Origin of the sequence: Faecalicatena fissicatena, from assembly GCF_016900595.1 — a bacterium.
In the GTDB taxonomy this organism is placed as follows: Bacteria; Bacillota; Clostridia; order Lachnospirales; family Lachnospiraceae; genus Claveliimonas; species Claveliimonas intestinigallinarum.
Map to the genome: position 1 here is coordinate 220,083 of NZ_JACLYY010000002.1, position 113,973 is coordinate 334,055.

The following is a 113,973-nucleotide window of genomic DNA, read 5'->3' on the forward strand; positions in this document are numbered from 1 at the left end:
CGGCAATATTTTCCGAGTGCACAAGGAAGGACAGACAGCCCTCCTCCTCTCTCCACTCCCCGCACATGCCTGTGATTGCGGCGAGCTCCGCAAGCCTGCAGTGCCTGGCTCTGGGACACACTCTCGCCAGCTCCTCTTTCACTTTGCCTGAAAATGACATATCTATCCCTGCTTCTTTTCTCCGCGTTTTCCGCTGCTATTTTCCCTTTGTCACCGCATCCTTGCCGATGTCCCTGTGCTCGATCTTGATGCCGTAGTCCTGCTCCTCCCTGGCCAGCTCCCCGTAGAGGGCGCCCGCCAGCGTGACAGACCGGTGCTTTCCTCCCGTGCAGCCGATGGCGATGACAAGCTGTGTCTTCCCCTCAGACACATAATTGGGGATCAGAAAGCGGATCATGTCCGTCAGCTTGTCAAGAAACTGCCGGGCCGTGTCGCTGGACATAACGTAGTCCCGCACCTCCGGATCAAGCCCGCTCTTGGGCCTCAGCTCATCGATATAGTACGGGTTGGGCAGAAAGCGCACATCAAATACCAGATCCGCGTCGCTTGGGAGCCCGTATTTAAATCCAAAGGACAACACGGTGATGTAGAGGTTCTTGTAGTCCTTGTTCTCCACAAAGATCTTGTGCAGCTCTGCCCGCAGCTCTCTTGTGAGCATCCGGCTGGTGTCCACCAGGTAGTCCGCCCTCTTTTTCAGGAAGGCCAGCTTCTCCCTCTCCTTGCGTATGCCCTCGTCCACCCGGCCGCCCCCGGCCAGGGGATGGCTGCGCCGGGTCTCCTTGTACCTCTTGATCAGCACCTCGTCGGAGGCCTCCAGAAACAGCACCTCGTACTTGATCTTCATCCGGTCCAGGGCCTCCAGGGACTGCTCCAGGTCGTCGATCCCCTGGCCGCTGCGGATGTCCATGCCCAGGGCGATCTTGTTAATCTCCGTCCCCGGCACAATGAGCAGCTCCCCCAGCTTGGGCACAAGCTGCACAGGCAGATTGTCCACGCAGAAGTAGCCTGCATCCTCCAGCATCTTGAGGGCTGTGCTCTTCCCCGCCCCCGACATTCCGGTCACAATGATAAATCTCATGTCTAAAACTCTCCCAGTCTCTTTACCTCCGGCTCCAGCGTCACTCCGGAGTTTTCTCTCACACGCTCCTGTACCTGACGGATCAGCCTGTCCACGTCCGCCGCGGTAGCGCTTCCGCAGTTGATGACAAAGCCGCAGTGCTTCTCCGACACCATGGCATCCCCTACGCGCAGGCCCCGCAGGCCCGCATCCTGTATCAGCTTGCCGGCAAAGTAGCCCTCCGGCCTCTTGAAGGTGCTCCCCGCGCTTGGATACTCCAGGGGCTGCTTGCTGGTGCGCCTCTCCTTCAGATCCTCCAGCTTTTCCCGGATCTTTGACTCATCTCCCGGCTCCAGGGCGATCACCGCCTCCAGGACGATATAGCCCTCCCGGGCCGCCCGGCTGGTGCGGTAGCCCATGTCCAGCTCCTCCCTTGGCAGCACCCGGATGTCCCCCTGGCCGTCAAGGACAGTGACAGACTCCAGCACATCTTTCATCTCACCGCCGTAGGCGCCGGCGTTCATGATGCAGGCGCCGCCCAGGGTTCCCGGTATGCCGGCGGCGAACTCAAAGCCGGTCAGGCTGTTCCTGAGAGCCTCCGCCGCGATCTTTGCCAGGGAGGCTCCGGCCTGCGCGAAGATCCTCGTCCCCTCTGTCCGGATGTCAGCGAAATCCTTGAAGAGCTGTATCACCACGCCTCTGTATCCCTTATCCGAGACAAGAAGGTTGCTCCCGTTTCCTATAATATACCAGGGCATCCCCTCCTCCCTGCAGAGGCGGACCACCTCCTGCACCTCCTCCTTTGTGCGGGGCGCCACCAGATACTGCGCCGGTCCCCCGATGCGGAAGGTGGTGTGCAGCTTCATGGGCTCCTCGCGGAAAATCCTCTCAGCGCCCACTGCCTGTTCTAATCTATGCTCAAATTTCTCTTTCATAACCTAAACCTTTCTGTCTTTTTCCACTGTTCATCATACAACACTTGAAGGAGAAATTCAACGCCGCGCTATTTTTCGTCCTCCGGCTCCTCCCCTGTCAGCTTCAGGATATCCCTGACCTGCTCCTCTGTCAGTTCCAACCGCTCTGCCACTTCCTGCACGTCCACCTTCCGGCCCAGCTCGTCAGTCATCTGCTTGATCGTCTCGCCCAGCCTTGTGACCTGGTTCACCATCTTCCGATCCCGCCGCTTCATCTCTGTCTGGGACGCGAGAAGAGCCCGCATGGCCGCGCGGACGTCAGCCATCACCAGCTCCTGCTCGCCCTCCCCGGCAGGGTGCAGATCCATCGCCTCCACAAGGGCCGCATTGCCCTCCTGGATCATGTCGCCGATAAAGACCTCCTCCCTGTGCAGCTTCACCGCCTCCTCGTATACCAGCCGGAGATAGAGGGCAAGCCTTGCCTCCTCCTCAGAGGTCGCCTGCAGCTCCCCTATCTGGCGGAGATAGTCCTCCAGGTACTCCTTTTCCTCCGCGCTCAGGGCATCCGACCCGGGCATTTCCTCTCCATCCCCGGACTCCTGCACTGTGCCGGGCTTTCTCACATACCCCTGCACCGCCACCTTCTGGGAGAGAAGGTAGTCGAATACAAGATCCATCTGCTCCTTCGTGAGCCCGTCGTCCTCAAAAAACTGTTCTGTCTCCTCCGCTGTCATGCGCATGCCGTTTTCCTGCGCCAGCTTCATGATGTCTGCCAGCTTCTGCTGGAAACTCATCTTATCTGCCATGTCTTTACCTCCAGATTTACTGGACCTATCTTATCACAAATCCGCCGGGAAAGCCATACCGGGATCGCCGCGTGTGAGGCCGCCCCTTCTGCCGGTCCGCCCCTGCGGCGGTCCGGGCGCGCCCGGCGCCGTCACTTACGGCGCCGCGACGATCACCGTGGCGTAGCCGGCCCTCTTCAGCCTCTGCTCCATGTCCGCCGCCTCGTCCAGAGTGCCAAAATTTCCCACCTGAACCCGGAGGTAGCCGTCCGAGTCATCGATGTAGGCCGGGAAATCCTGCTCCAGCAGCTCGTTCCGCAGCCGCTCCGCATAGGACCTGTTGCGGAAGGCGCCGGCCTGCACCCGGTAGTCCGGCACTGTCTGGTTCTCAAACTCATTGTCATTTTCGTAGGCCGTATTCTGATTTCCCATACCGCCTGCCTCGGCCTCCGGCGTCCCCTGAGAGCTGTCCTCCACAAGGCCGTTCCGCTGCAGTGTGTCCAGTATGGCCTCCGCGATAGCCAGGGCAATATCGTCAAAGTTCTGGTCAAACAGCATATTGTCCGTGTCCGAGTTGATAAATCCCGCCTCCACCAGCACAGCCGGCATCTTTGTCCTCTTGAGCACCACAAGATTAGGCCTTGCCTTCACTCCCAGGTCCACAAAGCCCACCGTGGCCAGCTCCTCATCGATGGCCTCCGCGATCTCCAGCTTCAGCCCGGACAGGTCATACACAAGGGACTCCACCCCGGAGACCTCGTTGTCCGTTGGAAATGAATTCCGGTGGATGGAGATGAAAAGATCCACCCCCGCCTGGTTGGCCTCCATGGCCTTCTCGTAGGGCGTCTCATACACGTCCGTCGTTCTGGTGTACTCCACGTCGATCCCCCGGTTCTGCAGGATCTCCCCCACAGCCAGTGCGAGCCGCAGCGTGTCGTCCTTTTCCTGCCGTCCATTGTAGACTGCTCCGGGATCCCGGCCCCCGTGTCCGGCATCCATCATGATCGAATAGGGCATAAAAATTCCTCCCGCATATGCTTTCTATCTCAGCATATGCAGGAGGATGACGTTTTGCCACGGATATATTTTTATGTAATACTATACAAAAAACATAAAGCTCTCCTGGAACAATTGAGATTTATGTTTATTTATGTTATTCTCTCTGTGAGCAGCCGCATACAGGGCGGATGCCTCCCGCATGATAAAAATGAAGGGAGGGATGCATATGGATATTTCTGATGCCTTATCTCTTATGCTGACATTTGGAATGTTTCTGATTGCATTGCTGACCTACATAGATAGGAACAATCGGCGAAAATAAAACTGCCCTGTGACTTTGGCGAGCCAGGGCAGTTTTTATAACTATTTCTTGGGAGCCGGCCACTTACAGCGGCTGCTCTTTATATGTATACTATAACACAGCAATTTCTGTATTTCAATACTCTTCCACGAAACTACGCGATCACGAGAGGCACCTTCATCTCTCTGGCGATAGCAATATTTTCTTTTGAGACCTCCCTGTCCGTGATGATCGTGTCCACACGGTCAATGGGGCAGATGACGGACAGATAACCGCCGCCGAACTTGCTGCTGTCGGCCAGCACGTAGACCTCCCTGGAGGCCTTCAGTATAGCCCGCTTCACCTGCATCTGGGGTGTGGCGATGGAGGTGAGTCCCGCCTCAAAATTAATGCCGTGGACGCCGATAAAGCCCTTGTCCACGTGGAAGTGCTCCATGTTCTCCACAGCCGACTCTCCCATGCTGGCCGCCAGATGGCCGCCCACATAGCCGCCGATCATGTACAGCTCCACATGGTCGATGCCCGCCAGCTCATTCCCCACGAGGAGGGAGTTGGTGACCACAGCCACTCTTTTCTCCGGATGGCTCTTGATGTGCAGGGCCAGGTAAAAGCTGCTGGACGCATCGTCTATGATGATGGTATCCCTGTCCTCAATGTACTCATAGGCCCGGGCCGCGATGGCCTTTTTCCGGTCCACATGCCGGTAAATGGTCTCAGCCCTGTACTTCCGGGCCATGTTCTGCTCCAGGCTGACCGCGCCGCCGTGGGTGCGCTTCAGCAATCCCTCCGCGCTCATGCTCTTGATGTCGTTGCGGATGGTCACCTCCGAGCATCCGAGCTCACGGCTCAAGTCCGCCACCCGGACCTTCCCCTTTTCTTCCAGTTCTCTCAGTATTGCCTGCCTGCGCTCTTCCATAGCGACTCCCCCTGTATCTCAAAAATATTCTGCTACTGAGTCAGCCTTACATTGTTCAGCCCAATGTGCTGCACCACCATCTGCATAACCGGCACGAACCTGTCTCCAAAGGCCTCCTTCGGGATGATAAAGGCCAGGTCCTTTCCGTAGTAGATGCCGATGGTCTTGGGAGTTGTCACCGTGCGCTGGATCTTACTCCAGTCATACGTTTTCTCCTCCCCGTTCTGTGCCACACAGATTCCCTCATCGGAAAAGGTGTATTCCCTGGGGTCTCTGTACTCCGGATTGACCTCCATCTGTTTCTTTGCCCTGTGCCTTAGCAGCAGCGGCGTATAGCCCAGTACCACGACACCGGCGATCACATAGAGGACAAACTGCCCAAACTGGATCTTTCCAATGAACTGCATGACGGCTCCCAGCACGATCACGCACATTCCCAGCATATTCACAAGGAAGCCGGATGCCTTTGAAAATGTATGATATAAAAGGAAGTCAAACAACTGCTCCTTTGTAAGCTGCACCTTCAGTTTTTCCATATGTAAAGTACCTCTCTCCTGATTTTAAAAAGTCCTCTTAATATGCACAACCCTATTGTAACATATAAGAGGACTTTTTTCACTTTTTTGTAATGAATTATGTTCGATTTTTTTCGTTTATTTTTGTTTCGGTTTCTTATTCTGCTACCGGAGCCGGTACGCTTGAGTCAACCTTGTAGCGTGCCCAGCCCTCCGGTGAGTAGATGCCAAGCTGTTTCTTCTGCATCAGTTTGTCGAAGAATGCTGTGATGAACGGGCAGAGGAACAGGGTAACAACGGATGCTGTCGCGCACTGTGCTGTAGCCATATCTACGTACTGAGCCATAGCCGGGTCTGCCTCGCCTACTGCCGCAGGTGTCATGGCAGAGTTCAGAGCGGTCGTACCGATGGCAGCGCCCATGGCGTTTCTCTCCTTCTTCGGAAGAAGAATGTTGTTTGTGAAGAAGAAGATCACTGCTGTAGCAGCGGATACCAGACCGAGAACGATGCCGGCAGCGCCTGCTGTGATGATGGTGTTGACATCTGTCTTTGCTCCGATGGAGATCGTCATGAAGAAGGTGACGATCGGCTGAGCTGTCGCGCATGCCTTTCTGAAGCCTGCGTCTAAGTTACCCCAGATGAAGCCGATGAGCAGCGGAACAAGTACTGCGATCAGAGAGTCGATCGGGATAGACGCCAGTCCTGTAGCTCCCAGAGCGATCAGTGTGAAGAACGGTCCGTCGTTCAGGGACAGGATGGAGATAGCTCCTGTGTCTGTCGCGTTACCAAACTGAGCGGACAGGGAAATGTACAGGGATCCGTTTGAGTTCGTGATGGTCGCGATCCATACGAAGGGAGCGATGCCAAGGAACCCTTCCGGTCCGCAGATGGCGCTTACCAGCATACCGATGATCACGCCAAGAAGGAACTTGGTGGCTGTCAGCGTCACGCCCTTGTAGAGAGGCATACCAACCTGCTTAATGTTGATGGCGGATCCGCATACGATCAGGAAAAATCCCATCATACAGGAGTTGCCATCGTAGAACAGGGCTGTCACATAGCCGCCCACCTGATAAACCTGGGGGCAGAACGTGGCAAGCAGCACCGCGATTACCAGGGGGATGATGACAAGTCCGCCCGGCAGCTTTTTCATTTTGTTCAAAAGATCCAGATCTTTTGGTTTCTTTACTTCTGTGTTTTCACTCATTTTTGCACTTCCTCCAAACCTTACTTCATACTTTGTGGTTTCCTACTTTCTTGCAGCCTCCCGGAACAGACGATCCACGATATCGCATGCTGTGTGGTCGTTTCCGGTGAGTCCGCCCTTGCCCACGATCGGAAGCCCGTCATAGCTTCCCACAAGCCTGCCAATGTCTGTCTGGGCAATTACATAATCCATTACTTCTATGCACTCTACACCAAGCTGGTAGCACACATTGACCATGGTGTCACCACCCGTTGTATAAAGTCCCGCAATCTTATCTCTTCCGCAGATCTCAAGGAGCTGGGAAATGATCGTTCCAAGTCCGGCATTGATCCTGTTGGCGCTCATGCCGCCCGCATAATGCCGCTTGTTGTCCTCCTCATCCAGGTTGAGAAGCTCCCCGTGGAGGGCTGTCTCAAAGAGGATGGCTCTGGGCTGGTTGTCGGATTTCAGCAGATCCTCCGCGATATGTACGGCCCGGAACACCTCGTCCAGAGCTGTGTCCCCGCCCTCGATGAGCTTGATGGGATCCACGCTGATGCGCACATGTCTGGGATCCTGGCAGAGCACCTCCATCTGCTTCTTCGTGACAGGTGTGGCGCTTCCGGCCGCTATGAGGACCGTCTTGCCGGTCTCATCCGCCTCAGGCGGAATGTTCGGCTCCTCTTCTTTAATCAGATTTCTGTAGTAAGCCAGCTTGGCTGTGAAGGGACCCGGATCCACCGCGATCACATTCCACTTCAGCTCAATACATGCCTTGGCGATCTCCTCCACGTCCTCAATGGTGATACCGTCCACGACAATGACCTCGCCGCCTGCTTCCCTGGCCTCCTTCAGGGCGTCCCGGATAGCCTCCTCACCCTGGAGCACCTTGTCCAAAGTGACAAGCTCAACCTGTCTCCTCGTCTGTCCCTCCAGAAGTCTTGGAATATAGTTTTCTTTCACAGGCGTCCGCACATCCTGGGCCACCGGTGTGTTGATCAGGGCCACGCCGTCGATGACAGAGTAGCCGCCCACAAGGATACGTCTGGACTGGGGCATGGCCGGCACTACGACCGCCACGCAGTCATCTCCCACCTGGTCCATCATGGCGTCGATCTCCACGCCCACGCCGCCTCTCAGGGTGGTGTCGATCCTCTTGGAAAAATATTTCACGCCCATGCGCTTCAGGGCGTCTGTCGCCGATTTTACCTTTGCATATGCCTCGTTCGCCGGAAGAGGACGGCTGTTGCTGCTGATGAGGATGGCGTCCAGCTCATCCACTCCCTCTCCCTTTAAAGCTGCTTCTTCATTAAAAAATACTGCTGTCCTTGCTTTTGACCTTGCAAGAAGTACACCCGTCGTTGTCGCGCCTGTCAGGTCGTCCGCCACTGCTCCGATTAATGGCATTACCTTTCTCCCCTTTCATGCTGCTTCGCCGCATACTCAGCGACTACCTTTGTTGACTCGATCATGCTCACACAGCCCGCAATTCCCTTTCCGGCAATATCAAACGCTGTTCCGTGATCCACGGAGCTTCTGATGAAGGGAAGTCCAAAGGTCAGTGTAACGGATTTCTCAAAATCCAGTGTCTTGCAGGCGATGTGTCCCTGGTCATGATAGAGGGACAGGATCGCGTCGTACTTGCCGGATTTTCCAATATGGAATACCGAGTCTGCCGGGCAGGGTCCCACGCAGTTGATGCCTCTCTCCTTTGCGGCCTCAACAGCCGGTCCGATATCTGTGATCTCCTCTGTCCCGAAAAGTCCGTGGTCTCCGTTGTGGGGGTTCAGTCCCGCAACCGCGATCAGCGGGTTCTCGATGCCCACCTTTCTCAGCTCCTTGTCAATGTTGATCACATCCTCGAGGATCACGTCCTTTGTGGCATAGTGACACGCGTCAACAAGTGACATATGGCGGCTCACGAAGAAGACACGAAGCTTATGGCAGGAGAACATGGTCAGCGCGTAGGGTGAGTTGGTGGCATGCTGATAGATCTCCGTATGTCCCGGCTCCTTTACGCCCACCAGCTTGATGGCTCCCTTGTGGATAGGCGCTGTGGACACAGCATCAATCTTCTTTGCCATTCCAAGCTCAATGGATTTCATGATCCAGTCTACAGCCATCTGTCCGGCCAGCTTCTGCTCCTTCCCCCACTCGATAGAGTCTGTATCGTAATCCCCTGTCTCCAGGATATCTACTGTTCCAAATTCATACTTTGCCTCAGAAGGATCGCTGATCTTATTGTACTTCAGCTCTTTGCCGAGAACCTTTGCGGCTCTCTCCATGATTGCCTCACTTCCGATCACAAAGGGGCGGCAGCACTCATGTATTTCCTTGTCCAGCATAGTGCCGACAACGATCTCCGGTCCAATGCCTGCCGGATCCCCCATAGTGATTGCTGTTACAGGTCTGAATTTTTCGCTCATTTTTCTCTTCCTTTCGTTTTGTTTTCGATTTCCTTTCTTTTTATGCTCTTATTCTATTACTTCCTTTTTCCTTTTTCAACTCCTTTTTGTAATTTCAGTACATTTATATATTTTTTATTTGTGTTTTTTGTGCATATCTTATACGATTTTCTGTCCGTTTTTTCGTTTTCTTTCGTTTTTTCGTTTTGTTATTTTTTTGACGTTTTTCCGAAAGATATATATTGCTCTTTTTCCGCATTTCATATATAATAAATCCAGGTACAAAATAAGCCCTCAGGGGCCGATTTTTTTGCGGGAACAAGAAAAATCAAGGGAAAGGATGTAGAATAATGAAGAAGAAACTGTATTTCGGAAGCAATCTCAAGATGTACAAAAACATCCAGGACACTGTAAAATATCTGCAGGACCTGGTTGCCCTGACAAAGGATATCAGCCGGGAGGAGATGGAGCTCTTCATCATCCCCTCCTACACTACTCTGGAGAGCGCCGCAAAGAACGTGGACCGCTCCTATGTCAAGCTGGGCGCCCAGAATATGTGCTGGGAGGACGAGGGTCAGTTCACAGGAGAGATCTCCCCGCTGATGCTGGAGGAGCTGGGGCTTGACCTTGTCATGATCGGCCACTCCGAGAGGCGCCACGTCTTCGGCGAGACGGACGCGGAGGAGAACCTGAAGGTAAAGGCTGCCCTGAAGCACGGATTTACCACACTGCTTTGCATCGGCGAGACAGCCGAGGAGAAGAACTTCGGCATCAGCCCGGAGGTGCTGCGCACCCAGCTGAAGGTGGGCTTCCACGATGTGCCGGTATCAGATGTTCCAAACATCTGGGTCGCCTATGAGCCCGTCTGGTCCATCGGCGTCAACGGCACCCCCGCTTCACCGGACTATGCGGAGGAGATGCACAAGGTCATCAAAGCCTGCCTCCTGGAGATCTTCGGCGACGCGGGCGCGGACATCCCGGTTCTCTACGGCGGCAGCGTGAACCCGGGTAACGCCAACGAGCTCATCGTGCAGCCCTCCATCGACGGCCTCTTCACCGGCCGGGCAGCCTGGCAGGCGGACAAGTTCGACAAGCTGATCCGGGACGCCATGAAGACGTACAGGGAGAAATACGGGGAGTAGGCGGAACTGTGTTCCGGCCCTGCCTCTTCTTACAGAAAGCATCTCAGAATATAAGAAAGCCATCTCGCGGGCACCTTTCCTGCCCGGAGATGGCTTTTATTTACCTGTCTCACCCTGCATCTGCACAGACGTATTCTATCTCTGTCATCCGATATCCGACGCCCCCTGCTCCCTCATGCGGTCCTCCGCCTCATCCATGGCCGCCAGAAGCTTCTCCCGCTGCTCGTCCACAAGGAGCCTCTTGTTGTACTTGTAGTACATGTCACAGTCGTTCTCCTTCAGGTACTGGACGCTGTAGTAGTTGGTGTTCAGCTCTGTCACAAAGGAGACCATCTCCTGGCTGTCCCCGAAGGCCGCCTCCATGAAGTAAAAGGCATTGTCCAAAGCCTTTCCGGTCCTCTCCAGGAGCTCCTCCCGCTTCCTGGTCTCCTTCTCGAACTCGGCCCGCACTCTCTCAAAGGCCTCCTCCGCCTGCTGAGGAGCCGTCAGGTTCTCCTCCTTCAGGAGCTGCTGATACCTCTCCAGCGTGTCGTTCACCTGCCGCAGCATGTGATCCGCCTCCTTTGTGAGCTGCCCGGACCGCCGCAGCCTTTCGTATTGCTCCCCGGCGGCCGCGGCCGTCTCCTCCAGACTGCCGCAGGCCTTGTAGCCCTTCAGACATGCAAAGAGCTTTGTCACGTACCGGTCGGCCAGATAGCTGTCCCGGAAGAGCTCCGAGAGCTTTCCAAGGAGCATCCCCACCACGCTGAGCCGCTCGTCAAAGGAGGCGAACTTCAGCTTTTCCAGTGTATCTTCACTGTACCTGCCCTCCAGGAGCTTCTCCAGCCCGTAGTCCTTTTTATATTTTGCAAACAGCTCCAGGTAACCCGCGAAATCCTTGGCGATCTTCCAGTGCTGAATGTACTGGTGCACCACCTCCCGGTCCACCTTCTTTCCCACAGCCTCGCAGGCCTTCAGGAACTCCGACAGGTCCTCCCAGCCCCTGGCGGTGGCGAACATGCGGCCGTCCACCGTGGTCTCCATCCTGTAAAAATACTCTCTTTTCAGCTCCAGGTAGGACAGAATGGCCGGGTGGATGCCTGCCTGCCAGGCGTACTCCCGCCAGACGCCGTAGTTCTCCTCCACGTCGATGCGGCGGATCCGGTCCAGAGTCACCACGTCAAACTCCCGAACCGACTTATTGTACTCCGGCGGGTTCCCGGCTGCCACGATGATCCACCCCTCCGGCACCCTCTGGTTGCCGAACATCTTGCACTGGAGGAACTGGAGCATGGTGGGGGCCAGCGTCTCGGAGACGCAGTTGATCTCGTCGATAAAGAGGATCCCCTCCCCAAGTCCCGTCTCCTCCATCTTGTCGTAGACGGAGGCGATGATTTCGCTCATAGTGTACTCTGTGACAGAGAAGGTCTTCCCGCCGTACACCTTCTCCCGGATGAAGGGGAGGCCTATGGCGCTCTGCCGGGTGTGGTGGGTGATGGTGTAGGACACCAGACCGATCCCGCACTCCCTGGCGATCTGCTCCATGATCTGAGTCTTGCCGATGCCCGGTGGACCCATGAGAAGGATGGGCCTCTGGCGGACGGCAGGGATCATGTACTCCCCGTAGGCGTCCTTTTCCAGATAGGCCTCTATGGAGTCCTTGATTTCCTGTTTGGCTCGTTTTATATCCATGCTGTATCTCCTTTTTCCTCCGGTTCTCTCCCGGACATATTCTCAATCTCCTCTTTCTCCAGCACCAGCTTGATGGCCCAGGGCGGCACCTCCCTGTCCTCATAGTCCTCCTCCAGGAAGACAAAGGCTGTCTCGTAGGGCGGCATCTTTGACGGGTAACCCCCCTGCCCGTCAGTGAAATAGATGAGCCCCTTCAGCTGATGGAACTCCTTTTTCTCAAGGAGTCCGTTCACGTAGTCGAAGGCGGGCCGGAAGTCGGTTCCTCCCTCGCCCCGCAGCTCCAGCTCATCCATGTACTCCTTCAGCTCTTCCCGGCTGGTGATCTTCCGGTCCGACTGGACCTGGTCGTCGCACTGGATGATGTGGATATTCACCCTGTGAAAATAGCTGTCCTGTTCGCTTAAGACCCCGTAGGTCTCCTCCAGGAATTTTTTCACCAGCTCCCCGGAGCAGGACATGGAGGTGTCGACCACAATGACAAACTCTTCGATCTTCTTCGTCTCCTTCCACTCCTGAGGCTCGATGAGAGGCATATTCCCATAGAGGGACAGGCCGTAGCTGTAGAACACGTAGTCAAAGGAGTCCTGGTCCACAGACACCTCCTCCTTCAGAACCGCGAATTTCTTAAGGAACTCCCGGTAGTTGTAACGCTCTCTGTTCTCCACCTTCACCTGGCCCAGAAGATCCCCCGCCGCCGATGCCGCCTCCTTTGAGAAGGTCTCCAGCTCTGTCTGTGTCCTCTCGCTCTGGTTCTGCCACCGGTTCTCGATCTCCTGCTTTCTCTCCCGGTCGTCATCCGCAGGCCAGTACTTGTGGCTGTCCGTGAAAAACTCCCGCTCCAGCTCCCCCAGCTTTCGCTCCGGCAGATCCCATCTCTCCAGGCAGCCGTAGATCTTCTCCGCCGTCAGCACCTTCATCTCTTCTCTCAGCTTCCGGTAGGTCTCCTGCCGCAGCCAGGATTTCCCCCGCCTCACGGTCCGTATATACATACTGTCCGTGATGGACTCAGCCGCTATATCGCAGGCCAGATCCCAGAGCCGCCGGTCCCGCCCCTCTCTCCGGATAAGATGGCGGAACAGGCAGTGGAGCACCATGTGCAGGTACAGCCGGCACATGTCCACCTGGCTCTCCCGGTAGATGCCTCCTATCCGCCCCGGATGATAGTAGATAGCAAAGCCGTCTGTGGCCGCCGGCTCCGCCGTCAGATCCATCACATAGGAAAAGCCGGAGAGAGCCACATCCAGGAACCGCATGCTCAGATACAGCTCGTTTCTTACAAGGATCAGTATATCCCTGCCGATACCGGCAAGCTGTTCACCTGCAGTCTGCTGTTTTTCCCTCTGGTCTGTCATAGCTCAAACACCTTTTTCTTCCCCGGAAACAGCCGTCTTCTCTCATCCATGAGAAAGCCCAGCATCTCCGCCTCCTTTTTCTTTGCAGCCGCGTCAACGGCCGCCTCCAGCGCCTCCCGGTCCCAATAGCCGGCCTCCCCGAAAAATCGAAGCATGTGCAGATCCCCCTGTTCCACGTAGACTTTGCCTGCGCAGGACATGTGGTCTCTCAGATAGGCCTCGTATCTCTTCCTGGCCTCCTCCGCCAGCCTGTAGGGCCAGCACAGCCTCAGAGCCGCCAGCTGCAGGGCGTCCTCCCGGCTCTCCTCGGCCACGGCTCTGGGAAAGAGCCGGTCGTACTCCGCGAAATTCAGCTCCCGGTCATAAAAGCACTGGCGATAGTCCCCGCCGGATCCGTGGTAGTGAGTCTCCACGATCCGGGCCGGAGTGTTCTCCACCGCCTCCTCGTAGTGCTCGGGGAAGAGGAGCCTGGCCTCCTCCTCCCTTCCGTCCGCCCGGTGATAGACAAGGGTCACACAGAGGGCGTACCGCAGCTCATCCACAAGGAATTTCAGGGAGGACTTCTCTCCCCTGTAGTGGTCAATGCGTATCTTACGCAGGGCGCAGCCATTGAAGGCCCCCGATCCCACGTCCATCAGAGCGTCCGAGAAGGACAGGCTGCGCAGCCCAAAGCACCTGTAAAAGCTGTAGTTTCCAATTTTCTCCATATGGGGCGGCAGCTCGATCCGCACAGCCCTGGTCCTGGCAAAGGCGTAGGGAGCCGCCCACCGGACCGGCTCCCCCTCTATCTCATCTGGTATGCGGACCTCCTCTGTGTCCGCCGCCTGCTCCAGCAGGATTCCCTCCGGCTCCCGCCTGTAGCGGGCTCCCTCCAGAGTGAACGCTCCTGCCTCTTCCTTTCTGTTTATCTCCATCATTGTTCGCTCTTCTGCTCGTTCTGGCCTTTCTGTTCTCTCTGCTCCCGGATCTGCTTCTGGACCGCCTCGTGCTCCCGCACCAGCTCATCGTGAAGCTCCACGGAGCTCCAGTTCATGTTAGTGGGAGTCAGGGCCGCCTTCAGTGCAATCTGGATCCCCTCCTTGCGGAAGTAGGCCAGCATCTGGTTCATCTGGGCGTCCGTGAGATTGCAGATGACCAGCATCTCCTCCTCAAAGCCCTCTCCCTCATAGACCTCCTCCGTCCGCTCTATCCGGGTCACGCCGGACAGGGCGCCGATGGGCTGCAGGTAATCCTCCTTCGCCACGCTGCGGATCTTGATGCCCATGAGCACGAAGATAAATTTTACTTTATCGGTTCTCGCTTTATCTGTAAAATTGTACAACAATACACTTCCTCTTGCTGCCATGCTCTTTTGTCTCTCCTTTCAAGCAATACCTCGGGATACACTCTATATCATGTGTGCTCCCTCTTAACAGTATAGCAGATGTGGTAGTGTATGGCCAGTGTTGTTTTAGTCAGACATTCTGTCAGACATTTCTCCAGAAAATTATGTGAATTCCATTGTCCCTTTTTCAATTTATGTTATACTCTCTTTTACGGAGCAGACGTGTTGCAGGGTGGCTGGCCTCTATCTCTACTACATAGGATGGAGGTGATGCAGATGGATAAGAAACCGTTTGATTTTAAAGATCTGATGGCTTTTGGAATGTTCATTCTGGCATTACTGACATTCGTTTTTACGTTTATCAGATAATGTCCTAAGCGCAGAAGAACCACCCCGTAAACTTTGGCGAGTGTAAAGGGTGGTCTTCTGTACTTCCTTATATAACCAGCCAGCCACCTTGGTGGACGGCTGCTCCTATTTCATTTTCACTATAGCATGTTCTCTGAAAATTTTCAACCTGCTACTATTCTCAAGCCCAGTACTTTTCCATGCACTCCCGGACCTTCTCCTGAGAAACCGTAAACTTTTCGCCCACCTTCTTCTCCGTCACTTCCCTTGTCTGGCCCAGCTCCCGGCAGGTCTCCACAAGCGCCCTTATGCCCGTCTGGAGCCCCTGCTCCATTCCGCTGTCAACGCCCGACTGGTACAGATCCTCCAATGCCTTGCACATGTTCACTGTCCCCTCCTTTCTGTCCTTTTCCTCTCTCATGCTTTCCATCACGCCTCCTGCATGCAGCATCTCTCTTACCGCGCGGTAGGTATCCGCGTCTACATTCTGAAAATACTCTCTGTGCCTGTCCACATACTTTTGAAGTTCTCCCATATCTCCCCTATATTTTAGCATACCGAAGACAAGCTGTAAATCGCTGGTAAACCTTTCAGGCTCCCGTATGTTTCCCACATCCACCAGATTGATGCGGTAATCCGGCACATAGCTTTCCAGCATTTTCCGCACCCGCTCCTCCTGTCCGCCGGGGAACATGCCGTAGAGATCTCTGCTTCCGTCCCACTCATCCTCCCCGCAGTAGAGCACAAGCGTGATAACAGGGCAGATTCTGTCCTCCCTTCGCAGGCCGGAGAGGAACTCCTCCCCGGTTATTTTCCCTGCTCCCTCTTTTCGTCTGTTGCTCTCGCCGATCCCGCGGATCTGCTCCGTGTAGGAGAGGCTGTCGTAGAGCATATTGCGGACAGGCATAGCGTAGTGGACGCTGGACTGGCTCTCACAGGCCAGCATGGCCAAATAAGGGCCCTTCTTCCACTGCATGACAATATCCCGGTACCTCTGCACCTGCCTCTCCTTCTTCTCCTGATCCGGCACCAGGATATCCGACTCTCCTCTTGCCTCCTCCAGATCCTCCGGCCGGACAACCTGCTCTCCGTCAAAGACCACTCCGTTGAACAGATCCGCAAATCTGCCCCTGTCCCTCATCCAGTGATTGACAGCCGTACTGCTCTTCCCCATAGGCGTACCTCCTCTTTCGTTTTTCCTTACATCAAATGGAACCTGCGGCAGATCCTGCCAGAAAATCCCGAAACATATCCGTCCTGCAGACAGTCGGATAAAAGTGACCAGGCAGACAAGAAAAAATCTGCCTGTTGTAAATGTAAAATGACTATACCACCTCCGGCTTCCGAAGTCAATATGTAAATTAAAAACCATGGATTTTAAACGGCAGCCCCCATACAGCCAAAAAACAGCCTGCGCCGGGACACGCTTCCCGGGCACAGGCTGTCAGCCTCTCATGTCTATTCGTCTTCCGTGTAAACTCTCTCAATGTGCATGGCCAGATAGCCGATCTCCGTGTCGGACAGAGTCTTTCCCAGATGCTTCCCAAGGTGGGCGCACACCGTCTCTGCAATCCGGTAGGAGCCGGGAAACTCCCTGCTGATATACTGGTTCATGTTCAGCTTCAGCTCCTCCCCGGTGACCGCCCGGGCCGCCATATACCTGATGTGGTTCATGAGCCGGTTGTAGGAGAGAGTCTGTACCGCGATCCTTTTCCCCGCGTCTTCCTCGATCATGGTGATGCACTCCCGCACAGCCGCAGCGATCTGCATGGCGCTTGACACCTTCTCCCCGGCGGTGGCCGCATGGACGTGGAGGGCCACGTAGCCGATCTCATCGTCCGGCACCTCCAGCCCTTCCTCCTCCATAAGGAGCCTGCGGACCAGGGAGGCCGCCTTGAACTCCTTGTAGAAGAGCACCTGGATATCCTGGGTCAGCAGATTGGCAATGACCTCGCCCCGCCGCATCCGGCTCACCGCAAAGGCAATGTGGTCCGCCATGGGAAACAGCACGCCCCGGTCCACGTGAGCGAACTCCTTCGCCGCCTCATTGAGGACAGCGTCCGCCATCTCCAGATATCTGGGATCGATCTCCTTGAAAAGGTCCTTTGCCTTTCCTCTCTCTGACACAGACTGCAGAGAATAGACCACGCTGTCCGGCGCGGGCTCGATCCTCTCGCTGACCTTTTTGCCAAAGCCGATCCCCTTCCCCATGATCAGATATTCCTGGCTGGCACCGTCCAGCACCAGCACAGCGTTGTGATTTAACGCTTTTATCACACGATACATACTCTCTTTCCTCTCCCGCGGAACATGTTCCTACTCGTAAATATCAATCGCAAACAGATCCTCGCCTGCCCGGATTTCCCCTTCCCCGAGGAGGCGGATCTTCTGGTTGTCCTCCAGGGCTGTGCAGAGGATGGGAGACACCAGGGAGGGGGCATGGCTCTTCACATAGTCGATGTCCACCCTCATGATGGGCTCTCCCTTTTTCACCTTTCCTTCCTCCTTCAGGATCTCAAAGCCCTCTCCGTTCAGCCCCACTGTGTCAATGCCGATGTGGAGGAGCATCTCAACGCCCTCCTCTGTCTGGAAGCCCACCGCATGCTTTGTGGGGAACACGAAGCAGATCTCGCCGTCCGCCGGGGCGCAGATGGTCGCTGACGTGGGCTCCACGACCGCTCCGTCCCCCATCATCCTTCCGGCAAATCCCTCGTCCGGCGCTGTGGACAGGTCCGCCGCGACGCCGTCCGCCGGGCTCCCGATGATGATGCTCTTTACAGGCTTTCTCTCTTTTTCCTCTTTGGCCGGCGCCGCTCCGGCGTCCGCTCTGTCCGCTCCAGCAGCGTTCTCCTGCCCCCTGCTCCCCGGCTGTGCCGGCTCCTTTTCAGCGGGCTGTACTTCCTCCTCCGGCGCCGTCTCCAGATAATCCTCCAGGTTGGACTTGATGACCGTCACCTTGGGGCCGTAAATGACCTGCACGCCGTTCCCCTTGTGAACCACGCCAGATGCCCCGGTGGACTTCAGAAGGGCGTCGTCCACAAGCTCTGCCCTGAACACGGTACAGCGCAGCCTTGTGGCGCAGCAGTCCACGTCGGAGATGTTTTTCTTTCCCCCAAGTCCCCGGCAGATCATGGCAGACACCTGATCCTCAGGCTCTGCGTCCCCGCCGCCCTGCCGGGCTTTTCTCTCGTTTACATCCTGGCGGGTGTAGAGCTTGACCTCCTCGCTGTCATCTCTTCCCGGCGTCTTGTAGTCGAATTTTTTGATCATAAATGAGAACACAAAGTAGTACACCACAAAGTAGCCGATACCCACAATGACGATCCAGATCCAGTTGGTCTTCTCATTTCCCTGGAGCACGCCAAAGAGGAACATGTCGATCAGGCCGCCGGAGAAGGTCATGCCCACGCCCACATTGAAAATGTGCATCAGCATGTAGGCCAGCCCGGCAAACACACAGTGTACCGTATACATCAGAGGCGCCACAAAGAGGAAGGTAAATTCCAGCGGCTCCGTGATGCCTGTGATCATGGATGTGAGGGCCGCTGAGAGGAGAAGACCGGCCACAGCCTTTTTCTTCTCCGGCTTTGCCGTCCTGTACATAGCCAGCGCGGCCCCCGGAAGCCCGAAGATCATGAGGGGGAATTTCCCGGACATGAAGCGCGTGGCGGACACGGCAAAATGCTCTGTGGACGGGTCAGCAAGCTGGGCGAAGAAGATATTCTGGGCTCCCTCCACCATCTGGCCTGCCACTTCCATGGTTCCGCCCACGCCTGTCTGCCAGAAGGGAAGATAAAACACGTGGTGAAGTCCAAAGGGGATCAGGGCTCTCTCCAGGAGGCCGTACACCCAGGTTCCCGCGTAGCCGGAGTTCAGCACAAGGTCGCCCACACTGTAGATGCCGGTCTGGATCACAGGCCATATGTAGAACATGGCAATGCCCACGCCGGTGTACACCAGGGCGCTGATGATGGGCACAAACCTTGTCCCACCGAAGAAGGACAGCACCTGGGGCAGCTCGATCTTGTAAAACCGATTGTGGAGAGCCGCCACCCCGAGGCCCACGATGATGCCGCCGAAGACGCCCATCTGCAGGGAGGTGATGCCAAGCACAGATGTGGTGGCGCCGTCCAGCATGTTCCCTGTTCCGCCGTAGATGTCGATCATGGCGCTGATGGAGGCGTGCATGATAAAGAAGGCGATCACCGCCGCCAGGGCTGCCACCTCCTTCTCCTTTTTCGCCATGCCGATGGCCACGCCCATGGCAAACACAAGGGGCAGGTTGTTGAACACCACATTGCCGGCAGCGCTCATGACCGTGAACACCGCGTTCAGGATCGTCCCCGATCCCATGATGCCTGTCAGGCCGTAGGCGCTGAGCATGGTCTCGTTGGTAAAGGATGAACCGATACCGAGCAGAAGTCCGGCCACAGGCAGGATTGCGATGGGAAGCATAAAGGATCTTCCCACTCTCTGAAGAACACCAAAAATTTTGTCTTTCATTTCTCTTTCTCCTTTTCTTTTGAGGAGATGTCTCTGTGTGTCCCTGCCCTGGCTTTCTGATGGAGCTCCGGTCTCCGGAGCTCCCGCGCCGGGCGCGGCCGCCCGGAGGCGGCTTCCTTGTACGCCCGTGCGCATCCTACGGTGGCTTTTTATTTTATGAGAGTCGCACGGACTCACATAAAATAAAAAGGCATTAACCCACATAAACACTCCTGTCATTTATGTATAGTTAATGCCTGCTTCCCAGTTACATACTATGCTTAAACTTTACCCTGTTTTTCTCTGTATGTCAAGATTTTTTTCGCAGATCCCGTATTTCCTGCCAACGGGTCACACTGCATCCGCGCCGGCGCTACATGTACTTTCTCACGATGGCCTGCATGGTGTGCCACTTCTGCTCCATGTCCTCCACCAGCTTGAACTGCGTCCTGCACCGGTCCAGATTGTGGTCCTTTCTGTGGATCTTGAAGTAGGTGTCTCCCTGGAGATAATCTGTCAGGAAGCGCATGCCGCACTCGTAGGTCATGGTCTTGGCTCCCATGGGCAGCTCCAGGATCTCCCTCTCTGTCAGCTTGCCGCCGCAGCCCTCGATAAATCCTCTGGCGTAGATGTCAAACAGATCCATGCTGCAGGACACAAGGCTTAAGTCCCTCTCGTCCTCGGCAGCAGTGCTGGCTCCAAAGCGGATGGAGTCGCCGAAATCGTTCATGGCGAGTCCCGGCATCACAGTGTCCAGGTCGATGACACAGATACCCTTTCCTGTCTTGTCATCGATCATGATGTTGTTCAGCTTTGTGTCATTGTGTGTGACGCGCAGGGGCAGCTCGCCCTTCTCCTGCATCTCGCTGAAGTAGTTGGCAATGGATTTCTCCCTGGCCCGGACGAACTCGATTTCCTTCTTCACGGCTGCGGCACGGCCCATCACGTCCTCCTTCACCGCCTGCTCAAACACGGCAAAGCGTGCTCTCGTATCGTGGAAGCCCTCAATGGTCTCATGGAGTGTCTCCGCCGGGAAATCCGCCAGCAGGCGCTGGAAGTTCCCAAAAGCCACGGCGCTCTCGTAGAAGTCCGCCGGCTTCTCCACCTTGTCATAGCTGGTAGCGCCTGTGATAAACTTGTAGGACCTCCAGTAATTTCCCTCTGTGTCCTCGTAGTAGGGCTTTCCGTCCTTTGCAGGGATCACATTCAGCGTCTCTCTCTCCGGGTCTCCCCCATTCTCCGCGATCCTCTCCTTCAGGTAGGATGTAACATTCATGATGTTCTCCATCAGCTCCACCGGCTTCCCAAACACCTCGTTGTTCATCCGCTGGAGAATGACCTTCAGCCTTCCCATCTCCCCGATCTCATAGGAGAGCAGAAATGTGTCGTTAATATGTCCGCTGCCGTAGGGTCTGCAGTCTGTCAGCCTTCCCTCAAACCGGAAATTCTCAATCGCCTCGTGAATTTTTTCCTGTGTCAGTTCCTTCATATTCTTGTTCCCTCCTGGAATTATAGGTTCTTCTCGCTCTTTCTGGGACAATTGTAATATAAAGAAATCCGGAAATCTTTGTCTGATATTTTCCTTATTTTGCATTATCTGCACAGGATGGGCGATGGGCGCTCCCGGCTCAAGCCGTCTTCTGTTACTCGTTGGGCTTCTGGTAAAACTTTCCCGCCACCTGCTCTGTCTTCATGAGATTGACAAAGGCGTGGGGATCTGCCTCCTTGATGGCCCGTATCACTTTCTTGCTCTCCGCGCTGGATACGACCGAGTACACGATCTTCCTCTCCCTGTCCTCGTAGGCTCCCTGCCCCTCGATGATGGTGGCGCCGTGGTGAGTCGTCCCGGCTATGGCGTCATAGACCTCCTCCGCCCTGTTGGTTACTGCAAACACTGTCTCCTGCTGATATTTCTTGTAGAGCATATGCAGCACCTGGGTGGAGGTGTACTGGAAAATGATAGAGTACAGCGCCTTGTCCCAGCCGAACAGGAGACCGGCAACCGCCAGGATCAGCACATTCAGCCCCAGCACTACGTTCCAGGAGTCTATCCCCTTCTTCTCCGACAGATAGATGGCGATAAAATCCGTTCCCCCGGTGGTGGCGTTCATATGAAGGCACAGGCTGATGACAAAGCCGTTAATAAGTCCCCCGAAAATACTGATAAGCAGCGTGTCGTAGGTGATCGCATAGCCCGGCAGCATATCGGTCAGCACACTGGTAAGCACGATCATCAGGCAGGAGTAGAGCGTAAATTTCCTTCCAATATAGCGGAAGCCGATATAGACCGGCACCGCGTTCAGCGCCACGTTGACTACCGTGTAGGGGATGGTCACATGGAAAAACATGTCCCCGGCCCTCTGGATGAGGAGAGCCAGACCTGTGGCCCCGCCCGGATAGAGTCCTCCGGTCCGGACAAAGGATTTAATGTTCAGGGCCATGATGACCGCTGCAATGCAGATTACTATGATCCTCTTTATATCTTTTTTTGGTTCAAATTTCATACGATCTCCCCCTTGCAGACTCTCCCGCTATTTGCTCTTTCCGTGGGAGTGGACGTAGGCTGTCAGAGCGCCCACGATCTCCTCCATGGAGCGCGCTGTCTCCGGATCGGAGCAGGGGATCCGCCCTGCGATCCGGCGCACGTAGTCCCGCTCCTCCACAATATCCAGGCTCTCCCGGAAATTGAGGTCGTAAAAATAGGCCAGGTAGGACACCCAGAAATCCATCAGCGTCACCCGGTCCGAGGAGAGAATAGACTTCCCCGCCATCACCTCCGCCTTCACCTTCGGCGAAATCTTCTGAGCTCCGATCTCCTCCGCCGTGCCCCCCGCAAAGGTCTCCAGCGGGTCCTCCAGCTTCACCCGGCAGTTGTCCAGCTTGTCCGCATCCCGGATGAGCCTGGCGTGGAGGAGGGTGCGGGGATCTTCCACCCCTTCCAGCCTGTAGTCGCTGTGCTTTGCTATGGCCGTCCGGATGATGCCGTCCCAGGTGTCCTCGGGGAGAAAGTCCCGTATCATCCCCTCCCCAAAGAGAAGCTCCACCCCGTAGGCGGCGTGGTCCATAGTCTCCGGCAGAAAGCTGTCAAACCTCCTGAGCTGCTCAAACCTTCCGATGTCGTGAAGCAGGGCGATGATCCAGGCCAGCTGCGTGTCCTCCTCCCCCAGACGCATCCGCTTTGCCAGAGCCGTGCTCTGGGCCACCACGCCGTAGGTGTGAGTAATCTTCAGCCTCACCTTTCCGTCCTTCCGGTCATATCCGTTCAGATACTGCTCAAAGACCTCCCTGGCCCGGCTGTAATCAATCCCCATCCTGTTCTCCATTCTTCTCCCCAAACTTCTCCTTGTAGCTGTCAATGGCTCTCTCAATGATCTCCACGGCCTCCATAGGGCCGCCAAAGGAGCTCACCTCTGTCTCCTTTCCCTCCAGGCTCTTGTAGATGGAGAAGAAATGCTTCAGCTCCTCGAAAATATGCTTGGGCAGCTCCTTGATATCCGTGTAGCCCATGTAGGTGGGGTCGCCGTAGGGGATGGCGATAATCTTGTCGTCTCCCATGCCCCCGTCCTCCATGCTCATGACACCGATGGGGTAGCACCGCACCAGTGTCATGGGGACAATGGCCTCCGAGCAGAGCACCAGGACATCCAGGGGATCCTTGTCGTCCCCGTATGTCCGGGGGATAAAGCCATAGTTCATGGGATAGTGAGTGGCTGTGAAAAGCACCCGATCCAGCATGAGCATGCCTGTCTCCTTGTCCATCTCATACTTCATGTTGCTCCCCTTCTGAATCTCGATCACTGCCATAAAATCCGTAGGGAAAATCCTCTCCTCACCGATATCGTGCCAGATGTTCATAATACCGCTCCTTCCTCGTTCCGGGACGCCAAAAATCTCGCCTGCGCCCCTGCGTTTTTCTGCCTATTATTTTACCTCCTTTGACAGGGCAAATCAACGAAAAGCCAGCCATTTCCTTGAAATCCGGCGGAAATTGCGCTATACTCTTGTGTGGAATTGTTAAACGTTTATTATTTAAGGAGTTTATATGGACGACAGGCTGCAGGAACAATTTTTTTCTTCTATGATGTGTTTTAAAAAGCTGGAAGCTGCCTTTTCTCTGGAATGTGAGATGCAGATGAATGAGATGGCGATCCTCCGGGATATCCTGGGAGGCTGCAGCGTCAGCGGCAGCTCCTGCACGAACCTGAACGTGCCCAAGATGCAGGAGCGCCTCCGCATCTCCAAGCCGGCCGTCTCCTATATACTGAACACCCTGGAAAAGAAAAACTACATTGTCCGGGAGATCGACGCAAAGGACCGCCGGAAGATCTCCATCAGCGCCACCCCTGAGGGAGAGGAGGCAGCCCGCCGATCCATGGAAAAATGCGACCAGGCCTGGGAGGAGCTCCTCCGGGAATTTGGCGAGGATAATATGCGCCAGCTTGTAGAGCTTCTCACCTCCCTCAATGAGCTCTCCTGCTGCCTGGGACAAAAGGACAAAAAATAAGGACAGCCTGCCGGCTGTCCTTATTTTTTATGCTGTCTTTTACGACAGATCACCCTAAATCCAGGGCCGTTTCCCTCTCCCGATCCTACTCCTTCCTGGAGACAGTCAGGCAAAGCTCGCCTTCCTTGGCGTCCACAACGATGACCTCGTCTGTATCAAAATCCTCCTCAAGCAGCTTATCCGCCACCTTGTTCTGCAGGGCGGACTGGATAGCCCGGCGCAGCGGCCTTGCCCCGTACACCGGGTCAAAGCCCACCTGTGCCAGAACGTCCACAGCCTGCTCCGTTATCTGTAAGTGAACGCCCTGTCCCTCCAGTCTCCTTGCAAACTGCTCTGTCATGTGGCCGGCAATCTGGCGCACATCCTTCTCCTCCAGCTCGTGGAACACGATGATCTCGTCCAGACGGTTCAGGAACTCCGGCTGGAAGGTGCGCTTTACCTCCTCCATGACACGGCTTCTGATGTTCTCATCCCGCTGGGATCTTTCATCCTTATCAGACTGCACAAAGCCAAGGGACTTCTTTCCGAGAATGTCTCTCGCACCTACATTGGAGGTGAGGACGATGACCGTGTTCTTAAAGCTCACGGTCCGCCCCTGGGAGTCTGTCAGACGGCCGTCGTCCAGTATCTGCAGGAGGGCGTTCCACACATCCGGGTGGGCCTTCTCGATCTCGTCAAAGAGGACAATGCTGTAGGGGTGCTTTCTCACCTGCTCGGTCAGCTGGCCTCCCTCGTCGTGGCCCACATAGCCCGGCGGAGACCCTATCAGCTTGGAGACGGTGTAGGACTCCATGTACTCAGACATGTCCAGGCGGATCATGGCGTTCTCATCCTGGAACATGGCCTGGGCCAGCGCACGGCACAGCTCCGTCTTCCCCACGCCGGTGGGGCCCAGGAACAGGAAGGAGCCCATGGGTCTGCCGGGATCCGCCACCCCTGTGCGTCCCCGCCGGATGGCCTGGGCCACTGCCTTGACTGCCTCGTCCTGTCCCACCACCCTCTGATGGAGGATGGTCTCCAGGGAGCGGAGCCGCTCCTTCTCATCCATGGTCAGCATGGTCACCGGTATGCCCGTCCAGGCGGAGACAACCGCCGCGATATCCTGGGCATCCACCGCCTTTTTCTGGGATTTCTGCCAGGCCTCCTGCCGTTCCTTCAGGGTTCGCTCCAGCTCATTTTGCCTGTCACGGAGCACCGCCGCCCGCTCGTAGGCCTGGGCCTGGGCCGCCGCCTTCTTCTCCTTCTGGGTAGCGGCGATCTGGTCGTCCAGCTCCTGGAGCTGCGGGGGCTCTGTCATGCCCCTGGTTCGGATACGGGAGGCCGCCTCGTCCAGCAGGTCAATGGCCTTGTCTGGGAGGAAGCGATCCTGGATGTACCTGGCGGAAAGCTGGGCCGCCGCCCGCACCGCCTCGTCCGTGATGGTGAGACCGTGGAAGTCCTCGTACCGCTTCTTCAGCCCCTCCAGTATCTCCACCGTGTCCTCGATATCCGGCTCCTCCACAGAGACAGGCTGGAACCGCCGCTCCAGGGCCGCGTCCTTCTCTATATGCTGCCTGTACTCATTTCCCGTGGTGGCGCCAATAATCTGCAGGTCGCCCCGGGCCAGGACAGGCTTTAAGATGTTGGCTGCGTCCATGGCCTCGCTGGTGCCTGCCCCGGCTCCCATGATGGTGTGAAGCTCGTCGATAAAGAGGATAATGTCCTCATCCTCCTGGGCCTCCCCCAGGAAGGCCTTCATCCTCTCCTCAAAATCGCCCCGGAACCGGGTGCCGGATATCATCCCCACCAGGTCCACGGCAATAATTTTCTTGTGCTTCAGGTTGAGAGGGATACGCCCGCTGGCAATGCGCTGGGCAAGCCCCTCCACCACGGCGGTCTTCCCAACTCCCGGATCCCCGATGAGAACCGGATTGTTCTTGGTTCTGCGGGAGAGCACCTGCACCAGGCGCTCCACCACATCGTCCCGGCCGATGACCGGGTCAAACTGTCCTTCTTCCGCTTTCCGGGTCATGTCCGAGCCGTACTTCTCCAGGTAGGACTCGCCCTCTTCTTCCTCCTCCTGGGTGTGGACCGTCTCCTCCTCGGCGGCGTACTCCTCTTCCCCAACGGGGAGCTCCTTTTTCATCTCCTCCGTATTGACGCCCAGAGACCAGAGAAGCTGCACAGCCGCACACTCCCCTGTGGACAGGATGCCCGCCAGGATATCCTCCGGCCCCGTCTTCTCGTGACCCCGGGCCTTTGCCGCGGTCTGGGCCTGGCCCAGGACCTCGTCCGCCTCGCCGGAGATCTGGATAGCCCGGGCCTTGATACCCGCGGCGCTCCCGTCATATCTTCGTATGTACTCCTCCACCAGCTTGTCATCCAGGCCGTACTGCTTCAGCAGGCGGGCAGATCTTCCTCCTTCTTTGGCGAGAGCCCAGAGAAGATGCTCACTGCCCAGGTAACCGTGCCCCATCCGGGCCGCGAATTTGAGCGCGTTCTGAAAAATCTGCAGTCCGCTCTGACTGTACACCTCCAGATTAACCTTCATGAGAGCACACCTCCTTCTCCATGGTGGCAATGTCGTCCCGCAGGCGGGCGGCCTCCTCGTAGTTCTCCTTCTTCGCCGCCTCCTGGAGACGGACTTTAAGTACCGCAAGCTGCCGCTTACGCTTCAGATCCTCCTCCGCCTGATCCGGGAAAGCCCTCTCTCCCAGCCTTCTCGGCTCCGGCCTGCCGGGCCACCAGCCCGCGTAGTTGCGGAAGGCCTCCGCCTGTCCGGCGGCCACAGCCTGCTGCCACATCCTCTGCAGACAGCCCTCGCACACAGGGATCTGGTACAGAGCGCCCATATAGTTGGTATAAAAGATTTTATCCGCTTCATTTGTATTACAAAACTGACATTTCATATCAAAGTTCACCTCTTTGTCTCTCTGTCTGAAATCTATATATTTAAAAAACTTAATAGTTAAGTTTTTAATAATATAATCCAAAACTATAAAAACGTCAATATTTTTGAGGTTTTTTATACTTTTTTAAGATTTATCGAAGGCCTCTTTTTTGCATATTATATAGAAGGGCCCCCGGCAAAGCCCTATTGACAAATCCTTTCACAGGGGAGTAGTCTTTTTATTGTCTGATACCAGGAGGAAAAAACCATGAAACATTCTATACTGTCCAAAAACATTCTGCTTCTTTTAATATCCGGCTTTTTTTATTTCGCAAGCCCCATGCTGGTGACACCCCTCATCACCGGCTTCTCCGAAAGCCTGGGGGCCAGCGCGGCCTTTATGGGCATGGTGGGCGGCATGATGAACCTTTGCTCCCTGTTCTGCCGCCCCGCCGTGGGGAGCTTTATTGACAGGATCAGCAAGTACCGCCTGTCCATGGCAGGTCTCCTGCTCATGACCGCCGCCTCCGTGGGCTACCTGCTCTCTGTCAGCCCCTTTATGGTCCTCTTTTTCCGAATTGTAAACGGCATCGGCTTTGCCCTCTGCTCCAGCTCTATGTCCACCTGGTTTTCCCTTCTCCTGCCCCCGGACAGGATCGGCTCCGGCATGGGCATCTACGGCATGATGAACGCCCTGGCTATGGCTGTGGCTCCCTCCATCGGCGTGGTCCTCTACCAGACGGTTGGCTACCGCGTCTCCTTTGTCATAGCCGCCATCTTCACCGGCCTCTCCCTCATCTTGATCCAGTTTGTGGCAGATAAAGGGGAGCCTATCCCCCGCCCCGCCTCCTCCAAAGCCGGAAAAAGCGGGAACAAAGAGACAGACTCCCGAAAAACGCCGCGGATCGTGGAGCCAAAGGTACTCCCCATCGCACTCATTATTATGCTGTTTGCCATCCCCTACTGCGCCACACAGTCCTTTATCGTGCGGTACACGGAGACCCGGAGCCTGGCTGTCACTGTCAGCCTGTTCTTCCCCATCTACGCGGCGGCCCTGCTGATCCTGCGGCTCACCATGCGGAACCTGTTTGACAGGCTGCGCTTTCCCGTCTTCTTTACCGGCAGCTCCATATGCGCCTTCCTGGCCATCCTCCTGCTGGCGCTGATGAGAAGCAATCTGCCCATGTGCGCCGCGGCCGTCCTGATGGCGGGAGGCTACGGCATCATGAGCTCCGTCTGCCAGTCCCGGGCCATCGTGATGGCGGGCCGGGAGCACGCCGGCCTTGGCAACAGCACCTACTATATCGGCCTGGACCTGGGCATGACCCTTGGCCCCATGCTGGGCGGGATCCTCTACGGCAGCGTGGATGTGCGGCTCTTCTATCCGTTTCTTCTCCTCTGCGTTCCGGCGGCTGTCCTGGTCTTCCTCCTGAACCGGCGTACCCTGGCCTGAGCGCTTTGCGGGCCGCTTACCGGGTCACTTCGTTGATGCAGGAAATGGCGTTCAGCGTGCGTGGAAAGCCGATAAAGGGCAGGCACTGGGTCACGGCATCAATGAGCATCTCCCGGGTGTTGCCCACGCTGATGTTGGCCCCTGCGTGGGATTTGGCCTGGGGCTCACAGCCGCCCAGGCAGCAGATGGCGCAGAAGGTGATAAGCTCCCGCATTTTCAGATCCAGGGTACCCCTTGTGTAGAAATCGCCAAAGCAGTAGGCGGAGAGATAGTCCTGGATATGCTTCAGCTCCTCCGGTGCGGCGTCGCGCATCTTGTTGATGTTGTCCGCGCCGAAGATTTCCTGCTGCACAGCCAGCCCTTTCTCAAAGCGGGTCTCCTCCGTCACCGTCCCCTGCTTCCTGCAGGGCTCTTTTATGCCCGCTGCCTGAAAGGCCTTGTTGACCTCTTTCAGGGCAGCCCACACCCGCTCCATGCCGATATATGGCGTGCACTGGTAGAGTGTCTCCTTGAGCTCCTCCGGAGTGGCCCCGGCTCCCAGGGCAGCCTCCGTGTAGGCGGCCATATTGTCCAGCGTCTGGCAGGTGGTCAGGGCAGTCAGCGTGACAAGGGCCCTCTGCCTGTCTGTGAGGCATCCGCGGCTCAGTATATCCCCGCAGAGAAATCCTCTGGCAATATCGGTAAATTCCGGGTCCATAGCTCCCTCAAAGGCAGCTCCCTTAAACCATTTCTCATTGTTCTTTTCTGTTCTATCTGTGCGTTCCATCTTTGCAGGACTCCTTTCTTTTTCTCTCGATACCTATATTGTAAATCCGTCTCCTTGCCAGTGTCTAATACTTTTCCTGTATTCTTTTCTATGCCCGGGCGGCATTCCCCCGGGAGAAGCGGGCCTTGGCAGTTTGATAGCTTGCTTGTCATTGCAGGGAAAAGGAAATATCAGAAATATCAGATCACGGTGAGATAAAATTACTGCCGTACACAAACACGCGTGAATGTGTTACACTTTTATCTGTAAGAAAATTCACGCAAAAGGAGAGATGAACCATGAGAGTACGTATGGCAGAAGAAAAAGACATAGAGAGGATCCACAGCCTGCTGGCCCAGGTGGCTATGGTCCACCACAAGGGACGGCCGGACCTTTTTAAATACGGAAAAAGCAAGTACACGGATGAGGAGCTGAAGGAGATCTTAAAGGATGAAAACCGCCCCATACTGGCCGCCGTGGACGACAACGACTGTCTCCAGGGCTACGCCTTCTGCATTTTCCAGCAATACAAGGACAACAATATCATGACCGATATCAAGACGCTCTACATTGACGACCTCTGCGTGGAGGAGACCCGGCGGGGAGAGCATATAGGAAAGACGCTCTACAATGCGGCCCTCGACTTTGCCAGGGAGCACGGCTGCTACAACGTGACCCTGAACGTCTGGAGCTGCAATGAGAGCGCCATGAAATTCTACCGTTCCTGCGGCCTGAAGGAGCAGAAGGTAGGAATGGAAGTCATCTTATAGGTTCTTTTTGCAGGACTCATAGTCCTTCAGTGACCGGACCGCCTCCCCTGCCATGGGGATGAGGGCGATCATGTTGAAAATGGTCATCAGGCCCACTCCCACGTCCCCCATATCCCACACAAAGGTGTAGGCGGCCAGTCCTCCCACAAAGAGCATGACAAGGGCCAGGATCTTGTAGGCTGTCTGGGAGGTCCAGCTGTCCCCGAACAGATAGGCGATGTTGGACCTGGCGTAGAAGAGGATGCCGATGAAGGTGGAGAAGCTGAACAGCCACAGGATCAACGCTGTGAAGATCACGCCGAACTCGCCCAGGTGATAGCTCATAGCTGTCTGCAGAAGATCCATGCCCTCCAGCCCGGCGGTCATGGCCTCCGGCGTCAGGAGCATGATCATGGCCGTGCAGCTGCAGATCACCAGCGTGTCGATGAACACACCCAGAGCCTGCAGAAGCCCCTCCTTGGCCGGATGGCTGATGTCAGCCGCTGCCGCCGCGCAGGGAGCGGAGCCGGAGCCCGCCTCATTGGAGAAAAGGCCTCGCTTCACGCCGTTCATGAGGACAGCTCCAAAGCCGCCCGCTGCCACCTGGCGAAAGCCGAAGGCCTCCGCGAAGATCCGATGGAACACGCCCGGCAGAGCTCCCAGGTTGGTCAGTATGATGTAGACTGTGATCACCAGGTACAGCCCTGCCATCACCGGCACCATGATGTCCAGCACCTTCACGGTGGCGTGCTTGCGCAGCACGATGACAGCCGCCAGGATAACAAGGACAATGGTGGAGTAGAGGGGCGGAATGCCGAAGGCATTGTCAAAGGCGGAGGACACGGAGTTCCCGATCACCTGGCTGACGCCGCACCAGCACAGAAGTCCGGAGAGGGCAAAGAGTACCGCCACTACGGATTTCTTTCTCTTACTCCCCCTTCTCGTGATAAAAAAGCTGTGTATGTAGTAGGCCGGGCCTCCCCTGTATCCCCCGTAGAGGGGATCTTTTTCTTTGTAGAGCTGGGCCAGGGTTGCCTCCGCGAAGGCCGTGGAGGATCCCAGGAGCGCAATAGCCCACATCCAGAAGACAGCACCCGCGCCTCCCGCGGAGATGGCCGCCACCACACCTACCAGGTTGCCCATGCCCACCCGGGTGGCCGTGGAGACGATGAGGGCCTGGACTCCCGATATAGCCTTCTCCTCAGAGACATTTCTCTTTTCCACTGTCACCCGGATCATCTCCGGGAACATGCGGAAAGGCATGAACCGCGTCCGAACGGTGAAATAAATCCCCGCCGGCACAAGGATGAGGACCAGAATTGAAAGGCCCAGCGTGCCGCCCCCGGGAAGGGGAAGAGTGACGATGTCCCCCCACAGCAGACTGTATACAGCCTCAATGAGATTTACCACCGCGCTGCCCGCTTTATGTAAAAATTCCATGTTTCTGTTTCCTTTCTTCTTTTTTCCTGTCCCACCAGTATAAAGCGAAAGTTTGCCCCTGTAAAGTGAAAAAGTCAAATTAACGGATCAATTAGCCTGAAAACACGAAAGTACAGGCGAAGAGCCGGGGGCTTTCCGCGCTCCCCGGCTCCTTCCGTCTCTGTATTCCTCTGTATTTCTCTGCGTTTACTTCAGCCCGGGTATTTCCTACTTCCGGATCTCCAGAAGCTTGGCCTTCAGGTCTCCCTCCAGTCGGCCAATCTCCTCCTCCGCGGCGCGCCGCTTCTCGCGGCCCTCCTGCTGGATCTTCATCACCTCGTCCAGGGTGGAGATGAGGGCCTCGTTGGTGGTCTTCAGCGTCTCCATATCCACAATGCCACGCTCCGACTCCCGGGCGGACTCTATGGTGGCCATCTTCAGCCGCTCCGCATTCTTCTTCAGCAGCTCGTTTGTCATGTCCGTCACTTCCCTCTGGGCCTGGGCCGCCTGGGCGGAATGCTCCACTCCCAGGGCCAGCACCATCTGACTCTTCCAGAGAGGTACGGTGTTGACAATGGTGGACTGGATCTTCTCCACCATCTGGGTGTCGTTGTTCTGCACAAGTCGGATCTGGGGCGCTGTCTGGATGGCGATCATCCTTGTCAGCTCCAGGTCATGTACCTTCTTCTCAAACCGTTCGCACATGGCCTCCAGATCCTTAGCCGCCTGGATGTCCTCCGGAAGTCCGGTGCTGTTTGCCTTCTGCACAAGATCCGGGAGCTGGACATTTCTGGTGTCCTCCAGCTTCTTCTTCCCCGCCGCAATATAGAGGGACAGCTCCTTGAAATACTCCAGGTTCTGGTCATACATCTTGTCCAGTATGGCCGCGTCCTTCAAAAGCTGTCTCTGGTATCCCTCCAGTGTCTCGCATATCTTCGAAATATTGGCCTCCGCCTTCTCATACTTGGCTTTCAGCGCCGTCACCTTGTTGGCGCTCTTCTTGAAAAAGCCGAAGAAGCCCTTTGTCTCCTCCTCGTCAAAATCCCGCAGCTCTGTCACCACGCCGGACAGCAGGTCCCCGATCTCTCCCAGATCCTTTGTGCGCACATTTTCCAGCGCCTTCTCGGAAAAATCCGCCATCTTCTTCTGCACCCCGGCTCCGTACTGGAGCACAGCCCCGGAGTCGTACAGATCGATCTGCCGGGCATACTCCGCCGCCATCTTTTTCTCCTCTTCCGTAAGAGCCGTATCCGGGGCGCTTCCCTGGGCGCTTCCCTGCATCTCTCCCTGTCCTGTGGTCATTGTAAATCCATCGCTCATAGTCTATTCCTTTCTCTTCCATCCGTCTTCTGTCAGACCCTCCTGGGCCAGCATAGTCTCCAGCACGGAGATATCTGAGCTGATATCCCAGGCCACGTCCTCAAAGAGGCTGTCCAGAAGCTTTTCAAATGCTGTGTTCAACGTGTCCAGTGTCTTCTCGATCTCTTCCTTTGCCTGGCGGATGTTCTCCCCCGCCTCAGGCTGGGCGTCCAGCTGCTCATAGGCCTCCAGCAGCTTGACTGTGGTGGGCAGATAGTACTCCATCAGCTTTTTGATGTCGTCCACCGCGTCGGGATCCGCCTCCACCCGGTCGAAAATGCGCCGCACCAGAAGCTCGATACGGTCGATCTTTCGGGAAATCTCCACACCGGGGATGGCATCATTGCACTCTCGGATCTTATCCACATACCATCTTCCCTTTGCGAGAACCCGCTGTACCTCCGGCGAATACCCGGCGTTCTCACCGCCCTGTCCGGACTGCTGCCCGGCCGGCTGCTCCGCCTCCGCCTGCTGCTGTTCCCGGCGCAGCTGCTGGATCCTTCTGTACTCCTCATAGGCCGCGTCCGTCACCATGAGGCAGGCTCCCTGCTCGTCCAGATGTCCCTGGAGGAACCAGCGGTCCGCTATCATCCGACGCAGATCCTTTACGATCCTTTTGGGCTTCTCGCCGGTCCGCTGGGCAATGTCAGATATATTGCAGTAGGCCCGGCCCTGCAGCGCCTCCACATATCTGCGGAACCGTTTTGCCCGGCCTCTCATGCCCCTTCCCTTGCAAAACATCCAGACACCGGCGGCGGTCAGGCAGGCCAGCACAAAGAAAGCCCCCGCCTCAGCCCCTCCAAAGCCGGTCACAAGGACGTCCGCCACGCCGGCGATGACTGTGCACACGCAGGCAAAGGTAAAGAGAAATCCCACCGTGAGCAGCGCCGTCCCCGCCAGGGAGATGCCGCCCTTCCTTGCAAACAGAACCGGCGGCTTTGCCCGCCTTTGCCTCATCTGTCCCATGGATCCGCCTTCAAAGGCTCCGTTCCCCTGGCCAGTCTGATATTCCTGACCTTCCCAGGAGCCCTGGGGGCCGCCAAAGCCGCCCGGATCGCCAAAGCTGCCGGGATCGCCGGGTCCCATTCCCGGGCCAGGGCCGGGGCCTCCCGGCCTGCGGCGGATATTTTCCCGCAGATTAAAAATAGCCTCGTTGACTGTATTTGAAATTGTTTCGTTCAGCTTCTGAAAGTCCTGGGAGTCCACTGCATCCTGCACGATATCCCGGATGTCCCGGCCCCATCTTTCCCAATCCTGGTTCACCTGTATCCTCCTGTTCTTCCCGCGCAGAAAAAGAGCCTCAGCAGCCTTTTCCGGGAAGATCATCCTCTTAATTTTACGCTATGTGAAAATTATATAGCATACAGGCAAAAACTGCAATCTCAACCTCTCCCGGATATGCTCCGGATGTGCTATACTGTGATCATACAGACACAGAAGCATCCTGCATACAGAGACATGCAATGAAAAGCACCGCTCAAAGATGCAGAGCAAAAAGGAGTGAGCTACTATGAAGAAAGAGTTGTCCTGCATTGACTGCGCAGTGAAGAACTGTCAGACAGGGGACAAAACATATCCTGATTTCTGCGTGACCACCCACATGAACCCGGAGACACTCGGGGAGGCGCTGGACTGCTATGGCCAGGCAGAAAATCACAAAGTAACCCTGGCCTCCGCCAACGTGGAGTGTGAGCACTACTGCCAGTACACCCGGGTGGAGGAGATCATGGATTTTGCCCGGAAGATCGGAGCCAAAAAGCTGGGCATCGCCACCTGCGTGGGCCTTCTGTCCGAGAGCCGCACCCTGGCCGCCATTTTCCGAAAGCACGGCTTCCAGGTGTACGGCGTCTGCTGCAAGGTGGGCGCTGTGCCCAAGGTGGAGCTTGGCATTGACGAAAAGTGCAACGCCGTGGGGAAGACCGCCTGCAATCCCATCCTCCAGGCAAAGCTTTTGAATGAGGCCGGGACAGACCTGAATGTGGTGGTAGGACTCTGCGTGGGCCACGACAGCCTCTTCTACAAATATTCGGAAGCCCTGACCACCACAGCGGTGACAAAGGACCGGGTGCTGGGACACAACCCGGTGGCCGCTCTCTACACCGCAAAATCCTATTATTCCAGGCTTTTCCAGGAGGAAGAGAAGGAAGGTGAGAACGCATGATCACACTGACAACAGAGACTCTGAGAGAAAAATTAAAAGAGCGAAAAGAGGGAGAGCTTTTGAACCTGCAGGACATGGAGCTGTCCGACGCGGATCTGTCGGGCTGGGATCTGTCCTGGGTGGACTTCTCCCTGACCAGCTTCCACCACATCTCCTTTGACCATGCGGACATGCACAGCTGCGCCGTGGAGAACGCCCTCTTTGACGACTGCAGCTTCCGGGGCACCAATTTCCGCCAGGCCAATTTAAAGGGCGCCGCCATGCGGTACGACGACCTGTCCGGGGCAGACATCTCCGGAGCCAATCTGTTCAGCGCCGTGCTGGAGCACGCCAACCTGGACGGCATCATCTCTGACGAGAACACAAAATTCTTCCGCCTCTACTGTCCGGAGAAGGGGGCCTTCCTTGGCTACAAGAAGTGCTTCAACAACCGACTCGTCCAGCTCCTCATCCCGGCTGACGCCAAGCGCACCTCCGCCACCATGAACTCCTGCCGGTGCAGCAAGGCAAAGGTGCTCTCCATCAAGAGCTTTGATTACAAGGAGGAGTACGACGAGGCCTGGTCCCTTGTGGATGAGAACTTTGTCTACCGGAAGGGCCAGTGGGTGGAGGTGCCGGACTTTAACGAGGACCGGTGGATGGACTCCACCACTGGGATCCATTTCTGGATGACAAGAGAAGAAGCGAAGGCATACTGATGTGCCTTCGCTTCTTTCATATTTGGTTCTCAACTAAAAATCCCTGCCCTGTCCACCTCTCTGATCCATGTCCGGGCAACCACCCCCGCTCCCTCCCAGGTCAGATGGATACCGTCCGGTGTGATCCCGTCATAGCCAGCCCTCTGTGCCTCCCGGTTCAGCAGGTCATGAAGAGGGAGGAAAAGGGCATGGTGCTCCCCTGCGATCCTTTGCTCCGTCTCCTCGATCTTCCGAATGATCGGTATCCATCTGCTGTACTCCAAAGGCTGTGGAAAGATAAAGGGGCCCATACAGACAAGACGAGCCTCTGTTTTCTCCTGTATCCGTCCCAGCAGGCACCGGTAATTTTCCGCAAAGCCGGTCGCCTCCAGCGTTCTCCCTGTATTCATACACACGGCCGCGTCATTGCTCCCTATGAGAATGCTGACCACGTCCGGTTTGTAGCTCAGGCAGTCATAGTCCAGCATCCGCAGAAGCCCCTGCACGGTAAAGCCGTCATGTCCTCCATTGCGGATGTTTGTTTTCCCGGGCATCTTTGTCTCAAGGAGATCAGCAATCTGCCGGACATACCCGTTGCCCAGACTGGGCTCTCCCTCTCTTTTTGGAGAAAAATTGTGATCAGCGTCTGTGATGCTGTCGCCAAGAAAAATCATTGTTCTCTTACTGATATTCATCTCTCTTATAATCTAATTGTTCTCGGAAAGTCTTCGCAGTATCAGTCCGGCCCTAATCTGTTCAAAATTCCGGTCTGTTTTCTCGGCAATATAGCTGCTTAGTTTTCTGGTTATACGTATGTTCGTATAAACCGCTTCTTCTATAGCCTTTTTCTGAAGATTTCCTTCAACGGTAAACTCTGCAAGAGAAGCTACTACGTTGACAACACTGGCAAAAGTCTGCTCTGCGTCAAAGCCAAAATCTGCATATTTCTCATATATCGCCGGATTAAACCGCACAATCTTCTCTTCAAAAATCAGATCCGCCAGCTTTTTCGCGCTGTCAAAATCTTTTACCTCCAGCGTTCTGAGCGGTTCGGCCGCATAGAACCCTGTCAGATATTGGTCGATATACTCCCTCAGCTCATCCGCAAGCAGATCATTGGCAATACGCTTTTTTACAGCTCCCAGCTCATCGCTTTTTCCCGCGATAACCGCCTCTCTGTATGCCTCCACAAAATCCTGGAAGCATGCTCTTTCGTCAGGGGAAAGCTCCTCATCGCTTTTCATACATGTGGAAAGCCTTTTCTGCCACTCTTCGCCATTTTTGTCAATAAACTCCTGCAGACATTCTAAACTGCTTCTCATACTTGTTCCTCTCCTTAATCCTGCTATTCCCTGGTTGTTTAAAAACGACCAACTGACTCCAGACTCCTGCTGTCTGTTCCTTTCTTTCCGCAGTAATCTTCTCCTCTGTATTACGCGTCTTCCTGTACTCAGTCAAAAGGTTATGGTACATTGCACACCGCCTTTTCATCTGGAAAAACTGTTCCAGGGCGGATCCCATTTCAAACGTCGCGTCGCAGAACAGACTGCTCTGCTCTCTCTTTTTCTCGTCTTCAAATCTTTTCACGTATATAAGTGTATTAAAACGAGGCTCTCTTTCCTCTTCCTGTGTAAGTATGCCATGTTTGTACACGTATCGATAAGCCTGGGCCGTCAGGGAGTACAGCGTATATTTTCCTGCCTTTTCCACATTTACGGTCTTTACACCAGTCTCATTCATCCTCTTTATGACCGCATTGAGAGCGCTGTTGGATATCCCCAGATATATGGCAAGATCGCGGTGAAATACAGTCCCTCTTTCTCCCAGACATTTGAAAATTTTATTTTTATATTTTGTCTTTATACGTTCGATTTCTTTGTCTGTCGCAGCCTTTCCAGCGTATGACCGCATTGTTTCCAACAGTGCATATGTGTATCCTACATCAAAGCACTTCTCCTTTGCTCCATCATAGTCAGACAGCGTCTCCAGATAGCCCTGGCCGGAATATTTACTGCTTTTTACTTCCACATAAAGCTCTTCCAGCTTCTCTATATCCGCATCGACCATCAGGTCAACCGCTTCCGTCAAAAGACTTTTCATTTTAACGTGGATATCGCTAGGGGCATCTACAAAAAAATTAATTCTCCGCTTTTCCTTTTCTTTCATGATACACCTCCCATCCTGTACACATCGTACATTTTGCTCTGCACCCGGAAAGTCTTTTCCTCGCATGTAATGACAATTTCAAAAAAACACCCGCTCTCCCGGCACTTTCCGCTGCATTCCCGCCTGATCCTATGCAGCGTCTCGCCCTCCGGTCCTCCATCAGGGATCTGCACCATACCAACTACGTCCGAGACATTCCCGCTTCTGGATACATATCTGGCAGAACAGGTATTTACCCATACTCCCATCATCATAGCCGCAATCCCCTTCATGAGAGTCTTCTCAAACGCACCGATCCCCGGCGAATAGGAAGGGCATAAAATAGTATCTGCCCTGCCGACACGGCAGAGAACATCATAGCATGCAGGATCTACCAGTTCTGCGCAGACAGGGAAAGCCACATTTCCCAGCTCCCGCGTCACCAGGATGTTCAATACATTCGTATAGTTTAGCTTTTCTCTCTTTAATATACCAGTGTCTTCCTGCAGAATAAACGGGGTTCCCTTTTTTGTCCTGAGTACCTCCAGACCTCCCGGTCCCAGCACTGTCAGAATATTATCACCATTTTCGCAGTATGTGGGCAGAAGCACAAAAGTACAGTATTCCGGATGGAAACGCATGGTCTCCTTTATTTTTTCCTCCACCTTTGCCGTCCCCACTGCCTCCGGGAAAATAATGATGCTGTATTCTCCTGTGAAAAGAGTGGCGAAAATGCGCTGAATCCGTTCCTCCACCTTTTCTTCATCCTCCACCCCTTCTACACAGAGCACTGTTCCCTCTTCCAGTTCTTCTTCCCTGGTTTTCAAAGTCAGGGAATCGTGTACAGGAGTAATGGCAATCTTCAAGGACCAGCCTTGTTCAGCTCTGCGCAGAAGTCCTGTATCATTCCAGTAATGCATGGCAATTTCAAAAGGAGATTCATCCTCCGCCCTTATCATAATATGATTGGCAAACTCCGTATTCAGAAGATATTCCCGATTTCTCTCAGACTTTCCAGTGTCCCATTCCGGTGCAAAATAGGGGTAAATACTGATCCCGGTCTCCCTGTAATTTCTGTTCAGCGGCTTCAGTCTGGTCACCATCCCCTCGCATATCAGCTCTGTACACGCCGAAAGCTGCTTCTCTATCCGGACTGCCAGCAGATAAATTTCATTCATCATCTGCTCATCCGGTTCCTCAGCCTGTTCTAAGAACTGGTTGATCTGACAGACCGCCTGATCGTCTAATGCATATTGCTCAAGCGATGACTTTAGAATGATATCCACGTATTTTTGATATTCTTTTATCGCTTTTTCTACTTTATTATAGCCTGCGGTTTTCCATTTTATAGCACACTTCCGCTCCTGTTCTTTGGGAAGCATGGAACACAATACAGCTAAAAAATCGTAAGCTGTGTCCCCCTGATTCAATTTCAAAAACACCGCCCCTTTCTGGTACAAAAATTATACATCAAATCGGGCGGTGTTTCAACAATATTGTTCATTTATTGTTCACTTTTACTCTTCAATCTCCATCGGCTCTTCCCATATCACTTCCCGGTTCCGCACGATCCTCTCCGGGTTCTCATCCAAAAGCAACCGGGACAATAGGCGCCGTAGCGCTCTGCCAGCAGCTCCCGCAGCCAGGTCATGTCCGGGGTGCGCATCCCCGGGCTGTGGGCATCTGAGGCCACTGCAGCCGCCAGCCGGTGCCTCAGGAGAAGATCCGCCGTCCGCTGGATGGAACGCCCAAACCTGCCAAGGACGCTGCCCTTATTTACCTGGATCACCGCTCCCATGCGGTACCACTCGTAGACATGCTGAGGGTGCTGCACAACGCATCTGTACCGCTCCGGATGGGCGATCACAGGCACAAACCCGTTCTCCCTTAAGTGCTCCACCGTCCGGTAGACAAGAGACGGAGAGCAGCGGAAGGGAAATTCCACCAGCGGATAGCGGGTTCCGTTCAGTGTCAGCAGGCTCTCCTCCCGGAGCGCTCCGGCCAGCTCCTCCACACGTGTCTCCTCCGCCATGATCTCCATGCCCGCAAGAAGCTGGAGGGAGATCCTGTCCTCCTCCAGCCTCTCATTGATTTCTTTTGTCATCTGCCGGATGCGCCGGGCAAGTCCGGGCTCCTCCCGCAGCCGGGACAGGCTGCAGTGGGGCGTGGCCACAGTCAGGTATTTCTTGACCTGCTCCATGCCGTCAGAGGAGGTCAGCGTATAGGCCACCTGATAGGTGCCCGGCACCGAGGTATCCGGCACCGTTCCCACCTGCACATCGCCCTGCCGGTCCGTGCCGTCGCTGTCCCGGGCGGACAGGATATAACTGTACGGGTCAAATGCCTCCCCCACAGGGATGGCCACAGAGATAGCCGACAGCTCCAGCTCCGGGTGCTCCACCTCGCCGGATATGACCGCGCTCACCGTCGCCTCCGCCGTGTCCCCGTACCCGTTGGATACTCTAAACAGTATAGTATAATCTTCACCTGAAAGCCAGGTTCTTCTGCATGTGACATTTTCCGTAATATCCAGGCCAAACCCGTCCCCTGCCCTCAGACGCCCGTCCTCCTGCAGGATACCGATCAGATCCGGCAGCTCCTCCGGCTCCAGCAGGATGGCCGCCTTGCCAAGGCTCTTTACCTCCGCCTTATCCTCGGGAACCCGCCCTCTGTAAAATGCCAGAAGGAACAGAGCCGCCGTAATTTCCGTAGCCGTAGTACCCATAGTACCCGTATCCCGCCTCCCTGACAGGCACCCCGGAAAATACATATCCAAGAAGGCTGCTGCCGCTCTCAGACAGAGAGGTGACGCACTCCAGCACCCGGTATCTCTGGACATAGTCATAGCGGACCACAAAGACAGCCGTATCCGCGTACCGCTCCAGCACAAAGGCGTCCTCAAAGAGCTCGCAGGGCGGAGCGTCCACGATAATATAGTCCATGCACCCTCTCAGCTCCCGCATCAGCTTTTCCATCGTGTCGGAAGCCAGGAGAGAGCCCGGCCTTTTACGGCTCTCGCCTGCCGGCATGTGGTAAATGCCGCTCTCCTCCTCTTTTTTCAGAGCCTGCTTCGTACGGCACACCCCCTCCAGGACATGTCCCAGGCCATAGTCCTCCTGGCCGACAGCTTCCTTTCTGTCCTTTTTCTTTCTCAGATCCCCGTCCAGGAGAAGAACCCTCTGGCCCGTCTCAGCCATGGCATAGGCCAGATTTCTGGCCACAGTGGACTTCCCCTCCCCGGCTGTGGTACTTGTGATGAGAAGAACCTTTGCCTCCTTCTTCTCCATCTCCCGCGCAATACGGATATAGAGGGAGCGGATCCCCTCCCGATATCCGGACATCCCCCTCTCGTCCAAAATGGAAATCTCCTTTTTCCCCCTTTGCCGGGCTCTCCGGCGCACCTCCGGGAGACTGGAGATGCACTTCAGGCTGGTCACCGCGTCCAGCTCCTCCGTCTTCCGCACAGTCCTCTTGAAAAAGGCGTAGAGCAGGATGAACAGGCAGCCCGCCGCCACCCCGGCCAAGGCCCCTTTCGCCGTCTGCCTCGTGTAGCTGGGGATGTTGTAAGGTTCCTTTGGCAGAGAAGGCGGATCAATAATGTTGAACTGGATATTTCCCAGCACAAATCTGGCCACATCCGGGTACACCTTCATAGCCGACTCCAGAACTGCCCTGGCGTCCTCCGGGCTGGCGCTCACCACCGCCATGGTCACCATGTTGGAATTCTGGATGACGTTGGCGGAAATGCTCCCGTTCACATACTCCGTCCCCATGTCCGCGCAGATGGCATCAGTCAGCAGCTCGCTGCCAAGAATATAGGGAAAGGTGGTGCCAAGCTGTCCCGCCGTAGTCGTGTCGTAGTAGAAATTGTACCCCGCACTCCCCTCCTGCCCGTCAGAGGTGCTTGTCATGACTGTGAAGGTAGCTTCCGACTGATATATAGGCACATAGCCCCGGGAGGAGCGCAGATACATGAAGGCCGCCCCGGCCAGCGCCAGCAGCACAGCCAGGAACCAGAATTTCTTCACGCCCTTCCACACATCCTGCACCAGCATCAGAAGATCTATTTCCATCTCCTCTTCCTGTCTTTTATCTTCCATCCGGCACCTCCTGCGATCCTCTGTAATGTCTGTAGTTACCGTATCTCGACAAAGCGGACAGCCTGTCCCTGTGAAATGCGTTCAGCAGGAAGCCGAGAAATTCGGACTGACTCTGGCGCACTGTGTCGGCCGTGTCGTTCAGGATCCTCACGTCCACCCAGTCCTGTCTGGTCACCACAAGGGCACAGTCTCCGTAGGCCAGGAGAAGCTCCCCGTCGCTGACCTCCGCCAGGGGAGGCGTGTCTATCACGATAAAATCCACCTGCTCCCTGCAGGCCTCCATGAGGCTCTTCATCTTGTCCGACTTCAGGAGTCTGCCCGAGGCGCGCACGGAGGTCTTCTGGAAAATGCAGAAGATCCCGGACTTCTTCTCAAAATGCAAAAGCCCCTTAAAGGTCTTCCCACTCTCCAGCCACTCAGAGAGCTGGATCAATTTTGCGTCCTGCTGGTCAAATACCCGGTACTGGGCCGGCTTTTTCAGATCCCCGTCCACCAGCAGCACCCGCCGCCCCTTTTCCGCAAGGGCAATGGCAAGGTTGGCCGCCACAGAGGATTTCCCTTCATTTTCCCCGATGCTGGTGACGATCAGCACCTTCTGCCCTCTTCGGCGCATGTGCTGCTCGATCCTGGCCGAGGCACGCCTCAGCGCCTCCGCGAACTGCATGCTGACAGCAGGCGACTGAATGAGAAGTGCCTGCTTGCTCCTGTGCAGAGCCTCCTTCCAGGAGTGATACTTCTGCTCAAAGGGGATTTCTCCCAGGATGCGGCCGTCCAGATTTCTCTCCGCGCTCTTTCTCGTCTTCACTGTAAAGCGCATGATGTTAAAAAGGGCAATACACGCCACCACCAGGGCTCCCGCCCCCAGCATGCCCAGCCGCTGATAGCGCCGGATATTCTGCACATTGGAGGGGCCGTAGGGGATCTGGGGGCTCTGCACAATCTGCAGGCGGGCATTGGAAAAAAGGTAGTCGGACACGCCCTCATAGTTCCGCAAAGCGGACTGGATCATCTCATAGGCGTCCTGGGGCGTCAGGGAGGTCACCTGCAGAGTCACCAGGTTCGTCTCCGAGATCACACTGACCGTGATCTCTCCTGACACGCTGTCCCGTCCCATGTCCAGGGCGATCTGCTCCCGCAGTACATCGCTCTGGAACACTTCGGTAAACACATCCGCCATCTGGGTGGTGATATTCAGCGAGGAGTAGGCTCCGCCGCTGTTGCCCCGGGCTGTGACGGCAAGGGTGGCGCTGGACGTGTACACTGGCTCGTACAGAAGGCCCAGGACTCCCGCGATGCCAAGATAGGCCGCCACCACGGCCAGGACTACGACCCAGGCATTTCTCACCACATCCCGCAGGATACACCAGATGCTGATCTCGTCCAGGCGTATTTCTTTTGTCTCTTCCATCCTGCTTCCTCCTATTCTTCCACGATCACGGTCAGCCACGTATTGCCCTGCCGTCCCTGACTGTCTGCCGCTATGTACTGCACCTCATAGATTCCCGGAGTGGACGCATCCACTGCCGGCTGGGCCTGCACAAGCCCCGGATCCAGGGCATTGCCTTCCCCGTCAGTTAGTCCCGCCACGTAGGAGCCCGCGTCCAGTCCCTCTCCTGTCTTCAGGTACACGATCCCTGCTGTAAGCTGGATATCCAGCTCATTCTGCCAGGACTCCAGCACATGCACAGGGAGAACCGCTGACGACACATCCCCGTAGCTGTTGGACACCTCCACAGTCACTGTGTAGGCTCCCGGCGTCTGGTAGTTGACCGTGCTGTCCGTGATCTTTACATCAATGCTCAGATCCCCGTCCAGCATGTCCGAGGCCCCCACGTGTATGCCTGTGCTGTCCCCGCTCTCCGCTGTAAATACGAGAGGCTCGCTTAAAGAAAACTGTGGCGGCCGGTAGTCTGTAAAATGAGTCTCCCGCTCAAAGGTGGCGGACTGGCTGGCAGAGTCGAACACCACGTAGGTTATGGTACAGACGCCGGGCTCTGTAAAATGGGATCTGCTGCCAATCATGATGCCGCTGGTCAGATCCCCGTCCTCCTCGTCCTGAGCCGTCAGCCCTTCCATCAGCTCCTCCTCCGTAGCGGAGCAGGACACATCCAGCACATTCCTGTCGCTGGAGATGGTTGGGACATGGGGATCCCGCTCCCGCCACTCCTTTACCCGGGACGCACCGTACACGCCCAGGGCGCCTATGAAAATGATGATCACTGCCAGTCTGAGATATCTCATTTGCCACTCTCCTATATCATCTGTCTGCAATCACGTACCAGTATGTACCCTATTTCCTGTATCCATCAGAAGGCCTGGAGAAATTCCTCCACTTCCTCCTCTGTCACCTCTGCCATATGTCCCTCCTGCACCTTGTAGATTCGGCTGCACATGGAAAACACGCTGGGCCGGTGGGCCGCCACGATGACAGTCCTGTGGGGCTCTCTGCGGATGATCCTGCGCAGTACCCGCCGCTCTGTGGCCACGTCCAGGGCGCTGGTCGCCTCGTCCAGGATCATCACCGGCGCGTCGGCCAGCAGTGCCCTGGCAATGGAGAGCCTCTGCTTCTGTCCCTCCGAGAACCGGTTTCCCCTCTCTCTCACCTCTGTGTCCATGCCCTTCTCCAGCCTTTCCACAAACTCCCAGGCACAGGCCGCCTCCAGGGCAGACCGGATCTCCTCGTCCGTGGCCTCCGGCTTCACCATCCGCATGTTGTCCGCAATGGTGCCGGTAAACAGGGTATTCCCCTGAGGAATGTAACTGAACAGGCACCGGGTGGAGGAGGACGCCCGCAGCATCCGGCCCCCCGGATTGCCCACACGCACCTGACCCCTCTGAGGGTGATAAAGTCCCAGAAGCAGGTTCAGGGTAGTCGTCTTTCCCTGGCCGGAGGGGCCGATGAGAGCCACGATCTCTCCCGGGCGAGCCTGGAAACGGGCGTCCCGGTAAACCCATTTCTCCTCCTCATAGGCAAAATCCACGTCCTCCATCTCCACAAAGACGCCCTTCCGGCGGCTCTCCCGCCGGATCTCCTCCGCCTCCTCTTTATCCTCCATGGAGTCTCTGGGAAGGCTGGTGATCTCCATGATCCGCTCCGCGCTGATGCCGGAGCGGATGACCATGGGGAGCAGTCCCAGGATACCGCTGAAAGATCCTCGCAGCGAGCCTGCCATGGACACGAACATGGTCATGGTACCGTAGCTGATCTGCCCCTGCCAGAGCCGGAAGGCGGCAAACCCGTAGCAGGCGTACCCCACTGCCTGTCCCACAAGGGAAGTGGCAATGGTCATAGTCTGCTGAAACTTATTCTGATCCAGGGCGATCCTGACAAACTCATCCTGTATTTTGTGAAATTTCTCCGTCACCCGCTCCACCATGCCGAAGGCCTTGATGAACTGCATGTTCTGGAAGGTCTCCTGGTCAAAGACCGTCCGGTCGCTGGCCACATTCTGGTTCTCCCGCTGAAAATCTCGCATCTTCCTCGCCGAATACCTGGAGGTGAGAAAGGAAATGGGGGCTCCCAGAAGGGCAATGAGAGCCATCCATGGATCGTTCTGCACGACAATGATGAAGGCTCCTCCAAAGCTGATAACCGTTGTCACCACATTGGGCAGGAAGGTGAGGATGGTGTTGGCTACCATGCCCGCGTCCCCGTTGACCCGGTACAGTAGGTCGCCGGACCGGTACCTTGCCAGGGACTCCCAGTTGGTCTGGAGCACCTGCTCATAGATATCCGCCCGGATCTCGTTCGTCACCTTCAGCCGCACCTTCAGGGACAGCCTGGACTTCACCGCATTGATGAAGATCTGCCCCACGCCCACACCCACGTAGGTGCAGGCCACCCGAATAATCTCCATGGAGTTCACCCCTGTAATAGCATCCACCAGATCCTTGCTGACCACGGAAGTCCCAAGGCTCAGCACCGACCCTGAGGCCCCCAGCAGGATATAGATCCCGATCATGAGCCAGTAGCGGCGCACATAGACATACATCCAGAGGATCTCCCCCATAAGCTGCTGCAGCCTTCCCTCTTTAATTCTCTGAATGATATGCTTTATACCACCCACAAGTACTCTCATCCTCTCCATATGGGAAAAACCCGGTCCTATATTCTGCATCTTCGTTGAACACAGGAACGAGATTATATGATGCCAGGGGCAAAATATCCGAGCCCACATGAGCTTGCTCATAGTGGGTGAATGATCTTGGGCCCCGCCCCGATATGAGCATAAAAGTGGGATGTATATCCCGCGATATGCGAATATTGGGTAGGATTGCGAAAGTGCGCAGCACAGAACAATCCACAGGCATCGTATTTGGGATCCCAACACCATTTTATTTTTCCGAAAAATTATAACCCAGGCTCAAAGCGCCCTGCCAAACACCGTCCTCTCCACCAGCTCCACGGCCCCCTCATCCGGCCGGCAGGAGAGTTCGTAGACGGGCAGTGCTGACAAAAGATGATCCAGCGTCTCCAGGCACAGCTCCATGCCGCCCTCCAGCCAGCGCGGGTAAAAGACGCTCTCAGAGACCGCAGTTACCTTCTCAAACCCGGTCAGCTCCCGGATGGAATTCTCCGGAGCCTGCTTTAGGACGATCAACGCCTCTACCGGAACATTGGTGTTCTCACAGTAGGGAGAAGAGCCGTGCCAGGGCGTGCCCCAGCCGAGGAATGTCTCCTCGGTCTCCTGAACAAAGACCACGTCTCCATTGATGATCAGCGCATCCCGGTATCTGTTCCACAGCTCCGCCTGGGTGGTCTTGCAGATGCCAGAGGGGCCAAGAAACATGAGACCTCTCCCCTGGTGATCGATAAGTGAACTGTGGAGGTAGATGATATGTCGCTGGACAGCGTGAGTGTAGAAAAACTGACAAAGAAAGCTATTCAAATTATCTTGATGCTCTAAAGGCAATATCGCCGCTGTTTTCCATATTTTATCAATAACCATGACATCATTATTCTTACGGATAATCTGTCCTAAATCCATCTTTATTTCATATGCTTCAAGACCATGAAACACTATCTCTTTTGAAAGTAAATATATTCTAAACTCACTTTCTTTTCTACTTTCTTTAAACTTGTCCCATTGACTGCCTCTCTGTTTTCCTTGTATTTGCAATAGAATATTAATTATAGAGAATACATCCAAACAATACTATCCTCCTATGATTGTCGCACATCCCAACTGTGCTGCCGTTAGGGCAAACGTTGCTCTTTTTACTTGCCCAGCTTGACTTTGATCTGCATTCCACGAATTAAAATAATAATTCAAATGTCCATCCGAAAAGGCCCTTCGTGCTATGTCTTCATCGTCCTCTACTCCATAAAATGGGGAGTTAGGATCATCGGTATACCAACCATTGTTCCCTGTTATTCCCCCAGTATAACTATATTGCAATATTCAAGTTGCTCTACCTCTCCTAAATATTATACACTCGCGAAATTACCTCTTCCATTACCAATTATCCCATATTTTGGCCGTTTGTCCCAATTTTTTCAATATTTATGTTTTATTTTTATGGTGACCTAATCTCTATATAAATATAGATTTTCAGGCAACAAAAAAAGGAAAGCAGTACACGCAGCTGCTTTCCTTTATCTATCTAATATCTATCTAATCTACATATTTTTTACACTCCCCTTGCGGGATCACTCTGCCGAATAGTACTCTCCGTATCCTTTTTTGCCGTAGTTTTTCCCATAGTATTTCGTATAATATCCTCTCTGCTTTTTGCGATCCACCTTTGTCAGAACCACTCCCAGAATGGAACAGCCTGTCGCTTCCAGCTTGGTCTTGACCTCCTGAGCCATACGGTATTTTGTCTTTGCGGACTCCACTATAAGAATCGCTCCGTCGCTCTGTCTGGCCACAATGGCCGCGTCAATCACCAGTCCAAGAGGAGGTGTATCTATGATAATATAGTCGTAAATCTTTCTAAAGCTTTCCAGCATCCCGGAAAATCTGGAGCTTGAAAGAAGCTCTGTGGGATTCGGCACAAGGGGACCCGCCAGGAGCAGATGGAGCTTCGGAACATTGGTGGCCACCACCGCGTCAGCTATATTACACTGACCTGACAGGAAATGGGAAAGCCCCTTATCCGCACCGCTGACCTGCAGTCTGGATACCATCACAGATTTCCTCATGTCCGCGTCAATGAGGAGCACGTTCTTGTTCAGCTCCGCGAAGGAGGCCGCAAGGGCGATAGCGTTCCTGGTCTTTCCCTCACCGGGAAGACCACTTGTAAACAGAATGACCTGCTTGTCATCCCCGCAAAACTGTACATTAGTGCGCAGCGTCTTTATCTCTTCCCGTGTAGCGTATGTAAATTCTGGTAATTCAATGGTTATTCTTCTCATTTTCTTCTCCTGTCACGCAAAATTTTCTCCGGATTTTCTTCAAAAATCTTCCGGGCATAATCCTGTCCGTACTTTTTGGCCACATACCTGGCACATTTTCCCAGATTTGGCCTTCGCCCTCTCTCGTCATGGGCATCAGAAGCTATAAAGCTGACCAGATCCGCTTCTATGAGATTTTTACAGAAGCTCTTCGTACGAACTCCCCTCTTGCCCAAGACCGCAGACGCGTTTACCTGAATAGAGGCTCCCAGCTCAGCCAGCTCTCTGACTCTCCGGCTGTCCCTGTGGCAGCACTCATATCGCTCCACATGAGCAATGATCGGCTTCCATCCCTGGGAGCGCAGCTCATATATATAATTCCTGACAGTCTGATACACATCATCCGGCGCAAACTCAACAAGTACATAGGATGACTCTGCCATGGACGGCCTTCCCCCCTCAGCCAGAAGATGAATCATCTCCGGACATCTGTAGAACTCACAACCGAGATACAGTCTGATTCTTCTCCTGCGGGCCATCTCCCGGAGTCCTCCATGAAACCGCTGTATACGCTCCATAGATGTCTCGAAGATCTCCGGATGAAAATGGGGAGTCACTATGATCCTCTCCACTCCCTCCTCCTTCATCAGATCCAGAAGCCTGCCTGCACCTTTGATCGTGTCAGGTCCATCATCCACGCCCGGCAGGAGATGGCAGTGTATATCTGTCAGATGCATGTTTCCAGTCCTTTCCGTCGTTGTATGGAAAACCCAAAGTGCCCTCTTACAGAACAAAAACTCTCCCAGGAGCCTTACTCCATGGAAGAGTTTTTATCTTTCCGTTCTATCGTTCCATAGATCTCTTCTTCATTCCACAGGCCGCTGTCACCGCAAGAAGTCCCAGAAGAGCAACAGCTGCCGCTGACTGTGCACTTGTCTTTGGAGAAGCAGTTCCTCCTGTCACGGTAGTCTTGTCTACCACAAAAGCTACCGGAGAAAGGGAGGAAAATGTGCCCGTCATTGTACCCTCGCCCATTGTAGTAGGAATCTTCTCCCACTCGCTTCCTGTGTAGTGAAGAATCATTCCTTTCGTGCTGACTGTAACGCCGTTCACCTGAAATGTGATGGTGACAGGGAACTTCACCTGAGACGCATCACCCACTATTTTCACATCCACAATGTCCACAACCATCATGTTCTCATTATAATCCGATCCCATAGCTGCCCGGAGTCCCTCCGCTGTGCGGAGCTGCGCTGCAACATCCGCATACTCATTAGGAAGCTCTGTCACTTCGAGCATACCACTGATGTCATTTCCATCCGCATCCACAGCCCTTGAGATACCGCCGACTACAAAGTCCGAACCTGACGGGCTCGGCGCGGCAAACGCTGTCATGCCAAGACACATTACCATTGCCATCACGGCTGCTGCTGTTTTTAAGAATTTTGTTTTCATTTTATTCCCTCCTATATTTTTAGCCTTATAATACGTACATTTCCATTTCCTACTACGTTCAAAATTATACCACATTATTTTTCAATAAAAAACTCTTTTATGATCAAATCCTGAATTTTTTCTGCATCTGTGATATAAAGAGCCCGGCCATCCTGCTCTGTCACCTCTCCGGGAACCGTCTGCGTCTCCTCCTGGAAGGTATATCCCGCGATCTGGGTGAGCTCGTCTGCGGTGAGATTGGTAGTCATGTAGGGCTCCAACTGCTGATAGAGGTCTGTCAGCTCCTGTGTACTGAAGCCGCCTCCCGCCAGCATGGACAGAAGCGCCCGCATAAACTGAGACTGCCTCTCCATCCTCTGCTGGTTACTGTCCAGCGTCTCCGTATCCCGGCTCCTCACATATTGTTCCGCTTGCTCTCCATTAAGGACAAGGGAAGCCCCCTTCTGGAAAGCCGGATCAATCCATGTATAGTCCTCCGGCACGGTGATGGGAATCCCTCCCGCCGCATCCACAGCGACTTTGATGCCATCCAGCGTCAAGGCGAGATAGCTGTCAATGTCAATGCCTCCCAGCAGCTCTTCTGTCTTCTCCACAGTCAGGCGGCAGCTCCTCCCTCCGCCATCCCCGAAGGCATACTGCAGGCAGAGCTGGCCCTCTGCAGTCATTACCTTGCTTCCATTCTCGTCATAGACATCGATGTCCACCGCTGAATCCCTGGATATCTGCAGGATCTTCGCAGTCTGCTCTTTCTTATTTAAAATAAGCAGATTCAGGCTGTCCGCCTGTCCCGCATCGCCTGTCTGCTCCCCCACCTGGGCTGTGGACTCCCTGTCCACTCCCATCAGAAGCAGGGCCTGTACGTTCTGGTCTCTCCTGTACTCTTTCCCCTTGTAGGTGATATACCGCCCTCCCGATCCTTCGGAGGCCTCGCTGTCCGTCTCCACCGCATCAGGTTGGCGTATGAACGCCGTGTACACCACAGCTCCCACCAGGATCAGGCACAGAACTCCCAGAAGTACCAGTATACTATTTTTATGTTTCATCTGTCAGCACCGCCTCCACAAGAAATCTGTGATGATCCTCTCCGGCTATACATGTGCTAAGCGTCAGGAGCTTGTCCTGAGCCGTCACCTCCACATTTTCTGCGAACTGGCTCCGCAGATCAGAAGACGCGAACACAGAGTCCAGAAATTCCTGTCTCTGGCCCTCTTCTGTAAAGTTATAGGACAGGGGAATCAGCCTGTCATCGTAGACCACTGCCGCGAAGATTCGATAGGTAAATATATGCTCCTCCGTATATACTGTAACATTCTGATGGGAATAGAGATACTCCTCGTCCATATAGTTCAGCAGATCGTGGAACATGACCGGATTCGAATCACTCATCCGGTGTCCGTAGACAACTGTATTGTAGTCCTCAAAATTCTTCTGGTTGTAGGTCTGGGTAAAGATCGCCCCCTGAGCCGCCTCTGTCCCCTCCCACGTATGGTCAAGGTAATAGGTATTGTCCTGTCTGTTCTGCACAATAGGGTAATCTATATTCGTCCCATCTATGCGGATCCAGGCGTACACATCCGGATTCGTCGCCTGGAGAGAGGCAAAATCTACAGGGATCTCCACCTCATCTGTATCTGACGACTCTTCCGGGAGTTTCTCTGTCTGCGCCTGCTGCTGTGCCTTTTCATTAGCCTGTCTGCCCTTGGCCTCGTCCATATAAAACCGTACAAGCCAGGCAGCGCACCCGACAGCGACAAGAATAAACACAACGGCCAGGATGGTCCTTACGTGTTTTTTCATGACGCCTTGCGCCTCTTCTCAACAGGCATGACTGCCAGCGTATTGATATTCAGATACTTACGCACATCCTCCTCTGTCTGGATCGTATCGTTCATCATAAACTGTACAAAGATCACAAGGCAGGCGAGAAATGCGCCAGCCACGCCGCCAAGCAGCGTATTTTTCATCAGATTAGGGCTGGACGGAGTCGAGGGAGCTACCGCCTGCTCCGCAACATTCGGTTGATCCGTATTCATAATGTCCGCGATCTGGCTGGCCATGATATCCGCATAGGCATTGGCTATGTCTGCAGCCCGCTGGGGATCAGGATCTGTAGCCGTCATCTTCAGAAGATGGGTCTCTGAGGGATTGGAAGTGGAAAGTCTGGCCGCAAGGCTCTCATAGGACTCATCCAGTCCCACCTCATCGATCACTGCCTCTACCACCGGACGGGTTTTTGCAATCTCTGCGAAGTCGCTGGTCAGCTCTGTGCCGATCTGCAGATCTGTCACCGATGTAATGCTGGTTGTATTCGAAAGTATATAAATGGTAGCGCTGGCAGAATACTGAGGCGTAACAAAAATTTTCGTATAGCCGCCTACAAGAACCGCTCCTGCCACCAGGCAGATGAGGATCAACCAGATCTTTCTCAGCAGTACGTGAAAAAGCTCGAGCAGATCGATCTCCATCTCCTCCTGTTTAGTACTCTGTGTTAATTCATCCATATTTTCCCATCCTTGTTCAGTCTGTATCACTTCTTATTGTTCTCCACATTCTGCACTTTATCCGTATGTGGAGACTGTTTCCTATTCATAATACATCCACGCTCGTTTATTGTCAATTGTTAACCGGCAGAACTTCCCTCTTCTTCCCCAGTCCCGCTTCTGGCCACGTGATTAAATGCCATGCAAAAAACCGCAGTCCCCTTGGGGGACTGCGGCTGAATTCACATGATCAATACAAATCAAAGATTACTCGATGATTGTAGCAACACGGCCTGATCCTACTGTACGTCCGCCTTCACGGATAGCGAAACGAAGACCCTGCTCCATAGCTACCGGGTGGATCAGCTCGATTGTCATCTCTACGTTGTCACCAGGCATGCACATCTCTGTTCCCTCAGGAAGCTCGCAAACACCTGTAACGTCTGTTGTTCTGAAGTAGAACTGAGGACGATAGTTGTTGAAGAACGGAGTATGACGTCCACCCTCGTCCTTTGTCAGAACGTAAACCTGAGCTGTAAATTTGTGGTGGCATGTAACTGAACCGGGTTTGCAAAGAACCTGACCTCTCTCGATCTCTGTTCTCTGGATACCACGGAGAAGTGCACCAATGTTGTCACCAGCCTGAGCCTCGTCAAGCAGCTTACGGAACATCTCAACACCTGTTACAACAGTCTTCTTTGTCTCCTCATGGATACCAACGATCTCGACCTCGTCAGATACATGAAGTGTACCACGCTCTACTCTACCAGTAGCAACTGTTCCACGACCTGTGATAGAGAATACGTCCTCTACAGGCATAAGGAACGGCTTGTCTGTGTCACGCTGCGGATCCGGAATGTAGGAATCTACTGCATCCATCAGCTCCATGATCTTGTCTCCCCACTCTCCGTCCGGATCTTCCAGAGCCTTCAGAGCGGAACCCTGGATGATCGGTGTGTCATCTCCCGGGAACTCATACTCGTCAAGCAGCTCACGGATCTCCATCTCAACCAGCTCAAGGAGCTCCTCATCGTCAACCATGTCACACTTGTTCATGAATACAACGATGTAGGGAACGCCTACCTGACGGGACAGAAGGATGTGCTCTCTTGTCTGAGCCATAACACCATCTGTAGCAGCAACTACAAGGATAGCGCCGTCCATCTGAGCTGCACCAGTGATCATGTTCTTAACGTAGTCAGCATGTCCCGGGCAGTCAACGTGTGCATAGTGACGCTTATCTGTCTCGTACTCAACGTGAGCTGTAGAAATTGTGATTCCACGCTCTCTCTCTTCGGGTGCCTTGTCGATGTTGTCGAAAGCAACCTCTGCGTTACCAGCTACTCTGTGGGCAAGAACCTTTGTGATAGCTGCTGTAAGAGTGGTTTTACCATGGTCAACGTGGCCGATGGTACCAATATTACAATGCGGTTTTGTTCTTTCAAATTTAGCTTTTGCCATTTTGAATATCCTCCTTATTCAAGCGCCCTTTGGGCATTTTTCATGATTTTATCAGTTTACTCGGCTATTTCTGATTATATTTCATATCCCCTTGTTTTTCAAGCCTTTTTCATACTTTTTTGGCTGAAAACCGGCGAAAATTAATCATTCTTTCCGGATAACACTTTTTCCTGTACTGATTTCGGAACAGGTTTGTAGCTGTCGAAGAACATGGAGTAGTTTCCACGGCCCTGTGTTCTGGAACGCAGGTCTGTAGAGTATCCGAACATCTCAGAAAGCGGCACGTGTGCGCGCACGATCTTTCCTCCGCCCAGATCATCCATACCCTCGATCTGACCACGACGGGAGTTCAGGTCACCGATGATATCTCCCATATACTCCTCCGGCATGGTTACTTCCACCTTCATGATAGGCTCAAGAAGCACCGGAGCAGCCTTCTTCATAGCATCCTTGAATGCAAGTGAGCCTGCGATGTGGAATGCCATCTCACTGGAGTCTACCTCATGGTAGGATCCGTCGTATACAGTAGCGTGGATGCCTACTACCGGGAATCCGCCAAGGATACCGGACTTCATGGCCTCCTCGATACCTTCGCCTACAGCCGGGATGTATTCCTTCGGAATCGCTCCTCCGACTACAGTGGACTCGAACTTGTATGTCTCCTCACCGTTGACATCCATGGGCTCGAATTTCACTTTACAGTGTCCGTACTGTCCACGTCCACCGGACTGCTTTGCGTACTTGCTGTCCACATCAACAGCCTTTGTAAACGCCTCCTTGTAGGCAACCTGAGGTGCGCCTACGTTGGCCTCTACCTTGAACTCACGGAGCAGACGGTCTACGATGATCTCCAGGTGGAGCTCACCCATACCAGCGATGATTGTCTGGCCTGTCTCGGAATCTGTATGAGCACGGAATGTAGGATCCTCCTCTGCCAGCTTCGCGAGAGACTCTCCAAGCTTGCCCTGGGATGCCTTTGTCTTGGGCTCAATAGCCAGCTCGATAACCGGCTCCGGGAACTCCATGGACTCAAGGATAACCGGGTGCTGCTCGTCACAGATCGTGTCTCCTGTTGTGGAGAACTTGAATCCGATAGCGGCCGCGATATCTCCGGAATACACCTTATCCAGCTCATGTCTCTTGTTGGCGTGCATCTGCAGGATACGTCCCACACGCTCTTTCTTGTCCTTTGTCGCGTTCAGTACATAGGAACCGGAGTTTACAGTTCCTGAGTATACTCTGAAGTAAGCGAGCTTACCTACGAACGGGTCTGTCATGATCTTGAATACGAGAGCAGAGAAGGGCTCCTCGTCGGAAGCATGTCTCTCCACTTCATTTCCATCCTCGTCCACACCCTTGATAGCCGGGATGTCTGTGGGCGCCGGCATGTACTCAATGATCGCGTCCAGAAGCTTCTGAACACCTTTGTTTCTGTAAGCAGATCCGCAGCATACGGGAACTGCTGTACACTCACATGTCGCCTTACGAAGAACAGCCTTCAGGGACTCAACGGACGGCTCGTCGCCCTCCAGATACTCCATCATCAGGTCGTCGTCCAGCTCGCAGATCTTCTCAACCAGCTCTGTGTGGTAGAGCTCTGCATCGTCCTTCATATCGTCCGGGATATCGGTAACGGAAATGTCATCGCCCTTCTCATCGTTGTAGATGTAGGCCTTCATTTCCATCAGGTCGATGATTCCCTTGAACTCGTCTTCCTTGCCGATAGGCAGCTGCAGACAGATGGCGTTCTTGCCAAGTCTTGTCTTGATCTGCTCTACAGCGTTGTAGAAGTCAGCACCTAAAATGTCCATCTTGTTGATGAAAGCCATACGAGGTACGTTGTATGTGTCGGCCTGACGCCATACGTTCTCTGACTGAGGCTCTACACCACCTTTGGCACAGAACACACCTACTGCACCGTCAAGTACACGAAGTGAACGCTCAACCTCTACCGTGAAGTCAACGTGACCCGGAGTATCGATGATGTTGATACGGTGTTCCAAAGCGCCCTTTTTCGGCTTTGTGAACTCTTCCAGAGTCCAGTGGCATGTGGTAGCGGCTGAAGTGATCGTGATACCTCTCTCCTGCTCCTGCTCCATCCAGTCCATGGTCGCAGTACCTTCGTGAGTATCACCAATTTTGTAGTTAACACCAGTGTAATACAGGATACGCTCTGTCAGTGTCGTCTTACCGGCATCGATATGAGCCATAATACCAATATTCCTGGTTCTCTCCAATGGATATTCTCTTCCAGCCAAGGTTTTTTCCTCCTATTAGAATCGATAGTGAGCAAACGCTTTGTTTGCCTCTGCCATCTTGTGCATGTCTTCTTTTCTCTTCACTGCTGCGCCTGTGTTGTTTGCAGCATCCATGATCTCGTTCGCCAGTCTCTCCTCCATTGTCTTCTCGCCTCTTGCGCGGGAGAAGTTGGTCAGCCAGCGAAGCGCCAGAGTCTGTCTTCTGTCAGCTCTTACCTCGATCGGCACCTGGTAGTTGGCTCCACCGATACGTCTTGCCTTTACCTCAAGTACGGGCATGATGTTGTTCATAGCCTCTTCAAATACCTCGATAGCCGGTCTGTCAGTCTTTGCTGCGACTCTGTCAAATGCTCCGTATACAATCTTCTGCGCGATACCCTTCTTACCGTCTAACATAATGTTATTGATAAGCTTTGTAACCACTTTGCTGTTGTATAACGGATCCGCTAATACGTCTCTTTTCTGCGTATGTCCTTTACGTGGCACGGTTCTTCCCTCCTTAAACATTGTTTTCTATCAAGAACAGCCGGGCCGCTCCCGATACTTTGATTAATTCACAGGTACTCACATGTGTCTTTCTAATGATACAGTGTAGTGCACAGGCCATACAGGGAAGAAAAGAGTCTCTTCTATCTGTAAACACCTGTAACTTACTTCATCATAGTTCTGTTTGTGACTACAAATTCAGATCTTATTTTTTAGCGTCTTTCGGTCTCTTGGCACCGTACTTGGAACGAGCCTGTCTTCTCTTGGCAACGCCTGCTGTATCCAGTGTTCCTCTTACGATGTGATACCTTGTACCAGGAAGGTCCTTAACACGGCCTCCACGGATCAGGACAACGCTGTGCTCCTGCAGGTTGTGTCCCTCGCCCGGAATATAGCTTGTTACCTCGATTCCGTTGGAAAGACGAACTCTGGCGATCTTACGAAGAGCTGAGTTAGGCTTCTTCGGAGTAGCTGTCTTAACAGCTGTGCAGACACCTCTCTTCTGCGGCGCAGATGTGTCTGTTGCTCTCTTTCTAAGGGAGTTGTACCCTTTCTGAAGTGCCGGAGCTGTAGATTTCTTTACAGAAGTCTGACGTCCCTTTCTTACTAACTGGTTAAATGTTGGCATTTCTTTTCACCTCCTACGATTAAAAATAAGTTACGGGTTTAAACTCTTGCAAGTTTAAGGCGTGCGAAATACTGCGTATCCCTATGCACGCCAGACTATTTTATTATGGATGTGCCCAAAAGTCAAGGGCCTGCGGGATTTTTTTCTCCCGCAGGCCCCTGTTTTCCGCCTGTTTTTACATATTTTTTACGAATCCCACTCACATACGAAGCCGACCGTGCTCTCCCCGTAGTAGGAGCTCAGGTCATCCGGAACGTCCGACCATACCCACTGGCCGTCCACCAGGAACATGACCAGACAGTTCTCATTCCCCCCGTCGTTGTTGGGCTCTCCCGACATCCACGCCGTGTAGGAGAAATCCTCCCCGTTGGTCCACTGGAAATTGCCGTCCGATCCGCGCTGTCCCCCCAGGAAGAGGACCTTCCTCCCGGACTGGTCTGCCAGCTGCACGATCTTGTCGTACTCTGCCTGACTTCCCACAGTGGCAAGATATCCGCCCTGGGCCTTGCAGTAGGCGTCCGCCTGAGCCCAGGTCATCCGCTGGGCGATCACCTCATAGCGGTGCTCCCCGGAAGCGCTCTCGTCCCCCGCCTCCGCCGTGTCACCGGCGTCCTCGGAGGTGCTCCCATCCGCTGTCACCAGGATCGTGCTCTTCACATCGATCTCCTCATCGGAAGGCTGCACCTGCTCCAGCTCCGCCTCTTTGCCATCGCTCTTTCCACCCCCGGCGCCGCCGCTGGCGGAGGAGGTGATGAACACGCCCACGACCGCCGCAAGGGCTGCCACGATCAGTACGGCAAGCACGATGGCCGCGATCTTCCATCCGCTCTTTGTCTGCTTTTCTTCCATATTATAATTCCGCCTCCTTTGCATCACTTTCTGTCGCCGTCCATTTCAGCCGTCTATCAATACCACACATACCCGGGGTCAAAGGACAGGAGCTTATATGTATCCCCGTCGTAGACAAACCGGGCGTCCGCGTAGGAGCTGCCGTCATTTGTCCGGTCCTCCGTCCTGCCGCTGTATGTGTAAGTGTAGGTGTAGCTGACATTGTAATCGTACTCCAGCTCAGCCTGAAGGCTTCCATTATAGGAGTCGCCGTCATAGACCTGGCACCTGAACCCGCTGAACTGTATCTGCTTCGGCGCGGAATAGTCCGTCGCCTCCAGATCGTCCCGGAGCCTGTCATAGGCATCCTCATTGCTGTCTGCCGCTCCTTCCGCAAAGAGGTCCTTCACCTCGTCAAAGGATTTCCCCGCAAGGGCTGCCTGGTAGTATGCCTGGAGCGCCTCCTGGAGCTTTGACTCCACCGCCTGCTCTCCGTCGTCCGAGAGCGACAGCCCTGACACTGTATATTCTCCCTGGGACAGGGTGTCAAACTGCCCCTCATAGGTTTCAAACCAGGGAGCCTCCACCTGGATACTGTGGGTCCCGTTAAAGATGGAAATCTGGTAGCAGTCCATGCCCTCACTGTCCCCGGACAGCTGTTCCTCCGTAAGCTGCACACCGTCCACTGCCGCCTGCGCTCCCTGCGGGACATAGATACTGTAATCCTGGGCGATCAGTCCGTCCGCCGAAACCTTCCATGTGTCAAAAAACAGCATGGACTTCCGGCTCTGCCTGACCACCGTGACCGTGGTGCTGGACTGTCCCTGCCCGTTTATAGAGTAGTTCACAGTAAAGGTCCGGGTAATCCCGTCCTCCACATCGCCGACCGACTCCTGCACCTGGAAGTTGGTGATCTCCGGCTGCTCGCTCGCATCCATGATCTGCTCGTATTGGTCCTCCTGGATGAATGTCCCCTCCGGGATTTCCAGCATACTGTAGGCCTCCTCCCAGTCCTGGTCCACATAGGCCTTAAAGTACTTCTCCGCCACAGAGCCGGCGCTGCTGCGGCTGTTCCCCACAGCAAAGAAGACCACGATCAGCAGCACCAGGCAAGCCGCCTCCAGGATGACGGCAAGCTGCAGTCTGGACATTTTCTTTCGGGGTGCCCCGCCGGCAGCCATGTTCTGGGTAAAATCCTGGTCAAAGCCCTGGGGCATGTTTTGTTCAAAACTCTGGCCCATATTCGGGTCGTACCCCTGGTCGGCATGTTCCGGCTGCCATTGCTCAGGCTCCGGTCCCATTGCCGGCTCTGTCTGTTCCTCTGCCGGCTCTGCGCCAGGTTCAACGGTCGGCTCGGCAGCCGCTCCTCCGTCAGGCTCCATATTTGGCGCGTTTTCCGGCTCAGCCGCAGGCTGCGCGTTTATCTCTTCGGATCCCCCCGGCGCTTGCCGCGCCACACCCTCCAGCTTTGTCCCGCAGCCCTCGCAGAATTTTGAGTCGTCTGTGTTGGCAGTTCCGCAATTTGGACAAATCAGCATTTTTCTCTCCTCCTTTTTCCGGCATTCCAGTCAGAAAATGACTGTTTCTGTCTAACTTAGATTTTAATCTTACAAAGCTCAAATGACAAGGGGAAAATGTAAGCTCTTCTATATTGATAAATCAAGTATTATATGCTAAAATAACATCTGTTAACATAGTATATATTTGGCAGATTATGTCCATTATTGTCGTTTATGCAAACTTTTCTTACAATCTGCATATAATATACTAAATACAACTATTACAGAACACAAAAGCGAAAGGAGATCAGAAGATTACATGGAAAGGAAAATCAAAAACCATTTAAGCAGCCAAGTTGTGCCGGTTATAGAACCTCAAAGCCATTACCATACCCGAAATACTTTTTCCCGCTCCGGCAATCCAGACAATCGACCCGTCTCCTCTGCTATTTTTACAAAAGGATCAAAAAACAGCAAAATTGATCAAATACCCTTAGAATAACAAAGAAAAGCTGTATTGTTTTCCACACATTACAGCTTTTCCTTTTATTCGTTTCTTACTTATTGATCATCCTTGATACTCTTATATAGTTCAGTAACCTTTCGTTCATATGAAGAGATTGCCTCGATAAGCTTTTCATATATTTTCTGACATGAAGCTTCACTGTCCTTAAAAAGATCATAAATAGCTCGAATCTCGTCAACCAGTTCTTGTTTTCCTGCAGTCATCATTATCTTCCCAATCTCTTCTGCACATCTCGCAGCGTACTCATACAGATAATCTCCCGTCCAGCTATAAGAAAACAGATTATCCTTTAAATCGTCTGGCCAATTGCTGTCATACGATGTATCTTCAGTATCATCCAAGTCCTGCCCAGTGCTATTTCCCTTTTCATCTTCGGTCAATCTTTGTATGATCGCCTTGCGTACATCTCTTTGGACATCATATGTTTTGTTTTTATCCTCATGATACAGCTCCTGATTTCCTTCTGAAACGCTGAATGTCTCCGAAAATGTCTGCTGATCAAACTCCAGTATCTTATACGCTGCCGTATCAGAAAACACCTCTTTATATACAGTGACTAATTCGTCAATGCATGTGTCAATGATCCCTCTGGAAGCGAATAATTTGCGCCTGTTTTGATCCAGTTTACCCCGAATGTCATCCAGTCTTCCTGTAAATTCTATTATATCGTACTCCGCCGCCTTCTGTCTCAATTCAGGCCCCATAGTCCAAATAAGACGATAAATTTCACCCTTTTCTTCCAGAAGCTCATAACATGCTTCTTTAAGAAATCGCGTCATGACCAGCGAATGTTCTTTTTTGACTTCCCCGCAGTCAGATACTTTTTGAAAAATATATGTCACGCTTTTTTCCTGTATTTTTTCCAGGACATTGTCACACAAAATATCATATATCTCTTTTTCCATAGGAGAATGCTGTCCCATTCCATTTCTCATGCGCTCCGGGTAAACCCCTTCCGCCAAAAGGTGAGCCAATGTCCTGGAGATACATTGCAGCCTCAAATGGCGTTTCCGAACGTATGTTCCTGTATAGTGAGCCATCTCATGTGTAAGTAAGATAATAAAATGTCTAGGCATATACAGAGATCTCTGCGAAGCTGTAAAACGAACAAGACGGTCATCATCCGAAAAACCGACATCTATCGGAGAAGTTGCCGGACGTATTTCCAGTTCCGGTGTCAAAAGACAGCTATAGGTATACTGTTTGTCGTTTAAAATATTTATTACATTATGTATGATATTAAGATATACTAAACAAAGTTTGATCGGGATAGAAAACGTTGTCCCACTGCACCCTGGGATCATCAAAAACACCTGATCTGTATGTACAGTGTGATACACCACAGAGTTTACCGCATTCACAAATTCATGGATCGCATCCTTCATATGGATCATTTTTTCTCTATATCGATCATTTTTCCTCTCTTTATCCTTTTTTATATTTTTCAAGTCTTGCTTCAGTTTATCGTCAAACATTTTAAATGCCGGGAATAACAGCAAAAAAATATCTCTGGACAAGGAAAACCCTTCATACTGCGCCAATGTATTCGCTATTTGGGCAAGAGCACAGTAATAAGAATACAATCCTTCATCGTTTCCCCATACTTCCTGCATTTCATTTTTATAGTCTGTGACCCGGCGTGCAAACCATTGTCCCGGCTCATTTTCTGACTCTTTTTCCAGCTTGATCTTTTTAGGTATTCCCAAAGGTTCCCGCACACATAATTCTTCCACTCTGATCATTGTCTCGATATTATATATCTCTCTTCCGAACAATAGATTTTGGTGTGTCGCAAGTCCTTTTGGCCATAACATCATCAGTAAAATCCCCACATCCGCTCCACACATATCAACCGAAAGTTTCCCGTGCCCGAACGAATGATAATATTTGATCTCAATATTTCCAGACTTTTTCCCTCTTTCCGTGTTCAGAAGTTCTGTAAACTGAGCCTTTACTTCATCAACAGTTGTTTCGTTTCCCACTGTAGCTATATTCATCACTATATGTGAAATCTTATCATCAACATAACATTTCTTCCCATGCCACTTTTCAAGGACGGATTTGCTCTCGCCGCACTCTTTTAAAAACATTTCCGAGATGCCGAAAACAGAATGCAGGTAACATACTTCAGACAACTTTTCAATTTTCAATAAGGCCCGGTCTATTTCCCTCATCCTGTTTCCATATATAAGCATGATCAGATCTGCATTATCATAGGTAAAGTAGGGAACAGCTACAATATACTCCTCACATTGCTCATTGTACGGAAACATCTTCTGCATCTTTTCCGCCACTTCCATATAGTCTTCTCGAGAAGATAGCTGTATAAAAGCAACGGCAAAATACGGACTTTTTCGAGCCCGTTCCTGCTGCATCTTATCCTGTTCTGCTTGTCCTTCTTTAATACATCTGAAAATACCTATATCCTGCTTTCCAAATTGTCCATTCAGTTTTTTAGTATTTAAGGCCGTCCCGCACCATACGGGTGATATAGCCGCATTGGATTTTTTTTCAAACAGCTTACTTCCATTCTCATCTTTGGACAAATCCACGTCAGTAATGCTTATACCATCGTAATATCCCAGACAGCTATAATCACATTCCATCACAAATCTGTACTGGTCAAAGTAATGCTGTTTATATAAAGACAAAATCCGTATATCCTGTAATCTTTCCATCTCCTCCATATCCAATTCCTCTCTTCGGACCTATTCAAATTTAAACACCTTTCGCACTTTATCCCATATATGTTCCTGCCATGTATCTTCGTTATCTTTTTGCCCTATTGAAGCAATCTGTCTTAATTGTCTCAGAAATTCTAAAACATACCTACAATCTTCCTTCGTCAACTTTGGTTCCAAATATTGCAGGATCTCATCCCGCACATATTGATGCGAATACTCTTGTGTTTGAGTTTCCAGATAAAATGTATAGATAACTCCTCCTAACAGCATCTTTTTTCTATCGCCGCCGCTATCAGAACTCAAGGACGCCGCAAAATCAATATACAAATATCTCCATGTATCATCTATCTTTTCAAGCATAGGCAATGCTACCGCATATGACAACGGCAGAAACAGCTCACGTTTTTCGGTAGTCTTCTCCTCTAATTTTCTAGCCAAAGCTTTTGCAAACTGACGCTTCAGGGGATTTCCTTCTGATTTTTTCAGGATATTATCCATAAGCTCATAAAGCATCTTTTGCATACTCACGATATCTCTATCCTCACTCTCAATGAACGGTCCCATAATATCGTCCGTCATCAGCTCTATCAGAAGATCCAGTTCTTTCTCCCTGCACTCCGCCAATATGTCCAAAAAGCTCTGCATATATGGGTGGTCAGTATTTTCTTTCTCTTTTTCATATTCCCATCGTATAATGGCCTTAAAATCAGTTCGGATTATCCAGTCTGTTGTTGCCTGTACAACAAACCAAAGCGCCCATCCCGCAGTCACTGTATATAAAAAGATAGACAAAAAAAGAGTGATAAAAAAATCAAGAACTGTTTCCAGCAAGATAAGCAGGAGGCCTGTAAAAAAAAGGATCACGATCAGGTTTTTTTGATATCTCTTTAAACGCCAGGCAACTATATCCCATATTTTGGTGCCGCAGTACCGGCTCTCCCGCCTTTCCATATAAAAGACGATCACCACAGTGATAAAAGTCCATACGACTAAAAGCGATGAGATGAGCGTCCCTTTCATCCCTTTATCAAGACACATCCCCAGGCACTCATAAAAGTCCCATATCCAGCCTATCAAAAAGCACTCTGGACGAGCATCAAGCAGTAAACACGCTATATCCAGCGGCACTACCAAGATCAAAACAAAATGAAAAATTATCAAGACATTGATATATTTGAATAAATCGTAGAATTCCTCTGTCTCTTTTGTATTATCCCTCATAAACCTCCTCTATCCCAAGAGACTCCGTCTAAGATATTATATTACCAACTCAAGGATAAAACAATAGGGACGGCACTAGAATCAACTCTCCATCTCCCTTTTTCTCCTCCTCACGACACGCCAGAGCAGGAACACCACCGCCGCGCCCGCTATCACGCCGCAGGTATCAATGCCCCAGTCCGTGAGCTGACAGCTCCGCCCCTCCACAAAGAGCTGATGGAACTCATCCGTGGCGGCGTACAGGGAGCCGGTCCCGGCAGAGAGGAGGAAGAGACGTTTTCCCTTATGTCCGTAGGCCCGGTACATGAGGGCCAGGAGCACGCCCAGGACGGCGTACTCTGTAAAATGCGCCGCCTTCCGGACGACGTGGTCGATCCTTTCCGCGAAGGCGTCCTGCCTCTCCTGCGGCCAGTCCTCGTAGCCATCTGCAAAGAGCAGACCCGCCACATGTCCCACGGAAAGGCTCATCTGCTCCGACTCATCCGCCGGCTGGGCTGAAAACGAGAAGATGATCGCCATCCACAATATCACCATCAGTGTAAAGATATTTTTCTTCATTACTATTGTTCCTTTTTCCTAAACTCTGTCCTTCGGAGCCACTCGCGGGCGATGAGTTCCGCTCCCCTGCCTGTCAGGTGGACGCCGTCCACCGTGATCCGATCGTATCCCGCGATCCCGGCCTCCCGGGACAGCAGATCGTGGAGCGGGATAAAAAGGGCTCCCGCTTCGGTGGCAGCTGCCCGTTCCACCTCTTCTATCTCCCTGATCAGCGGGATCCAGTTCCTGTACTCCAGCGGCCATGGGAAAATAAACGGCCCCATGCAGACGATCCGGGCCCGCGTCCCCTCCCTGTCCGCCGTGTCCACTTCGTCCACTCCCAGCATAGCGGCGATCCGGCTCACATAGCCGTCTCCGAGCCTGCTCTGCCCTTCCGGCGCCATCTGAAGATCATGCCCCGCGTCTGTGATACTGTCCCCCAGAAAAATGATCTTTTTCCTGCTCTCCATCCACTTTCTCCTCTTTCAAAAAAACTGCCAGGGATACTGTGTCTGCTGTTATAGTAACACATCTCCCTGACAGTCTCTATAGGAATTTTATATCATCTCAGTTCCGGTCATCTCTGTTCAGAGCCCCGGTCTTTCAATATCCTCGCAGGCGTCCTCCACAGAAGATCCAGGGCGGCCTCCCGCCCGTACTTCAGCTCTACCAGCTCCCTGACCTCCCTCAGGTCCGGCGTGCGGAGCACCGGGTCGTGGGCGTCCGAAGCGACGAGCCCCGCCAGCCCCCGGCTGAGTATCCAGTCCGCGGTCCGGCCGGCCCGGCCTCCAAAGTCCCCCAGCAGGCTCCCCTTGTTGACCTGCAAGAGCAGCCTCTCTCCGACGATCTCCCGGAGGCATCCCGGATCTCGCTGGACAAAATCATATCTCTCCGGGTGGGCTAAGATCACCTGATACCCCTGACGATCCAAAAACTCCAGCCGCTTCCTGGCCCGGGCCTGCGGGATGTCAAAGACAAACTCCGCAAGGATCCAGTTCCCGCCGCGCAGCCCGGGCAGGCGGTGCCTTTCCGCGTAACGGAGGGTCTCCCCGGTCAGGAGGATCTCCATCCCGCCGGCCAGCTTCAACCGGATCCCGGCCAGGCGGACCTCCCGGCGCAGCATGGCCAGCCTCTTCCGGTAGTCCCGCAGGCAAGCCCCGGGATCCCCCTGCGAAAGATTGCCGTGGGACGTAGCCGCAAGGATAGTCACACCGCTGTCCGCAGCCATCCTCGCCATCTCCAGAGCGTCCTCCATGCTGCGGGCCCCGTCGTCAAATCCCGGCACGATATGAGAGTGCAGGTCTATCATATAGCTTCTCCCTCTTCCTGTTTCTGCTGATATTTTCCATAGCCGTATTTTCCGTAGCCATACTTTCCATACCCGTAGCCGTATCTGCCGTAGCCGTAGACTCCCCCTGTCTCCGGGCAGTTATTGAACACATAGCCGGCAAAGGAGGCCCGGCGGCCGCTCAGAGACGACAGTCCTTCCCGTATCCGGTTCTGAGGGACCGTATCATATCTTATCACATAGAGGATCAGGTCCGCGAACTCCGCCAAAAGGCCTGCATCCTGGAACATCTCGCAGGGCGGGCTGTCTAAGATCACATAGCTGAACCGCTGCCGCACCTCCTCAAAAAACACACGCAGCCCCTCATCCGTCAGGATAGCTGCCGGCTTTTCATATTTCCGCGTACTTCCCAGGAAATGGAGCCCGCTGTCTTTGATCCGCCTGATCACCGCCCTGGTCTCCTTCCCCTTCTCCGCCGCATCCTTCAGGTCGTACTTTCCCCTGATCCCGAGCAGGTCCGCATCTGACGGTTTCCTGAGATCCCCGTCTGCCAGCAGGACCTTCTTCCCGTCCGCTGCCAGCATCCGGGCCAGGTTCACCGCGACCGTAGACTTGCCCTCTCCCGCGGCCGTGCTGGTGACAAGGATCACCTTACAGCCCTCCCTGCCCGCCAGCCTTCCTATCCGCAGGCGGAGGGAGCGCATGCTCTCCCTGTAACCGTGAGGGGTCCTCTCATCCAGGACGGAGATACGCTGCTGTCCCTGATTCTTTCTGGCTTTTACCTGGAGATGCGGGAGCATGGCCAGGCATTTCAGGCTGGTCACTCTCTTCATCTCCTCCGGATCTCTTGCCGTCCTCCGGAACAGAGCCATCACTCCCAGGATGCAGAGCGCCGCGAACGCCCCGCCCGCTCCTCCAAAGGCCAGGCTCCTCTTCACGCTCATCTGGTTAAACGGGGCCGTTGGCACTTCCATCTCATCCAGCATATTGAACTGGATCTCCCCCAGCACAAACCGGGCCGTCTCCGGGTAGATCTCCAGCGCCGCCGACAGGATATCCGCCGCGTCCTGCGAATCCGGGCTCTCCGCCCGCATGGTGACCACATTGGAATCTGTGATCGTCTCCGCCGATATCGTCCCGTTCAGCTCATCCGTCCCCAGCTGATCCAGGAGCATGCTGCGGAAGTAGCTGCTCTCCAGCACATAGGGGAACGTCTTTGAGAGCTGGTCGGCCGTCGTCTGGTCATAATAGAAGCTATAGCTTCCGCTGTCCTCATCTCCGGTAGCCACCGTGAACGTGGCGCTGCTCTGGTACAGGGGGGTCTTTCCCAGCCTCTGGTACAGCGTGAACCCGGCCGCCCCGATGGCCGCCAGGAGGACGACCGCCCACCAGAACCTCAGCAGGAGCTTCCACATCCCCCAGATCAGCCGCCCCAGGTCGATCTCTATCTCATCTTCTGTTTTTTCTATCCTGATATCCTGTCTCTGGTCTGCCATATCACTACCTCTTTCGCCTAGCCGTTTTTCTCCAAAGTCCTCTCCCGGTCCGCCTGGTACCCGCCATAGCCATAGCCGCCGTAACCTCCCTCGTCTGCTGTCCGCAGCCACTCCCTGTGGAAGGCATTTAAGATAAATCCGGCGAAATCTTTCCCGCTCTGCCATATCATGTCAACCGTGTCGTTGATCGTCCTGACGTCCGCGCCGTCCTCCCTCACCACAAGGAGCACGGAATCCACCACATTGATCCAGACTTCCGCGTCCGAGGACACGGCCATGGGAGAACAGTCCACGATCACATAGTCCATCCGGCTCTTCCAGCTCTCCAGCAGCGCCGGGAGCCTGCCGACGTCCAGGAGCTTCGTCGTATCCTTTACGCTCTTAAACTGGAACAGTTCAAAGATCCGGTACTTCCCGCTGTACCAGAGCGCGTCTGACGGCTCCGCCTTCCCCGCCAGCACGTCCGACAGCGCCGCCCGGTCCCCCTTCCTCTCCTCAAAGATCTTGTGCATGGCAGGCTTCAGCAGGTCCCCGTCGACCAGGAGCACTTTCCGGTGCTTCTCCGCCATGGCCAGGGCCAGATTGGCCGCCACTGTTGATTTGCCCTCATTTTCCATCACGCTGGTGACCAGGAGGACCTTCGCCGCTTTTTTTCGCAGGTGGTACTCCACCCGGGCCTCAGCCCGCCTGGAACTCTCCGCGAATCCCATGGTCACCAGAGGGGACTCCAGAAGGATGGACTGCTTATCCTCTGCTCTCCTGCCTCTCTTTCTCTCAAAGGGGATGATGCCCCGCACCTTCCCGTCCAGCTGCCTCTCTCCTCCCGCCGGCGTCTTCACCGTAAACCGCAGGAGATAGAACAGGACCACGATCCCCGCCATGGCCGCCATCGCCAGCAGCACGAGGATCGCCCGCCAGGACATGACCCACGAGGTGTTGGACGGCTCCGTAGGCACCTGGGGCTCCTGCACGATCTGCAGGGATGAGTTGGCAAATACGTCCCCGGCCACATCCTCGTAATTGCGCAGCGCGGAGATCAGATACAGGTACGCCTCCCTCGGGCTTTCGCTGGTCGCCGATAATGTCATCAGGTTCGTCTCCGTGACAGGCGAGCAGGCGATCTGGCCGGAAATATCCTCCCCGGTATCCTCTCCGATCCGCGCCCGCAGGGCGTCGCTTGCGAACACCTGGCTGAAGACGTCCGCCATATCCGAGGCCAGTGACAGGGACGAATACGTATTTTCCTCTCCCTTCAGGCTCACCACCAGGGTGGAGGAAGACGTGTATTCCGGCTGATAGGTCAGGTTATGCCAGCCGGTGGCGAGAAAGAACATGGAAACCCCTGCCATCAGGATCATCCAGAGCTTTCCCAGAAGCTCCATGCAGAGCCCGCGCACGCTGATCTCATCCAGTCTGAACAACTCCCGTCCCATCCTACTCACCTCCTTCCACGATCACGGTCAGCCAGGTCTCCCCCGTATTTCCGGCGGCGTCAGCTGCCTGGTAATGGATCTCGTAACACCCCGGCGTGTTCACGTCCACGCCCGACTCGATGGAAACAGTCCCCGGATCCAGCGCGTTCCCCGCCGTGTCCGTCACACCCGCCACGTAGGAGGCCGGGTCGATGGACTCCCCTGCGGTCAGATACACGATCCCGCCCGTCAGCGCGATCCGCACATTCCTGTTCTGGGCATTCACCACATGGACCGGCAGGTCCGCCGAGGCGGTATCGCCGAAACTGTTGGTCACCTCCACAGATACGGTGTAATTTCCCACTGAAGAATAGTTTACATCCGTATCCGTCTGGACGATCCACTCCGTCCTGCTGCCGTCCAGCTGGTCCTCCGCGCCCAGCCGCGCCATGGTCTCCGTATAGGACCCTTCTCCCTCCGCAAATACCAGAGGTTCTGTCAGGGTAAACCTGGGGCCGTGATAATCGGTAAAACGGACCTCCCTGGTAAGGGAGGCGCTCTGCCCCGCGGAGTCGAAGACCACATAGGTCAGGTCGGAGACGCCTGCCTCCGTAAAACGGGAGAAAGCTCCCGCCACGATCTGGTCCGTCAGGTCCCCGTCCTGCTCATCGGAGGCGCTCACGCCCTCCATCAGCTGTTCCATGGTATATGCACAGGGGATCTCCAGCACATCCCGGTCGCTGAACATCTCGGGCGCGTCCGGGTCCCTGCCCTTAAGCTCCAGTATCTCCGATACGCCGAACAGAGCGGCGGACAATATAAACACGACCATCAGTCCTATCTTTACCAGTCTCATCTATACCCTCCAAAACATGAAATCAAAATTCTTCCAGGAACCTGCGGATGCCCTCTTCATCCACTTCTTCCAGCCTCTGTCCGCCCACCTCATACACGCGGCTGCACATGGAGAAGACGCTGGGGCGGTGGGCCGCCACGATGACCGTGCGGTCGGGCTCCTTTTTGATGATCTGCCGCAGGACCCGGCGCTCCGTAGCCACATCCAGCGCGCTGGTGGCCTCGTCCAGGATCATCACCGGAGCGTCCGCCAGCAGGGCCCTCGCGATGGACAGCCTCTGTTTCTGCCCCTCGGAGAACCGGGTGCCTCTCTCCCGCACTTCTGTGTCCATGCCGTTTTCCAGCTTCTCCACAAACTCCCAGGCGCAGGCCGCCTCAAGGGCAGACCGTATCTCCTCATCCGAGGCCTCCGGCTTCACCATGCGCATGTTGTCCGCGATCGTGCCGGAAAACAGAGTGTTCCCCTGGGGGATGTAGCTGAACAGGCAGCGGGTGGAGGAGGACGCCTTCAACTCCCTTCCCCCCGGGTTCCCCACCCGGATGCCTCCCTTCTGGGGATGATACAGCCCCAGGAGCAGGTTGAGGGTGGTGGTCTTCCCCTGGCCCGACGGACCGATCAGCGCCACGATCTCCCCCGGCTCCGCCCGGAAGGAGGCGTCCTGGTAGATCCAGTCCTCCTCCTCATACGCGAAGCTCACATCCTCCATATGGACATACACGCCGCTCTCCTGTCCTTTTTGCCGGATCTCATCCGCCTCCTCCTTATCCTCCATGGAATCTCTGGGAAGGCTGGTGATCTCCATGATCCGCTCCGCGCTGATGCCGGAGCGGATCACCATGGGCAGCAAACCCAGTATGCCGCTGAAAGACCCCCGCAGGGAACCAGCCATGGACACGAACATGGTCATGGTGCCGTAGCTGATCTCCCCCTGCCACAGGCGGAAGGCGGCGAAGCCATAGCAGGCGTATCCCACCGCCTGCCCCACCAGGGATGTGGCGATGGTCATGGACTGCTGGAACCGGTTCTGCTCCAGCGCCAGATCCACCGACTCCCTCTGGATCTTGTGGAACTTCTCCGTCACCCGGTCGATCATGCCAAAGGCCTTGATAAACTGCAGGTTCTGGAAGGTCTCCTGGTCGAACACAGTGCGGTCGCTGGCCACATTCTGGTTGTCCCGCTGGAACTGTCGCATCTTCCTGGCCGAATACCGGGAGGTGAGGAAAGAGACGGGCGCTCCCATGAGGGCGATCAGCGCCATCCAGGGGTCATGCTGCACTACGATGATGAAGGCTCCCCCGAAACTGATGACCGTGGTCACCACATTGGGGAGAAACGTCAGGATGGTGTTGGCCACCATGCCCGCATCCCCGTTGACCCGGTAGAGAAGATCGCCGGAGCGGTACTTTGCCAGCGACTCCCAGTTGGTCCGGAGCACCTGCTCATAGATATCTCCCCGGATCTCATTGGTCACCTTCAGCCGCACTTTCAGGGACAGCCGGGACTTTACCGCGTTGATGAAGATCTGGGATACCCCGACGCCCACATAGGTGCCCGCCACCCGGACGATCTCCAGGGAGTTCACCCCGGTGATGGCGTCCACCAGGTCTTTGCTGACCACCGAAGTGCCAAGGCTCAGGACAGACCCGGAGGCACCAAGCAGGATATAGCACCCGATCAGCAGCCAGTAGCGGCGCACATAGGCGTACATCCACAGGAGCTCCGCAGTGAGCTCCTTAAGTCTTCCCTCTTTGATCCTCTGAATATAATGCTTCACTCCAGCCAGCATCTTATGTAACTCCCCTTTAAAACACGAAACCTCATTCCCATATCCCTCCGTGGTCTCACGGGAATACGGGAATGAGATTTCCCCCTTTTATCATAAATTTCCAAAAATCTTTTCCTCAGTCAGACGGACCGCGTCCTCGTCCGGGCGGCAGGAAAGCTCGTAGACGGGCAGCGCCGTCAGAAGATGATCCAGGGTCTCCAGGCAGAGCTCCATGCCGTTTTCCAGCCAGGTTGGATAAATAATATTGTTAGACACACTCTGAACCTTTTCAAAGTTCTCCAACTCACGAATGGAGTTTTCTGATGCCTGTCGCAAAACAATCAAAACATGGACCGGAACATTGGTATTCTCGCAGTAAGGCGAAGAACCATGCCACGGTGTGCCCCACCCGAGGAAACATTCGTCTGTTTCCTGGACGAAATTCATATCACCATTAATAATCAATGCATCTCTATACTTGCTCCACAATTCAGCCATGGTCGTTTTTCCGATACCGGAAGGCCCAAGAAAAAGCAGTCCCTTCCCTTGATAGTCAATCATAGAACTGTGGATTTGAATCATGTTGTGTTGAACGGCGTGAGCATAAAAGGCTTGTAGTGCAAAAACACTTAAGCTTCGTATTTCCCGAAGTTTTAAAATCTTCAATTTATCCCATTCGGAATTTACAAACATAACATCGCCATGTCTTCTATAACACGCTACTTTACTATTTGATAATTTATATTCTTCTAATCGAAACATGCAGGTATTATATGTCAATTCTTCTATGTGAATTTGATTCAATCCTTCTTCATTAGATTCGATTTTATATTTTAACCAAGCCTCGTCAATCAATCTGCTTTCAATGTCAACACATATATCTATTATCTTAAAGAACATTTATCATTTTATATATGGCGAATACAGCTTTTCGGTACAGGACTCATATCAATAAACCGCCCCTTGCTACCATCATCTGGCCATGTTCCAAGAATACCATCTAAAGAGTCAGGCTGTAAATCAGCAAGATACTTTTTAAAACCCGCTAAATCGTTTGTATATGTACTGCTCAAACCACTTGTAGAAAGGAAGCCACTCCATCCTCCGTGGGAAAGCCAATTATTACTATCACTCCAATACCAATCAGTATTCCTATATCCACCGCTTTGATATACATTATTTACAATTTGATAATCCCAATACAGATAATAGGATCCTTGTTCTGCTCCTTCTCCTCCACCATCATCTCCTGACATATCAACATCATATAAACTTATACCATTATTCACTTCAGTTGCTTCTACAGCAATGTATGTTTCTCCACTAATAAAGCTCATTTTTTTCCCTCTTTTCTATAAAATTGATATATTTACCACAAAATGAGTCTCCCACTTGTTCCGGGTCTCCACATTCCGCATTTAAAATCCCCGGACATTTTAAACATATTTTATTTGCTTTGCACGAGAGGCATTCAACTGGCCAACTTAAGTTTTCTTCATAATCAATCAATTTCTTCCATGCCTTGCTAAAGCCTTCCGATAAAACTTTATTGTTGGGCCTATCCATCAAACTGCAAAAGCGCATATCGCCATCCCATGTAATCCAATAGCCAATCCTATGCTCTTTGCAAAATGTGCACGGTAATTCTTTGATATCCACCGGATAATGCTGTTCACGGTATATAAGAAGCCTTTCCCACTGTTTTGTATTATAAAATTCTGAACACCTTTCTTCTTCTATCTTTTGATTATCACTTCGAGTAGCCTTCTGAATATCCTTAGTAATATGGATTCCTAGCCTCTTTTCTTTTACATACCCCATCATGTTATACACATCTGTTTCGTTTTGTTTTATAATAGTACCGACAATTTCCAATGGTATTTTTAATTTTTGGAGGAAATCAATTCCTTCATCTACCCGTGTAAACCCATTCTGTATCTGACAGACCTTTTCATAGACCTCATCACTTGAACCATACAATGTGATTTTTACATGGCGCGGCGGATATTGTTCCAGCAATTTTGCCATCTTGCCTCGGATTAACGAAGCATTCGTCTGCAGTGTGATAAAAAACCCCATCTGCGACAGTTCTTTCCAAATCGTCTCAAATTCCGGATGCATCAGTGGCTCTCCGCCTGTAATACACAGCCATGTAGTCCCGGCGTCTTTTGCTTCCCGTGCAATCTGTAACCACTCTTTTGCATTCAATTCTCTGCCGTACTTTGGAATCTGCCCCTCTTTTAGATGCACATAGCACATCCGGCAATCAAAGTTACATCTCGGAGTAAGTTCAAATGTTCCGGATATAGGAATTGTATCGGCAAAAGCCTTCTCCCATACTGCTTTATAAAACGGATCTAGCCATTCCATGCGCCTGCAGGCCGGTTCAAACTCATAACTCATGATCTTCCATCCTTTACAGGTATCGTCACGGAAATCTTTCCTCTGATCACTCCATCATCTAAAATACTGTTATTCGACAAAGTATTTAGGAACTTATCAATATCCTCCGCCGCTTTCTCCTTGGTCACGCCCGTATAGTGCTCCATGACCCGCTTCACCAGGTCGTCTTTCTCAAACTCATGGTCCTTCATATAATCCCACAAGTATGCAGCCGAAGCCGATATGTACACGATATTGGTCACTTCCCGCACCCGTTTCCCGGTCGGCACGATCACGTACTGCCCCGCCACTTCCCGCAGGATCAGCCCGTCTTTCACCCTCATCTTCCATCACCTCTGCCACTGCAGCCCCGAAAACAAAAAACGGGGCGTTCTATACTGTCCACTTTGACTATATATGGACTAGTATAAAACGCCCCGCGTTACAAAACCGTTACTCACATATATTTATATCACCATTTTCCTTCTGCGATCTCCAGCCGGGCCGAAGTCTCCTCCGCCCAGGAGTACTCCTGGAGATACCGGCCGGACGCCCGCCAGACGCGCTGCGCCTCCACGTTTCCCTCCAGCAGCTCATAATAGTCGCAGTCCACCTTCCTCACATCGATCTGACACGCTCCCCGGCTCCCGGAAAACAGCTCTTCAGCCCCGTACTCCGCCAGTAACTGCCGGATCTGCATGACTGCCTTCCGGTACAGGTTCTTCACCCGGCTGTCATAGGCTCTGTCCTCCCACAGCTTGTCCGCCGCCTCTTCAATGGTCACCATCCCTCCCCGATGGTCCACGCAGAGAGCCAGCAGCTCTTTCGCCTTGGCATTTGGGAAATGCACTGCCTTTCCATCTATAAAAACATCAAATCTTCCGAAGGTGTGGACATATACCCTTTTTCTCTGACGTGCAGACAGCAGTCTCGCGCGCTCCAGCACCTCCGCGATATCCTTCCGGTCATAAGGCTTCGTCAGGTAATAATCTGCCTTCACCTTCAACGCGTCCAAAGTATAGTTTTCATACCCCGTGATAAAGATCACCACCAGATCCGGCCGGATCTCCCGCAGTTTTTCCGTCAGCTCGATCCCGTTCATCCCCGGCATCTCGATGTCCAGAAATGCCGCCTCTACCGGCTGCTCCTTTATAAATCCCAGTGCTTTAAAAGGATTGGTAAACGCCCCGACAGTCTCAACGTCTGGCATATCCTCAGTCTCAAGCATAAACTGCTGCAGCGCCAGTTTCTCATCATCCACGATCATGACCCGCATGGCATTCATCTCCTTTTCTTTCTTCTTTTGGGAATGTGACCGTCACCTTGGTCCCCTCCCCCGGCCGGCTGTGGATATCCAGCCTGCCGCGGGCGATCTCCCTGATCCTGAAACGGATATTTTCAAGCCCGATATGGCTGAACTTGTCATTGACCTTCCCTCGCTTCTCAATGCTTTCTACATCAAACCCGATGCCGTCGTCTTCCACTTCCACTACATAGGCGTCCGCCTCCTCACGGCTCCGGATCGTCACTGTGCCTCCGTCCATCTTTGCGCAGAGCCCATGCTTCACCGCATTTTCCACCAGAGGCTGTACGGACAGCGGAGGTATCTGGAAGCTCTTAGTCCCGATGTCTTCTGCCACACACAGCCGTTCTCCAAACCGTATCTTCTCAATATTCAGATAAGCATTGATATGTCTCAGCTCATCTGAGAAAGAGATTAGCTCCCTCTCCCCTACATTTTCCAGGTTCGAGCGGAGATAGGTGGAAAAATCATACACCGTCTTCTGGGCCTGCTCCGGATCAATCTTAATCAGCGTCCGGATCGAATTCAGCGTATTATAGATAAAATGCGGCTTAATCTGGCTGGCCATCAGCTCTGCCCTGCTCTTTCGGAGCATCCGCGCCAGCTCCCTGTTTTCTCTCACTCTACGAAAAAGAGAAATGACACTGATACGCAGAAGATTCACAGAATAGATCAGGATGGCCACACGCATAACCCCCCCCACCTGGCCGCTGTCACGGTAAAAGCGGACTACTTCTACAATTCCCGCAAGGAAAATGATCAAAAGACACACGATCTCTGACCGGATAAATTTCCCCTTTTTTCTCCTGGCAGCCAGGATATGGATCAGCATCGCATACCCTAGCAACGCTGTCACCAAAGAAACTGTAACAGGGAGGAGCTCCATCAGATCCGGCCCTCCCAGAAATTCCGACATCAGACTTGCTCCCACATCTGCCAGGCAGATATAGAACAAGATCCTGGTCGCTTTTCCACAGATATCCGGCCATCTGTGATACAGATATGCCGCCACAAACACCGGACAGAACAACAGGGACAGAACAGCAAAGTAGTGCCATGCCTCCAGTCCCACAATCCCAGAAGGAAGCCTGGACTCACCACACAGCCAGAATGACACAAACACCAGAAGGATCCCCTGACTGATAGGCCAGCTATCTAAATGGTATCTCCGGCTGATGACAGAAAGCAGGACGATGACAGCGCCAACTATGCCAGTCAGGAAACTCGTCCGATATACCTTCGACTGTCTGGAAATGATCTCCGTCACCATATCGTCAAAATCTCCGTAGTACACCTCCCCGATCCCTCCGGAAAATCTGGCGTAGGGAGAACGGACCACGATCCGTATCTCCTCCCCCGCATCCGTCTCATTTAACCGGACAAAGTTCCAGGCGCTGGTCAGCTCCCGCCCGATCAGGTCTTGCTCCGGGAACTGATAGGCAAGACGCTCTCCCACATACACCTGCGCATACTGCATCCTGGAGCGAAAAACGATCGCGTCACCGTCCCTCACATCCTCCGGCACCACTTTCCAGAAAGTAATCTCCACATTCTTGGGAACATCGAAGCTGGCAGGCAGCGAAACCGTCCCCTCCTTTTCCTGAAAGCTATATGCCCACCCGTTACTGTAATCTTCCATTCTCCTGCCGCTGAACAGGTTCTGACGGGTAGAAAAAATGAGAAGTAACATGAAAACACAGAAAAGGACCAATGCTATGATCTCAGAAATCCGTGTCACCTTCCTGTCTCTCATGTTTGCTTCCTCCTTTACAACCCAATCTTCTTCAGCAGTCTGTACTGTTTCCTTGCTTCATCCACATTTTTACTCTTGTCCAGGCCGCGAAACGCCGCCTCCATTCTCCGTCGCTCCAGCAATCCCTGTCTCCACCGCCTGATCCAGGCCAGGGGGAGCAGCGCCGGATGCTGTTCCACCGCAGGCATAAAATATACCATATGCTTCCTCTGCGGAAACGCGATCTTCCAGAGTGCTTTTGCGCGGATCAGCACAGACACATGGTCCGTACGATCGTCTATCCCCTTCCTCAGGCGCCGGATGCTGTCGTCTCTCTCAAACCCGAACACTCCTCCGGTCATGATATAGGACGCCAGCTGCCCGAGGACTTCCTCTGCCTCTTTTTTTTCGGTCTTTGCTCCCGAAGGGACCTGGAACCACTCCCGACAGGCCTGCAGCAGCGTCTTTACAAAGACATCCAGCCGTATTTTCCTGCATTCCTCCCATATATAATTCCAGTCCATCTGCTCCTGATAAGCCTTCAGATATAAGGCAATATCCATCACCATACGAATCCCCGCCCCAGTGCTGTTAAGATGCTTCGCCAGGTGGAAACACAGATAGATAAAATGGTCCTCCAGGGAAAAATATCTCCTGCTTTTCCCAGGCACTGTGCCGGTCACTGGGCCGCTCTCCCCGTGTCGCACCTCTTGAGGGGCCTCTTGTCGCATCCCCCGAAGACTCGGACGCGGCCCCGGCTCATCCTGCAGCCGATCAAAAGCTTTCGCAAAATAGCTTTCGTAATCCACCTGATTCCAGCATTTCCCGAAAGCCAGCCTCCTGTGGATCTCATAAGACAGCGTTCCGTTCGTGCAGGTCCACACCGCGCTGCCTTCCCCTTCTTTCGTATACCCCAGCCCATTCAGGACCCGGAGCGTCTTCTCCATATCTTCATCCCGCACCAGCACATCCACATCTCCCATCGTGCGGAGCTCCGGATCCGGATACAGCTCCCGCAGCTCATACCCTTTAAAGAATGCGTAGGGGATCCCGGCCTGCTCCATACGGTCGGCGAACATTTTCACTTCTTCCTCCAGCTGCACCGAGCGAAAGATCGTTGCCATACAGATCTCCCGGAACTTCCGTGCCGCCGGGTCTTCCGCGCGGGTTTTCAGGACCGGCTGCAGCATGCTGCTGACAATACCGCCCACATTGTGCTTCTGTGCCGCCTGATACAGCGCTTCCAGGGAAACATCCCGGAGGGAGCCTATACTGCGCCCGTTTGTAAATGCGGCTAAGATCTGTATCAATATCTGGTCTTCACGGGTCATTTCCTGTCACCTCGTCCATACCCTTCCTTGATAAAAATGGTGTAAAAAGTCCGTCCGTGTACGCTCATACCTGCTGTATTATATTAGCACATATCTCCGACAGCCGCTAATAAAAAATTCCCTCCACGTGGCTATGCCATGCAGAGGGAAATCGTTATTTATGAGTCTTGGGCAAAAACTATATGAAATTTACTATTCCACCAGCGTTCCCATTTTAAAAGATTCGATCATCAGCTCCAGAACCTGCGGATTGCACTCTCTATACTTTAAATAGTACAGCACCAGATCTATGTATTCATCCAGTTTTTCCCGGTTTTCCCATTATATCCTGCCATTCCCACATACGCTTTTGGGAATCCGCGCCACGATATCTCTGTATTTCCTCTTCCAGGGCATGCTTTCTCATAAACTCATAATACCATCTGTTTTTTTCTTTATCGCGCTTTCCATTTAAATAGTCTATTATATCGATATTGTATGTCTGCTTATTAAAGCTGTCAAAAAAGAATATCTGGCGAAAAATACATTTGTCTACTTGGAACCTATCTCCTGATATGACCACTTCCAGCACATCATTTCCAATGATTTCTATATTTGCGTAGTATTCCTGACTGTTTTCAAGACATGTGTCAATCCCCTGTGTTATGTTACAGATATAAGCCTTAAACTCCTCCGAATCTTCAAAGGGCAACGCACCATGCCCGATCATATTATTCCGCCATTCTACGATGTTACAGTTGTCACAGAAGTCCTTCGCATTTTTTATAACCTCTGATAACGCCGGTATTTTCTGCTCTATAAATTTGTTTTTCGACAATGTTTCCAATATATTGGACCAATCTCCAAGACTCAATGTCTTCGTTATCATTCGACTAAGGATTGCTTCTGTTATCCCCCTGATATCTTCTTCTTTTTTGTCCGAATATCGAAAAAAGAGATAGGAAAGTCCTAAAAGAATGGGCAGTTTGATTACAACCTCTGACAAATCTTTAAGCTCATACCACGCTCCCGCATACTGATCTTTCCCTGCCAATGAATAAAATCTGCGATACTCATGTTCTATAAAGTATGGAAATATTTTTTCACGGAAAGCCTGTTCGAGTCTGTCGTTTCTTTTTTCAATCAGACTATTATCTTCCAAAACAATGCTCATTCCCCATCTTCCTCCCCTCTTCGCATCTAAAGGAAAACCAGCAGCAAACGCCGCTGGTTTTACCTTCATCTGATAATGGCTATATCGATCGATGTACCATTACCTGTCTGGGCATCTACAGTAATCTTCTCACATGGTATTGCATTGATATTGATCCATATCAGAAAGATCACCACGCACCCCTTTACTTTCCTAAAACTCTTACATCTGTTTTTCTTCCCTGGCTTCTTCATAGTCAATCTCCTCGTATAATAAGCCTGTACCCCAGATATACAGGGGTGGGATTATTCACTTTTAATGGTATAGAGGAGTCATCCCTCCGGAGGTTCTCTCCCTGATTTTCATCCCCTATACTGTTTACATGTTACTCATATTGCCAAGTTTTCCCGGACGTTTATAATAGAGTCCATAGGAATGTCCCAAAGGGTACCGCTGTTTCTCCTTGCAAGTTGCACGGTATGTGTTTCCTCACATCCCTGTCTCCATTGCTTAGATAGCTTGCGCCCTTGGCTCCACACTTCAGATGCTTACACAAATGTTGCACCTGTCCCGTCAGCTTCCAGCAGGGTATTTTCGGGGCTTTAATGCTGATTACGCGAGGTTGCATGGTGTGGTGGTCCGGGATCCAGCCCTTGGCTTTCCTTCCATCAAATCGAAAGGAGGTGATACTGTGAAGAACCGTATGAAATTCGATCACCTTTCAACGCTTTGTGTCGGCCTTGACATCGGTTCCCGCATCAACTTTCTTACTGCTCTCAACTTTGATTCAGACCGGCTCATCAACATGCGCCCTGTTCCCAATGCGTCCAACGGTGTGGAAGCTATGGAGTCTATGATCCTTGCTGTTCTGGAGGCAAATCCCCAGTTCAGATATCTTCTGATCGCCATGGAGTCCACCAGTTTCTACGGCGTCCATGTGGCGAATTATCTCTCCACCACTGACAAGCTCAAACCATATGGTGTTAAGGTTTTTTGCCTGAATCCGAAAACGATTGCCAACTACAGGAAATCTTTCACTGGACTTGGCAAAAACGATGGCATTGACTCTTTTATCGTTGCCGATTATGTCCGTGCCGGACGGATCAACATCGAGCCCTGGCGCGGTGCCCAGTATCTTGCCCTGCAGCGTCTCACAAGGCAGCGCAGGCACATCAATGAAGCGATTGCCAGGGAGAAGAACTATGTCCTGAACAACGTCTTCCTAAAGTTCAGTGAGTTTGCTCTCCTCAGCGGCGAGGAAAGCCCTGTTTCCGATAAATTCAGCGCTACTGCCGAAGCAATCCTGACTGAGTACAAGACTACGGAGGATATCGCCAATGCCCCTTTAAAAGAACTAATCGACTTTATCTCCGCTTCCGGACATGGCAGGTTCTCTGATCCGGATCAAGTGGCCAGCCTGCTTCAAAAAGCAGCCCGTAACTCTTACCGGTTGGATAAGGCACTGTATGAACCGATCACCACATCCATCGCCTGTTCCTTTAACTGCATCCGTGCTTTTGAAAAAGAGCAGAAAGCTCTCGATAAAGCCATTGCCGCAACGGTCGCAGGGTTAAATCCTACGGAGTACCAGATCCTGAAATCCATTCCGGGGATTGGACCCGTTTATGCCGCAGGGATCCTTGCTGAAATAGGGTCTGTACGCTGTTTTAACAGCAACAACGCCTTGGCAAAATACAGCGGCATCATCTGGAGAGACAACCAGTCCGGTGAGTTTGATTCTGAGGACACACCGATGATGAAAGCAGGGAACCGATACCTGAGATACTACCTGATCCAGGCTGCTGGCAGTGTGGTTAGATACTGTCCGGAATACACGGATTACTACAACAAAAAATTTGCTGAAGTTCCCAAACATCAGCACAAGCGTGCACTCGCGTTGACCGCCCGTAAATTAATACGTCTGATTTTTGGTCTGCTGGACAAGAATCAACTCTACTCTCCGGCAAAGAGTAGGTAATCGTATACCGAACTTTTTTCTTGCGGTTTTGTCGCAGGCCTATTTGTTGTACCCTTTTTTATCTGTTTTCATTGAAATCTTTTTTTATCACCTCTTGACATATCACCAAATTGCTGTCTTTCTAAAAAATAGCAAAAGAAAAAGGCACCTGCCTCTCTTCTGAGTGCAGACACCTTCCTGGTATCCATTCCAAATCTGTCCCTTTTTTAATTGAATGTACTTTACACCTGTCTCACGGTCTCACAATATCCTTACGCTGGCTGCCAGAAAGCGCTTCCCGCGCTCTTTACCTTCGCGGCTTCTGCCGTCATGCTCCGGCTTCCTGCCGGATATCCTCTGTCTAGTTCATCAGCTCAGCCAGCGCTTCCACTGCGCTCTCTACTCTTTTTGCCATAGTCAGGTCTGCCACGCCCACTACCAGGTTATCGCACAGATTGACCGGGATCAGGATCCTCTTCGCCTGGCTCTGCCCGATGGACACCGCCATCCGGGGTGTGATCTCGCCAAGCATGGAGTCCGCAATCACAATTCCCACAGGTCCCATGATCACGTCTACCTTCCCGCACGCCACAGCCACGGAGTTCTCCCCTGTGGCCGCCTGGTCCGCCCCTGCTTTGAGCATGGCGTTTGTGGCAGCGCTGTTGGTCCCCACCGCCAGAACCTCCATCTCCGGATACCGGCTCTTCACAGCCGTCACAAGCTGACGTCCCAATCCGCCGCCCTGGCCATCTATAACGAGAACCTTCATACATTCACCTCCGCTGCCCTTTCGCCAGGATTTCCCTGTACTGGCATATTTCTGTAATCAAACAGTCTTTTTATAGTTTACAGAAAAGTATTTTCACTGTCAAGCAAGAAAACATCTGTTTCCATTACAGCCTCTGCTTCCGTTACAGTCCGCTTCTATTACAGTTTACCGCCGGATGGGCGCAATGGCAAATACCTGTTTGGCATACGCCGGTATAGCTGAAAGGCAGAGTACCAGTATAATTTTATTCATCAAGCATCAGTTTGCCTGCTTTTGCCTTTGCTTGCAATCGGGCGAGCTGTTCCTTTTCAACTTGCTGAATACTTTTTTCTGGCGTCGGCAAATCTTCAGGCATCGTACCACCTATTTTCTCGATAGCGCCACGAACCTCTTTTCCAACTTTATAGTGGGTAGACGTCGCTTCTTTTGCTCCTTTTATTTCATCTTTGCGCAGTTTTTCCTCTGTCTGCGATATTCTAAACAAATTTGCGATAAGTTCCGTACTTCCCATGTAATCAAGAATTTTCTGACCAACCGCCAGATTCTTTTTCTTATGAATGTCATCAACATCCATGCCTCCATACAATCCCATATACCCGGCATTTTGGAATATTGCAAATTCTTCATTCGTAATAACTCCTGCATCATGGGCTGTCTCTGCAAGAAGTTGATTCCATTGCTTAATATCACCACGCACGACCAAACGCCTTCTGTCTTCATCCAACTCATTAAAATGATCTGCAACTTCCTGGCGATATGTCTGAATAGCAAAATATGTCTGACCAAGAGCAATAACCGCCTTACGCGGATCACCATTCTGTACAATCAGGTAGCAGGCATATCGAGTAAGCTCATAATCCTTAATCGGCTTATTGGTCGCTCCCGCACTAACGATTTTCCTGACCTCAGGAAAATCGCCCTCGATAACATGACCGCTGTTTTCACAGGCAATCATAGCACGCTTAATTACTTTTTGGAAATTTTCCCATTTATTGTATTCTAACGCCGGCGCAAGTTCTCTGGCCGACCAAAATTCACTGCCATCATCTCTGATATGCTTTATGTCTTCGAATCTCTTGTATTCTTTTGCTTTCAGCTTACTCATACAAATACTATTCCTTTCGATAAAAGCTAGAAGAAATCCTCATACTTCACTTCTTTTTAAATCGTCCGGCCAGCAGGCCAAAGGCAACTCCCAGGCCAAGGCCCAGCGCCAGGTTATCCCATATAAGCCCAAAGGCTACGCCCAGACTTATTCCTACTGCCAGATAGTCATCTGTATTCTTATCCTTCTTTTTTCTGTCCTGTTCCATCCTGTCCTCCTTGTAAGTGCCTGATGCGGATAGAGAGAAATTCCAATGTACTGCCGCTCAGTCCTTCAGCTTCTCCACATCCTCCATATAGATGGAGACTTCTCCACATTCCGGGCAGATGGCAACCTTGGGTTTCCCCATTCTACCGCCAAAAAGCTTCTTCTCGTCTGAGGACAGGACTATTCCATATCCGGCTCCCTCCACCTTGATCGCACAGTCTTCCTTCATCTCGCTTCCACAACGGATACATTTTCTCATCCTGCTAAACCTCCTTCTCAAAAATTGCCTGATAACACGAGGCTCGATCTGCCTGATAGGCTCTCTATCACCTATAGTATACCATGATTTTACTTCTGACAAGGTCTGCTTGCCGGGCATGCCTCATTAATGGGAAGCCCTATATTTTTCCGTGAAAATCTTGGAAATCAAAAAACAGCCGCCACTACTGCAATAGTGACGGCTGATGCCATAAAGTATTAAGTTGGTTCATTGTCGAGGGCAGACCGCTTCTGTGGTTTTCCCTTTTCTATTTCTCTTTTTTATTATCGACATAGCATATCTGGCATCCGGTTTTAAGCTCAGCTCTGCGCCGGCAAAAGCCTTGCACCTTAGTTCTGCTGACTCTGCTGGTTCTGCTGCGCCTCGCTTGCGGAGCCGAGAGTAACGCTCACGGTCTGCTCCTTGTACTGTCCCTGATCGGATCTCTGGACTGTCACATCCACAGTCTCACCGGAAGCGTAGTACTGAAGCGTATCCTTAAGCTGTGACATGCTGCTGATGGAGCGGCCGTCAAATCCTGTGATGACGTCGCCGGCAAGGATACCCGCTTTGTCAGCAGGCCCGTCCTTGACCACCTCAGAGACAGCCACACCTGTGGGCATGCCGTACATCTGAGCTGCCTCCTGGGAGACGTCCGCCCCCTGGATGCCCATGTAGGACGCCTGGCTCTCGTCCACCTTCTCCCTGGTCGTCTGGTTCATCAGACTTTGCAGGCTCTCCTCTGCCTTGTTGATGGGGATGGCAAATCCGATGCCGTCCACTGTGGTGCCGGACTGAGTGGTGGAACTCTTTGCCTCGTTGATGCCGATGAGCTCACCGTTCATGTTCAGCAGAGCGCCGCCGCTGTTACCGGAGTTGATGGGGGCGTCTGTCTGGATCAAACCTGTGGAGTTGATGGTGTTGCCGCTGTTGTCCGTGAGCTGAAGGTCACGGTTCAGAGCGCTCACGTATCCGCTTGTCACGGACTGGCCGTAGCCAAGGGCATTTCCGATTGCCACAACCTGCTCCCCGAGAACAAGGTCATCGGAGTCACCGATGGTGGCTATCTTGATCTGGTTCATGGTGTCGCTGGAGATATCGGACAGCTTCACAGCTACCACGGCCAGGTCATTGTCCGCGTCTGTTCCCTTGATCTGTCCCTCCACTGCCGACTCATCCACAAATCCTACGGACAGGCTGTCCGCGCCTTCCACAACGTGGTTGTTGGTGGCAATGAGGAGCTCCGTGTCATTCTTTCCCACAATGACGCCGGTGCCGGCTCCCTCCACCTCATACTCCTGGGTGCCGCCGAAGAAGCTTCTCATCTCCTCTACAGACATGGTGGAGATGGTCACAAGGGAGGGCATGGCGTTCTGGGCCACTTCTGCCACAGTGCCCTTGTCCTCGGTGCTTCCGGAGTTGGACACAGTCTGTGTGTTTGTCAGGCTCTTTTGTGCGTTGTGCCGGTCATAAAGGCTTCCAGCCGCCACATTGACTCCAAAGGCGGTTCCTCCTGCCACCGTTCCGAACACAAGAGCCATGGCCACCAGGATGGCCCATCTCTTTTTCATGCTCATAGGACCTACAGGCGCTTTCTTTGGCTTTCTGGCCCTGGCCTTTTTCATTTTATGGCCTGCCGGGGCGCCGGAAGCGCTCTCCGTCTCTGTATAGTTCATCTGACCGGGAGCGCCTGCCTCCTGACCTGCCTGCTGTCCGGCGCTTTCCAGTATATTCTGCTGCTGTTCTGTCTGCCCGCCGGTCTCTTTGGTCTCCTGAGTCTCTTTGTTTTCTCCTGTATATCCTTCTGTATATTTGTCATCCATCATATTATCCTGCCTCTTTTCCTCTCCTGTAAATGGTCTTTTTTCTTTTTACAAGACTGATTATAGGCCGGTTCTGTGATGGAATTGTGAAAAACCTTTTATGTTTTTGTGTTTTTTATGATTTTTACGAAGCCTCTTCTTTGTTCTGGTTCACATTCATGACCAGCATCTGGAGGCGGTTCTCAATGTTGGCAAAGCTGACATCCGGGTCGTAGTCCAGCGGCAGGATCTGCACATCCGGGTACAGCTCCTTCAGCTTCTTGGCAATGCCGCGGCCCACCACGTGGTTGGGCAGGCAGCCGAAGGGCTGGAGGATCACAAAGGCCCTGCACCCCTTCCTGGCGTGATGAAGGATCTCTCCTGAGATCAGCACGCCCTCTCCGGCATCAAAGGTGTGGTGAATGACCTGATCGCTGTCCTTCACCATGTCCTCCATCCGCAGGGCTGGCTCGTAGAGGGGATGCTTCTTCGCGATCCGGTCTGTCATATCGTGGGCAAAGTCAAAGGCCTTGTTCGCCACATGGAACCAGATCTTCTGGATGAGGGGCCGCTTCAGATGGTACTCCCTGTTCTGGCTGTCCTGGTAAAAATAGGTCTTGCGGATCACGTCCGTCATACGGGCCTCAATGATCTCAAAGCCGTTCTTCTCCAGGTAGGCCTCGATGTCATGGTTGGCGCCGGGATGGAAGTTCAGCAGGTACTCGCCCACGATCAGCACGCCGGGCCTGGGATCGCTGCGGTCGTACTCCACCTCATTCATGATGTCGATGGCCTTCTTAAAGCCCTTTCTCGCTCCCGGCACGCCCTTTGTCTCCAGTCCTTCCACCACCGCGTCCATGGCCCGCTCAAAGGCCTCGTCCGCGCTTCCCTTCACCTTCTCATAGGGGCGGATCTTCCGCAGAAGCTCCTCCAGCACATCGATCATGGGCAGGGAGAAGGCAATCTTCAGGGAGGACGCCAGGTTCATCTTAAATCCCGGGTGCAGGTGGTGGGAGTCCGCATCGTCGTTGGTCAGGATGGGCACCTGGGGAAATCCCGCGTCGTCCAGGGCCTTCCGAAGGAGGGCGCTGTAGTGGGTCAGACGGCAGTCTCCCACATATTTTCCCATGGCGATGGTGGTGTGATCCGGGTCATATTTGCCGCTTTTGAGGGCCTCCAGAGCCTCTCCGATGACGATCTGGGCGGGGAAGCAGATGTCATTGTGGACGTACTGCTTTCCAAGCCGTATGGCTTCTCCTCTTCCGATCTCCAGGGGCACAGTCTTCACGCCCTGCCCCGCAAAGGAGGCGGCCATGATCCTGCTGAAGGCGTGGGAGGTGTTGGGCACCAGCACCACCTTGTCCGCCTTGTCCTTCTTCTCAAATTTCACCGGGTAGGGATCTGTCAGCTCCCTTGTCTCCAGCTTCTTCTTTTTCTCTCTTCCCATGGCCACTGTCTCCAGGAAGGAGCGGACACGGATGCGCAGCGGGCCCTGGATATCGCTCTCGTCCAGCTTCAGGACAAGGGGGATTTTCCCGGAGATCTCGTGCATCAGCCGGATGATCTCATCCGACAGGTAGGCGTCATGGCCGCAGCCGAAGCTCACCACCTGCACGTACTCCAGGCAGTCGCTCCGGGCTGTCAGGATAGCGGAGGAGAGCATCCTGGCGTGGAAATTGTTGACAATGTCGATCCGGCTCTTTGAGAGGTCCACGTCTTCGATTCCGGGAACGGAGTCCGCCGTCAGCACAGGGATCCCCATGGTGACGAACATTTCCGGCAGGTCATGGTTCACAAGAGCGTCGTTCTGGTAGGGCCTTGAGGCCAGGACAACGGCAAATTTCCCTTTCTCCTTCACCTTCTCGATAATGGCAGCCCCCTGCCTTTTCAGCTCAGCCCGGAAGCTCTCCTGGGCCTGGTCTGCGGCCTCCATGGCCTTCCTCGTCTCCTCCTCCGGTATCTGGTAGTGATCCTTCATATAGATGGTGAGCTGCCGGTCCCTGTCCTCCCTTGAGGGCCAGTGGAACAAAGGCTCGTCAAAGGGGATGCCGAACTGCTTTTCCGGGTTGTCGGAATTCTTCACCACAATGGGGTAGCCCTTCACCACAGCGCACATGGACTCGCTCGTCTTCTCCCGGTTCTCGGTGGGAATGGTGGTGATGGCGGGCATGAAGATCCGGTCCACCTTCTTCGCCGCCAGGTTCCGGATATGCCCGTGTACCAGCTTTGCAGGGAAGCACACTGTGTCCGAGGTGACGGCTGAGAGACCGGACTCGTACATTTTCCGGGTGCTCATGTCGGAGAGCTGCACCTGGAAGCCCAGGGCTTTAAAGAAGGTGCTCCAGAAGGGCATGAACTCCCAGTTGGACAGCACTCTCGGAAGTCCGATGGTGATACCTCTCTTCACCGCCGGCTCCGGGTAGGGGTAGTCCTTGAAGAGAAGCTCCTCCCTCCTTCGGTACATGTTGGGCACCCGGTTCACCCTCTGGGTTTTCTCCTTGAGCTGCTTTCTGGCCTGGGCATCCCCCGGCTTTCCAAGCACCTCGCCCCGCTCGCACCGGTTGTTGGTCACCCAGGAATTGCCGTTTGAGAAGGTGACAATGGTCCTGCGGCAGTGGTTGGTGCAAAAAGGACAGGGTGAGTTGGACTCCTGGGTGTAGGAAAAGTCGTCCAGGCTGTCCAGAGCGATGAAGGTATGCTTTTCGGGCTCCCTCTCATGCCGCTCCTTTGCGATGAGGGCTACGCCCACAGCGCCCATCAGCCCCGGATAGGGGGCCCGCACTACCTGGCGACCGGTGTACTCCTCCATGGCCCGCACCACCGCATCGTTCTCAAAGGTGCCTCCCTGGACCACGATCTTATCTCCCAGAGAGTCCAGATTGGAAATGCGGATCACCTTGGTAAATACATTCTCTATGATGGAACGGCACAGTCCCGCCATAATGTCCTCCGGCAGGCGGCCGTTTCTCTGCTCCGTGATAATGCTGCTGTTCATAAAGACCGTGCAGCGGCTTCCCAGCTTTGCCGGATGCCTGGAGGCAAAGGCGGCCTCCGCGATCTGCTTTGCCGGGATATGCAGGGAGGCGGCAAAATTTTCCAGGAAGGAGCCGCAGCCCGAAGAGCAGGCCTCGTTCACCAGGATGTTGGTGATGATGCCGTCGTCCAGCCAGATGGCCTTCATGTCCTGTCCGCCGATGTCCAGGATGAAGGTGGCGTCCTTGACATATTTTTCCGCCGCCCGGGCGTGGGCCACAGTCTCCACCGTGTGATACTCCGCCTGGAAGGCCTTGGCAAAGAGCTGCTCCCCGTAGCCGGTGGTGCCCACTGCCAGTATGTTGAGTTCAATATTGTCCTTCCTGTAGCGGTCCCGCATCTCGATCATAGCCTTCTTGGCCACCAGCAGCGGCTCCCCCTCGTTGGGGGCGTAGAAGGAGTCCAGGATCTCCTCATTTTCATCCATCAGCACAAACTTGGTGGTGGTGCTGCCGGAGTCGATACCCAGGTACACGTTCACCTTCTGTCCCGGCCGGGGATGCTTCCACTGGCGGGAGGCCTTGGCGTGCCGCTTCTCAAAGGCCTTCCTCTCCTCCTCAGAGGCAAAGAAGGGCTTTGCCTCCTGCTCCTCACCTGTCTTTTCCTTAAAGGAGGGGCTCTTCAGCACAGCCAGCAGCTCCTCCGGGTCGGAAATCTTTTTCCTGTTCTCAAACATGGTCTCCAGGGAGATAGCCGCCCCGTAGGCCACCATCAGCTCCGGCCGCTCGGGGATGATCACATCCTCCTGGGGCAGCTTCAGTCTTTTGGCAAAGACCTGTATGAGGGCCGGGTTGAATGTCAGCGGGCCGCCCTCAAAGGCCACCGGCTTTTTGATCTCCAGCCCCTGGGCCAGTCCGCCGATGGTCTGCTTGGCGATGGCGTGGAAGGAGGAGAGGGCCAGGTCAGACTTCGCCACTCCCTGGTTCAGAAGGGGCTGGATGTCTGTCTTGGCGTAGACCCCGCACCGCCCGGAAATGTCGTATGTAAATCCCCCCTGCTCCGCGAGATCGTTCAGCTTCTCCACCGGCACTTTTAATATAGAAGCAACCTCATCGATAAAGGCGCCGGTACCCCCCGCACAGCTTCCGTTCATCCTCATGTCCGCCACGTTCAGGTCGCCGGTCTTCTCGTCCTTTTTAAAGAAGATAATTTTGGCATCCTGCCCTCCCAGCTCAATGGCTGTGCGGACAGAGGGGTATTTCTTTCGAAGCGCCAGCGCGTTGGCCGCCACCTCCTGTATAAAAGGCACCTTCAGCTTCTCCGCGATGGGCTTGGCCCCGGACCCTGTCAGGGCCAGGCGGATCTTTACGCCCCGGAATTTCTCCCGGAAGCTCTCCAGTGCGTGTATGATACTCTGTACCTGATTGGCGTGATGTCTCCTGTAATCCGAGTAGATTACCTGCCCGTCCTCCGGGTTCACAGCCGCGATCTTTGTAGTGGTAGACCCCACGTCAATCCCGGCAAAAAGCGTCTGCCCGGGCCGGATTTCTGTCTGTTCCTGCTCCATACATATTCCCCGCTTTCTCTTTTGTCTTTCTTATTGTCATCTTTGTGATTTTGGACATTTTTAGGGCGGCTGCCGCGTACATAATAGGTACGCTGCGCAGCCGCCGGAATATCTCATCCAGATATGTTTTTTCCAATGTGGTTTTGAAAAACCACTCATAAAGCTTTGACTAACTCTTTATGAAAGAGTTTATATCACAAAGCAGGGAAGATGTCAACGGTTTCTTCACTCTCTCTCCGCCATCTCCAGGTAGATGCGGCAGTTCTGGTGGCTGTTGTCCAGCTCCAGGGCCCTCCGGAAGGCCCGGCGGGCCTCCTCCTTTCTCCCGTAGCCGAGGCAGGCAAGCCCCATCAGATAGTGGCAGTGGACCTGATTAGCTACATTGTCCGGGGCTGCTGTCCTTGCAAAGCAGCAGCCTTAAGACTGTCCAGGGGCCCTGACGGGTCCTTGTCCTTTTTGTTTTCCCTTCTATTTTTTCCGGTACTCCCGGCAGGCCTCCACGTAGGCCAGGATGTTGGCCCAGGGCACCTCCGGCTCCAGCAGATGGGTGGGAGCCACCATCAGTCCGCCCTTGGGCCCGGCGATGTCCAGGTTGCCCCACACATTTTCCTTCACCTCCTCCGGCGTCCCAAAGGGCATGACCGTCTGGGTGCCGATGGTGCCGTGGAAGGAGATCTGATCCCCGTACTTCTCGTAAATGTACTTAAACTCCATGCACTCCGCCTGGATGGGATTGAGCACATCGATGCCCGCGTCAATGAGATCCTGGATAAATGGCTCAATGTAGCCGCAGGAGTGGTAGATGACGATGATGTCCGGCCGCACCGCCTTCACCTTTGAGATGAGCCGCTTAAGCCGGGGGCAGATCCACTGCGTGTACATCTCCTCGCTCATCATAATGCTGTGCTGCATGCCGATGTCATCTCCCAGGTAGAGGATGTCCACCCCTGCCTTGGCGTAGATCAGGGCGCGATCTGTGGACATTTTCTCCACCATGTCAAAGACCGCCTCCGCCATCTCCTCATCGCTGAGCATATCCATCATGAGATTTTCCATGCCCCGGATGTACCAGGAGGTCTCCCAGATGGTACACTGCATGTTGCCCACTGAGGCAAGCCCTCTCTCGTGCAGGCCTTTGACCCGGTCCTTTACCCAGGCATTTTTCTCCTCCGTGTAGACGGGGATGGGATAGCTCTCGATCTCCTCCACATCCTCCGCGTCCTCCAGCGGGTGGAGCATCTTTGTCATGTGCATGGAGGTGGGGCTGGACTCGTGGCCTACCCCCCACTCGTCAATCTCCATATTGTCCTTGACCTCATCGTAGTAGGGGTAGAACCGGGTCACATCCGTATCCTCCGGGATCAGGTCCCCCACGCGCCGCCAGGGCATCTCAAAATAGTCCATGTAGTCAGAGCCCGGCCCGCCGATCTCCTCCTGGAAGCTCTTCTCCAGGCTGGGGCAGAGCATGAACTCCACCGGCACCGTCTCATAGCCTTCTCTTCTCAGCAAATGAAGCAGATTTTCTCTGGGCGTCATTTTCCTCACCTTTCCTTCTTCTCTTTTATTCTTCATCTTCCCCAAAGTACATGTATTCCATATAAAATCTCTGAAAATCCTTGTTCGCGGAGAGGGGAACCTCCCGGACATACCCTGCGAGCCGGTCCGCGGTCTCCCCGCCCTTCTCCTCTCTCAGCCAACGCAGCGCCCCCGCGAGGGATGTATTTCCCGCCGGATCGGCTTTTCCCACAGCCTCCTCCGGCAGAAGGCCAATGCCCGCCGCCTTCTCCATGTCAAGCTGGCATCCAAAGCCTCCGGCGATGCAGAAGGCGTCCACATCCTCCGCCCGGATGCCGTACGCTATGAGCAGGGTCTCAAGGCCGGCCCGCACCGCCGCCTTGGCCAGCTGAAGCTCCCGGATGTCCTCCTGAAAGATCCGGATCCTGCCCGCCTCGTCCAGCGGAAACCCTTCCTCGTCCCAGGGCTCCTCCAGCCGTCCTGTCTCGTCCAGGACGCCGGCCCGCCTCATCTCGTACGCAGTCTCGATGATCCCGGTGCCGCAGATGCCGGCAGGACTCTCCCCGCCGATGGTCCGAAGCTCCATCTGCCGTCCGTTCCACCTGACGCCGCAGATGGCTCCCGGTATGCTGCCTGTACCGCAGGTAATGTTTCCCCCCTCAAAGGCAGGGCCCGCCGCAGCGGAGGCGGCCAGTATCCGGTCCCTGTTTCCCACCGCCATCTCCCCGTTGGTGCCCAGATCCACCAGAATCCGGATCCTCTCCGTCTCGTGGAATCCCAGGGCGTAGAGTCCGGCTGTGATATCGCCCCCGATGTAGGCGGAGACTCCCGGGAAAATGTGCACCGCGAACTCTCCTGTCTCATCGCCCAGCACCTCCCGGCTGTCTCCATCCACGGAAGAAATGTCATAGGGCTCAAAGGGCCAGACTCCCAGGGAGCTGCAGGGGTATCCCATGAGCAGATGGACCATGGTAGTGTTGGCCCCAATGACCATCTGCCTGATACGAGCCTCTCCCTTTTCTGTCAGAGCGTCAAGGCCTTCCCGAAGGGCCTCCCGGATACAGGCCTGCATCTGAGATCCCTTCCCCTCCCCCGCCGCCTGGATCCGGGCGATCACATCGGCCCCGTACCGGCGCTGGGGGTTGAGGGCCGTGTAGCTGCCCTCAATCCGCCCTGTCGCAGGATCCACCAGCTCCATAGCCAGGGTGGTGGTCCCGATGTCCACCGCCACCGCCTTTCCGACTGCCCTCTTTTCCTCCTCCGGGCTTTCTGCTCCCCGACGTCCATGATCCCGGCTCATCCGGCTCTCCGGTATAAAAAATCCATCCTCGCCGGGCCCCTCCAGGCAGATCCGGCAGTCTCCCTCCGGGATGGCGCGGCAGACAAGGCGCAGCCCCGCCTCCAGCTCCTCCTCCGAGAAGAACCGCCTGTCCGCCTCTGTCACCGGCATCTGCCCCTCCAGGATCCGGATCCGGCACTTTCCGCAGGTCCCTCTGCCGCCGCAGGGGGAGGCCAGAGGGATGCCCCACTCTCCCAGAGTCTCCAGGATGCTCTTTCCTCTCTCCACATGGCCTTTCACCTGCCTGCTCTCCTGCCCGCCCTTTTCCCGGGCCTCCACTGTGAGAACAACAGGACGCCCCCGGCGCATCCGGCAGGAGGTGTTGGAACAGCCGCTGCAATCGTGCTCCCAGAAAAACTGATCCCTCTCATCGCTTAGCAGGAACACCTGGCAGGCGCTTTTCACCGGGCGGTACATCAGCCCCTCTGTGATCTCCATACCGTACTGGCCGGCTCCGGTGACATGAAAGGCCTTTCTCTGGAGCTCCATGGGGGCGTCCTGGTGCGCCTCCAGCCGCCTGGCAATGCCCTTTCCCCGCCGCCTGCAGAGACGAAGCACCTCCTCCCGGAGCTGCCGGTCCATCTGGAAGAGGCAGACATCCGCCAGGGCATCTGCCAGCATAGCCCGGACGCAGTCTCCCTCCTTGAAAAGCTGCCCGGACCAGTCGCTTAAGTCCGCCCCCACGGTAGTGATGACATAGAGGGCTTCCTCCTCGTCTCCAAATCCCAGAAAAGCCGCCGGATCCAGCCTTCTTCGGGCCTCCGGCAGCATTTCCTCCAGCTCTTCCTCCAGCATCTTTTGAAGGCCGCTCTTTTCCCCGTCCACCAGGCGGCAGACCTCCTCCTTTGAGATGTGGATATGAAAATCTGTGTACCGCATTACGCGCTCTTCTTTTCCATGACAGCGGACCGGGCCGTCTCCGCCGCGGAGGCGGCGTCCGGCGTGTAGTAGTCCGCCCCGATCTGGCTGGCAAACTCGTCTGTCACAGGGGCGCCGCCGATCATGACAATGTATTTGTCCCGCAGGCCTCTCTCCTTCAGCCTGTCAATGCAGGACTGCATCTGGCACATGGTGGTGCTCAGAAGAGCGGACATGCCGATGACATCTGCGTGCATCTCCTCCGCCTTGTCGATGAAGGCGTCTGAGCTCACGTCCACGCCCAGGTCGCAGACCTCAAAGCCAGCCCCCTTGAACATCATACAGACCAGATTTTTGCCGATATCGTGGAGATCCCCCTGGACTGTCCCGATGACAGCCCGGCCCACGGGCTCGTTGCCCACCTCCACAAGCCTGGGCTCCAGGATGGAGAGCCCGGCGTTCATGGCCCGGGCTGCCACCAGCACCTCCGGCACGAACACCTCGTTGTTCTTGAATTTTCCGCCAATGACCATCATGCCCGACAGAAGGCCCTCGTTTAAGATCTCCTTGGGATTTATGCCCTCGTCCAGGGCCTGCTGTACCAGGGCCTTCACCTTCTTTGCCTTCCCCTTCTGCAAAAGCTCCGACATTTCCTGTAAAAGTTCCATTTTCCTTCTCCTCCTTTATTTCCCGTAAAACGCCTGCGCGCTGTCAAAAAACGCCTGCAGATTGGCAAGGGGCGTCACCGGGGGGATATCGCAGCCGCTGGAGAGCAGGAAATTGGGATACCTGCCGCACCTCTCCATAAGCTCTGTCACAGCTTTTTCCACCGTCTCCGGCGTGCCGCTCCTGAGCACGCCCACCGGGTCGATGTTGCCCATAACGATCCGGTCTCCCGGCATCTCCTTCAGCACTCTTGCCATGTCCACCGCGTTACCGAAGCTGTACCCGTCGGCGGGTATATCCGCGATGTCCCCAAGAAGCGGCTCCACCATGCCGCAGTTGTGGTAAATGAGGGCAAGACCCGCCTCCCGGGCCGCCTGGCAGATCCGCTTCACATAGGGAACGGAGAACTCCCGGAAAAGCCCCGGGGAGAGAAGTCCCGCCGCCGGCTCGGCCATGACGATGCCGTCGGCTCCCGCCTCCTTAAAGGCCCTGGCGTAGTCGCAGAGAAAGCCTGTCACCTTCTCCAGCACGGTCTCCACTATCTCGGGCTCCTCGTAGCACAGGATCATGATCTCCGTCATATCCAGAAGCCGCCCCGCCAGGGAGTAGGGTCCGATCATCCCCGCCAGGACAGGCCGATCCTTCACCTGTCCGGCCACCTGCCGGATCCCGGCCAGGCACTCCCCTGTTCTTCCAGCTCCCACCGGGGGCACCTGCAGGGCATCCGCCTCCTCTTCCTCCTGGATGATGGCCGCCGTCACCGTAGGCACCTCCTGGCTGCTGTAGCGCACCGGGCTGCCGAAGGCCTCCGCCTCCACCGACAGATCCATCAGCCCCAGCACGGCTGCCATGTCAAATCTGTCCGCAATGGCCTCCATGCACTCGGCCTGGAGCCGTCCGCTCCTCACCGTCTCCTCCACTGTGTTTCCTGTGATCTGGATCCCCGGAAAGGAGAGCACCGGAAGAGGCCTTTTCTCTCCGGGGCTCACCATGTCCCGCATCCATTTTTCCATGTCAAAATCCATCTCTGTCTGCCGCTCCTTTTCCTTTTTGTCGTTATTTACATTTTATCCGCCGGATGGTATGATTTACATGTCTGTTATGGTAGAAAAAATGTCATATCTGGTAAATGATATTCGACAGATGAGAGGAGGACTTTCCCATGCTGCAGATCCCGGAAAAGCTTTTTGTCACCAGATCCGTTCACCGGACCCTGGGACTGGATCCCAACAACTCCATACTGAGCTGCGGGTTTATCCACCACACCCGCCACCTGCCCCAGAACGAAAATCTGGTCTTCAAATATTACGGCGCCCTCCTTCTCCTGAGCGGGGAGGGCACCTATCTGGACAAAGACGGAAAAAGCACCCGGATCTATCCCGGATGCTTCGTTCAGCGTCTTCCCTATATCAAACATTCCACCATCACAAAGGAGGACGGGAAATGGCTGGAGTTTTTTGTCTGCTTTGGATATGAGACCTACCGGTCCCTGCGGCACATGGGCCTCCTCCTGGATCAGCCGGTGCTCTCCCCTGGTCTCTCCCAGTCTCTTCTGGACCGGTGCCTTCTGCTCTACGACCACCTGGAGCACTCCACACAGGAACAGCTCCCCTACCTTCTCCTGGAGGCGCAGCAGCTCGTCTTCGGCATCTATGACATGCACAGGAGGCAGAGCCTGCGTCCCTCCGTGCGCACCCTCCTGTACGAGGCCAGGGATCTTCTCGGAAGCGGCCAGATCCCGGACGACAGCTGCCGGGGCACAGCGGAATACCTGGGCCTTGGCTACGAGAATTTCCGCAAGCTCTTCCGCCAGGAATTCCACATGCCGCCCCACACCTACCTCATCCAGAAGCGGCTGAACAGCGCCAAGGAGCTGCTCCTGCAGGACAGCCTGTCCATCCAGGAGATCGCCGCCCGGACCGGCTACCCGGACAGCTTCTCCTTCTCCAAGCAGTTTAAAAAGTACACCACCCTGACCCCCCGCCAGTTCCGGGCCCTCCACCAGGTGCCCGGGGCGGACAGGGGAAGCGCCCGGCAGACTTGACCCTTCTGTTCCTTATCTCCCGTCCGGTTTTCAATCTTGCACAAACCTTTCTGAAAATCTGATGTTTTTTTCAGTCTTTTTACTCTTGCTTTTGCACCCCGGGGTGCTATAATCAGAATTGAAATTGATAAATTTTTAACACACCTTTTTATGTGTCGCAAAGGAGGATTTATTATGCTTAGACTGAGAATGATGCGCGCACCTCAAAAATATGTTCAGGGCAAGGACTCCCTTCTCCATTTCCACGAGGAGATGAAGGATCTGGGAAACAGCTGGCTCTTCATCTGCTCCAGAAGCGGGCATAAGATGTGTCACGATAAAATCGAGAAGAGCTTTGAGGGGACGGAGGATATCCGCCACTATGAGATCTTCGGCGGGGTCTCCAGCGTAGGCGAGATTGAAAAAATGAGACAGATCGCAAGGCAGGAAGGACTCAACGTCATCGTTGGCGTTGGCGGCGGCTCCGCCATCGACACGGCCAAGGCCACTGCCTACTACGAAAATCTGCCGGTAGTGATCATCCCCACTGTGGTGGCTACGGATGCCCCCTGCACTGGTCTCTCTGTCATTTACAACGATGACAAGACCTTCAACAGCTATCTGTTCTACCCAAAGAATCCTGAGGCCGTGATCGTGGACAGCGAGATCATCGCAAATGCCCCTGTGAAGTTCCTGGTAGCCGGTATGGGCGACGCCCTGGGCACCTATTTTGAGGCCAGGGCCTGCCAGCGCACAGACGCTCCCAGCCTGGAAAACGGAGGCATTACCCGATCCGCTATGGCGCTGTGCCGCCTCTGCTATGACACCCTGAAGGAATACGGGGCTGCCGCCAGGAAGGCCTGCGAGTGCCATGTGGTCACTCCCGCCCTGGAAGCCATCATCGAGGCCAATGTCTATCTCTCCGGCGTGGGCGCTGACAACGGCGGCCTCGCGGTAGCCCACTCCTTCTACAATGGTCTCACCGCCCTTGGCGGACACAGCGCGCCCCATGGCTGCTGCGTTGCCTTCGGCACTCTCGTCCAGCTCGTGCTGGAGGGAGCCTCGAAGGAGGAGTTCCGGGAGGTTCAGGATTTCTGCATGGAGGTCGGTCTGCCGGTTACCCTGGAGGAAATTGGCATCACAAAGGATGAAGAGATACGCGTCATCGCCGAGAAATCCTGCGTAGAGGGCGAATCCATCCACAACATGGTGGCGGACGTGACTCCTGACCAGCTCTACGCGGCCATCATCGCCGCGGACGCTCTGGGAAAGGAGCGCCTGGCATCCTCGAAATAAACATCTGCCACGAGGCAAACGCTTTTCCTTAACCAGCGATCTATATAAAACAGGCAGGAGCGCCCGACTTGTAGTCAGGGCTCCTGCCTGTCTCTGTCTATTGAAATGTCTATTGAAATCTTTCATACCTTATCCGGTCTGACCTAGACGCTGTAGATCCCCTCCCGCTTCAGCTGCCGGATGCACTGCTTCCGCACGAACCAGAAGCACACCGCCTGCATGGCAATGGTGAAGATCCAGGAGCCGGGGTAGGAGATGAACAGGAAGTGCAGGGATCTGTGGTGGGGAAAGAAGCCGTAGATCCACACGATCCTGGTTCCCACTGTCCCGATGACGGACAGGATCATGGGCACGGCGGAGCGTCCCATGCCCCGCAGGGCGCCCGGAAAGAGATCCATGATGCCGCAGAGGAAATAGGGAACAGTGGTGATGGACAGGATCTCCAGTCCGCACTGGATCACCTCCGGGTCTGAGGTGTAGATCCCAAGGAGCCGTGAGCCGAATACATAGGCCCCCACGCCCAGCACCAGGGCCGCGCCGGCCGACAGGATCATGCAGTCCGCCAGCACCCGGTCCATCCGCTTCTGCTTGCCAACGCTGTAATTCTGGCTGGTAAAGCTCATGCAGGCCTGTGTCACCGCGTTCACCGACACATAGAGAAAGCCCAGGATGTTGTTGGCCGCCGTGTAGCCTGCCATGGCGATAGAGCCGAAGGAGTTGACTGAGGACTGGAGCATGGCGTTAGAGAAATTGATGACCGTACTCTGGATGCCCGCCGGTATGCCCACCTGAAAGATCCGCTTCAGGTAGACAGCTCTGATCCTGAGCTTTGAGAAGCGCAGCTGATAGCTTCCCTCCGTCCTGTGGAGGCAGCGCAGCACCAGGATGCTGGAGACCATCTGGGAGGCCACTGTGCCAATGGCCACGCCGGCCACGTCCAGGGGGATGACGATGACAAGCAAAAGATCCAGCACCACATTGGCCAGCCCCGCCACGCAGAGGAACATCAGGGGCCTCTTCGTGTCCCCCACCGCCCGCAGGATAGCCGCCCCGTAGTTATAGAGCATAAAGAAGGGCATGCCAAGGAAATAGATCCTCATGTACGTGGTGGACTGACCGATCACATTTCCCGGGGTATCCATCAGGCTCAGGGCAAAGCGGGACATGGCAAAGCCCACAAAGGCCATGATGATGCCGCTGACCAGGGCCAGGGCGATGGCGGTATGTACGGACTCGGACATCTCCTTGTCCCGGCCGGCCGCATAGTACCTGGCGGCCAGCACGTTTGCCCCCAGGGAGATGCCGATAAAGAGATTGGTGAAAATGTTGATCAGCGCCGTAGTGGAGCCAACAGCTGCCAGGGCGTCGCTCCCGCTGAAACGCCCCACCACGATGATGTCCACCGCGTTGAACATAAGCTGCAGGATGCTTGTCAGCATCAGGGGAAGCGAAAATGAGATCAGCTTGTCCATGATAGTCCCATTGCACATATCTATTTCATATTTATTCCTTTTCAATGTCCGATCCCTCCACTTCGTTTTGTGCCATGGCTATCTTACTGCTTTCTCCGGTTTTCGTCAATAGACGCCCGCCGGCTTTCCGGATCACGTTTCCAGATCACGTTTACGGATCAAGTCTTCGGATCACAGCCACTCCCCGTATCGGCGTATATAGAGCTTCTTCACAGCGGTGGCCAGCGCCATATACCCGGCCACGATCGCCGCAAGCCACCCAAAGTACACAGCCGGCAGCGGCGCAAGGCCCAGGGCATCCCCCACCGGCGTGAAGGGGATCCATGTGGCGATCCCGATGCCCGCCAGCGACAGGAGCGCAACCGGCGCGGAAGCCCGGCTCTGCACAAAGGGGAGATGGGGCGTGCGGATCGTGTGGATCACCAGCATCTGGCTCCACATGGACTCCACGAACCATCCCGCCTGGAAGAGGGAAGCAAAGAGCGCCTGCCCCTCCTGCCCGGCGATCCGGGAAAACAGCTGCCCGCCCGTGCATGCGGGACAGATCACAAAATACAGCACCGCAAAGGTGACAATGTCAAACACCGAGCTCACCGGGCCGTTCCAGAGCATAAATCGGCTGATCCCGGAGGCGTCCCATTTTCTCGGCACCCGCAGCCAGTCCTCATCCACATTGTCCCAGGACATGGCTGTGCAGGAAATGTCGTAGATCAGGTTCAGCAGGATGAGATGGATGGACTCCATGGGCAGGAAAGGCAGAAACGCGCTTGCTGCCAGGATGGAAAAAATGTTTCCAAAGTTGGAGGATGCGGTCATCTTGATGTATTTGATCATGTTGGCATAGGTCTTTCTCCCCTCCAGAACGCCCCGGGCCAGCACCTTCAGGTCCTTCTCAATCAGGATGACAGAGGAGGCCTCCTTGGCAATATCCACAGCCGTGTCCACCGAAATCCCCACGTCCGCCGCTTTCATGGCAGCCGCATCGTTGATCCCGTCCCCCATGTAGCCCACACAGTGTCCCCTCTCCCGGAGCACCCGGACGATCCGCTCCTTCTGGGACGGCGAAAGCTTGGCAAAGACAGTGGTCTTTTCCGCCCTTCTCCCCAGCTCGCCGTCATCCATCCGGTCCACCTCATCTCCCAGCAGGATGGCCCTTCCGTCCAACCCCACCTGCCTGCAGATGGCCCGGGTCACCTTCTCATTGTCCCCTGTCAGGATTTTTGTCGTGACGCCGTACTCCCGAAGAGCCAGGAGGGCTTCCCCTGTGTCCGCCTTGGGCGGATCCAGAAAGGCCAAAAAGCCGATCAGGACCATGTCCCTCTCGTCTGCCGCGGAGAACTGCCCCTCCGGGGAGGGATCTGTCTTCTGGGCCACAGCGATCACCCGCATCCCCGCCTCGTTGAGCCTCTCCGCCCTTGCAAGCACAAGCTCCCTCACCTCGTCCTCCAGAGGGCGGATCCTGCCGCCGCACTCCGCGAAGGAGCAGCAGCCCAGCATCTCCTCCACAGCTCCCTTTGTGACCATCTGGGTCTTGCCCTCTGTATCTCTCACCACCACGCTCATCCGGCGGCGCTGGAAGTCAAAGGGAACCTCGTCTGTCTTCGTATACCGGCGGATCAGCTCCTCTGCCCCCAGCTCCTTCTGCTTCTCAATGACCGCAATATCGATCAGGTTTTTCAGCCCGGTCTGGAAATAGCTGTTGAGAAAGCCGTGGCGCAGCACCCGGTCGTCCTCCTGCCCGTCCACATTCAGATGGTATTCCAGCACTACCTTATCCCGGGTGAGCGTGCCGGTCTTGTCCGTGCACAGGATATCCACACCGCCCAGGTTCTGAATGGAATTCAGGTTTTTCACAATGACCTTTTTCCTACTCATGGCAAGGGAGCCCTTTGCCAGGGATGTGGTGACGATCATGGGCAGCATCTCCGGGGTCAGCCCCACCGCCACGGAGATGGCAAAGAGAACCGCCTGCATCCAGTCTCCCTTTGTAAAGCCGTTGATGAAGAGGACCACCGGCACCATGACAAGCATGAACCGGATCAGCACCCAGGAGACCGCGTTGACGCCCTTTTCAAAGGTTGTCTTGGGGGGCTTCTCATCCAGGGCTCCCGCCATTGTGCCCAACATGGTGTCATCGCCCACAGCGATCACCACTGCCTGGGCCGACCCGCTGATCACATTGCTGCCCATAAATGCCAGGTTGGCCATTTCCGTCAGGCCGCCCTTCCCGGCTGTCCGCTCTCCTGTCTTCTCCACCGGCTCGCTCTCTCCTGTCAGGGCCGACTGGCTGATAAAGAGGTCCTTGGCGGACAGGATGCGCAGATCCGCAGGGATCATATCCCCGGCTGACAGGTAGACGAGATCCCCCGCCACGATGTCCTCCATGGGGATCTCCTCCCTGCGCCCCTCCCGCTCCACGCAGGCGGTGGTGTGGATCATGCCGGAGAGCCTGTCCGCCACATTGCCGCTCCTCGTCTCCTGCACAAACCTGAGAACGCCGGAGATCAGCACCATGGCCATGATGATGACTACCGTGGCACAGCTGCGGTCCTGGGGCGCGGCGAACACAATGTCTGTGAACACAGAGATAGCCGCCAGCGCCAGCAGCACCAGAGTAAACGGGTTGACAAAGGAGAAGAAAAGCTTTCCGGGAAGGGGATTTTTCTTTCCGTGGGTCAGCACATTTTTTCCCCATCTCTCCCTGGAATCCTCCGCCGTCTCGCTGTCCAGCCCGCCCGGGCCTGTTCCATATCTTCCTCTGATCTCCCCCTCGCTGCTGCGGGCCGCCCAGAGCATTGTCTGCGCATGCTTCCTGCTTCTGTCTTTTGCAATGATCGTGTTTCTGGTCATGTTTTTCATGTTCCTGTACCTCCCGACGTTTTATTTTTGTTCAGCACGCTGGTAAGAGTACAGCGGTATCCTGCCGGAAGATTTTTTACAGACCAGAAGCCTGTTTTCTCTGGAAAACAAAAAATCCACCGTCCGTAAGATCTCCTCACAAAACGGTGGAAAAGCATGCGGATATAAAGCTACAGACCGGCACACCCGTGCCTCTGCAGCAGAAATCTTCGCTCTGCCCTGCACCGCTTTGCAATTCCGCTGCTGCTACTGTGATACATGAGTGTGCTCACCTTCCTTCCTTTTCTCTCGTGCCTGCTTCTTTACATACATTTCTGCGCGCACTTTTTTATTCTGCCGGCCCCCTGGAGCCTCCAGCAAAATAAAAAACCCTGTATGTCCGGTGAACATACAGGGAAAACTTACCTATTGCACATTCGTATGAGCTTTAACTCTGCAGGGCGGTGAAACTGTATTATGATACACCTTGCTGTCGATGTACCCTGTTCAAACCCTCTCATAGTGTCTCCACTATTTCGCGGCAACAGTCCATATCCCTTGCAGTAGCCTTACCTACCGAACATTTTTAAAATAGCACGTTTCAAAAAATCTGTCAACCTGCAAAAGCTCTGTCCTCTTGAAAGTCCTCTAAAAAGTCATCTTCAAAATCTCTTGATCTTTCTCGTGGTTGTCTTCTCAAACTCCTTGTCCCGGACGATGAGGCTGTAAATCTTCTTCTGGGGAGCCGCCGTCCTGTTGTACGCGTCGATGACCTCCTGGAGGGCCGCTCTTACGTCCTTCACCCTCTTCCTTTTCACATAGTCCTGATCCGGATAGATCTCCGCCTCGATGACGCCGCCCTTCTCCCGGACAAGCACCTCGCCCACAAGTCGGTTTCCGCTGAGGGCATTTTCCAGCTCCTCCGGTGATACATTCTCCCCGTTCTTCGTGATGATGAGATTTTTCTTGCGGCCTGTCAGGTAGACAAAGCCCTCCTCGTCCACATAGCCAAGGTCGCCGGTCTTCAGCCATCCGTCCTTCAAAGTCTCGGCAGTCTCCTCGGGCATCCTGTAGTAGCCCTGCATGACGCTGCTGCCCTTCACCCAGAGCTCCCCGTCCACAGTCTTGGCCTCGCAGTTGGGCACAAGCTGTCCCACCGAGTCGCTGCGGATGTTCCACCGCTGGGAAATGCTGATAACAGGGGAGCACTCGGTCATGCCGTAGCCCTGCTGGATGACGATGCCATACTTTTTGAACATGTCGATGTATTTGGGATCCAGGTAGGCGCCGCCGCTGCAGATGGTGTGGAACTGCTTTCCGAACACCTGATTCTTCACGATCTTCGCCGGCAGAAGGGACGCCTCCTCCAGCTTCTTTGCCATGGTCTCGATCATCAGGGGCACCATCAGGATCATCTCCGGCTTAAAGAGCTTAATGTTCTTCGCCACCCGCATGAGGGAGTCATTGATGCAGATCACTGCCGCCAGGGACACGCCCTTCAGGATGTCCATGCTGAGGCAGTAGGCGTGGTGGATCGGGAGCACTGTCATGATGACGATCCGCTCCGGAATCTTCATGTCCAGGCAGGTCGCGTTCTCCGCCACATTTCTGTGGGTCAGCATGACGCCCTTGCTCTTCCCCGTTGTGCCCGAGGTGAACATGATCGTGCAGAGCTGATCCGGCTGGGGCTCATAGTCAAAGCTCCCTCTGTGCTCTTCCAGCAGCTTCCAGAAGCCGGAGACCTGCTCGCCGCGATCCTCCTTCTGCATGGAGATGATCCTGCGCAGCTGGGGGCATTTCTCCTTCGCCATGACAGCCACGTCTTTTCTCACCTCGTCGTAGACGAGTACCGTGGAATCCGACCGGCTAATCAGGTCGCACACATCCTCCGCCGGCAGATTCACATCCAGAGGCACTACAACACTGCCGCTGTCCACAGTGCCAAAGTAGGCCACCAGCCACTCGTAGGAGGTCATGCCGATGACCGCGATGTGGTTGCCCTGCTCCCCCAGATCCCGAAGGACGCAGGAGAAGCTCTCACTGTCCTCCCGAAGCTGTGTGTAGGTTTTCGATGCAATTTCATTTTTACTCACTTTATAGCGGATCGCGTCCTTTGGCCCGTACTTTTCTTCCGTACCTGCCAGTATTTCGCGGACAGTACTGCAAAGCATATCTTCCCACCCTTTCTTCTGCTTTCAGATTAATTTTCAGCAGTCAGCTTTTCCAGATAGTCCACAGCCTCCTGCACAGTGCGGATGTTTGCGGCCTCTGTCTGCTCCACTTCCACATCGAACTCATCCTCGATCTCGCCCAGCATGCTCATGAAGTCAAAGGATGTAAAGCCAAGATCCTCCATAAAGCGTGACTCCGGATGGATGTTTTCCGGCTCCACCTCCACATAGTTACAGATGATATCAACTAATTTCTCAAACATGGTACTTTCTCCTTTTTCTACACTAAACTAATTTGATGATCTCGCCGATGGTCAGATCCGGGTTCTCCGCCCCCTTGAACATGATCCGGCACAGATAGTAATACAGGTACTCCAGCTCCTCCCTTGACACTGCCTTGATCTGGTGCTCAAAGTTGAAGTCCAGCCCGTTGTCCTCCGGCCGGTGCATGACGGTCAGGTACATGCCCTGGGGACAGATGCCGTTGGGATACCATTTTGTCTTGTACCGAATGTCTCCCAGCTGATCCAGTCCCTTCTCCTTCAGGGTCAGCGGCTGGTAGGTCAGAGAGATGGGCTCGTATCCCAGTCCCGGCTGAGGCTGCGGATAGGTCTTGGCCCGGTAGGCAAAGTAGGCTGTGGGGTCGTAATTCGCGTGGCGGAAGTACTCGTTCTGCTTGTCCCGGATGGCGTAGACGCCGTCGATGAATTTCATATCCTCCGGGAAAATAGTCCGGAAGGGGAAGGAGTGGATCCTGGTGCCGCCGGACTTCTTCTCCTTCAGGGTGGCCCTCCTGGCGATGGTGGTGGTCAGGGACACATCCTCAAATCCGTTCATTTTCTGGTAGTAGGTGCGAAGCCCCATGAGAAGCAGGCATGCCAGGGACACGTGATATTTCTCGCAGAAATCCATCAGCCTCTTTGTGGGCTCTGCCTCCAGGTGGAAGATATCCAGGGCAGAGGTGGTGTCGTCTGTGACGCAGAAGGCGGATCGCAACTTAGGATTTTTAAACATCTCCCGCATGGACTCCAGCTTGGCCGTGCCGTGGAGATCATTGTAGATGGGCTCGGACTTTTCGATCTCCTTCTGGAAATAGTCGATGTCTCTTTGCTGTGCCTTGCTGCCCGCCTCGTAGGCGAAATCCCGCTCGATCTGTTCAATGTAAGAGGCCATATCCTTGGGGTAGGGAACACCCTCGTACTTGGCGTTGCAGTACAGCTCGATGATGTCCTTCAGGAAGCAGATGAGGGACTGGGCGTCCACGATCATGTGATTTCCCAGGAAGTACACGCCGTTAAATCCGTCCGGCATCTTGATCATGACGATCCTTGTCAGGGGAGAGTCAAACATCTTAAAGGGCACGGTAGTCCACTTCTGCATCTGGGCCTCCGCCTCCTCCACAGTCCCGCCGGAGAAATCCGCGAACTCGATATCCATCTCCTCCGGGTCTGTCACATACTGGTACCAGATCCCCTCTTTATCCCTGGCAAAGCGGACACGCATGGCCTCGCTCCTTGCGTAGGCCTCGTTGATGGACTTTTTCAGCTGATCCCAGTCAAGCTCCACTTCGATAGTCAGGCTTGTCCCGATATTCAGCACCGCCATGCTGGGACAGTGGGGCGCATAGTACATGTGGAATTTCTGGGCTACAGTCAGCGGATACACTTTGTGACCTTTTCTTGTTCTCATCATTTCATTATTCCTCCGATAAATACATCCAGGGCTTCCTCGTACGCCTTGGTATCTTTATAGTAGCTCTCTCCGTGGCCCGCGCCCTTGACGATCAGCTTTGTCTTGGGCGACGCGCAGTTTTTGTAGATCTCCTCGCACATCCAGCAGGGCACGAAAATGTCGTCTTCGCCGTGTATGAAGAGGAAGGGCACCTTCGCCTTTCTCACTTCCCTGGCCGCATTGCAGTCATCCAGGCCGTAGCCCGCGTTTTTTCGATTCACCCTATCCGCGATCTGGATCATGGGAAATGCCGGCAGGTGGTACATGCTGTGGAGCACATGGGTAAACACGTCCTTGGCGGATGTGAAAGCGCAGTCGGACACAATCCCCTTCACCTGCTCCGGGAGCTCCATGCCGCCCATCATGCAGACAGTGGCGCCTCCCATGGAATTGCCGTGGAGCAGGATCTGGGCGTCATCGCCGATCTTTTCGATCATCCATTTGACCCACTCCAGTCCATCCAGCCGGTCCATAGTGCCAAAGCCGATGTAGGTGCCCTCGCTGTCGCCGTGAGCCCTCTCATCGATCAGGAGCATCCGGAAGCCGTGGTTCAGGTAATAATAAGAAAGGCTCCCGTAGTCGTTCAGCCCTCTGCTGGTGTAGCCGTGGAAACAGATGACAGCCTTTGTCCCCCCGTCTCCCGGGAAATATGTACCGTGCAGCTTCAGACCGTCCTTTGACCTGATCCACACATCCTCGTGAGGCTGCCCCATCATCCAGTCATGGCGCTCATGCATAATGGGAAAATGGCTCTCCCAGTCCACACCGGACATCTTCATGGTCCGCTCTACCTTTGCGTTGTACCTCTTCATGGTCCTTCTGTAAAAATAGGCCGTCCCGCCTGCTTCCGCCGCCGCTGCGGCTCCCAGGAGCAGGGCTGCCCCCTTCAGCAATTTACCCATCCTTCTCACCTGCTTTTCTTTTTGCTGTTGATCAAATCCTTCAGTTTTAATGCTTTATCGATATTGCCTTCCACCTTCAGTTTCCCCAGCGTCACCGCAAGAATGGGATCTGTCTTCCCGTCCGCGATCTTGAACAGGGTCTCCGCGGAGCAGGTAAACATGGCGTCCCGGTCAAAATACTCGTAGGGCTCCACAAACAGCTGTCCGTCCTTCACCTCAGCGTAAAAAATCCCTTCCGCCTCTCCGGTGATGTTGAACTGGTATGCCAGATGCTCGTGGATATCGCTGACATCCGCGTCCATCAGCATGCCCTTTACCTTTGAAAACATATCTGCGTAGGTCATAGCATCCTCCTTCTCGACCGTTTTCTGGTTTTTTCGACCAACGGTCATGTCCTTTTCTCTGTTAGATTAACACCTTTTCGGCCGCCGGTCAACTATCGTTCCCCTCAAAATACAGCCGGGTTTTTTCTGTTTTTTGTGCGCTTTTACAGTTGGCCGAAATCCCCGGTCTGTGGTATATTGGACTTGTATTGTATAAGTAGAATGAATTTATATAAGCGGATACAGCGCATACCAGCAGGAAAGACCGCAAGGAAAGGTGACACATATGCCAAATCAGCTGAAGTACAACAGAATTCTGGACGCTCTCCAGGAGCTTTTGGAAAATCGGAACATGCAGACTATCTCTGTCAGCGACATCGCCCAGACCGCGGGCATCGGAAAGGGGAGCATCTACTACTACTTTCCCTCCAAGGACGCTATCCTGGACGCCCTGGTGGAGCGGAATTACGAGAAGCCTCTCCAGACCGCCAAGGACCTGGCAGACAGGACGGAGATCTCCCCATTCACAAGGATGGCCATGATCTTCCAGGCCTGCCGAAGCTCCTCATCCGAGTTCCTCAAGTCTGAGGAGCGGGCGGGCTCCGACACCCAGGAGAAAATCTTCCTCCGCCAGAAGTACGTCAATCACATCATCACAGAGCTGAAGCCCGTCCTGGCGGAGATCATCCGGCAGGGCGTGGAGAGCGGTGATATCCACTTCAGCGATCCCGACGCCCTGGCGGAGATCGTGTTGATCGTCCTGGCGGTCAAGTTCGACAACTCCCTCGTCCCCTCCTCAAAGGAGGACATCGAGCGGACCATCGACGCCCTCATCCTGCTGCTGGAGAAGGGGACGGAAAATCCGGCGGGATCGCTGAATTTTTTGAAGAGCCCGCTGTCATAGGAAAGGAGCTGCCTTATTATGTATTACAAAGAATTCCGGGGAAACAGGATTTCCGCACTGGGTCTGGGAAGTCTGCGGCTCCCCACCGTGTCCGGGAACACCTCCTCCATTGACCGCGCAAAGGCAATGGAGGTGATCGATCAGGCTTTCACTGAAGGGATCAACTTTTTTGACACTGCCTTTACCTACCACAAGACTGACTCCGAGACATTTCTCGGAGAGGCATTGTCCCGCTATCCCCGAGACAGCTACTATCTGTCCTCCAAGTTTTATGTGGGAGCCCGGACTGATCTGGATCATGTCTTTGAGGAACAGCTTGCCCGCTGCCAGACAGAGTATTTTGACTTTTACATGCTGCACAGCGTGCAGGAACAGTTTCTCGACGACTATACGGATCCGGCGCGGGATTATATCGGCTATCTGCTCAGGCAGAAGGAAGCCGGCCGCATCCGCTATCTCGGCTTTTCCTCCCATGCGGCGCCGGAGGGGCTGGAAAAATTTCTTCAGTGGTATCCTGGCTTTGACATGGCTCTGATCCAGCTCAATTACCTGGACTGGACAATGCTGGACGGCAGACGTCAATACGAGATCCTGACTGAACACAACATTCCGGTCTGGGTCATGGAGCCCCTGAAGGGCGGCCGCCTTGTACACTTAAGCCAGGAGGCGGAGGACATCCTGCGGGCCGCCGCCCCGGAGCAGTCAATTCCCTCCTGGTCCTTCCGCTATCTGATGGGGCTGGACAATGTGCAGTGCGTTCTCAGCGGCATGTCCTCTCCCCAGGAGGTTCACGCAAATGCAGAGGTATTCCGGGAGGGCAACACTCTCTCCCCAGCGGAGCACACAGCGCTGGACAGGGCGGTAAATGCTTTCCGGGATTCCTTTGGCGTCCCCTGCTCCTCCTGCCGCTACTGCTGCCCCGTCTGCCCGGCTGATCTGGATATCCCGGCTCTGATCCAGGGCTACAATGAGCTCACTGTCGGCGGGGAGCCGTGGAAGCTGTTCCATCTGACGCAGATCAAAGGCCCCATGGCCTGTCTCCAGTGCGGTGCCTGCGCGAAGAGGTGTCCCCAGAGGATCGACATTCCCGCTGTCATGAAACAGTATGCGGCGCTGCGCTGATCTGAGACCGCCGGAGTGATCTGTCGTTGGCAGAAGCCGAAAAAGGAGAGGCCGAAATTGGTCTCTCCTCTCTCATTTCTATTTTCTTCGCTTGCTTTCCTTGTCTGCTTTTCCGCAAATTCAAGCGATAAGATTGTTCGATCCGGATTAAAACGTTCTTCTATGGTATCACAGTCCCCAGTATACTCTCGTCTTCGACAGAGACATAGGACTCCTCATCCAATTTCAGGCAATATTTAAGTCAACAGATTTGCATCCTCAAAAGAAAGAAAAAAAATTTAAAAAAGTGCTTGCATTTTTGGAAAAGCCTGCTATAATAATATTTGTTCGCTGAACAAAACGAACACAGAAGCTTAGTAATGCGGATTGGTGTAATGGCAGCACAGCAGACTCTGACTCTGTTAGTAGAGGTTCGAGTCCTCTATCCGTAGTTCCTTGGCAGGGGCACCGGAACTTCTGTAAAAGGAAGTTTCGGTCAACATTAACGGAGTGTGGCTCAGCTTGGTAGAGCGCTACGTTCGGGACGTAGAGGTCGCAGGTTCAAATCCTGTCACTCCGATTTTTTCATGCAAAAATATAGGTTTTTCGGGTGTTGGCAAGCCGATATTTAAACAAACGTTCGTGTTACCTGGTGTTACCTCCACGGACGTAAAAATTAAAGGAGGAAATCTTGCACGTATGCTCCTTTCCGAAAAACTTTTTACCGGATAAAATTGAAAAGATGATATGAAGAAAAGGATCACTGCTCTTTCTGAAAGAGGTGATCCTTAATTTTTGTTCTTTGATCTTCCGACCAGATAATCCAGAGAGACTCCATAATAGTCAGCCAGCTTAATGAAGACTTCAATTGGAATATTGATTTTTCCCAATTCATATTTAGAATATGTGGTCTGCTTTATATTCAGATAATCAGCAATTTCCTGCTGTGTCTTATCATTATCTTCACGGAGATTCCGGATATTTTCAAATACCATGTCTTACTTACTTCCCTCAATTTTTCTCCATTATAAAAAAGTCTCGACACGACTATTGCATTTTAGTCTTATTACGACTATATTTGTTTTGAGAGTATCTTTAAGAATTGGCAAAAAGGGGAAAATACATATTAGCCTACATAGAGGATAATAGCGAAAATGGAATGGACAGAAGAACAATATAAACGTTTTGAAAAATTCATACTGGGCGATGATATGGATTTCTATGAAGAATATACAATTCATCTGACGGATGAGGAACAGAAAAAATTCTTCGCAGAAAATCCGGATTTTATGTCTGAATATCCGATCAGCCGAGATAAGATATATCTACTAAAAGACCCTATATACAGAGGTCTGATGCGGAAAATAAAAAAATATGAAAATAACACAAGGGATGAATAAAAGAACCCTGACAGGAAATTTCACTTTATAAGTCTGTCAGGGTGTTCATGATTTTTACGATGTTAAAATACTATCCGACTCCGCCTTTTCCTGCGTATTCGCCGCATTGGTGTTTCTCCGTTTGCTGTCCCGCCGTTTTCAATGACTGAACAGCAATTGGGGTATCGTTTCGGTATCATTTTTTCATTTTCGCCTATCGCCATAAGACTTTTTGACGGCAGTTATCATCAGTTGAGGTTTATCTTATCTACAGTGCAAGACGACGGTTTGGTACGGTTTCGTTATCATTTTGAAATGATTTATCTGGACGGCCTCTTCCTTTCTTTTTTCTGTTACGAAGTAACATCACAAATAGGAGAGCCGACAGTCCTGTCAGGATCTGCCTTTTGTGCTGCGTTTCACTTTTCAGTGGACGCTAATATTCTGCTAAAGAGGCAGATTATCGAGGGTATGGGGAATCGAAATCCCCATCAAGATCACAACCCCAAAAGGGAAGAGCAAATTCATAACATGGATTTCGGTATTACCGGGGTGGATCTTGCTCTTAAAAATATACTCTCCACCTTCTAAGAAAATATTAAACTGTTGACAAATATATTGTCAAAGCTTATTCTATATACAGACAGGAGGTGCGAATATGGAAGAAATAATTCGTATGCAAGACAATCTACTTTTAATTCGACGCACCGTTGGTTGGACAGCCGAAAAATTTGGTGAGAAAATCGGTGTTACTCGTCAGACCATCAACAATATTGAAAGCGGTCGCAACAAGCTGACCAAGACACAGTATATTGCCATGAGAAGCGTTCTTGACGCAGAAATGGCACAGGCACCTGAAGACACCGAAATGCTCAAGGTTTTGTTGGATGTTCTTGTAGATCACCCAGAGAACTATAGCACTGAAAATAGAGAGGAGCTTTTGGCGAAGGCAAACATGATGGCCCCTTCTATTCTTGCAGGAACTACTACCCGCGCTGATGTCTCCAAAGAATGGATGAAAGCCGCTGGTATAATTGTCGGCGGGGCAGCTCTTTTGGGGCCGTTAGGTCTTGGAGCGGGAATTGCTGCCATAAACGCTTGGCTTGTCAAGGCAGTCGCATCAGGCAAAAAGAAGCCGACATTGAAGGAGAAAAAAGATGGGTAATTATATAAAAAAGAAAAAGGAAATGGTATTCCAAAGTGTTGACTCCCTTCAGCAAGTAGTAAATGTTGTAAACGAAGCAGCAGCAGCCCTTAACGACACTAAACGAACCATCAAGGGAAGTGCTATTCCAGAGGTTCTTGCAGGAGCCCTTGGAGCAGGCATTGGTGGTGTGGGGTCTTTTGCCGCCCTTTATAGTTTGGGTGCCGTAGGTCTCTCTGCTGCTGGTATTACTTCTGGCTTAGCAACTGCTGGTACTATCGTGGGCGGTGGTATGGTAGCGGGCATTTTCGTTCTGGCGGCTCCTATTGCCGTGTTAGCATCTGGAGGTGTCGGTGTTGCCTCTCACCTTAAGAACAAACAACTGCGGCAGGAAAAGGAACGTCTGTACAAAGAAGTCCTTGCTCGTCATGAAGCTATCATCCAGGCTTTGAAGGACGAGGCTGATGCAGACAAGGAACGTCTTGATTACCTGCAGAGTCTCAACATCTTACTCCAACAGGCAGTTAAGGATTTGAGCCACGATTTGGGTGTCGCATAAGGGAGTGTTTCTATGGGAAAGCGAATTAAATTACAAAACATAAACTTTGCCAAGGTCGGAGATGGTGTAGGTAATGTAGCCAAAGATGTAGTAAAATTCATCGGAAACCACAAGGAAGAGTTCCTTGGTGGTGGTTTACTCCTGGCAGTTGCTGATAGCATCAGGGTGCGGCTTAGTCGTAAAAAGGATCAGAAAGCTTTTGAGGAAAGTTCCGTTAAACAACAGAAGGTTACACGTAAGCACGAGGCTGAAATTAACGCACTACGGACAGAGGCAGAACAAGCCCATGAGGCCAACAGGTACATTGATCAGCTTGAGCAAATCGTAAAGAATATTACTGAAGGAGGAGGTGGTAGCAAGTGAGCAAGTTTAAGTACACAGAATTTGAGAAACAGATGAATTCTGTTCTGAAGCATCAAGACGAAGCACTTGCAGACATTCGCTTTCCGTCCTCGGATGAGACGAATGCTACGATTGCGAGGGCAGAGGCGTTGCTTCGAAACCTTGGATACCAACCAGAACAACTTAAAGAATTGTCACCCATTCAGCAACTGAGAAAAGTCATGGTTGTTCCTACTTGGGAAGAACTGTGTGCTGAGGCAGAAAGACACGTTGGCACAGACTGTGAATTGGAGTCAATTTTCACAGAGGAAGAACTGCGGAGTAATGAACTTGCTATTCACCAACTTAACGAAGAGTTCAACGTTCTTCATCGTCTAGATGCATTTGATATCAGTATAGCTGCCCTTGCCGGACTGGTTGGTGCTGCTGTAGATATTTTGCTTGTTGGAATACCTATCAAAACTCCCGAGGGTTTGAAAGGTGGGCCACTTGCAAACTATGTACGGGACTATTTTGACAAAAAGTTCCCTGAAGAAGAAATGCAAAAACTCGCGAACTCGAAGGTTAGCAAGGTTCCGTATGACGCCCAGGATAACAGGCACACCACCATCCGAGTAGAGGGACTCTCTGCCTACTATCACAGACTTCTCCAGTTGGGGCATGACCCTATTTTAGGATTTATATTTGGTGTCGCAGATATTCTAACTGGCAGGATGACGACTATCGACAAAGCTGGAAACATTGTATCCCAAGTGATGGAAAACTACGCTGACCGCAAGGAATCCGATATCTTTGCAGCTTTGGCAAAACAGGTCATCCACTTCAAGTCGGATGTTACTACATCGATGGGACTGCCTGCACCTTTGATGAGTCTGTTTAATCTTCTTCAGTTTAGTAACATTGGAGAAGAAGAACAGACTATTGCCGAAATCGTCCAAGGAATGTACTATGAGGGATACGATTTCATACACTTCTGCTCCATGTCAATCCCCGCAATGATTGTTGAAGTCATTGTTCGTTTAGGGTATGCTTTTAAGCGAATCAAGGAAGGCCATGCGGTAAAGGATTCCATTCCACTGTCCCTGAATAGAGAGAAGCATCCCAAGTTGGCGACAATGTTGTTTATTGCCCATGCCGGAGCAACAGCCGCAAATGCTGGAAAAGTCTATTTCACTCAAAATCCTGTTGCAATTAACTATCCTCAGTGGATTGCTTTTGCTAAGTACTCGTACGGTCAACTTAAGTGGGTTTTACTTGAGAAACCGACGTTACGGGATACGTATGTGAGAGGGAAAATCAATGAGGAACTGGATGCCGTTCTTGCTGAAGCGAATGCAACCTTTGATAGGTTTGCCGAAGACTACATAGTGGTTTTCAATTGAGATGAGGATGCCTTATATGAAAAAGACGCTCACCCAGAAGCTGATTGCCTATTACGAGCAACTCTGCCACGATAGAAATTTTAATTTAATCATACTTAGGAGGAAATATTATATTGAATATAGACAACGATGCATATTGTAATAAATTAAGGGAGCATTCAAATGAACTTATAAAGAGAGACGGGAAAATTTTAGTTGATTTATTATTGCATATTCATGACAGTGCGGTAAATTTGTCATTAATCCCATTTTGTGCCTTATATTGTAGATCAGTAAAAGAATTTTGGGGTGTAGAAGATTTAGAATCTGATACTGAAAAAGAAGTGAAAGATATTCGTAATGGGTTGAAAATTTTTACCGGCAAGTATTCCAAAGGTAAAAATATGGCTTTCAATTCTGATTACCAACAGAATCAAAGATTTAAAAATATGCTTCGCTTTTCATTTCTCAAATATTTTAACATTCATTATAATCTTGGAGTGTATTTTGTTGAAACTGGTAAAATTATATTTAATACACAACTAGCCAGCTTTTACCTTAATATACCAGAAAATAAAGGAGAAACAGAAGAGAAACATGCAAAAATGGTAGGGGAAAAATTAGGTAACCAAATTTCTAAATACCTTGTGGAATATTTCAACATCAGTAATATAACAATTCAAACCACATTTTTTAATTTGCTCCCCCAATATGGACTGTCTCTTATACACATCT

General features: G+C 53.5%; 106 protein-coding genes, 2 tRNA genes and 1 riboswitch (1 of these 109 cut by a window edge). Of the genes, 22 read left to right on the forward strand and 86 right to left on the reverse strand.

The window, feature by feature from the left end:
* The 5 genes from whiA to H7U36_RS03210 form a co-directional block, all read right to left on the reverse strand.
* Nucleotides 1-160 carry the beginning of a DNA-binding protein WhiA gene (gene whiA / locus H7U36_RS03190; protein WP_087175516.1) on the reverse strand. 767 nt of this gene lie to the left of the window's left edge, so 160 of the gene's 927 nt are visible here — the first part of the coding sequence; the start codon lies at nt 158-160; its stop codon lies off the left edge, out of view.
* A gap of 36 nt (nt 161-196) precedes the next feature.
* Complete coding sequence (gene rapZ, locus H7U36_RS03195) at nt 197-1,078, reverse strand: RNase adapter RapZ (protein WP_033124669.1); 882 nt, start codon at nt 1,076-1,078, stop codon at nt 197-199.
* Between the two features lie 2 nt (nt 1,079-1,080).
* Nucleotides 1,081-1,992, reverse strand: coding sequence for a UDP-N-acetylmuramate dehydrogenase (gene murB / locus H7U36_RS03200; RefSeq protein ID WP_205155695.1), 912 nt, complete (start codon nt 1,990-1,992; stop codon nt 1,081-1,083).
* Between the two features lie 68 nt (nt 1,993-2,060).
* Nucleotides 2,061-2,777, reverse strand: coding sequence for a sigma-70 domain-containing protein (locus tag H7U36_RS03205; RefSeq protein WP_205155696.1), 717 nt, complete (start codon nt 2,775-2,777; stop codon nt 2,061-2,063).
* A 135-nt stretch (nt 2,778-2,912) separates the two neighbouring features.
* On the reverse strand, nt 2,913-3,773 hold the full coding sequence (locus H7U36_RS03210; protein ID WP_138304039.1) for an N-acetylmuramoyl-L-alanine amidase: 861 nt from the start codon (nt 3,771-3,773) through the stop codon (nt 2,913-2,915).
* A gap of 208 nt (nt 3,774-3,981) precedes the next feature.
* Between H7U36_RS03210 and H7U36_RS15295 the strand changes: the two genes are divergently transcribed.
* Complete coding sequence (locus tag H7U36_RS15295; RefSeq protein WP_147581160.1) at nt 3,982-4,077, forward strand: putative holin-like toxin; 96 nt, start codon at nt 3,982-3,984, stop codon at nt 4,075-4,077.
* 133 nt (nt 4,078-4,210) lie between these two features.
* Here H7U36_RS15295 and H7U36_RS03215 read toward each other — a convergent pair whose 3' ends face one another.
* The 5 genes from H7U36_RS03215 to pdxA form a co-directional block, all read right to left on the reverse strand.
* Entirely contained in the window at nt 4,211-4,972 is a 762-nt protein-coding gene (locus tag H7U36_RS03215) for a DeoR/GlpR family DNA-binding transcription regulator (RefSeq protein WP_033124665.1), read from the reverse strand.
* A 32-nt stretch (nt 4,973-5,004) separates the two neighbouring features.
* Entirely contained in the window at nt 5,005-5,508 is a 504-nt protein-coding gene (locus H7U36_RS03220; protein ID WP_033124664.1) for a YcxB family protein, read from the reverse strand.
* A gap of 136 nt (nt 5,509-5,644) precedes the next feature.
* Nucleotides 5,645-6,694 carry a 2-keto-3-deoxygluconate permease gene (locus H7U36_RS03225; RefSeq protein ID WP_033124663.1) on the reverse strand — a complete coding sequence of 350 codons (1,050 nt, stop codon included), beginning with the start codon at nt 6,692-6,694 and terminating at the stop codon, nt 5,645-5,647.
* Nucleotides 6,695-6,736: 42 nt separating this feature from the next.
* Nucleotides 6,737-8,080: a four-carbon acid sugar kinase family protein gene (locus tag H7U36_RS03230; protein WP_033124662.1), complete on the reverse strand. Its 1,344-nt coding sequence runs from the start codon at nt 8,078-8,080 to the stop codon at nt 6,737-6,739.
* Complete coding sequence (pdxA, locus tag H7U36_RS03235) at nt 8,080-9,099, reverse strand: 4-hydroxythreonine-4-phosphate dehydrogenase PdxA (protein ID WP_033124661.1); 1,020 nt, start codon at nt 9,097-9,099, stop codon at nt 8,080-8,082. Before pdxA ends, H7U36_RS03230 begins: the two co-directional genes overlap by 1 nt.
* Nucleotides 9,100-9,428: 329 nt before the next feature.
* On the opposite strand from pdxA, the gene tpiA reads away from it, so the two are divergent.
* Nucleotides 9,429-10,220, forward strand: coding sequence for a triose-phosphate isomerase (tpiA, locus tag H7U36_RS03240; RefSeq protein WP_033124660.1), 792 nt, complete (start codon nt 9,429-9,431; stop codon nt 10,218-10,220).
* A 144-nt stretch (nt 10,221-10,364) separates the two neighbouring features.
* Here tpiA and H7U36_RS03245 read toward each other — a convergent pair whose 3' ends face one another.
* The 11 genes from H7U36_RS03245 to H7U36_RS03295 form a co-directional block, all read right to left on the reverse strand.
* Nucleotides 10,365-11,891: an AAA family ATPase gene (locus H7U36_RS03245; protein WP_033124659.1), complete on the reverse strand. Its 1,527-nt coding sequence runs from the start codon at nt 11,889-11,891 to the stop codon at nt 10,365-10,367.
* Nucleotides 11,882-13,243, reverse strand: coding sequence for a vWA domain-containing protein (locus H7U36_RS03250; RefSeq protein ID WP_052083823.1), 1,362 nt, complete (start codon nt 13,241-13,243; stop codon nt 11,882-11,884). Before H7U36_RS03250 ends, H7U36_RS03245 begins: the two co-directional genes overlap by 10 nt.
* The gene (locus tag H7U36_RS03255) at nt 13,240-14,160 is read right to left on the reverse strand and encodes a leucine-rich repeat domain-containing protein (protein ID WP_052083821.1); all 921 of its coding nucleotides are present in this window, start codon (nt 14,158-14,160) and stop codon (nt 13,240-13,242) included. The genes H7U36_RS03250 and H7U36_RS03255 overlap by 4 nt, the downstream gene beginning before the upstream one ends.
* On the reverse strand, nt 14,157-14,588 hold the full coding sequence (locus H7U36_RS03260) for a DUF3783 domain-containing protein (protein ID WP_033124658.1): 432 nt from the start codon (nt 14,586-14,588) through the stop codon (nt 14,157-14,159). The genes H7U36_RS03255 and H7U36_RS03260 overlap by 4 nt, the downstream gene beginning before the upstream one ends.
* Before the next feature lie 508 nt (nt 14,589-15,096).
* Entirely contained in the window at nt 15,097-16,089 is a 993-nt protein-coding gene (locus H7U36_RS03265) for an Rpn family recombination-promoting nuclease/putative transposase (protein WP_171031553.1), read from the reverse strand.
* 284 nt (nt 16,090-16,373) lie between these two features.
* Nucleotides 16,374-17,201 carry a PRD domain-containing protein gene (locus tag H7U36_RS03270; RefSeq protein WP_033124656.1) on the reverse strand — a complete coding sequence of 276 codons (828 nt, stop codon included), beginning with the start codon at nt 17,199-17,201 and terminating at the stop codon, nt 16,374-16,376.
* Nucleotides 17,202-17,231: 30 nt separating this feature from the next.
* Nucleotides 17,232-19,418, reverse strand: a complete 2,187-nt coding sequence (locus tag H7U36_RS03275; RefSeq protein WP_138304048.1) for a PTS sugar transporter subunit IIABC — start codon at nt 19,416-19,418, stop codon at nt 17,232-17,234.
* Nucleotides 19,419-19,770: 352 nt separating this feature from the next.
* Nucleotides 19,771-20,886 (reverse strand): phosphotransferase enzyme family protein, encoded by a 1,116-nt coding sequence (locus tag H7U36_RS03280; protein ID WP_033124654.1) that lies wholly within the window; start codon nt 20,884-20,886, stop codon nt 19,771-19,773.
* Nucleotides 20,887-21,040: 154 nt separating this feature from the next.
* Nucleotides 21,041-21,901, reverse strand: a complete 861-nt coding sequence (locus H7U36_RS03285) for a YitT family protein (RefSeq protein ID WP_033124653.1) — start codon at nt 21,899-21,901, stop codon at nt 21,041-21,043.
* Nucleotides 21,902-21,928: 27 nt separating this feature from the next.
* On the reverse strand, nt 21,929-22,702 hold the full coding sequence (locus H7U36_RS03290) for an HD domain-containing protein (RefSeq protein ID WP_138304088.1): 774 nt from the start codon (nt 22,700-22,702) through the stop codon (nt 21,929-21,931).
* Nucleotides 22,698-23,252: an inorganic diphosphatase gene (locus H7U36_RS03295; protein ID WP_052083817.1), complete on the reverse strand. Its 555-nt coding sequence runs from the start codon at nt 23,250-23,252 to the stop codon at nt 22,698-22,700. The genes H7U36_RS03290 and H7U36_RS03295 overlap by 5 nt, the downstream gene beginning before the upstream one ends.
* 223 nt (nt 23,253-23,475) lie before the next feature.
* On the opposite strand from H7U36_RS03295, the gene H7U36_RS03300 reads away from it, so the two are divergent.
* Nucleotides 23,476-23,901, forward strand: coding sequence for a MarR family winged helix-turn-helix transcriptional regulator (locus H7U36_RS03300; RefSeq protein WP_191493826.1), 426 nt, complete (start codon nt 23,476-23,478; stop codon nt 23,899-23,901).
* A gap of 85 nt (nt 23,902-23,986) precedes the next feature.
* Here the strand turns inward: H7U36_RS03300 and H7U36_RS03305 are convergent, their stop codons facing one another.
* Both H7U36_RS03305 and H7U36_RS03310 read right to left on the reverse strand, forming a co-directional pair.
* Nucleotides 23,987-26,431, reverse strand: coding sequence for an ATP-dependent Clp protease ATP-binding subunit (locus H7U36_RS03305; RefSeq protein ID WP_205155698.1), 2,445 nt, complete (start codon nt 26,429-26,431; stop codon nt 23,987-23,989).
* Nucleotides 26,421-26,732 carry a UvrB/UvrC motif-containing protein gene (locus H7U36_RS03310; protein WP_243426677.1) on the reverse strand — a complete coding sequence of 104 codons (312 nt, stop codon included), beginning with the start codon at nt 26,730-26,732 and terminating at the stop codon, nt 26,421-26,423. The genes H7U36_RS03305 and H7U36_RS03310 overlap by 11 nt, the downstream gene beginning before the upstream one ends.
* Before the next feature lie 306 nt (nt 26,733-27,038).
* On the opposite strand from H7U36_RS03310, the gene H7U36_RS03315 reads away from it, so the two are divergent.
* Nucleotides 27,039-28,223, forward strand: coding sequence for an MFS transporter (locus H7U36_RS03315; protein WP_138304052.1), 1,185 nt, complete (start codon nt 27,039-27,041; stop codon nt 28,221-28,223).
* A 16-nt stretch (nt 28,224-28,239) separates the two neighbouring features.
* Here the strand turns inward: H7U36_RS03315 and H7U36_RS03320 are convergent, their stop codons facing one another.
* Nucleotides 28,240-28,989, reverse strand: coding sequence for a carboxymuconolactone decarboxylase family protein (locus H7U36_RS03320; RefSeq protein WP_205155699.1), 750 nt, complete (start codon nt 28,987-28,989; stop codon nt 28,240-28,242).
* 290 nt (nt 28,990-29,279) lie between these two features.
* Here H7U36_RS03320 and H7U36_RS03325 point away from each other — a divergent pair, with 290 nt between their 5' ends.
* Nucleotides 29,280-29,738: a GNAT family N-acetyltransferase gene (locus H7U36_RS03325; protein WP_330637019.1), complete on the forward strand. Its 459-nt coding sequence runs from the start codon at nt 29,280-29,282 to the stop codon at nt 29,736-29,738.
* Here the strand turns inward: H7U36_RS03325 and H7U36_RS03330 are convergent.
* The 3 genes from H7U36_RS03330 to H7U36_RS03340 all read right to left on the reverse strand — a co-directional run bounded on the left by H7U36_RS03330 (nt 29,733) and on the right by H7U36_RS03340 (nt 33,758).
* On the reverse strand, nt 29,733-31,157 hold the full coding sequence (locus tag H7U36_RS03330) for an alanine/glycine:cation symporter family protein (RefSeq protein ID WP_138304053.1): 1,425 nt from the start codon (nt 31,155-31,157) through the stop codon (nt 29,733-29,735). The genes H7U36_RS03325 and H7U36_RS03330 overlap by 6 nt on opposite strands.
* Nucleotides 31,158-31,364: 207 nt before the next feature.
* Complete coding sequence (locus tag H7U36_RS03335; protein ID WP_243127252.1) at nt 31,365-32,438, reverse strand: toxic anion resistance protein; 1,074 nt, start codon at nt 32,436-32,438, stop codon at nt 31,365-31,367.
* A gap of 21 nt (nt 32,439-32,459) precedes the next feature.
* The gene (locus H7U36_RS03340) at nt 32,460-33,758 is read right to left on the reverse strand and encodes a 5-bromo-4-chloroindolyl phosphate hydrolysis family protein (RefSeq protein WP_243127242.1); all 1,299 of its coding nucleotides are present in this window, start codon (nt 33,756-33,758) and stop codon (nt 32,460-32,462) included.
* A 247-nt stretch (nt 33,759-34,005) separates the two neighbouring features.
* On the opposite strand from H7U36_RS03340, the gene H7U36_RS03345 reads away from it, so the two are divergent.
* On the forward strand, nt 34,006-34,656 hold the full coding sequence (locus H7U36_RS03345) for a DUF1847 domain-containing protein (RefSeq protein ID WP_033126751.1): 651 nt from the start codon (nt 34,006-34,008) through the stop codon (nt 34,654-34,656).
* Nucleotides 34,653-35,354, forward strand: a complete 702-nt coding sequence (locus tag H7U36_RS03350; RefSeq protein ID WP_138304057.1) for a pentapeptide repeat-containing protein — start codon at nt 34,653-34,655, stop codon at nt 35,352-35,354. The genes H7U36_RS03345 and H7U36_RS03350 overlap by 4 nt, the downstream gene beginning before the upstream one ends.
* A 29-nt stretch (nt 35,355-35,383) precedes the next feature.
* Here the strand turns inward: H7U36_RS03350 and H7U36_RS03355 are convergent, their stop codons facing one another.
* The 22 genes from H7U36_RS03355 to H7U36_RS03460 form a co-directional block, all read right to left on the reverse strand.
* A complete protein-coding gene (locus H7U36_RS03355; protein WP_205155701.1) occupies nt 35,384-36,007 on the reverse strand; it encodes a GDSL-type esterase/lipase family protein in 624 nt (207 codons plus the stop codon).
* 33 nt (nt 36,008-36,040) lie between these two features.
* Nucleotides 36,041-36,655 (reverse strand): hypothetical protein, encoded by a 615-nt coding sequence (locus tag H7U36_RS03360; protein ID WP_033126754.1) that lies wholly within the window; start codon nt 36,653-36,655, stop codon nt 36,041-36,043.
* Nucleotides 36,618-37,499: a hypothetical protein gene (locus H7U36_RS03365; RefSeq protein ID WP_138304060.1), complete on the reverse strand. Its 882-nt coding sequence runs from the start codon at nt 37,497-37,499 to the stop codon at nt 36,618-36,620. The genes H7U36_RS03360 and H7U36_RS03365 overlap by 38 nt, the downstream gene beginning before the upstream one ends.
* Nucleotides 37,496-38,659 (reverse strand): hypothetical protein, encoded by a 1,164-nt coding sequence (locus H7U36_RS03370; protein WP_147581206.1) that lies wholly within the window; start codon nt 38,657-38,659, stop codon nt 37,496-37,498. The genes H7U36_RS03365 and H7U36_RS03370 overlap by 4 nt, the downstream gene beginning before the upstream one ends.
* A 368-nt stretch (nt 38,660-39,027) precedes the next feature.
* A complete protein-coding gene (locus H7U36_RS03375; RefSeq protein ID WP_205155703.1) occupies nt 39,028-40,203 on the reverse strand; it encodes a CpsB/CapC family capsule biosynthesis tyrosine phosphatase in 1,176 nt (391 codons plus the stop codon).
* Entirely contained in the window at nt 40,127-41,578 is a 1,452-nt protein-coding gene (locus tag H7U36_RS03380) for a tyrosine-protein kinase domain-containing protein (RefSeq protein ID WP_138304066.1), read from the reverse strand. The genes H7U36_RS03375 and H7U36_RS03380 overlap by 77 nt, the downstream gene beginning before the upstream one ends.
* Nucleotides 41,568-42,986 carry a polysaccharide biosynthesis tyrosine autokinase gene (locus H7U36_RS03385; protein ID WP_205155704.1) on the reverse strand — a complete coding sequence of 473 codons (1,419 nt, stop codon included), beginning with the start codon at nt 42,984-42,986 and terminating at the stop codon, nt 41,568-41,570. The genes H7U36_RS03380 and H7U36_RS03385 overlap by 11 nt, the downstream gene beginning before the upstream one ends.
* An 11-nt stretch (nt 42,987-42,997) precedes the next feature.
* Nucleotides 42,998-43,819, reverse strand: a complete 822-nt coding sequence (locus H7U36_RS03390) for a DUF5011/hyalin repeat domain-containing protein (RefSeq protein ID WP_205155705.1) — start codon at nt 43,817-43,819, stop codon at nt 42,998-43,000.
* A 65-nt stretch (nt 43,820-43,884) separates the two neighbouring features.
* Nucleotides 43,885-45,666, reverse strand: a complete 1,782-nt coding sequence (locus tag H7U36_RS03395) for an ABC transporter ATP-binding protein (protein WP_243426683.1) — start codon at nt 45,664-45,666, stop codon at nt 43,885-43,887.
* A 276-nt stretch (nt 45,667-45,942) separates the two neighbouring features.
* Nucleotides 45,943-46,467: a hypothetical protein gene (locus H7U36_RS03400; protein WP_205155707.1), complete on the reverse strand. Its 525-nt coding sequence runs from the start codon at nt 46,465-46,467 to the stop codon at nt 45,943-45,945.
* Nucleotides 46,468-47,228: 761 nt separating this feature from the next.
* Nucleotides 47,229-47,936 carry a CpsD/CapB family tyrosine-protein kinase gene (locus tag H7U36_RS03405; protein WP_033126763.1) on the reverse strand — a complete coding sequence of 236 codons (708 nt, stop codon included), beginning with the start codon at nt 47,934-47,936 and terminating at the stop codon, nt 47,229-47,231.
* Nucleotides 47,933-48,652, reverse strand: a complete 720-nt coding sequence (locus H7U36_RS03410; RefSeq protein ID WP_138304078.1) for a CpsB/CapC family capsule biosynthesis tyrosine phosphatase — start codon at nt 48,650-48,652, stop codon at nt 47,933-47,935. Before H7U36_RS03410 ends, H7U36_RS03405 begins: the two co-directional genes overlap by 4 nt.
* A 106-nt stretch (nt 48,653-48,758) precedes the next feature.
* On the reverse strand, nt 48,759-49,370 hold the full coding sequence (locus H7U36_RS03415) for a hypothetical protein (protein WP_033126765.1): 612 nt from the start codon (nt 49,368-49,370) through the stop codon (nt 48,759-48,761).
* A 74-nt stretch (nt 49,371-49,444) separates the two neighbouring features.
* Nucleotides 49,445-50,413, reverse strand: a complete 969-nt coding sequence (locus H7U36_RS03420; protein WP_033126766.1) for an LCP family protein — start codon at nt 50,411-50,413, stop codon at nt 49,445-49,447.
* Nucleotides 50,403-51,167: a class B sortase gene (gene srtB / locus H7U36_RS03425; RefSeq protein ID WP_033126767.1), complete on the reverse strand. Its 765-nt coding sequence runs from the start codon at nt 51,165-51,167 to the stop codon at nt 50,403-50,405. The genes H7U36_RS03420 and srtB overlap by 11 nt, the downstream gene beginning before the upstream one ends.
* Entirely contained in the window at nt 51,164-51,871 is a 708-nt protein-coding gene (locus tag H7U36_RS03430; protein ID WP_138304080.1) for a YveK family protein, read from the reverse strand. The genes srtB and H7U36_RS03430 overlap by 4 nt, the downstream gene beginning before the upstream one ends.
* Before the next feature lie 246 nt (nt 51,872-52,117).
* On the reverse strand, nt 52,118-53,311 hold the full coding sequence (gene tuf, locus H7U36_RS03435) for an elongation factor Tu (protein ID WP_033126769.1): 1,194 nt from the start codon (nt 53,309-53,311) through the stop codon (nt 52,118-52,120).
* Nucleotides 53,312-53,451: 140 nt separating this feature from the next.
* On the reverse strand, nt 53,452-55,569 hold the full coding sequence (gene fusA, locus H7U36_RS03440; protein WP_033126770.1) for an elongation factor G: 2,118 nt from the start codon (nt 55,567-55,569) through the stop codon (nt 53,452-53,454).
* Between the two features lie 15 nt (nt 55,570-55,584).
* Nucleotides 55,585-56,055 carry a 30S ribosomal protein S7 gene (gene rpsG / locus H7U36_RS03445; protein WP_033126771.1) on the reverse strand — a complete coding sequence of 157 codons (471 nt, stop codon included), beginning with the start codon at nt 56,053-56,055 and terminating at the stop codon, nt 55,585-55,587.
* Between the two features lie 205 nt (nt 56,056-56,260).
* Nucleotides 56,261-56,683, reverse strand: a complete 423-nt coding sequence (gene rpsL / locus H7U36_RS03450; protein WP_033126772.1) for a 30S ribosomal protein S12 — start codon at nt 56,681-56,683, stop codon at nt 56,261-56,263.
* A gap of 186 nt (nt 56,684-56,869) precedes the next feature.
* Nucleotides 56,870-57,532 (reverse strand): C-type lectin domain-containing protein, encoded by a 663-nt coding sequence (locus H7U36_RS03455; protein WP_205155708.1) that lies wholly within the window; start codon nt 57,530-57,532, stop codon nt 56,870-56,872.
* A 56-nt stretch (nt 57,533-57,588) separates the two neighbouring features.
* A complete protein-coding gene (locus tag H7U36_RS03460; RefSeq protein ID WP_205155709.1) occupies nt 57,589-59,049 on the reverse strand; it encodes a zinc-ribbon domain-containing protein in 1,461 nt (486 codons plus the stop codon).
* 280 nt (nt 59,050-59,329) lie between these two features.
* Between H7U36_RS03460 and H7U36_RS03465 the strand changes: the two genes are divergently transcribed.
* Nucleotides 59,330-59,512, forward strand: a complete 183-nt coding sequence (locus H7U36_RS03465; RefSeq protein WP_205155710.1) for a hypothetical protein — start codon at nt 59,330-59,332, stop codon at nt 59,510-59,512.
* A gap of 59 nt (nt 59,513-59,571) precedes the next feature.
* Here the strand turns inward: H7U36_RS03465 and H7U36_RS03470 are convergent, their stop codons facing one another.
* From H7U36_RS03470 to H7U36_RS03555, 18 genes are all read right to left on the reverse strand, one after another.
* Entirely contained in the window at nt 59,572-62,214 is a 2,643-nt protein-coding gene (locus H7U36_RS03470) for a hypothetical protein (protein ID WP_205155711.1), read from the reverse strand.
* Nucleotides 62,215-62,244: 30 nt separating this feature from the next.
* Nucleotides 62,245-63,441 (reverse strand): hypothetical protein, encoded by a 1,197-nt coding sequence (locus H7U36_RS03475; protein WP_205155712.1) that lies wholly within the window; start codon nt 63,439-63,441, stop codon nt 62,245-62,247.
* A gap of 81 nt (nt 63,442-63,522) precedes the next feature.
* Complete coding sequence (locus tag H7U36_RS03480) at nt 63,523-63,999, reverse strand: VanZ family protein (RefSeq protein WP_205155713.1); 477 nt, start codon at nt 63,997-63,999, stop codon at nt 63,523-63,525.
* Between the two features lie 2 nt (nt 64,000-64,001).
* Complete coding sequence (locus tag H7U36_RS03485; RefSeq protein ID WP_205155714.1) at nt 64,002-64,448, reverse strand: SGNH/GDSL hydrolase family protein; 447 nt, start codon at nt 64,446-64,448, stop codon at nt 64,002-64,004.
* A 107-nt stretch (nt 64,449-64,555) separates the two neighbouring features.
* A complete protein-coding gene (locus H7U36_RS03490) occupies nt 64,556-65,287 on the reverse strand; it encodes a tyrosine-protein phosphatase (protein WP_205148627.1) in 732 nt (243 codons plus the stop codon).
* On the reverse strand, nt 65,284-66,762 hold the full coding sequence (locus H7U36_RS03495) for a tyrosine-protein kinase domain-containing protein (RefSeq protein ID WP_205148626.1): 1,479 nt from the start codon (nt 66,760-66,762) through the stop codon (nt 65,284-65,286). The genes H7U36_RS03490 and H7U36_RS03495 overlap by 4 nt, the downstream gene beginning before the upstream one ends.
* Nucleotides 66,763-66,779: 17 nt before the next feature.
* Complete coding sequence (locus H7U36_RS03500; protein ID WP_033126778.1) at nt 66,780-68,195, reverse strand: tyrosine-protein kinase domain-containing protein; 1,416 nt, start codon at nt 68,193-68,195, stop codon at nt 66,780-66,782.
* 1 nt (nt 68,196) lies between these two features.
* A complete protein-coding gene (locus tag H7U36_RS03505; protein WP_205148625.1) occupies nt 68,197-69,030 on the reverse strand; it encodes an immunoglobulin-like domain-containing protein in 834 nt (277 codons plus the stop codon).
* A 22-nt stretch (nt 69,031-69,052) separates the two neighbouring features.
* On the reverse strand, nt 69,053-70,804 hold the full coding sequence (locus H7U36_RS03510) for an ABC transporter ATP-binding protein (protein WP_330637020.1): 1,752 nt from the start codon (nt 70,802-70,804) through the stop codon (nt 69,053-69,055).
* A gap of 102 nt (nt 70,805-70,906) precedes the next feature.
* Nucleotides 70,907-71,650, reverse strand: a complete 744-nt coding sequence (locus H7U36_RS03515) for an ATP-binding protein (RefSeq protein ID WP_205155715.1) — start codon at nt 71,648-71,650, stop codon at nt 70,907-70,909.
* A gap of 53 nt (nt 71,651-71,703) precedes the next feature.
* Nucleotides 71,704-72,132 carry a hypothetical protein gene (locus tag H7U36_RS03520; RefSeq protein WP_205155716.1) on the reverse strand — a complete coding sequence of 143 codons (429 nt, stop codon included), beginning with the start codon at nt 72,130-72,132 and terminating at the stop codon, nt 71,704-71,706.
* Nucleotides 72,119-73,198, reverse strand: a complete 1,080-nt coding sequence (locus tag H7U36_RS03525) for a radical SAM protein (RefSeq protein ID WP_205155717.1) — start codon at nt 73,196-73,198, stop codon at nt 72,119-72,121. Before H7U36_RS03525 ends, H7U36_RS03520 begins: the two co-directional genes overlap by 14 nt.
* Nucleotides 73,195-73,521, reverse strand: coding sequence for a PqqD family protein (locus H7U36_RS03530; RefSeq protein WP_205155718.1), 327 nt, complete (start codon nt 73,519-73,521; stop codon nt 73,195-73,197). The genes H7U36_RS03525 and H7U36_RS03530 overlap by 4 nt, the downstream gene beginning before the upstream one ends.
* Before the next feature lie 128 nt (nt 73,522-73,649).
* Nucleotides 73,650-74,444, reverse strand: a complete 795-nt coding sequence (locus tag H7U36_RS03535; RefSeq protein ID WP_243426685.1) for a response regulator — start codon at nt 74,442-74,444, stop codon at nt 73,650-73,652.
* Complete coding sequence (locus H7U36_RS03540; protein WP_205155720.1) at nt 74,431-76,119, reverse strand: sensor histidine kinase; 1,689 nt, start codon at nt 76,117-76,119, stop codon at nt 74,431-74,433. Before H7U36_RS03540 ends, H7U36_RS03535 begins: the two co-directional genes overlap by 14 nt.
* A 128-nt stretch (nt 76,120-76,247) precedes the next feature.
* Nucleotides 76,248-77,522 carry a nucleotidyltransferase domain-containing protein gene (locus H7U36_RS03545; RefSeq protein ID WP_205155721.1) on the reverse strand — a complete coding sequence of 425 codons (1,275 nt, stop codon included), beginning with the start codon at nt 77,520-77,522 and terminating at the stop codon, nt 76,248-76,250.
* Between the two features lie 316 nt (nt 77,523-77,838).
* Nucleotides 77,839-78,765: a hypothetical protein gene (locus H7U36_RS03550; RefSeq protein ID WP_205155722.1), complete on the reverse strand. Its 927-nt coding sequence runs from the start codon at nt 78,763-78,765 to the stop codon at nt 77,839-77,841.
* Complete coding sequence (locus tag H7U36_RS03555) at nt 78,762-78,929, reverse strand: hypothetical protein (protein WP_205155723.1); 168 nt, start codon at nt 78,927-78,929, stop codon at nt 78,762-78,764. Before H7U36_RS03555 ends, H7U36_RS03550 begins: the two co-directional genes overlap by 4 nt.
* 437 nt (nt 78,930-79,366) lie before the next feature.
* Between H7U36_RS03555 and H7U36_RS03560 the strand changes: the two genes are divergently transcribed.
* The gene (locus tag H7U36_RS03560; RefSeq protein ID WP_307875402.1) at nt 79,367-80,653 is read left to right on the forward strand and encodes an IS110 family RNA-guided transposase; all 1,287 of its coding nucleotides are present in this window, start codon (nt 79,367-79,369) and stop codon (nt 80,651-80,653) included.
* Nucleotides 80,654-80,993: 340 nt separating this feature from the next.
* On the opposite strand, the gene H7U36_RS03565 is transcribed toward H7U36_RS03560, so the two are convergent.
* The 11 genes from H7U36_RS03565 to H7U36_RS03615 form a co-directional block, all read right to left on the reverse strand.
* Entirely contained in the window at nt 80,994-81,401 is a 408-nt protein-coding gene (locus H7U36_RS03565) for a DUF3842 family protein (RefSeq protein ID WP_033126305.1), read from the reverse strand.
* 244 nt (nt 81,402-81,645) lie between these two features.
* On the reverse strand, nt 81,646-82,506 hold the full coding sequence (dinD, locus tag H7U36_RS03570) for a DNA damage-inducible protein D (RefSeq protein ID WP_033126304.1): 861 nt from the start codon (nt 82,504-82,506) through the stop codon (nt 81,646-81,648).
* 46 nt (nt 82,507-82,552) lie between these two features.
* The gene (locus H7U36_RS03575) at nt 82,553-82,714 is read right to left on the reverse strand and encodes a glycine zipper domain-containing protein (protein WP_171031494.1); all 162 of its coding nucleotides are present in this window, start codon (nt 82,712-82,714) and stop codon (nt 82,553-82,555) included.
* A 57-nt stretch (nt 82,715-82,771) separates the two neighbouring features.
* Entirely contained in the window at nt 82,772-82,972 is a 201-nt protein-coding gene (locus tag H7U36_RS03580) for a hypothetical protein (protein ID WP_033126303.1), read from the reverse strand.
* Nucleotides 82,973-83,322: 350 nt separating this feature from the next.
* Complete coding sequence (locus tag H7U36_RS03585; RefSeq protein WP_052084075.1) at nt 83,323-84,798, reverse strand: S1C family serine protease; 1,476 nt, start codon at nt 84,796-84,798, stop codon at nt 83,323-83,325.
* Nucleotides 84,799-84,919: 121 nt separating this feature from the next.
* Nucleotides 84,920-89,314 carry an acyl-CoA dehydratase activase gene (locus H7U36_RS03590; protein WP_205155724.1) on the reverse strand — a complete coding sequence of 1,465 codons (4,395 nt, stop codon included), beginning with the start codon at nt 89,312-89,314 and terminating at the stop codon, nt 84,920-84,922.
* A gap of 225 nt (nt 89,315-89,539) precedes the next feature.
* Nucleotides 89,540-89,665, reverse strand: coding sequence for a hypothetical protein (locus H7U36_RS15300; protein WP_081958057.1), 126 nt, complete (start codon nt 89,663-89,665; stop codon nt 89,540-89,542).
* Between the two features lie 117 nt (nt 89,666-89,782).
* Complete coding sequence (locus H7U36_RS03600; protein ID WP_243426678.1) at nt 89,783-90,823, reverse strand: uroporphyrinogen decarboxylase family protein; 1,041 nt, start codon at nt 90,821-90,823, stop codon at nt 89,783-89,785.
* A gap of 52 nt (nt 90,824-90,875) precedes the next feature.
* Nucleotides 90,876-93,047, reverse strand: a complete 2,172-nt coding sequence (locus H7U36_RS03605; protein WP_205155725.1) for an ASKHA domain-containing protein — start codon at nt 93,045-93,047, stop codon at nt 90,876-90,878.
* Nucleotides 93,047-93,694 carry a cobalamin B12-binding domain-containing protein gene (locus H7U36_RS03610; RefSeq protein WP_033126302.1) on the reverse strand — a complete coding sequence of 216 codons (648 nt, stop codon included), beginning with the start codon at nt 93,692-93,694 and terminating at the stop codon, nt 93,047-93,049. Before H7U36_RS03610 ends, H7U36_RS03605 begins: the two co-directional genes overlap by 1 nt.
* 15 nt (nt 93,695-93,709) lie before the next feature.
* The gene (locus tag H7U36_RS03615; protein ID WP_243426679.1) at nt 93,710-94,705 is read right to left on the reverse strand and encodes a uroporphyrinogen decarboxylase family protein; all 996 of its coding nucleotides are present in this window, start codon (nt 94,703-94,705) and stop codon (nt 93,710-93,712) included.
* Between the two features lie 149 nt (nt 94,706-94,854).
* Between H7U36_RS03615 and H7U36_RS03620 the strand changes: the two genes are divergently transcribed.
* Nucleotides 94,855-95,736 carry a helix-turn-helix transcriptional regulator gene (locus H7U36_RS03620; protein ID WP_138302883.1) on the forward strand — a complete coding sequence of 294 codons (882 nt, stop codon included), beginning with the start codon at nt 94,855-94,857 and terminating at the stop codon, nt 95,734-95,736.
* A 174-nt stretch (nt 95,737-95,910) separates the two neighbouring features.
* Nucleotides 95,911-97,011 (forward strand): glycerol dehydrogenase, encoded by a 1,101-nt coding sequence (locus H7U36_RS03625; RefSeq protein WP_033126299.1) that lies wholly within the window; start codon nt 95,911-95,913, stop codon nt 97,009-97,011.
* A gap of 143 nt (nt 97,012-97,154) precedes the next feature.
* On the opposite strand, the gene H7U36_RS03630 is transcribed toward H7U36_RS03625, so the two are convergent.
* The 7 genes from H7U36_RS03630 to H7U36_RS03660 form a co-directional block, all read right to left on the reverse strand.
* The gene (locus tag H7U36_RS03630) at nt 97,155-98,501 is read right to left on the reverse strand and encodes an MATE family efflux transporter (RefSeq protein ID WP_052084076.1); all 1,347 of its coding nucleotides are present in this window, start codon (nt 98,499-98,501) and stop codon (nt 97,155-97,157) included.
* A 153-nt stretch (nt 98,502-98,654) separates the two neighbouring features.
* Nucleotides 98,655-101,342 carry a magnesium-translocating P-type ATPase gene (mgtA, locus tag H7U36_RS03635; RefSeq protein WP_033126297.1) on the reverse strand — a complete coding sequence of 896 codons (2,688 nt, stop codon included), beginning with the start codon at nt 101,340-101,342 and terminating at the stop codon, nt 98,655-98,657.
* A 404-nt stretch (nt 101,343-101,746) separates the two neighbouring features.
* Nucleotides 101,747-101,909, reverse strand: a riboswitch (M-box (ykoK) riboswitch).
* A gap of 74 nt (nt 101,910-101,983) precedes the next feature.
* Entirely contained in the window at nt 101,984-103,492 is a 1,509-nt protein-coding gene (locus tag H7U36_RS03640) for an AMP-binding protein (RefSeq protein WP_191493330.1), read from the reverse strand.
* Between the two features lie 29 nt (nt 103,493-103,521).
* Nucleotides 103,522-103,755, reverse strand: coding sequence for an acyl carrier protein (locus tag H7U36_RS03645; protein ID WP_033126295.1), 234 nt, complete (start codon nt 103,753-103,755; stop codon nt 103,522-103,524).
* Between the two features lie 22 nt (nt 103,756-103,777).
* Complete coding sequence (locus H7U36_RS03650) at nt 103,778-105,181, reverse strand: condensation domain-containing protein (protein WP_191493362.1); 1,404 nt, start codon at nt 105,179-105,181, stop codon at nt 103,778-103,780.
* Nucleotides 105,181-106,125, reverse strand: a complete 945-nt coding sequence (locus H7U36_RS03655) for an alpha/beta hydrolase (protein WP_138302880.1) — start codon at nt 106,123-106,125, stop codon at nt 105,181-105,183. The genes H7U36_RS03650 and H7U36_RS03655 overlap by 1 nt, the downstream gene beginning before the upstream one ends.
* A 5-nt stretch (nt 106,126-106,130) precedes the next feature.
* Nucleotides 106,131-106,469, reverse strand: coding sequence for an SCP2 sterol-binding domain-containing protein (locus tag H7U36_RS03660; protein ID WP_033126293.1), 339 nt, complete (start codon nt 106,467-106,469; stop codon nt 106,131-106,133).
* Nucleotides 106,470-106,734: 265 nt separating this feature from the next.
* On the opposite strand from H7U36_RS03660, the gene H7U36_RS03665 reads away from it, so the two are divergent.
* The 4 genes from H7U36_RS03665 (at nt 106,735) to H7U36_RS03680 (ending at nt 109,033) form a co-directional block, all read left to right on the forward strand.
* Nucleotides 106,735-107,352, forward strand: a complete 618-nt coding sequence (locus H7U36_RS03665) for a TetR/AcrR family transcriptional regulator (protein ID WP_033126292.1) — start codon at nt 106,735-106,737, stop codon at nt 107,350-107,352.
* 18 nt (nt 107,353-107,370) lie between these two features.
* Complete coding sequence (locus tag H7U36_RS03670; RefSeq protein WP_138302879.1) at nt 107,371-108,474, forward strand: aldo/keto reductase; 1,104 nt, start codon at nt 107,371-107,373, stop codon at nt 108,472-108,474.
* 360 nt (nt 108,475-108,834) lie between these two features.
* A tRNA-Gln gene (locus H7U36_RS03675) sits at nt 108,835-108,905 on the forward strand.
* 54 nt (nt 108,906-108,959) lie between these two features.
* A tRNA-Pro gene (locus tag H7U36_RS03680) sits at nt 108,960-109,033 on the forward strand.
* Nucleotides 109,034-109,241: 208 nt separating this feature from the next.
* Here the strand turns inward: H7U36_RS03680 and H7U36_RS03685 are convergent.
* On the reverse strand, nt 109,242-109,448 hold the full coding sequence (locus tag H7U36_RS03685; RefSeq protein WP_033125709.1) for a helix-turn-helix domain-containing protein: 207 nt from the start codon (nt 109,446-109,448) through the stop codon (nt 109,242-109,244).
* Between the two features lie 159 nt (nt 109,449-109,607).
* Here H7U36_RS03685 and H7U36_RS03690 point away from each other — a divergent pair, with 159 nt between their 5' ends.
* The 7 genes from H7U36_RS03690 to H7U36_RS03720 all read left to right on the forward strand — a co-directional run.
* The gene (locus H7U36_RS03690; protein ID WP_052084013.1) at nt 109,608-109,853 is read left to right on the forward strand and encodes a hypothetical protein; all 246 of its coding nucleotides are present in this window, start codon (nt 109,608-109,610) and stop codon (nt 109,851-109,853) included.
* 141 nt (nt 109,854-109,994) lie between these two features.
* Complete coding sequence (locus tag H7U36_RS03695) at nt 109,995-110,423, forward strand: hypothetical protein (RefSeq protein ID WP_033125708.1); 429 nt, start codon at nt 109,995-109,997, stop codon at nt 110,421-110,423.
* 67 nt (nt 110,424-110,490) lie between these two features.
* A complete protein-coding gene (locus H7U36_RS03700) occupies nt 110,491-110,997 on the forward strand; it encodes a helix-turn-helix transcriptional regulator (protein ID WP_052084012.1) in 507 nt (168 codons plus the stop codon).
* Nucleotides 110,990-111,535, forward strand: coding sequence for a hypothetical protein (locus H7U36_RS03705; protein ID WP_033125707.1), 546 nt, complete (start codon nt 110,990-110,992; stop codon nt 111,533-111,535). Before H7U36_RS03700 ends, H7U36_RS03705 begins: the two co-directional genes overlap by 8 nt.
* Nucleotides 111,536-111,547: 12 nt before the next feature.
* Nucleotides 111,548-111,898: a hypothetical protein gene (locus H7U36_RS03710; RefSeq protein ID WP_033125706.1), complete on the forward strand. Its 351-nt coding sequence runs from the start codon at nt 111,548-111,550 to the stop codon at nt 111,896-111,898.
* On the forward strand, nt 111,895-113,259 hold the full coding sequence (locus H7U36_RS03715; protein ID WP_033125705.1) for a hypothetical protein: 1,365 nt from the start codon (nt 111,895-111,897) through the stop codon (nt 113,257-113,259). The genes H7U36_RS03710 and H7U36_RS03715 overlap by 4 nt, the downstream gene beginning before the upstream one ends.
* Nucleotides 113,260-113,372: 113 nt before the next feature.
* Nucleotides 113,373-113,973: hypothetical protein (locus H7U36_RS03720; RefSeq protein WP_205155726.1), on the forward strand; the 601-nt coding region annotated here is incomplete at its 3' end.

Coding starts and splice junctions, on each gene's coding strand:
- rapZ (WP_033124669.1), bottom strand. CDS start 1,078: ATGAGATTTATCATTGTGACCGGAATGTCGGGGGCGGGGAAGAGCACA.
- murB (WP_205155695.1), bottom strand. CDS start 1,992: ATGAAAGAGAAATTTGAGCATAGATTAGAACAGGCAGTGGGCGCTGAG.
- H7U36_RS03205 (WP_205155696.1), bottom strand. CDS start 2,777: ATGGCAGATAAGATGAGTTTCCAGCAGAAGCTGGCAGACATCATGAAG.
- H7U36_RS03210 (WP_138304039.1), bottom strand. CDS start 3,773: ATGCCCTATTCGATCATGATGGATGCCGGACACGGGGGCCGGGATCCC.
- H7U36_RS15295 (WP_147581160.1), top strand. CDS start 3,982: ATGGATATTTCTGATGCCTTATCTCTTATGCTGACATTTGGAATGTTT.
- H7U36_RS03215 (WP_033124665.1), bottom strand. CDS start 4,972: ATGGAAGAGCGCAGGCAGGCAATACTGAGAGAACTGGAAGAAAAGGGG.
- H7U36_RS03220 (WP_033124664.1), bottom strand. CDS start 5,508: ATGGAAAAACTGAAGGTGCAGCTTACAAAGGAGCAGTTGTTTGACTTC.
- H7U36_RS03225 (WP_033124663.1), bottom strand. CDS start 6,694: ATGAGTGAAAACACAGAAGTAAAGAAACCAAAAGATCTGGATCTTTTG.
- H7U36_RS03230 (WP_033124662.1), bottom strand. CDS start 8,080: ATGCCATTAATCGGAGCAGTGGCGGACGACCTGACAGGCGCGACAACG.
- pdxA (WP_033124661.1), bottom strand. CDS start 9,099: ATGAGCGAAAAATTCAGACCTGTAACAGCAATCACTATGGGGGATCCG.
- tpiA (WP_033124660.1), top strand. CDS start 9,429: ATGAAGAAGAAACTGTATTTCGGAAGCAATCTCAAGATGTACAAAAAC.
- H7U36_RS03245 (WP_033124659.1), bottom strand. CDS start 11,891: ATGGATATAAAACGAGCCAAACAGGAAATCAAGGACTCCATAGAGGCC.
- H7U36_RS03250 (WP_052083823.1), bottom strand. CDS start 13,243: ATGACAGACCAGAGGGAAAAACAGCAGACTGCAGGTGAACAGCTTGCC.
- H7U36_RS03255 (WP_052083821.1), bottom strand. CDS start 14,160: ATGATGGAGATAAACAGAAAGGAAGAGGCAGGAGCGTTCACTCTGGAG.
- H7U36_RS03260 (WP_033124658.1), bottom strand. CDS start 14,588: ATGGCAGCAAGAGGAAGTGTATTGTTGTACAATTTTACAGATAAAGCG.
- H7U36_RS03265 (WP_171031553.1), bottom strand. CDS start 16,089: ATGGGGAAGAGCAGTACGGCTGTCAATCACTGGATGAGGGACAGGGGC.
- H7U36_RS03270 (WP_033124656.1), bottom strand. CDS start 17,201: ATGTATCGTGTGATAAAAGCGTTAAATCACAACGCTGTGCTGGTGCTG.
- H7U36_RS03275 (WP_138304048.1), bottom strand. CDS start 19,418: ATGAAAGACAAAATTTTTGGTGTTCTTCAGAGAGTGGGAAGATCCTTT.
- H7U36_RS03280 (WP_033124654.1), bottom strand. CDS start 20,886: ATGAAGGAACTGACACAGGAAAAAATTCACGAGGCGATTGAGAATTTC.
- H7U36_RS03285 (WP_033124653.1), bottom strand. CDS start 21,901: ATGAAATTTGAACCAAAAAAAGATATAAAGAGGATCATAGTAATCTGC.
- H7U36_RS03295 (WP_052083817.1), bottom strand. CDS start 23,252: ATGAACATCTGGCACGATATCGGTGAGGAGAGGATTTTCCCTACGGAT.
- H7U36_RS03300 (WP_191493826.1), top strand. CDS start 23,476: ATGATGTGTTTTAAAAAGCTGGAAGCTGCCTTTTCTCTGGAATGTGAG.
- H7U36_RS03305 (WP_205155698.1), bottom strand. CDS start 26,431: ATGAAGGTTAATCTGGAGGTGTACAGTCAGAGCGGACTGCAGATTTTT.
- H7U36_RS03310 (WP_243426677.1), bottom strand. CDS start 26,732: ATGGGCGCTCTGTACCAGATCCCTGTGTGCGAGGGCTGTCTGCAGAGG.
- H7U36_RS03315 (WP_138304052.1), top strand. CDS start 27,039: ATGAAACATTCTATACTGTCCAAAAACATTCTGCTTCTTTTAATATCC.
- H7U36_RS03320 (WP_205155699.1), bottom strand. CDS start 28,989: ATGGAACGCACAGATAGAACAGAAAAGAACAATGAGAAATGGTTTAAG.
- H7U36_RS03325 (WP_330637019.1), top strand. CDS start 29,280: ATGGCAGAAGAAAAAGACATAGAGAGGATCCACAGCCTGCTGGCCCAG.
- H7U36_RS03330 (WP_138304053.1), bottom strand. CDS start 31,157: ATGGAATTTTTACATAAAGCGGGCAGCGCGGTGGTAAATCTCATTGAG.
- H7U36_RS03335 (WP_243127252.1), bottom strand. CDS start 32,438: ATGACCACAGGACAGGGAGAGATGCAGGGAAGCGCCCAGGGAAGCGCC.
- H7U36_RS03345 (WP_033126751.1), top strand. CDS start 34,006: ATGAAGAAAGAGTTGTCCTGCATTGACTGCGCAGTGAAGAACTGTCAG.
- H7U36_RS03350 (WP_138304057.1), top strand. CDS start 34,653: ATGATCACACTGACAACAGAGACTCTGAGAGAAAAATTAAAAGAGCGA.
- H7U36_RS03355 (WP_205155701.1), bottom strand. CDS start 36,007: ATGATTTTTCTTGGCGACAGCATCACAGACGCTGATCACAATTTTTCT.
- H7U36_RS03360 (WP_033126754.1), bottom strand. CDS start 36,655: ATGAGAAGCAGTTTAGAATGTCTGCAGGAGTTTATTGACAAAAATGGC.
- H7U36_RS03365 (WP_138304060.1), bottom strand. CDS start 37,499: ATGAAAGAAAAGGAAAAGCGGAGAATTAATTTTTTTGTAGATGCCCCT.
- H7U36_RS03370 (WP_147581206.1), bottom strand. CDS start 38,659: ATGATGAATGAAATTTATCTGCTGGCAGTCCGGATAGAGAAGCAGCTT.
- H7U36_RS03375 (WP_205155703.1), bottom strand. CDS start 40,203: ATGGGTACTACGGCTACGGAAATTACGGCGGCTCTGTTCCTTCTGGCA.
- H7U36_RS03380 (WP_138304066.1), bottom strand. CDS start 41,578: ATGGAAGATAAAAGACAGGAAGAGGAGATGGAAATAGATCTTCTGATG.
- H7U36_RS03385 (WP_205155704.1), bottom strand. CDS start 42,986: ATGGAAGAGACAAAAGAAATACGCCTGGACGAGATCAGCATCTGGTGT.
- H7U36_RS03390 (WP_205155705.1), bottom strand. CDS start 43,819: ATGAGATATCTCAGACTGGCAGTGATCATCATTTTCATAGGCGCCCTG.
- H7U36_RS03395 (WP_243426683.1), bottom strand. CDS start 45,666: ATGGAGAGGATGAGAGTACTTGTGGGTGGTATAAAGCATATCATTCAG.
- H7U36_RS03405 (WP_033126763.1), bottom strand. CDS start 47,936: ATGAGAAGAATAACCATTGAATTACCAGAATTTACATACGCTACACGG.
- H7U36_RS03410 (WP_138304078.1), bottom strand. CDS start 48,652: ATGCATCTGACAGATATACACTGCCATCTCCTGCCGGGCGTGGATGAT.
- H7U36_RS03415 (WP_033126765.1), bottom strand. CDS start 49,370: ATGAAAACAAAATTCTTAAAAACAGCAGCAGCCGTGATGGCAATGGTA.
- H7U36_RS03420 (WP_033126766.1), bottom strand. CDS start 50,413: ATGAAACATAAAAATAGTATACTGGTACTTCTGGGAGTTCTGTGCCTG.
- srtB (WP_033126767.1), bottom strand. CDS start 51,167: ATGAAAAAACACGTAAGGACCATCCTGGCCGTTGTGTTTATTCTTGTC.
- H7U36_RS03430 (WP_138304080.1), bottom strand. CDS start 51,871: ATGGATGAATTAACACAGAGTACTAAACAGGAGGAGATGGAGATCGAT.
- tuf (WP_033126769.1), bottom strand. CDS start 53,311: ATGGCAAAAGCTAAATTTGAAAGAACAAAACCGCATTGTAATATTGGT.
- rpsL (WP_033126772.1), bottom strand. CDS start 56,683: ATGCCAACATTTAACCAGTTAGTAAGAAAGGGACGTCAGACTTCTGTA.
- H7U36_RS03455 (WP_205155708.1), bottom strand. CDS start 57,532: ATGGAAGAAAAGCAGACAAAGAGCGGATGGAAGATCGCGGCCATCGTG.
- H7U36_RS03460 (WP_205155709.1), bottom strand. CDS start 59,049: ATGCTGATTTGTCCAAATTGCGGAACTGCCAACACAGACGACTCAAAA.
- H7U36_RS03465 (WP_205155710.1), top strand. CDS start 59,330: ATGGAAAGGAAAATCAAAAACCATTTAAGCAGCCAAGTTGTGCCGGTT.
- H7U36_RS03470 (WP_205155711.1), bottom strand. CDS start 62,214: ATGGAAAGATTACAGGATATACGGATTTTGTCTTTATATAAACAGCAT.
- H7U36_RS03475 (WP_205155712.1), bottom strand. CDS start 63,441: ATGAGGGATAATACAAAAGAGACAGAGGAATTCTACGATTTATTCAAA.
- H7U36_RS03480 (WP_205155713.1), bottom strand. CDS start 63,999: ATGAAGAAAAATATCTTTACACTGATGGTGATATTGTGGATGGCGATC.
- H7U36_RS03485 (WP_205155714.1), bottom strand. CDS start 64,448: ATGGAGAGCAGGAAAAAGATCATTTTTCTGGGGGACAGTATCACAGAC.
- H7U36_RS03490 (WP_205148627.1), bottom strand. CDS start 65,287: ATGATAGACCTGCACTCTCATATCGTGCCGGGATTTGACGACGGGGCC.
- H7U36_RS03495 (WP_205148626.1), bottom strand. CDS start 66,762: ATGGCAGACCAGAGACAGGATATCAGGATAGAAAAAACAGAAGATGAG.
- H7U36_RS03500 (WP_033126778.1), bottom strand. CDS start 68,195: ATGGGACGGGAGTTGTTCAGACTGGATGAGATCAGCGTGCGCGGGCTC.
- H7U36_RS03505 (WP_205148625.1), bottom strand. CDS start 69,030: ATGAGACTGGTAAAGATAGGACTGATGGTCGTGTTTATATTGTCCGCC.
- H7U36_RS03520 (WP_205155716.1), bottom strand. CDS start 72,132: ATGAGCTTTATTAGTGGAGAAACATACATTGCTGTAGAAGCAACTGAA.
- H7U36_RS03525 (WP_205155717.1), bottom strand. CDS start 73,198: ATGAGTTATGAGTTTGAACCGGCCTGCAGGCGCATGGAATGGCTAGAT.
- H7U36_RS03530 (WP_205155718.1), bottom strand. CDS start 73,521: ATGAGGGTGAAAGACGGGCTGATCCTGCGGGAAGTGGCGGGGCAGTAC.
- H7U36_RS03535 (WP_243426685.1), bottom strand. CDS start 74,444: ATGATCGTGGATGATGAGAAACTGGCGCTGCAGCAGTTTATGCTTGAG.
- H7U36_RS03540 (WP_205155720.1), bottom strand. CDS start 76,119: ATGGAAGATTACAGTAACGGGTGGGCATATAGCTTTCAGGAAAAGGAG.
- H7U36_RS03550 (WP_205155722.1), bottom strand. CDS start 78,765: ATGAAGGTAAAACCAGCGGCGTTTGCTGCTGGTTTTCCTTTAGATGCG.
- H7U36_RS03555 (WP_205155723.1), bottom strand. CDS start 78,929: ATGAAGAAGCCAGGGAAGAAAAACAGATGTAAGAGTTTTAGGAAAGTA.
- H7U36_RS03565 (WP_033126305.1), bottom strand. CDS start 81,401: ATGAAGGTTCTCGTTATAGATGGCCAGGGCGGCGGATTGGGACGTCAG.
- dinD (WP_033126304.1), bottom strand. CDS start 82,506: ATGAGTAAGCTGAAAGCAAAAGAATACAAGAGATTCGAAGACATAAAG.
- H7U36_RS03575 (WP_171031494.1), bottom strand. CDS start 82,714: ATGGAACAGGACAGAAAAAAGAAGGATAAGAATACAGATGACTATCTG.
- H7U36_RS03580 (WP_033126303.1), bottom strand. CDS start 82,972: ATGAGAAAATGTATCCGTTGTGGAAGCGAGATGAAGGAAGACTGTGCG.
- H7U36_RS03585 (WP_052084075.1), bottom strand. CDS start 84,798: ATGATGGATGACAAATATACAGAAGGATATACAGGAGAAAACAAAGAG.
- H7U36_RS03590 (WP_205155724.1), bottom strand. CDS start 89,314: ATGGAGCAGGAACAGACAGAAATCCGGCCCGGGCAGACGCTTTTTGCC.
- H7U36_RS15300 (WP_081958057.1), bottom strand. CDS start 89,665: ATGGGGCTTGCCTGCCTCGGCTACGGGAGAAAGGAGGAGGCCCGCCGG.
- H7U36_RS03605 (WP_205155725.1), bottom strand. CDS start 93,047: ATGCGGTACACAGATTTTCATATCCACATCTCAAAGGAGGAGGTCTGC.
- H7U36_RS03610 (WP_033126302.1), bottom strand. CDS start 93,694: ATGGAACTTTTACAGGAAATGTCGGAGCTTTTGCAGAAGGGGAAGGCA.
- H7U36_RS03615 (WP_243426679.1), bottom strand. CDS start 94,705: ATGGAAAAATGGATGCGGGACATGGTGAGCCCCGGAGAGAAAAGGCCT.
- H7U36_RS03620 (WP_138302883.1), top strand. CDS start 94,855: ATGCTGCAGATCCCGGAAAAGCTTTTTGTCACCAGATCCGTTCACCGG.
- H7U36_RS03625 (WP_033126299.1), top strand. CDS start 95,911: ATGCTTAGACTGAGAATGATGCGCGCACCTCAAAAATATGTTCAGGGC.
- H7U36_RS03630 (WP_052084076.1), bottom strand. CDS start 98,501: ATGTGCAATGGGACTATCATGGACAAGCTGATCTCATTTTCGCTTCCC.
- mgtA (WP_033126297.1), bottom strand. CDS start 101,342: ATGAAAAACATGACCAGAAACACGATCATTGCAAAAGACAGAAGCAGG.
- H7U36_RS03640 (WP_191493330.1), bottom strand. CDS start 103,492: ATGCTTTGCAGTACTGTCCGCGAAATACTGGCAGGTACGGAAGAAAAG.
- H7U36_RS03645 (WP_033126295.1), bottom strand. CDS start 103,755: ATGTTTGAGAAATTAGTTGATATCATCTGTAACTATGTGGAGGTGGAG.
- H7U36_RS03650 (WP_191493362.1), bottom strand. CDS start 105,181: ATGAGAACAAGAAAAGGTCACAAAGTGTATCCGCTGACTGTAGCCCAG.
- H7U36_RS03655 (WP_138302880.1), bottom strand. CDS start 106,125: ATGGGTAAATTGCTGAAGGGGGCAGCCCTGCTCCTGGGAGCCGCAGCG.
- H7U36_RS03660 (WP_033126293.1), bottom strand. CDS start 106,469: ATGACCTACGCAGATATGTTTTCAAAGGTAAAGGGCATGCTGATGGAC.
- H7U36_RS03665 (WP_033126292.1), top strand. CDS start 106,735: ATGCCAAATCAGCTGAAGTACAACAGAATTCTGGACGCTCTCCAGGAG.
- H7U36_RS03670 (WP_138302879.1), top strand. CDS start 107,371: ATGTATTACAAAGAATTCCGGGGAAACAGGATTTCCGCACTGGGTCTG.
- H7U36_RS03685 (WP_033125709.1), bottom strand. CDS start 109,448: ATGGTATTTGAAAATATCCGGAATCTCCGTGAAGATAATGATAAGACA.
- H7U36_RS03690 (WP_052084013.1), top strand. CDS start 109,608: ATGGAATGGACAGAAGAACAATATAAACGTTTTGAAAAATTCATACTG.
- H7U36_RS03695 (WP_033125708.1), top strand. CDS start 109,995: ATGACTGAACAGCAATTGGGGTATCGTTTCGGTATCATTTTTTCATTT.
- H7U36_RS03700 (WP_052084012.1), top strand. CDS start 110,491: ATGGAAGAAATAATTCGTATGCAAGACAATCTACTTTTAATTCGACGC.
- H7U36_RS03705 (WP_033125707.1), top strand. CDS start 110,990: ATGGGTAATTATATAAAAAAGAAAAAGGAAATGGTATTCCAAAGTGTT.
- H7U36_RS03710 (WP_033125706.1), top strand. CDS start 111,548: ATGGGAAAGCGAATTAAATTACAAAACATAAACTTTGCCAAGGTCGGA.